104 protein-coding genes, 3 tRNA genes and 2 pseudogenes (2 of these 109 cut by a window edge) are annotated in these 115,343 nt (G+C 54.8%); 60 read left to right on the top strand and 49 right to left on the bottom strand.

Annotated features, from left to right (window positions below):
• The 5 genes from HBO23_RS10325 to HBO23_RS10305 form a co-directional block, all read right to left on the bottom strand.
• On the bottom strand, nucleotides 1–156 hold the beginning of the coding sequence (locus HBO23_RS10325; protein WP_052491505.1) for a hypothetical protein. 453 nt of this gene lie to the left of the window's left edge; 156 of the gene's 609 nt are visible here — the first part of the coding sequence; its start codon is at nucleotides 154–156; its stop codon lies off the left edge, out of view.
• Nucleotides 157–307: 151 nt separating this feature from the next.
• A complete protein-coding gene (locus HBO23_RS10320; protein WP_042558384.1) occupies nucleotides 308–1,105 on the bottom strand; it encodes an amino acid ABC transporter ATP-binding protein in 798 nt (265 codons plus the stop codon).
• A gap of 8 nt (nucleotides 1,106–1,113) precedes the next feature.
• A complete protein-coding gene (locus HBO23_RS10315) occupies nucleotides 1,114–1,779 on the bottom strand; it encodes an amino acid ABC transporter permease (RefSeq protein ID WP_223816863.1) in 666 nt (221 codons plus the stop codon).
• 3 nt (nucleotides 1,780–1,782) lie between these two features.
• The gene (locus HBO23_RS10310) at nucleotides 1,783–2,433 is read right to left on the bottom strand and encodes an amino acid ABC transporter permease (RefSeq protein WP_042558382.1); all 651 of its coding nucleotides are present in this window, start codon (nucleotides 2,431–2,433) and stop codon (nucleotides 1,783–1,785) included.
• A 30-nt stretch (nucleotides 2,434–2,463) separates the two neighbouring features.
• Nucleotides 2,464–3,315, bottom strand: a complete 852-nt coding sequence (locus HBO23_RS10305) for a transporter substrate-binding domain-containing protein (protein WP_042558381.1) — start codon at nucleotides 3,313–3,315, stop codon at nucleotides 2,464–2,466.
• Between the two features lie 178 nt (nucleotides 3,316–3,493).
• Here HBO23_RS10305 and HBO23_RS10300 point away from each other — a divergent pair, with 178 nt between their 5' ends.
• From HBO23_RS10300 to HBO23_RS10190, 24 genes and pseudogenes are all read left to right on the top strand, one after another.
• Nucleotides 3,494–4,420 carry a LysR substrate-binding domain-containing protein gene (locus tag HBO23_RS10300; RefSeq protein WP_042558380.1) on the top strand — a complete coding sequence of 309 codons (927 nt, stop codon included), beginning with the start codon at nucleotides 3,494–3,496 and terminating at the stop codon, nucleotides 4,418–4,420.
• Nucleotides 4,421–4,534: 114 nt separating this feature from the next.
• Nucleotides 4,535–5,749, top strand: coding sequence for an aminopeptidase P family protein (locus HBO23_RS10295; RefSeq protein ID WP_042558379.1), 1,215 nt, complete (start codon nucleotides 4,535–4,537; stop codon nucleotides 5,747–5,749).
• 320 nt (nucleotides 5,750–6,069) lie between these two features.
• On the top strand, nucleotides 6,070–6,819 hold the full coding sequence (locus tag HBO23_RS10290; RefSeq protein WP_042558378.1) for a hypothetical protein: 750 nt from the start codon (nucleotides 6,070–6,072) through the stop codon (nucleotides 6,817–6,819).
• 115 nt (nucleotides 6,820–6,934) lie between these two features.
• On the top strand, nucleotides 6,935–7,159 hold the full coding sequence (locus HBO23_RS10285; protein WP_042558377.1) for an AlpA family transcriptional regulator: 225 nt from the start codon (nucleotides 6,935–6,937) through the stop codon (nucleotides 7,157–7,159).
• 5 nt (nucleotides 7,160–7,164) lie between these two features.
• On the top strand, nucleotides 7,165–8,010 hold the full coding sequence (locus HBO23_RS10280) for a ParA family protein (protein ID WP_042558376.1): 846 nt from the start codon (nucleotides 7,165–7,167) through the stop codon (nucleotides 8,008–8,010).
• A gap of 85 nt (nucleotides 8,011–8,095) precedes the next feature.
• Nucleotides 8,096–8,305, top strand: coding sequence for a hypothetical protein (locus HBO23_RS34105; protein ID WP_042558375.1), 210 nt, complete (start codon nucleotides 8,096–8,098; stop codon nucleotides 8,303–8,305).
• Between the two features lie 14 nt (nucleotides 8,306–8,319).
• A complete protein-coding gene (locus HBO23_RS10275) occupies nucleotides 8,320–9,909 on the top strand; it encodes a ParB family protein (RefSeq protein WP_042558374.1) in 1,590 nt (529 codons plus the stop codon).
• Complete coding sequence (locus tag HBO23_RS10270; RefSeq protein ID WP_010565142.1) at nucleotides 9,906–10,454, top strand: DUF2857 domain-containing protein; 549 nt, start codon at nucleotides 9,906–9,908, stop codon at nucleotides 10,452–10,454. The genes HBO23_RS10275 and HBO23_RS10270 overlap by 4 nt, the downstream gene beginning before the upstream one ends.
• Nucleotides 10,451–11,641 carry an STY4528 family pathogenicity island replication protein gene (locus tag HBO23_RS10265; RefSeq protein ID WP_131672194.1) on the top strand — a complete coding sequence of 397 codons (1,191 nt, stop codon included), beginning with the start codon at nucleotides 10,451–10,453 and terminating at the stop codon, nucleotides 11,639–11,641. Before HBO23_RS10270 ends, HBO23_RS10265 begins: the two co-directional genes overlap by 4 nt.
• Nucleotides 11,642–11,905: 264 nt before the next feature.
• Nucleotides 11,906–12,661, top strand: a complete 756-nt coding sequence (locus HBO23_RS10260; protein WP_042558373.1) for a PFL_4669 family integrating conjugative element protein — start codon at nucleotides 11,906–11,908, stop codon at nucleotides 12,659–12,661.
• Nucleotides 12,658–13,176 (top strand): DUF3158 family protein, encoded by a 519-nt coding sequence (locus tag HBO23_RS10255; protein ID WP_042558372.1) that lies wholly within the window; start codon nucleotides 12,658–12,660, stop codon nucleotides 13,174–13,176. The genes HBO23_RS10260 and HBO23_RS10255 overlap by 4 nt, the downstream gene beginning before the upstream one ends.
• Nucleotides 13,173–13,628, top strand: a complete 456-nt coding sequence (locus HBO23_RS10250) for a single-stranded DNA-binding protein (RefSeq protein ID WP_042558371.1) — start codon at nucleotides 13,173–13,175, stop codon at nucleotides 13,626–13,628. Before HBO23_RS10255 ends, HBO23_RS10250 begins: the two co-directional genes overlap by 4 nt.
• 228 nt (nucleotides 13,629–13,856) lie before the next feature.
• Nucleotides 13,857–15,824 (top strand): DNA topoisomerase III, encoded by a 1,968-nt coding sequence (locus HBO23_RS10245; protein ID WP_042558370.1) that lies wholly within the window; start codon nucleotides 13,857–13,859, stop codon nucleotides 15,822–15,824.
• A gap of 897 nt (nucleotides 15,825–16,721) precedes the next feature.
• Complete coding sequence (locus tag HBO23_RS10240; protein ID WP_042558369.1) at nucleotides 16,722–17,303, top strand: STY4534 family ICE replication protein; 582 nt, start codon at nucleotides 16,722–16,724, stop codon at nucleotides 17,301–17,303.
• A gap of 71 nt (nucleotides 17,304–17,374) precedes the next feature.
• The gene (locus HBO23_RS10235) at nucleotides 17,375–17,632 is read left to right on the top strand and encodes a hypothetical protein (RefSeq protein ID WP_080896004.1); all 258 of its coding nucleotides are present in this window, start codon (nucleotides 17,375–17,377) and stop codon (nucleotides 17,630–17,632) included.
• 100 nt (nucleotides 17,633–17,732) lie between these two features.
• Complete coding sequence (gene radC, locus HBO23_RS10230) at nucleotides 17,733–18,227, top strand: DNA repair protein RadC (RefSeq protein ID WP_042558368.1); 495 nt, start codon at nucleotides 17,733–17,735, stop codon at nucleotides 18,225–18,227.
• A 52-nt stretch (nucleotides 18,228–18,279) separates the two neighbouring features.
• A pseudogene (locus HBO23_RS10225) lies at nucleotides 18,280–19,039 on the top strand (ABC transporter substrate-binding protein).
• Between the two features lie 93 nt (nucleotides 19,040–19,132).
• Nucleotides 19,133–19,675, top strand: a complete 543-nt coding sequence (locus tag HBO23_RS10220) for a PilL N-terminal domain-containing protein (protein ID WP_042558367.1) — start codon at nucleotides 19,133–19,135, stop codon at nucleotides 19,673–19,675.
• Nucleotides 19,672–20,343, top strand: a complete 672-nt coding sequence (locus HBO23_RS10215) for a chemotaxis protein (RefSeq protein WP_042558366.1) — start codon at nucleotides 19,672–19,674, stop codon at nucleotides 20,341–20,343. Before HBO23_RS10220 ends, HBO23_RS10215 begins: the two co-directional genes overlap by 4 nt.
• 9 nt (nucleotides 20,344–20,352) lie before the next feature.
• Nucleotides 20,353–21,072: a TIGR03759 family integrating conjugative element protein gene (locus HBO23_RS10210; RefSeq protein ID WP_042558365.1), complete on the top strand. Its 720-nt coding sequence runs from the start codon at nucleotides 20,353–20,355 to the stop codon at nucleotides 21,070–21,072.
• Nucleotides 21,054–21,602, top strand: coding sequence for a lytic transglycosylase (locus HBO23_RS10205; RefSeq protein ID WP_042558364.1), 549 nt, complete (start codon nucleotides 21,054–21,056; stop codon nucleotides 21,600–21,602). The genes HBO23_RS10210 and HBO23_RS10205 overlap by 19 nt, the downstream gene beginning before the upstream one ends.
• Nucleotides 21,599–22,114: an integrating conjugative element protein gene (locus HBO23_RS10200; protein WP_042558363.1), complete on the top strand. Its 516-nt coding sequence runs from the start codon at nucleotides 21,599–21,601 to the stop codon at nucleotides 22,112–22,114. Before HBO23_RS10205 ends, HBO23_RS10200 begins: the two co-directional genes overlap by 4 nt.
• 8 nt (nucleotides 22,115–22,122) lie before the next feature.
• Nucleotides 22,123–24,228, top strand: coding sequence for a type IV conjugative transfer system coupling protein TraD (traD, locus tag HBO23_RS10195; protein ID WP_042558362.1), 2,106 nt, complete (start codon nucleotides 22,123–22,125; stop codon nucleotides 24,226–24,228).
• A 91-nt stretch (nucleotides 24,229–24,319) separates the two neighbouring features.
• On the top strand, nucleotides 24,320–25,051 hold the full coding sequence (locus tag HBO23_RS10190; protein ID WP_042558361.1) for a TIGR03747 family integrating conjugative element membrane protein: 732 nt from the start codon (nucleotides 24,320–24,322) through the stop codon (nucleotides 25,049–25,051).
• A 27-nt stretch (nucleotides 25,052–25,078) separates the two neighbouring features.
• Here HBO23_RS10190 and HBO23_RS10185 read toward each other — a convergent pair whose 3' ends face one another.
• On the bottom strand, nucleotides 25,079–26,161 hold the full coding sequence (locus HBO23_RS10185; protein WP_042558360.1) for a hypothetical protein: 1,083 nt from the start codon (nucleotides 26,159–26,161) through the stop codon (nucleotides 25,079–25,081).
• A 117-nt stretch (nucleotides 26,162–26,278) separates the two neighbouring features.
• On the opposite strand from HBO23_RS10185, the gene HBO23_RS10180 reads away from it, so the two are divergent.
• Genes HBO23_RS10180 through HBO23_RS10140 form a run of 9 tightly spaced genes read left to right on the top strand, consistent with a single transcriptional unit; the run spans nucleotide 26,279 to nucleotide 33,740 of the window.
• Nucleotides 26,279–26,608: an RAQPRD family integrative conjugative element protein gene (locus HBO23_RS10180; protein WP_042558359.1), complete on the top strand. Its 330-nt coding sequence runs from the start codon at nucleotides 26,279–26,281 to the stop codon at nucleotides 26,606–26,608.
• Nucleotides 26,605–26,844 (top strand): TIGR03758 family integrating conjugative element protein, encoded by a 240-nt coding sequence (locus HBO23_RS10175; protein ID WP_042558358.1) that lies wholly within the window; start codon nucleotides 26,605–26,607, stop codon nucleotides 26,842–26,844. Before HBO23_RS10180 ends, HBO23_RS10175 begins: the two co-directional genes overlap by 4 nt.
• A 17-nt stretch (nucleotides 26,845–26,861) precedes the next feature.
• Nucleotides 26,862–27,233 (top strand): TIGR03745 family integrating conjugative element membrane protein, encoded by a 372-nt coding sequence (locus tag HBO23_RS10170; protein ID WP_042558357.1) that lies wholly within the window; start codon nucleotides 26,862–26,864, stop codon nucleotides 27,231–27,233.
• A 7-nt stretch (nucleotides 27,234–27,240) separates the two neighbouring features.
• Entirely contained in the window at nucleotides 27,241–27,654 is a 414-nt protein-coding gene (locus tag HBO23_RS10165) for a TIGR03750 family conjugal transfer protein (RefSeq protein ID WP_042558356.1), read from the top strand.
• On the top strand, nucleotides 27,651–28,292 hold the full coding sequence (locus HBO23_RS10160) for a PFL_4703 family integrating conjugative element protein (RefSeq protein WP_042558355.1): 642 nt from the start codon (nucleotides 27,651–27,653) through the stop codon (nucleotides 28,290–28,292). The genes HBO23_RS10165 and HBO23_RS10160 overlap by 4 nt, the downstream gene beginning before the upstream one ends.
• On the top strand, nucleotides 28,289–29,101 hold the full coding sequence (locus HBO23_RS10155) for a TIGR03749 family integrating conjugative element protein (RefSeq protein ID WP_042558354.1): 813 nt from the start codon (nucleotides 28,289–28,291) through the stop codon (nucleotides 29,099–29,101). The genes HBO23_RS10160 and HBO23_RS10155 overlap by 4 nt, the downstream gene beginning before the upstream one ends.
• Complete coding sequence (locus HBO23_RS10150) at nucleotides 29,091–30,608, top strand: TIGR03752 family integrating conjugative element protein (protein WP_042558353.1); 1,518 nt, start codon at nucleotides 29,091–29,093, stop codon at nucleotides 30,606–30,608. The genes HBO23_RS10155 and HBO23_RS10150 overlap by 11 nt, the downstream gene beginning before the upstream one ends.
• Entirely contained in the window at nucleotides 30,571–30,987 is a 417-nt protein-coding gene (locus HBO23_RS10145; RefSeq protein ID WP_042558352.1) for a TIGR03751 family conjugal transfer lipoprotein, read from the top strand. Before HBO23_RS10150 ends, HBO23_RS10145 begins: the two co-directional genes overlap by 38 nt.
• A complete protein-coding gene (locus HBO23_RS10140; RefSeq protein ID WP_042558351.1) occupies nucleotides 30,987–33,740 on the top strand; it encodes a conjugative transfer ATPase in 2,754 nt (917 codons plus the stop codon). The genes HBO23_RS10145 and HBO23_RS10140 overlap by 1 nt, the downstream gene beginning before the upstream one ends.
• 35 nt (nucleotides 33,741–33,775) lie before the next feature.
• On the opposite strand, the gene HBO23_RS10135 is transcribed toward HBO23_RS10140, so the two are convergent.
• Complete coding sequence (locus HBO23_RS10135) at nucleotides 33,776–34,033, bottom strand: LasR-specific antiactivator QslA (protein ID WP_042558350.1); 258 nt, start codon at nucleotides 34,031–34,033, stop codon at nucleotides 33,776–33,778.
• Between the two features lie 158 nt (nucleotides 34,034–34,191).
• On the opposite strand from HBO23_RS10135, the gene HBO23_RS10130 reads away from it, so the two are divergent.
• The 5 genes from HBO23_RS10130 (at nucleotide 34,192) to HBO23_RS10110 (ending at nucleotide 38,766) form a co-directional block, all read left to right on the top strand.
• Entirely contained in the window at nucleotides 34,192–34,446 is a 255-nt protein-coding gene (locus tag HBO23_RS10130; RefSeq protein ID WP_042558349.1) for a helix-turn-helix transcriptional regulator, read from the top strand.
• A gap of 105 nt (nucleotides 34,447–34,551) precedes the next feature.
• Nucleotides 34,552–35,508, top strand: coding sequence for a TIGR03756 family integrating conjugative element protein (locus tag HBO23_RS10125; RefSeq protein ID WP_042558348.1), 957 nt, complete (start codon nucleotides 34,552–34,554; stop codon nucleotides 35,506–35,508).
• Nucleotides 35,505–36,887, top strand: coding sequence for an integrating conjugative element protein (locus HBO23_RS10120; protein WP_042558347.1), 1,383 nt, complete (start codon nucleotides 35,505–35,507; stop codon nucleotides 36,885–36,887). Before HBO23_RS10125 ends, HBO23_RS10120 begins: the two co-directional genes overlap by 4 nt.
• Before the next feature lie 3 nt (nucleotides 36,888–36,890).
• Nucleotides 36,891–37,199 carry a hypothetical protein gene (locus tag HBO23_RS10115; protein ID WP_042558346.1) on the top strand — a complete coding sequence of 103 codons (309 nt, stop codon included), beginning with the start codon at nucleotides 36,891–36,893 and terminating at the stop codon, nucleotides 37,197–37,199.
• Nucleotides 37,200–37,209: 10 nt separating this feature from the next.
• Complete coding sequence (locus HBO23_RS10110; RefSeq protein WP_042558345.1) at nucleotides 37,210–38,766, top strand: conjugal transfer protein TraG N-terminal domain-containing protein; 1,557 nt, start codon at nucleotides 37,210–37,212, stop codon at nucleotides 38,764–38,766.
• Nucleotides 38,767–38,774: 8 nt separating this feature from the next.
• Here HBO23_RS10110 and HBO23_RS10105 read toward each other — a convergent pair whose 3' ends face one another.
• On the bottom strand, nucleotides 38,775–39,140 hold the full coding sequence (locus tag HBO23_RS10105) for a DUF3742 family protein (RefSeq protein WP_080896003.1): 366 nt from the start codon (nucleotides 39,138–39,140) through the stop codon (nucleotides 38,775–38,777).
• A 455-nt stretch (nucleotides 39,141–39,595) separates the two neighbouring features.
• On the opposite strand from HBO23_RS10105, the gene HBO23_RS10100 reads away from it, so the two are divergent.
• Together HBO23_RS10100 and HBO23_RS10095 are read left to right on the top strand one after the other, a co-directional pair.
• The gene (locus tag HBO23_RS10100; RefSeq protein WP_042558344.1) at nucleotides 39,596–39,925 is read left to right on the top strand and encodes a hypothetical protein; all 330 of its coding nucleotides are present in this window, start codon (nucleotides 39,596–39,598) and stop codon (nucleotides 39,923–39,925) included.
• A 130-nt stretch (nucleotides 39,926–40,055) separates the two neighbouring features.
• Complete coding sequence (locus HBO23_RS10095) at nucleotides 40,056–41,015, top strand: zincin-like metallopeptidase domain-containing protein (RefSeq protein WP_042558343.1); 960 nt, start codon at nucleotides 40,056–40,058, stop codon at nucleotides 41,013–41,015.
• 129 nt (nucleotides 41,016–41,144) lie between these two features.
• Here the strand turns inward: HBO23_RS10095 and HBO23_RS10090 are convergent, their stop codons facing one another.
• On the bottom strand, nucleotides 41,145–41,342 hold the full coding sequence (locus tag HBO23_RS10090; protein ID WP_007901093.1) for a hypothetical protein: 198 nt from the start codon (nucleotides 41,340–41,342) through the stop codon (nucleotides 41,145–41,147).
• Between the two features lie 221 nt (nucleotides 41,343–41,563).
• Between HBO23_RS10090 and mobH the strand changes: the two genes are divergently transcribed.
• Nucleotides 41,564–43,303 (top strand): MobH family relaxase, encoded by a 1,740-nt coding sequence (mobH, locus tag HBO23_RS10085; RefSeq protein ID WP_042558342.1) that lies wholly within the window; start codon nucleotides 41,564–41,566, stop codon nucleotides 43,301–43,303.
• A gap of 107 nt (nucleotides 43,304–43,410) precedes the next feature.
• On the opposite strand, the gene HBO23_RS10080 is transcribed toward mobH, so the two are convergent.
• Genes HBO23_RS10080 through HBO23_RS10070 form a run of 3 tightly spaced genes read right to left on the bottom strand, consistent with a single transcriptional unit; the run spans nucleotide 43,411 to nucleotide 47,656 of the window.
• On the bottom strand, nucleotides 43,411–44,085 hold the full coding sequence (locus HBO23_RS10080; RefSeq protein WP_131672193.1) for a hypothetical protein: 675 nt from the start codon (nucleotides 44,083–44,085) through the stop codon (nucleotides 43,411–43,413).
• Between the two features lie 2 nt (nucleotides 44,086–44,087).
• Entirely contained in the window at nucleotides 44,088–47,153 is a 3,066-nt protein-coding gene (locus tag HBO23_RS10075; protein ID WP_042558341.1) for an N-6 DNA methylase, read from the bottom strand.
• A gap of 47 nt (nucleotides 47,154–47,200) precedes the next feature.
• On the bottom strand, nucleotides 47,201–47,656 hold the full coding sequence (locus tag HBO23_RS10070) for a hypothetical protein (RefSeq protein ID WP_042561996.1): 456 nt from the start codon (nucleotides 47,654–47,656) through the stop codon (nucleotides 47,201–47,203).
• Between the two features lie 703 nt (nucleotides 47,657–48,359).
• Between HBO23_RS10070 and HBO23_RS10065 the strand changes: the two genes are divergently transcribed.
• Nucleotides 48,360–49,691 carry a site-specific integrase gene (locus tag HBO23_RS10065; protein ID WP_170037988.1) on the top strand — a complete coding sequence of 444 codons (1,332 nt, stop codon included), beginning with the start codon at nucleotides 48,360–48,362 and terminating at the stop codon, nucleotides 49,689–49,691.
• Between the two features lie 60 nt (nucleotides 49,692–49,751).
• Complete coding sequence (locus tag HBO23_RS10060) at nucleotides 49,752–50,768, top strand: hypothetical protein (RefSeq protein ID WP_170037986.1); 1,017 nt, start codon at nucleotides 49,752–49,754, stop codon at nucleotides 50,766–50,768.
• Nucleotides 50,769–50,781: 13 nt separating this feature from the next.
• Here the strand turns inward: HBO23_RS10060 and HBO23_RS34100 are convergent, their stop codons facing one another.
• The 3 genes from HBO23_RS34100 to HBO23_RS10045 all read right to left on the bottom strand — a co-directional run bounded on the left by HBO23_RS34100 (nucleotide 50,782) and on the right by HBO23_RS10045 (nucleotide 53,929).
• Entirely contained in the window at nucleotides 50,782–51,882 is a 1,101-nt protein-coding gene (locus tag HBO23_RS34100; protein WP_170037984.1) for an inovirus-type Gp2 protein, read from the bottom strand.
• Between the two features lie 327 nt (nucleotides 51,883–52,209).
• Complete coding sequence (locus HBO23_RS10050) at nucleotides 52,210–53,664, bottom strand: YfjI family protein (protein ID WP_170037982.1); 1,455 nt, start codon at nucleotides 53,662–53,664, stop codon at nucleotides 52,210–52,212.
• Nucleotides 53,665–53,692: 28 nt separating this feature from the next.
• Nucleotides 53,693–53,929: an AlpA family phage regulatory protein gene (locus HBO23_RS10045; protein WP_081036802.1), complete on the bottom strand. Its 237-nt coding sequence runs from the start codon at nucleotides 53,927–53,929 to the stop codon at nucleotides 53,693–53,695.
• A gap of 405 nt (nucleotides 53,930–54,334) precedes the next feature.
• On the opposite strand from HBO23_RS10045, the gene HBO23_RS10040 reads away from it, so the two are divergent.
• The 5 genes from HBO23_RS10040 (at nucleotide 54,335) to HBO23_RS34055 (ending at nucleotide 60,750) form a co-directional block, all read left to right on the top strand.
• On the top strand, nucleotides 54,335–54,664 hold the full coding sequence (locus tag HBO23_RS10040; RefSeq protein ID WP_170037980.1) for a hypothetical protein: 330 nt from the start codon (nucleotides 54,335–54,337) through the stop codon (nucleotides 54,662–54,664).
• A gap of 71 nt (nucleotides 54,665–54,735) precedes the next feature.
• Nucleotides 54,736–55,704: a DUF932 domain-containing protein gene (locus HBO23_RS10035; protein ID WP_032902033.1), complete on the top strand. Its 969-nt coding sequence runs from the start codon at nucleotides 54,736–54,738 to the stop codon at nucleotides 55,702–55,704.
• Between the two features lie 81 nt (nucleotides 55,705–55,785).
• Complete coding sequence (locus tag HBO23_RS10030; RefSeq protein WP_032902034.1) at nucleotides 55,786–56,790, top strand: lambda-exonuclease family protein; 1,005 nt, start codon at nucleotides 55,786–55,788, stop codon at nucleotides 56,788–56,790.
• A gap of 418 nt (nucleotides 56,791–57,208) precedes the next feature.
• On the top strand, nucleotides 57,209–59,278 hold the full coding sequence (locus HBO23_RS10025; RefSeq protein WP_170037978.1) for a bifunctional diguanylate cyclase/phosphodiesterase: 2,070 nt from the start codon (nucleotides 57,209–57,211) through the stop codon (nucleotides 59,276–59,278).
• A 152-nt stretch (nucleotides 59,279–59,430) separates the two neighbouring features.
• Nucleotides 59,431–60,750 carry a methyl-accepting chemotaxis protein gene (locus HBO23_RS34055; protein ID WP_064361040.1) on the top strand — a complete coding sequence of 440 codons (1,320 nt, stop codon included), beginning with the start codon at nucleotides 59,431–59,433 and terminating at the stop codon, nucleotides 60,748–60,750.
• A gap of 132 nt (nucleotides 60,751–60,882) precedes the next feature.
• Here the strand turns inward: HBO23_RS34055 and HBO23_RS10015 are convergent, their stop codons facing one another.
• The 3 genes from HBO23_RS10015 to HBO23_RS10005 form a co-directional block, all read right to left on the bottom strand.
• On the bottom strand, nucleotides 60,883–62,430 hold the full coding sequence (locus tag HBO23_RS10015) for an IS66 family transposase (RefSeq protein ID WP_034128274.1): 1,548 nt from the start codon (nucleotides 62,428–62,430) through the stop codon (nucleotides 60,883–60,885).
• Nucleotides 62,431–62,491: 61 nt separating this feature from the next.
• Entirely contained in the window at nucleotides 62,492–62,827 is a 336-nt protein-coding gene (gene tnpB / locus HBO23_RS33825; protein WP_009682493.1) for an IS66 family insertion sequence element accessory protein TnpB, read from the bottom strand.
• Nucleotides 62,824–63,156 carry a transposase gene (locus HBO23_RS10005; protein ID WP_009682494.1) on the bottom strand — a complete coding sequence of 111 codons (333 nt, stop codon included), beginning with the start codon at nucleotides 63,154–63,156 and terminating at the stop codon, nucleotides 62,824–62,826. The genes tnpB and HBO23_RS10005 overlap by 4 nt, the downstream gene beginning before the upstream one ends.
• Before the next feature lie 114 nt (nucleotides 63,157–63,270).
• Between HBO23_RS10005 and HBO23_RS10000 the strand changes: the two genes are divergently transcribed.
• The gene (locus HBO23_RS10000) at nucleotides 63,271–64,191 is read left to right on the top strand and encodes a hydrolase or metal-binding protein (RefSeq protein ID WP_038443645.1); all 921 of its coding nucleotides are present in this window, start codon (nucleotides 63,271–63,273) and stop codon (nucleotides 64,189–64,191) included.
• A 51-nt stretch (nucleotides 64,192–64,242) separates the two neighbouring features.
• Nucleotides 64,243–64,739 (top strand): annotated as a pseudogene (gene radC / locus HBO23_RS09995) (DNA repair protein RadC).
• Nucleotides 64,740–64,970: 231 nt separating this feature from the next.
• On the opposite strand, the gene brxL reads toward radC (HBO23_RS09995), so the two are convergent.
• The 10 genes from brxL to HBO23_RS09945 all read right to left on the bottom strand — a co-directional run bounded on the left by brxL (nucleotide 64,971) and on the right by HBO23_RS09945 (nucleotide 79,945).
• Complete coding sequence (gene brxL / locus HBO23_RS09990) at nucleotides 64,971–67,073, bottom strand: BREX system Lon protease-like protein BrxL (protein ID WP_170037976.1); 2,103 nt, start codon at nucleotides 67,071–67,073, stop codon at nucleotides 64,971–64,973.
• A 12-nt stretch (nucleotides 67,074–67,085) separates the two neighbouring features.
• Complete coding sequence (gene pglZ, locus HBO23_RS09985; RefSeq protein ID WP_170037974.1) at nucleotides 67,086–69,593, bottom strand: BREX-1 system phosphatase PglZ type A; 2,508 nt, start codon at nucleotides 69,591–69,593, stop codon at nucleotides 67,086–67,088.
• Nucleotides 69,586–69,768 (bottom strand): AAA family ATPase, encoded by a 183-nt coding sequence (locus HBO23_RS09980; protein ID WP_198832883.1) that lies wholly within the window; start codon nucleotides 69,766–69,768, stop codon nucleotides 69,586–69,588. Before HBO23_RS09980 ends, pglZ begins: the two co-directional genes overlap by 8 nt.
• 22 nt (nucleotides 69,769–69,790) lie before the next feature.
• A complete protein-coding gene (gene pglX, locus HBO23_RS09975) occupies nucleotides 69,791–73,318 on the bottom strand; it encodes a BREX-1 system adenine-specific DNA-methyltransferase PglX (RefSeq protein WP_170037972.1) in 3,528 nt (1,175 codons plus the stop codon).
• A 71-nt stretch (nucleotides 73,319–73,389) separates the two neighbouring features.
• Nucleotides 73,390–76,947 carry a BREX system P-loop protein BrxC gene (gene brxC / locus HBO23_RS09970; protein WP_170037970.1) on the bottom strand — a complete coding sequence of 1,186 codons (3,558 nt, stop codon included), beginning with the start codon at nucleotides 76,945–76,947 and terminating at the stop codon, nucleotides 73,390–73,392.
• 11 nt (nucleotides 76,948–76,958) lie between these two features.
• Nucleotides 76,959–77,615 carry a DUF1788 domain-containing protein gene (locus tag HBO23_RS09965; RefSeq protein ID WP_169885067.1) on the bottom strand — a complete coding sequence of 219 codons (657 nt, stop codon included), beginning with the start codon at nucleotides 77,613–77,615 and terminating at the stop codon, nucleotides 76,959–76,961.
• Nucleotides 77,612–78,223 (bottom strand): DUF1819 family protein, encoded by a 612-nt coding sequence (locus tag HBO23_RS09960; RefSeq protein ID WP_169885065.1) that lies wholly within the window; start codon nucleotides 78,221–78,223, stop codon nucleotides 77,612–77,614. The genes HBO23_RS09965 and HBO23_RS09960 overlap by 4 nt, the downstream gene beginning before the upstream one ends.
• On the bottom strand, nucleotides 78,216–78,419 hold the full coding sequence (locus tag HBO23_RS09955; RefSeq protein ID WP_010463602.1) for a helix-turn-helix domain-containing protein: 204 nt from the start codon (nucleotides 78,417–78,419) through the stop codon (nucleotides 78,216–78,218). Before HBO23_RS09955 ends, HBO23_RS09960 begins: the two co-directional genes overlap by 8 nt.
• A 207-nt stretch (nucleotides 78,420–78,626) precedes the next feature.
• Nucleotides 78,627–79,676 carry an ADP-ribosylglycohydrolase family protein gene (locus HBO23_RS09950; RefSeq protein ID WP_170037968.1) on the bottom strand — a complete coding sequence of 350 codons (1,050 nt, stop codon included), beginning with the start codon at nucleotides 79,674–79,676 and terminating at the stop codon, nucleotides 78,627–78,629.
• An 11-nt stretch (nucleotides 79,677–79,687) separates the two neighbouring features.
• A complete protein-coding gene (locus HBO23_RS09945) occupies nucleotides 79,688–79,945 on the bottom strand; it encodes a hypothetical protein (protein WP_169885060.1) in 258 nt (85 codons plus the stop codon).
• Between the two features lie 119 nt (nucleotides 79,946–80,064).
• Between HBO23_RS09945 and HBO23_RS09940 the strand changes: the two genes are divergently transcribed.
• A complete protein-coding gene (locus tag HBO23_RS09940; protein WP_170037966.1) occupies nucleotides 80,065–80,937 on the top strand; it encodes a WYL domain-containing protein in 873 nt (290 codons plus the stop codon).
• Between the two features lie 155 nt (nucleotides 80,938–81,092).
• Here HBO23_RS09940 and HBO23_RS09935 read toward each other — a convergent pair whose 3' ends face one another.
• The 6 genes from HBO23_RS09935 to HBO23_RS09915 all read right to left on the bottom strand — a co-directional run bounded on the left by HBO23_RS09935 (nucleotide 81,093) and on the right by HBO23_RS09915 (nucleotide 87,760).
• Nucleotides 81,093–82,721: a GTPase gene (locus tag HBO23_RS09935; protein WP_169864281.1), complete on the bottom strand. Its 1,629-nt coding sequence runs from the start codon at nucleotides 82,719–82,721 to the stop codon at nucleotides 81,093–81,095.
• A complete protein-coding gene (locus HBO23_RS09930; protein WP_169864279.1) occupies nucleotides 82,708–84,567 on the bottom strand; it encodes a hypothetical protein in 1,860 nt (619 codons plus the stop codon). The genes HBO23_RS09935 and HBO23_RS09930 overlap by 14 nt, the downstream gene beginning before the upstream one ends.
• Nucleotides 84,568–84,573: 6 nt before the next feature.
• A complete protein-coding gene (locus HBO23_RS09925) occupies nucleotides 84,574–85,026 on the bottom strand; it encodes a hypothetical protein (RefSeq protein WP_170037964.1) in 453 nt (150 codons plus the stop codon).
• Nucleotides 85,027–85,038: 12 nt separating this feature from the next.
• Entirely contained in the window at nucleotides 85,039–85,905 is an 867-nt protein-coding gene (locus HBO23_RS09920) for a GTPase (protein WP_169864276.1), read from the bottom strand.
• 205 nt (nucleotides 85,906–86,110) lie between these two features.
• Nucleotides 86,111–86,239 (bottom strand): hypothetical protein, encoded by a 129-nt coding sequence (locus HBO23_RS33820; RefSeq protein ID WP_255141968.1) that lies wholly within the window; start codon nucleotides 86,237–86,239, stop codon nucleotides 86,111–86,113.
• A gap of 243 nt (nucleotides 86,240–86,482) precedes the next feature.
• Nucleotides 86,483–87,760: a DUF445 domain-containing protein gene (locus tag HBO23_RS09915; protein ID WP_169864275.1), complete on the bottom strand. Its 1,278-nt coding sequence runs from the start codon at nucleotides 87,758–87,760 to the stop codon at nucleotides 86,483–86,485.
• Nucleotides 87,761–88,070: 310 nt separating this feature from the next.
• On the opposite strand from HBO23_RS09915, the gene HBO23_RS09910 reads away from it, so the two are divergent.
• From HBO23_RS09910 to HBO23_RS09890, 5 genes are all read left to right on the top strand, one after another.
• On the top strand, nucleotides 88,071–88,721 hold the full coding sequence (locus HBO23_RS09910) for a HEPN domain-containing protein (RefSeq protein ID WP_169864274.1): 651 nt from the start codon (nucleotides 88,071–88,073) through the stop codon (nucleotides 88,719–88,721).
• A gap of 30 nt (nucleotides 88,722–88,751) precedes the next feature.
• A complete protein-coding gene (locus HBO23_RS09905) occupies nucleotides 88,752–89,840 on the top strand; it encodes a WYL domain-containing protein (RefSeq protein WP_169864273.1) in 1,089 nt (362 codons plus the stop codon).
• A 107-nt stretch (nucleotides 89,841–89,947) separates the two neighbouring features.
• On the top strand, nucleotides 89,948–92,563 hold the full coding sequence (locus HBO23_RS09900) for a PD-(D/E)XK nuclease family protein (RefSeq protein WP_178123929.1): 2,616 nt from the start codon (nucleotides 89,948–89,950) through the stop codon (nucleotides 92,561–92,563).
• Between the two features lie 2 nt (nucleotides 92,564–92,565).
• Complete coding sequence (locus HBO23_RS09895; protein ID WP_170037960.1) at nucleotides 92,566–95,751, top strand: UvrD-helicase domain-containing protein; 3,186 nt, start codon at nucleotides 92,566–92,568, stop codon at nucleotides 95,749–95,751.
• 85 nt (nucleotides 95,752–95,836) lie between these two features.
• A complete protein-coding gene (locus HBO23_RS09890) occupies nucleotides 95,837–96,142 on the top strand; it encodes a hypothetical protein (RefSeq protein WP_047227866.1) in 306 nt (101 codons plus the stop codon).
• 338 nt (nucleotides 96,143–96,480) lie between these two features.
• Here the strand turns inward: HBO23_RS09890 and HBO23_RS09885 are convergent, their stop codons facing one another.
• The 3 genes from HBO23_RS09885 to HBO23_RS09875 form a co-directional block, all read right to left on the bottom strand.
• The gene (locus tag HBO23_RS09885) at nucleotides 96,481–97,458 is read right to left on the bottom strand and encodes a hypothetical protein (RefSeq protein WP_170037958.1); all 978 of its coding nucleotides are present in this window, start codon (nucleotides 97,456–97,458) and stop codon (nucleotides 96,481–96,483) included.
• A gap of 80 nt (nucleotides 97,459–97,538) precedes the next feature.
• Complete coding sequence (locus HBO23_RS09880) at nucleotides 97,539–97,901, bottom strand: hypothetical protein (protein ID WP_233097144.1); 363 nt, start codon at nucleotides 97,899–97,901, stop codon at nucleotides 97,539–97,541.
• 74 nt (nucleotides 97,902–97,975) lie between these two features.
• Complete coding sequence (locus HBO23_RS09875; RefSeq protein WP_169864271.1) at nucleotides 97,976–98,857, bottom strand: hypothetical protein; 882 nt, start codon at nucleotides 98,855–98,857, stop codon at nucleotides 97,976–97,978.
• Nucleotides 98,858–98,957: 100 nt separating this feature from the next.
• Between HBO23_RS09875 and HBO23_RS09870 the strand changes: the two genes are divergently transcribed.
• From HBO23_RS09870 to HBO23_RS09855, 4 genes are all read left to right on the top strand, one after another.
• Entirely contained in the window at nucleotides 98,958–100,031 is a 1,074-nt protein-coding gene (locus HBO23_RS09870; protein ID WP_169864270.1) for a WYL domain-containing protein, read from the top strand.
• 241 nt (nucleotides 100,032–100,272) lie between these two features.
• On the top strand, nucleotides 100,273–102,075 hold the full coding sequence (locus tag HBO23_RS09865) for a DUF262 domain-containing protein (protein WP_170037956.1): 1,803 nt from the start codon (nucleotides 100,273–100,275) through the stop codon (nucleotides 102,073–102,075).
• Nucleotides 102,072–104,345 carry a DUF262 domain-containing protein gene (locus HBO23_RS09860; RefSeq protein WP_170037954.1) on the top strand — a complete coding sequence of 758 codons (2,274 nt, stop codon included), beginning with the start codon at nucleotides 102,072–102,074 and terminating at the stop codon, nucleotides 104,343–104,345. Before HBO23_RS09865 ends, HBO23_RS09860 begins: the two co-directional genes overlap by 4 nt.
• Before the next feature lie 201 nt (nucleotides 104,346–104,546).
• Entirely contained in the window at nucleotides 104,547–104,876 is a 330-nt protein-coding gene (locus tag HBO23_RS09855; protein WP_170037952.1) for a hypothetical protein, read from the top strand.
• A 697-nt stretch (nucleotides 104,877–105,573) separates the two neighbouring features.
• Here the strand turns inward: HBO23_RS09855 and HBO23_RS09850 are convergent.
• The 12 genes from HBO23_RS09850 to HBO23_RS09795 all read right to left on the bottom strand — a co-directional run.
• Nucleotides 105,574–106,902 (bottom strand): integrase arm-type DNA-binding domain-containing protein, encoded by a 1,329-nt coding sequence (locus tag HBO23_RS09850; RefSeq protein ID WP_042558340.1) that lies wholly within the window; start codon nucleotides 106,900–106,902, stop codon nucleotides 105,574–105,576.
• Between the two features lie 233 nt (nucleotides 106,903–107,135).
• Nucleotides 107,136–107,212 (bottom strand) — tRNA-Asp (locus HBO23_RS09845).
• A gap of 105 nt (nucleotides 107,213–107,317) precedes the next feature.
• A tRNA-Asp gene (locus HBO23_RS09840) sits at nucleotides 107,318–107,394 on the bottom strand.
• Between the two features lie 55 nt (nucleotides 107,395–107,449).
• A tRNA-Val gene (locus HBO23_RS09835) sits at nucleotides 107,450–107,525 on the bottom strand.
• A 107-nt stretch (nucleotides 107,526–107,632) separates the two neighbouring features.
• Nucleotides 107,633–108,397 carry an SDR family oxidoreductase gene (locus tag HBO23_RS09830; RefSeq protein ID WP_020372699.1) on the bottom strand — a complete coding sequence of 255 codons (765 nt, stop codon included), beginning with the start codon at nucleotides 108,395–108,397 and terminating at the stop codon, nucleotides 107,633–107,635.
• A gap of 11 nt (nucleotides 108,398–108,408) precedes the next feature.
• On the bottom strand, nucleotides 108,409–109,620 hold the full coding sequence (locus HBO23_RS09825; protein WP_017138747.1) for an O-succinylhomoserine sulfhydrylase: 1,212 nt from the start codon (nucleotides 109,618–109,620) through the stop codon (nucleotides 108,409–108,411).
• A 65-nt stretch (nucleotides 109,621–109,685) separates the two neighbouring features.
• Entirely contained in the window at nucleotides 109,686–111,191 is a 1,506-nt protein-coding gene (gene purF, locus HBO23_RS09820; protein ID WP_017138746.1) for an amidophosphoribosyltransferase, read from the bottom strand.
• A 41-nt stretch (nucleotides 111,192–111,232) separates the two neighbouring features.
• Nucleotides 111,233–111,790, bottom strand: coding sequence for a CvpA family protein (locus tag HBO23_RS09815; RefSeq protein WP_003212681.1), 558 nt, complete (start codon nucleotides 111,788–111,790; stop codon nucleotides 111,233–111,235).
• Between the two features lie 234 nt (nucleotides 111,791–112,024).
• Entirely contained in the window at nucleotides 112,025–112,699 is a 675-nt protein-coding gene (locus tag HBO23_RS09810) for an SPOR domain-containing protein (RefSeq protein ID WP_170037950.1), read from the bottom strand.
• On the bottom strand, nucleotides 112,683–113,990 hold the full coding sequence (folC, locus tag HBO23_RS09805) for a bifunctional tetrahydrofolate synthase/dihydrofolate synthase (protein WP_099548305.1): 1,308 nt from the start codon (nucleotides 113,988–113,990) through the stop codon (nucleotides 112,683–112,685). The genes HBO23_RS09810 and folC overlap by 17 nt, the downstream gene beginning before the upstream one ends.
• Nucleotides 113,987–114,907: an acetyl-CoA carboxylase, carboxyltransferase subunit beta gene (accD, locus tag HBO23_RS09800; protein ID WP_003234319.1), complete on the bottom strand. Its 921-nt coding sequence runs from the start codon at nucleotides 114,905–114,907 to the stop codon at nucleotides 113,987–113,989. Before accD ends, folC begins: the two co-directional genes overlap by 4 nt.
• A gap of 245 nt (nucleotides 114,908–115,152) precedes the next feature.
• Nucleotides 115,153–115,343, bottom strand: partial view of a phosphoribosylanthranilate isomerase gene (locus tag HBO23_RS09795; protein ID WP_017138743.1) — the 3' portion only. 442 nt of this gene lie beyond the right edge of the window; 191 of the gene's 633 nt are visible here — the last part of the coding sequence; its start codon lies beyond the right edge, outside the window; its stop codon occupies nucleotides 115,153–115,155.

Genomic DNA, 115,343 nt, shown 5'->3' with positions numbered 1-115,343 from the left:
TGCGTTAAGCGTGCCCCCTTCTAAACTGAGAATTTGCCATTCACAAAGCTGAAAGCCTGCTACATGATTAGCGGATCGTAGTGGCTGTATAGCATTCGCTAATGAATATAGGTCAAACCCCTCAGTGAGCAAGAACCCAACTTTCACAATATCCAAGTCACCTCCAGGAAATCTAGGCACTTTTCTGCATCCTCGGAACCATGCTCAAACGCGACACCGCACAATATAACATTTAGCAACTAATATTTCTGGAAAGAGATCAGACGATAGCTTGATCACAAAGTAAGACCATTGATGTAAATGCAATTCAATTTACACTGCCACCATTCTGCCGCTCATTCCATGACGTAAGGAACTGAAGTAAGCGAGGGCTGGTAGGAGCCCCAAATATCTGGCTAGGAGGTCCCTGTTCCTCTACGCGACCATCAGCGAGAAAGACGACTTTATCCGATACCTTTGCCGCGAATCCCATCTCATGCGTCACGATGACTAATGTCATACCTTCACTCGCCACGTCCTTAATGACATTGAGCACCTCTCCTACTAATTCGGGGTCTAAAGCTGAGGTAGGCTCGTCAAAGAGCATAATGCTGGGTTCCATCGCCAACGCTCTGGCTATTGCCACCCGTTGCTGTTGACCTCCGGAGAGTTGACTCGGGTAGCTTGAAGCCTTATGAGCGAGACCGACCTTTTCAAGCTGGGCCTCCGCCATCGCATATGCCGCAAGTTTCGGCATTTTTTTTACAAGCCTCAAGGGGGTGGCAATATTATCAAGAACACGCATATGTGGCCATAGATTGAACTGTTGAAAAACCATGCACACCTTGCGAAGCGAACTCTGGATTATGTTTTCGGGCAATTGGTACAAACCTCCAGTAACAGAGCTTCCGTAACCAATAAGGCGGTTATTTACCAGTACCTCACCACCGTCATATTCTTCAAGAAAATTTATACATCTCAGCAACGTTGATTTACCAGATCCAGAACCTCCGATGATGCTAACCACCTCGCCTTTCGCGACGGTGAGTGAAATGCCTTTGAGCACTTCATGTTGACCATAGCTTTTTTGCAAATCACGAATTTCTATAGCGTATGAATTGGACATGCATAACCTCAGCGCTGCAGATAATTTTTAAAATGCCGCTCAGCTCTGGAACCAATGCCAGCTAGTACAATGGCAATAGCCCAATACGTCAACGCCAATATCGTATATGGCTCCAGCATGGAGTAGCTCTGAACAGCAATTGTCATCGCCACGTTAGTTAACTCAGCGACTGTTATAATCGACAAAACAGACGACTCCTTTAGTAGAATTATCGTCTGCCCGACGACTGCTGGTACGCACCGAGCCATCATCTGCGGCCACAGCACAACGCGAAATACCTGGGTACCTGTCAGTCCCAGATCTCTTGCAGCTTCGAGTTGACCTTGTGGAATTGACTCACGTCCGGCACGAAATATCTCTGCAAAATAGGCTGCACCATACAACCCTAGACCTATCAATCCTACGGTTTCTGCAGTCCATTCAATACCTATGTATGGTCCCCCATAGAAAACCAAAAATAATTGTAGAAGAAGCGGCGTACCCCGAAAAACATTTAAATACAGCTGGTATAAAAAGGCAAATGGCTTGTTATCAGGCTTGTATAAACTCTGTAACACCAAGCCCAAAACCATCCCCAGCGCAATTCCCCCGATACTCATTTTCAGCGTAACGCAAATCCCAGCTAGGATTGAGCCACCGTACTCGTCAAACAGACCAATGCCGATCAAAGGCACCTCCTACGCAATTTTTAGCCTAGCTTCCAGCCAGTTACCCACCCGTCCAGTCGCCATTGTTAGAGCCAAGTAAAGCAGCCCGGTCACGATAAAGAATTCGATGGGGCGGTAGGTAGTTGAGGCAAGGGTTTGAGCTGTCCTCATAAGCTCATGTACAGCGACAGCAGAAATCAATGAGGAATTTTTAATGATATCGATAGTTTCGTTTACAAGAGCAGGCAACATGGCCTTCAACACTTGAGGTGTTTTAATATAAATCAATGCTTGCCAGCGCGACAGACCAAGATCTCTGGCCGCCTCAGTTTGACCGTATGGCAGAAGCTGGAAACCGGAGCGCAATATTTCACCTTGGAAGGCTCCACTGTTCAAAGTTAATGCGACAATCGCGGCCGCCAGTGGAGGTAAACTTATTCCGATAGAAGGTAGTGCATAAAACACTAGAACAAGCTGTACCAACAAAGGCGTGCCTCGAAAGAAGCTTACATAAACAGCGCAAAACATCCGGAGCCACCTACGCTCACTCATCAGACCAAGACAAACAGCCCAGCCCATCACCAGCCCTAACGCAATAGCGGTCAAAGATACCCATAGTGTGGTAAATAGGCCTGCCAAAAGCTGTGGCAAATAGTGGGCTGTAGCTGTTAAATCAAACATACCTAATTTTCCCGATTAGCATTACTGCATTCAGTTTATCGGTGCTGGAACAGCATCAGTAGGTAGAGGCATTTCGAAGCCGAACCATTTGCGCTGAAGTTTGGCTAACTCACCGCTTGCGTTCAGCTTTGCAATACCGTCACTAAAGAATTTAACAAGAGAGGCGCTGTCAGCATCTTTACGACCGGCCCACGCATAGTATGTCGGCGGTCCGAAGGGAGGCTGTACAATTTCAAATACATCTCCACGCTCCTTGATTAAAGGCGCGAGATTGGGTAGGGATTGAACGACTGCATCGACACGACGGGAGGCCAAAGCCGCATAAGCCTCATTATAGTCCATAAATGCCTTGATTTCTTTCACGCCCGAGTTCTTCGTCGGCTGTAGTACAGTCCGCTCATACTCCTTGAGCACGTCGATTTGTGGTGCCCCGGCTTGACTTCCTACTACCATGCCAATCAAATCTTCGGCACTATTGATCCGGGCGTCTCCTTTACGCTTCAATACTGCCACACTAGCAGTGGAGAAAGGCAAGGTAAAAGCAAAACTTTCTGCGCGCGCCTTAGTTATAGTAAGTGACGTGGCTACGAAGTCGAATCTTTTGCTGGATAATCCAGGAAGTATGCCCTGAAATGGAACATCTAATTGTTTAAGTTTAACCCCGGGCAAATCAAGCATAATCGCGTCGAGTAAGTCTTTCCCGTACCCGACAATTTTACCGTCCTCGATCATCTCAAAAGGCGCATAACGTGCTTCGGTTGCGACGACAATCTCGCCACGCCCCTTGATGTCAGAAAGTAAATCAGCCTTAGCCTCAACAGCTGCAAAGGACACTAAAGTGCCAACTAACAATGGGGTCAGCAGCGAGTACAGTGGTCTCATGACGCGATCCTTTCGATGAGTTACGAGTAGAAGTGGGCGAACCGGTTGGCGTTCACACAGCATGTCCACAACCGAAATCATGAACAAACGGCTATTTTTAACGTCGACTCATTAGGTTTACTAATGTCGGCATGACTCATGCTTGTACCGGTAAAATCCCAACAGCTGGAGCCTCGTCATGTCTCGTGCCCTACCTTCTCTTGAGGGATTGCGCTACTTCGATGCTGCTGCACGGCACTTGAGCTTCACTCGCGCATCAAAAGACCTGTTCCTTACACAAAGCGCTGTAAGCCAGAAGATTCAAGCGCTTGAGCAGGAACTGGGCTATGAGCTTTTTTATCGCCTGCCTCGGGGTTTGAGGCTTACGCAACGCGGTGAACGCTTGCACGTCGGAGTCGACCAAGCGTTGAGGCTTTTAGGAATGACTTTGCACCAAATTGGAGATGAAGAGCTAAGTGGCACGCTAAAAGTGCGCGTTATGCCCTCCTTCGCTAGCAAGTGGTTGCTGCCGCGGATGCCATCCTTCAATCAAGCCTACCCTGGCATACAGTTGGAGGTAGAAGCGGATCTGAGTACCCCTAATTTCAATAGCGACGGCGTCGACTTGGCAATCAGCTGCGCTTGGACTGACAATGCCAAACTCTCTCAGCTACACCTATTCGATGACCTCGTTTATCCAGTAGCCAGCGCGGATTTGTTGGCACGAGTAGAAATCAAAGATTATGGTGATTTGTGCCAGACAATCTTGTTACATGACTCTATGCCTCACGCTGCCTACAGCACCAACTGGGACGCTTTTTTCTCCCGGCACAGCCGCTACGATATCAATACCCGTGGAGGCTGCTCATTTTCACGGGCAGACCTTGTGTTGCAGGCGGCTTGTGATGGTCAGGGGGTCGCGTTAATGCGGCATTCGCTGTGTGCAAAAGAGATAGCAAACGGTACCTTGGTCAGGCCGTTCCCTGAGGTAATGCAAGATGGCCAAGTATGGCTAGTGCACCCCAGCATTCATGAAGACCGCCCTCGGGTTCAGGCGCTAAAGAAGTGGATCAAGAGCGAGGTGGAGCAGCATCTGTCGCAGCGGCGCTTGAACCTGGGCAGCTAGATATCTGTCTCAGCCATAAGCTCTGCTAATAGTACGGAATTAAAAATCGTCATTTGTTCCTATTGGGCGTGAAGGAGATGCTACGCGCTGCCTTCACTAGACAGGAACCTCGGCATGAGCATGCCTAATTACATTACACTTCAAAATGGACCTAAAACACGGTCTACTTTCAGTGTGAAGGAAATGTCCCGACGCCTTCAGCTGTTACGTCAGCATATGACCAGCACCAGTTTGGACGCCATTGTATTGAGTTCAATACACAACATAAACTATTTTGGCGACTTCCTCTTCTGCGAGTTTGGGCGTAGCTACGCATTAGTAGTAACGCACGATAGCTCCATTCTTATCACAACCAATATTGATGGAGGCCAAGGTTATCGCCGCAGCTGGGGAGATAATCTTGTCTATACAGACTGGGAGCGTGATAACTATTTCGTTGCTCTACGTAAAGCAATCCCATTAAAATCTCGCCGTATAGGCGTAGAGTTCGATCATCTATCCCTCGATAAATTTCGCAAGATCGAAGCCGCTCTTGATAATGCGGAACTGGTTGACATCGCGCCTGGCACCAACCGTATTCGTATGTTCAAGTCAATCGAAGAAATCCAGCTGATTCGTATTGGTGCAGCGGTAGCGGACGTAGGAGGTGCGGCTTGTTTAGACGCGATATCTGAAGGTGTGCCTGAGTACGAGGTAGCCATTGCGGGGACGTCTGCAATGACTAGGGAAATTGCTAGGCGTATGCCTTACTGCGAGTTACGCGACACGTGGACGTGGTTTCAATCCGGTCTGAACACCGATGGTGCACATAATCCCGTTACCAGTCGTCGAGTTAAATCCGGGGATATACTTTCAGTTAACTGTTTTCCGATGATCGCAGGCTATTTTTCTTCATTAGAACGAACGGCTTTTTTGGGTGAGCCAAATGCCCAGCAGCGTCGCATATGGGAAATCAACTGCAAAGTACACCAACGCGGGCAGGAGATAATCAGACCAGGGGTTCGTTGCTGCGATATTGCGGCAGAGCTAAATGAAATCTATCTACAAGCGGATCTGCTCAAATATCGCACATTTGGTTACGGTCACTCAAATGGAGTCCTTTGCCACTATTACGGACGGGAGGCTGGGCTCGAATTGCGCGAAGATATCGAGACGGTGCTAGAACCGGGCATGGTGGTATCGATGACACCAATGGTAATGCTACCGGAAGGTACGCCAGGTGCTGGGGGATATCGAGAGGGCAGCGTGCTCATTGTAAATGACAGGGGTGCGGAAAATATTACGAAATTAGGCTCTGGGCCTGAGCACAATATAATCAATCTTCCCTAGCAATTAACGTCCAGAGCGGTTCAATTGATCAAGAAGTTCCAAACATCAAGAATCTGCATCATTGATTAATGATATCTGCACCTCTGGGTCATGTGGAGGATACCTAATCAGAACCCGAATTTTTGGTTAAGAGACCGAGATTGTGGCTCTGGATTGCGTAAAAACATCGATTGCTACTCGGGTATTGCTTTCTGGTAGCACTCGAAATTAAATGACCTCACCGATTTGGTCGATGGAGGAAACAGCTAGCATGAATCGCTAGTTTGAATATTGATAGTCGGTGAGAGGCCTATCCATTAGGAATGGAGGTCCGTCACGCTATGGCTATTAATGTTTTTAATTCGCATAGCAAAAGCTTCTATCGCCCTATAGATGCCGCATTGCGCTGGTGCAATCTCACTCGCTACGAAGCCCAAATTATGCAGGCGGATTGGTCTCGTCCTGAGAACCTTGCAACCCTCTTTCCCCAATGGCCCAATCTTCACATCGCTGTCGAAAGGATTTTAGACGCCATACGCAATGGAGAACTGCCGTACGGCTGCCTCGGCGTTTCTGTTCCTTTGGGAAGCTACGTAGAGCCCTATCAGCTGACCATACGCCATTCAGACTTACGCCGCTGGATGGAAATTCATTATCCCGACCATAAGCCCAGCTTTTTATTCGAGTCCGGTGAGGATACATCTGCAAAGGTCAGTCTCGGAACGTTTCTTTCAGTGAAAGCAGATCGAGACGAGTTATCGAGAGCGTTGAAAGCGCAACAGCAACACATTCAAGAAATCTTGGGAGAACTCCAGTCGATTGGACTTGAAAGAGATGATCTCAAAGCCTTGGCCAAAACGAATGGTCAACTCAGCGAGCGTAGTGAACTGACCTATCACAATATGATCGGGGCATTGGTCAGCCTTCTTTTGGACCATTCGCCCGCCGGAAAACCTCTTTCGGTATTCACGAATCAAGCAGCCATCGTCGACGCCATTGTCGCCCGTCACAAAGATGTGCCCGGCCTCAGCAAGCGGACGCTGGATGAAAAGTTTGCCGTGGCCAATCGTAGCCTCAAGAAAAACAACTGATCCAGTCAATTGCGTTGCAATGGGCTTGATTGCAGTGCAATGACTCAGCCGCGCTAGTGCGATTCAATCCAAGTCACTTCCCACCACGCGCCAACAGGCGCCAGGAGTGACTAGCATGTCCAACCCATCGGTACCCGCACTCGAAGCACCTCAACCCCAACGCCACATCATGCGACGTGACGAGGTTGAACTAAAAACCGGCTTCAAACGTGCGCATATTTACAACCTGATGAAGGAAGGCAAGTTCCCGCGGGCGAAGCGTATCGGGCTGCGCGCAGTCGGCTGGGACTCTCTGGAAATCGAACACTGGATTGCAGAACGCCTTTCACAACAGGAGTGAGGGTGATGCACGTGGTCTCGGTGGTTTCCACCAAGGGTGGTGTAGGCAAAACTACAGTAGCGGCGAACCTCGGCGGCCTGTTGGCCGATGCTGGTCTCCGTGTTCTGCTCTTGGATCTGGATAGCCAACCCACCCTCTCCAGTTATTATTCATTGAGCCAGAAAGCGCAGGCAGGTGCGTACGAGCTCATTGCACTCAATCTAACAATACCTGAACGAATAATTTCTAGGACTGCAGTCGTCGGTCTCGACCTGATTTTCTCTAATGACGATCAAGGTCGACTGAGCACTTTGTTGCTACATGCCCCTGACGGACGACTACGCCTACACAATTTGCTCAACGATTTGCATCTCAATTATGACCTGCTTTTGATTGATACTCAGGGAGCCCGCGGTGTGCTGTTGGAAATGGCCATCTTGGCCTCCGATCTCGCCCTCTCTCCCATCACGCCGGAAATGCTCGCTGCCCGCGAAATGCGTCGGGGCACCTTAAAACTACTGAGTGAGCTCGAACCGTTTCGTCATCTAGGCATCGACCCGCCGCCGTTGCGGCTCTTACTGAACCAAGTGAACGTCAATCGAGTGGACACCCGGATGATCATCCGAAGCCTGCGCGAGAATTTCGCAGAGGCTACCAATATCTCGGTTCTAGACACCGTAATCCCGGACCGGGTGGCGTACCTCAATGCCGCCTCCCTCGGCTTACCGGCCCACCGAATAGATGCTCGCCCGTCGAGTAAACGCCGACGCTCGCAGTCTGCGCTAGAAGTAATGCAAGCGCTGGCAATCGAATTATTCCCGGAATGGCGCGAAGCGGTCTCATCGGTAATGAGGTGTGCGGAGTCTCGATAAACCAAATCGCCCAATTAGCTTTTTCACCGAATTATTTTTGTTTGATCGACCTTGAAGCCATCAGGGCTTGGTAAGGAGTTTTCTAATGTTGGATCAGTTTCCTATCGTTGTTCAGCCTTCCATTCGACCACACGACGCGGCTTGCGGGGAGTGCTGCACTTTAGTTTTTCGTTTGCAAGGGGGGCGCTCGGCCATGTTGTGGTTCCTCGCAGAACTCTCCCAACATTTCGAAGGTTCAGGGACTGCCGAAATCGTGAAATTCGAGGTCGGTGACCATTTGCGTAGCCGGCGTTAACCGAGGCGGTTCAGATGAAGAAGCTCAGTCAGGAGGAAATTACCGACAAGCTGCACCAGGACCACTTCACTCAAGGTCCTGGACTGGAGCGACTGTCCGATCCCGTCATCGACACTCCCATGCTGGTCACTCTGGAACAGTTACGTCCCTACGAACACAACCCACGCTTCATTCGTAACCCGCTTTATGACGATATCAAGGCGTCGATCCGTGAACGCGGGCTGGATCAACCGCCACCGATAACCCGCCGCCCGGGTGAAACCTCTTTCATCATCCGCAACGGCGGTAATACGCGCTTAGCCATTCTCGGCGAACTGTGGCAGGAAACTCGCGACGAGCGTTTCTTTCGGATCCACTGCCTGTTCCGACCTTGGGGCAATGAAATCACCGCCCTACTCGGCCATTTGGCGGAAAGCGACCTGCACGGTCAACTCACGTTCATCGAACGGGCGCTGGCAGTAGCCAAACTCAAAACCATGCTTGAGTCCGATGGCGCAGATCTATCACAACGGGAGCTGGCTCGACGTCTTGCCGCTGGAGGCTATCCGATTTCGCAGTCGCATATCAGCCGTATGCTGGACACCCTCGAACACTTATTGCCCGCCATTCCACAAACTCTGTATGCCGGATTGGGTAAGCCTCAGATAGAGCGCCTGATCGGTCTACGTAGTCAGGCTGAGCGAACCTGGAATCGTTATCCAACCGCTGCCGTTTCATTTGCAGAGTTCTGGCTAGAAACCATGGGCTACTTCGATGGCGATCCTGAATCTTTTGATCTTGAGCAGATCCAGGACGAATTGCTCGAACGCATGAGCCACCTGCTTGGACAGTCCTACCGTATGCTGGCCCTGGAGCTGAGCGATACCCAACGGGTCGTCGCCACGCCTGGGGCTGTCACCACCACGCCTCCAGAAAACAGCCATCGGCCAAGCGTGCATGAAACTGCGGCAGAGTCGCCCTCCTCCGACGCTAATCCCGAATCAACTGATGCCCAGAGCAAGATAGAACCAATTTCAGAAGAACGGCTCACAGCCCCCGAAAAAAATACTTCACCTGCGGTCAGTCATCTATCACGCGTTCAACAGATTCGTGAGCAAATCGATCGCGAGATCTCCACCGAGCCGACGTCTCCAGTCGAAACCTGCCCAATCGACGACCTTTGGATCATCACACCACAGCTGGATACACCTGAACAACTGCGTTTAGCCATTGCTGGACTGGCTCGAGAAATGGCGGCCTATGCCGGAGATGCCGAGAGCATCATTGATCAAAAGCGTGGCTTGGGCTTCGCCCTGAACATTGAGCGACTCGATCTTTCAGCGCCTCGCTCGACGGGCGTTCACCTAATGCTCCTGGCCCTGTTACGGGCTCAAGACGAGGTGAACTGGGAGGATCGCAAGCAAATCCCCTCCGCACTGTTCGGGCAGTTGTTGCTGGGGGTCTATCAACTCCCTCTACCAGATAGACCAGTCACGGACGTGGGCCTGGAGCGACTGCCTGACAGTATGCTAATCAAACTGTTTCGCCTGATCCGCTTGGCCCGGCGCCTAATCGACTTAACACTCATCTTTGAAGACAAAAACTCACCGGAGGAGCTGAGATGAATTTGTCCTTCAATATGCTCAATCAAGCCATGCTAACCCAGGTACTGCACGAACTACGCCTGGGCAACCTGCAACGCTGCAAGGCACTTGGACTGAGTGAGGATGACATCTTCATGCTGCAATCCTTACCACCGACCACGTTATCGCGCCTGGCCCATGCCACTGTCCCTTGGCTTGAGGTCAAGATTGACTCGCCGGTGCTGCATCGTTTGATCGAACAAGCTGAACGTGATGAACAGAACGAACGGTTGATCAACCGAGCGCTCAAACTCGGCGCCAGCAGCACCATTATGTACCAGTGTTTTGGCTTGGCGCATTCGGAAACAGCCATGCGTCGGCGTCTACTCAAGATAGAAACTCGTAAAGGCCGCCCCCAACATTTAAGCGAAGCGCAGGAGCATGCGTTGTGGCAACGTTGGTGCCAAATACGAACAGAGGACGGCACCGAGGATAAACTCGACGCTATGATGATGCTTGCCGAAGAACAGCAGATCAGCTTGACCATCGTTTGGCAGCAAATCGACCAGTACAGCAACAAAACATGAATGCTGTTCCTGCCAGTCGCTGGCAACGTGTCCTGCAGCAATGCACACAGCAGCTGCATGAGCGCTGGCCAGCCCGCCCTGCCACTGAACAGCCCTCCAATCAGGCTCTACAGGCTGGCTTTCTGTTCAGTGGCCAATCACACGAAGTCGTGCCGCGTCGCCTGCTGTTGGATAGTCGGCTGACGCCACTGGAACGTAATGCCTGGCAAGTGTTTCGACTCATGCTGCAAGGCCAGGGCGTGGTCACGCCGCGCTATGAGGATCTGCAGCCTTACTTATCGAGTGTGCCCTACGGCGCCTTAGCCTCCCGTGAAACCATTGCTCGGGTGTTGACGATGCTCAGGTTGACGCGCTGGCTCAGTTTGGTGAGTCGCGGACGCGATCAGCTCAGCGGACGTCTCCAAGGTTCTCTGTATGTCCTGCACGATGAGCCGTTAACCCCCGCCGAAGCCTTGGAACTGGATCAGGATTACCTGGCGCTGGTCGGACATGCCCTCGGTCATGCCACCAAGGCGGTGCGTATTGTCGCCCAGCACGTTGTGGAGGAAGTCCGCCAAGACACGAATATCGATCAGGATCGGTTACCGACGCGGCTCGACAGTTGGGGCGAACTTTGGGCGCAGCAAGGATTGGATCCGGCAACCGATGCCACTCTGCACGATTCCGAACGGAGGGAAGATGCCCTCGTTCGGAATCGTGCAGGCCCTCGTTCGGATTCCGAACCGAGTCTGAACGCCAGTGTTTCCCGCACCGTTCGGAATCCGAACGCCGCCTGTACTGTATTAAAAGAAAGTATTTGTACAGTACCGCGCGCGACCCCAGCGGTGGTTAACCTGCACTGGCCTGCTGCGCTGCACCTGAGCCCAAACGAGCGTCAGGCCATCGCCGTGGCGCTGAACAAGCTCAAGCCCGCGGATCGGCAGGCGGTGCTCAACGAAGCGGGAGCACGCTGTACGGCCGGCGGTATCCGCAAGCCAGCGGCGTATCTGATGGGTCTGATCCAGCGTGCGCTGAAAGGTGACTTTCGTCCTTGGGCAGGTCAGGCCGAACCGTCACCCATTGCAGAACCGCCCCCACCCGCCCCCTCGCGGCCATCTCGACAACAGGGCGAACCCGCGTCTGCCCTTGCCCAAGCGTGCCTGAATGAGCTGCGCCAACTGCGTGGCAAACGCGGTGGACGTCAGTAGATTTGATGCCAGTGGCATCAAATCCAGGGAGTTCCACTCTACGAACACATCGGACCATACCATGAAATTTTTAGGAAAAAGCCGGGGCATCTCCTCCCATGAACGTAGACGTCAATGGATTTGATGCCACTGGCATCAAATCCACTGACGTCTCCATAGTTAACCCTCTTAAACCAAACCGAACAGACCGCATTCAGCTTTTTGGCTGTCCTTCACCTTCATCTGTCGCAACGTTCCTGTCCAAGCGAATGCGAGGACACCACCGTGGCCGATCACTATCAACTCAATCTGGGTTCATTGCGCAGCAGCATCACCCTGACCCTGCACACCCACCATGCCGCCCGTATCTGGCAAGGTCGAGCCGCACGCGAAGGCGTCCACTCGATCATGGGTATGGCCGGCTACATCAGTGTCACCAACCTGATCAAACAAACCGCGGCCCAGGACGATCCCTATGCCGATTGGGCCATCGTGCAACTCGAAGAAAAACTGATGCAGGCCAAGGCTGGGATGCGGGAACTGACCCAACAGCTGGATCGGATCAGACAGGACCTGCCGACACAGATCGACATGGGGGACAACCTCAACATCCACCCCGTCACCTTGCCGTTGTACATCGGCAGCCAGCTGGGTTTTCTCGCGGTCTACCTGCTGACCGACTACGACACCCTGGTGCGTCGTACCCTGTTGGCCCATCACACCGCCCTGATCGGCCGTATCGACATGGAAGCCTGGATCGACGACGGCGCCCATCTGCTGCGTAGCCTGTTCAGTCAGGCACAGCGCTATCGGCATGCCGGCGTCACGCGTGATGACATGGCGGCGAACAACGCCCGGGCCATTGCGGCCATTGAGAAACTGGGTTTGCCCCCGATGGACATTCTTGAGGGTCATCGCCGCTCCCAGTTTGCACCGCCAATCACTCGCCGTGGTGCGGTGGCAGTGGATGATGCCGACGCGTTGGCAGAGGACGCGGGAGAGCCCTCTGCGACAGTGGATGAGCCGGAGGACGAAGCATGAATCCGATGATCCCGGCTCAACCAATGCCCTTCGAAGCGTTAACACCGGATGCCTATCGACAGCTCGAACACGCAGCCTCCCTAAAAGGCCTTTTAAAACCTTTTAAGGGTAAGGGGGAGTTGGAGCACCTGGCGCAGGTGGCGAGGGAAATCGAGGCGCAGTTATGTCACCTGATGGAGGCTGTGGTGCAGCAAGCCGGACAGCCCCCTTACTCGCTGCTGGACATTCGTTTAGTGCTGCAGAACACCAGCGCAGGCAGCACCTTTTTGCGTTGGCGCACCCGTGACTTCGCCCGTATGGGGGTTGCGGTCTGGGAACGCCAGATCTGCAACAACGCCCTGCCGCAGGCCGTACGCGAGAGATTGCACCGCTTCGAATGCGATCGCATTGCACTGAACCTGCAGATGAGCGTGGTGCATTCGCTCTACCGCCAGGCCACGACCTGCGCGATCAACATGGCCAGTGCCGAACGGCTGCTGCGCCAGTTCACACCCGCAGTGGAGGTATCACGATGAGTACTTTTTTCGTTGGCGAAGGCAATATCGGCAGTGCGCCAGAATTCCAGGAGTTCGCCTCTGGCAATGACGAGCCGCGGCGTTTGCTACGGCTGAATGTGTACTTTGACAACCCCATCCCACGCGAGGGCAGCTATGAAGATCGGGGCGGCTATTGGGCGCCGGTTGAGCTCTGGCACCGTGAGGCTGAACACTGGAGCACCCTGTACCAGAAAGGCATGCGCGTACTGGTCGAAGGTCGTACGGTGCGCGATGAGTGGGAGGACAGCGAAGACAATGCGCGGGTGACCTTCAAGATCGAGGCCCGTCGAGTCGGCATCCTGCCTCACCGGGTGCACAGCGTGGTCATGCGGGAACGCTCCAGTGAACCGACGACCGCTCAAAATACTGAGCAGGCCAGCTCGCCGACCTCGAAACCCAGGAAACACAGAGGGCAATCACCTAAGGCCTGAACGACTTCAGGCATAAAAATTGCGCCTTTGCGCGAAGTTCCTGGCCTGTCATTGCTCGCGGCTCATGAAGCCCCCCACCCAGTTACAAACGCTCCAATAAGGTAGCAGCTTCAGCCCATTCAAAGCCGCCCTCACCGACTAATATGAGGAACCTGCCATTCGGGTTTCTCATATCTCGCACCTGCTACTTCGAACAACGCTGCTCCGAACTCAATCCGGAGTAGTTATATGCGCCTCTTCCTCTGCGAAAAACCTTCCCAGGGTCGTGACATCGCCAAGGTTCTCGGAGCCACTCGGCGTGGTGATGGTTGCCTAATCGGCCCCGAGACAACTGTCACCTGGTGTATCGGCCACCTACTGGAGACGGCCCCGCCTGAAACCTACGGCATTCAGTACAAAAACTGGTCGTTGGATCATCTACCTATCATTCCCGTGCAGTGGCAGGTCGAGGTCAAACCCAAGACTGCCGCGCAGTTCAAAATCATCAAACGCCTGCTCAGCGAAACCACCACCGTTGTCATCGCAACCGACGCCGACCGAGAAGGTGAGATGATTGCCCGCGAGTTGCTGGAGCTCTGCAAGTATCCAGGCTCCGTTCAGCGCCTCTGGTTGTCCGCCCTCAACGAGGCGTCGATTCGCAAAGCCCTCTCCTCGCTGAAGTCTGGTCAGGAGACCTTCCCGCTCTATCACTCGGCCCTCGCCCGCAGCCGTGCCGACTGGCTGATCGGCATGAACCTCAGTCGTTTGTTTACCCTTCTTGGTCGGCGGGCAGGCTACGACGGCGTTTTGTCAGTGGGGCGCGTCCAGACACCCACCTTACGTCTGGTGGTCGATCGGGATCGTGCGATTGCCGGCTTCGTCCCGGTACCTTACTGGAACATTGAGGTACACCTATCGTCGATGGGCCAGCGATTCATCGCGGCGTGGTTACCGCCATGCTCAGGACGGGACGAGTCGGGGCGTTGCCTACAACAAGTGCTTGCCCATCACGCGGTCCAAACAATCACCGACGAGAAGTCCGCCACGGTAATCTCGTTACATACTGAGCACTTCCGAGAACCGCCGCCCCTGCCCTTCGACCTAAGCACGTTGCAGGAAGTCTGCTCGCGTAAGCTGGGGCTCGGCGTCCAGGAAACCCTGAACATCGCCCAAGCCCTGTATGAAACCCACAAAGCCACCACCTACCCGCGCAGCGATTGCCGCTATTTGCCAGAGAATATGTTCAACGAGGCTCCCGCGGTACTAGACGCCCTGCTCAAAACGGATCCTGCACTCAGACCTGCATTCGAGGACCTCGATCAATCATTGCGCTCCCGCGCATGGAACAATGCCAAGGTCACTGCGCACCACGGCATCATCCCCACCATCGAACCGGCAAACCTGGTGCGGATGTCCGAACAAGAACGCCATGTCTACGAACTGATCCGTAGCCACTACCTAGTGCAGTTTCTTCCGCATCATGAGTTTGATCGGACCCAGGTCGAACTGGCGTGTGGCGAAGAACGATTGACCGCTGTGGGCAAACTGATCTTGGTCCAGGGCTGGAAAAGCTTACTCTCCGAAAACACCGAGGAGGATGAGCCCAGTCACAAATCCCAAGTCTTACCCATCTTGCAAAAGGGAGCGCAGTGCGCAGTGGACAATGCCGAACTCAAATCCATGCAAACGGCCGCTCCTAAACCTCTCACCGAGGGTGATCTGATCAAGGCGATGAAAAACGTCGCCAAGCTTGTCAACGACCCACGCCTGAAACAGAAACTTCGGGACACCACCGGTATCGGAACCGAAGCCACACGAGCCGGCATTATCAAAGGGTTAATTGATCGCGGTTATTTGCTGAAGAAAAAACGCGCCTTGATGGCCACCGCCGCGGCCCATACCCTGATCGAGGCGGTACCAGCAGCAGTCGCAGATCCGGGTATGACCGCAATCTGGGAACAGGCGTTGGACGAAATCGAAGCGGGACGCCTGACCCTAGATGCGTTCGTTGCCAAGCAGGCGAACTGGATTGCGCAGTTGATCGCACACTGCCGCTCGCTCACGTTGGCAATAGCGCTCGAAACGAACCCAGGCTGTCCCATGTGCAACGCCTCAATGCTCAAACGAAAGGGCAAATCAGGACCGTTCTGGTCATGCTCCCGATATCCGGATTGCAAAGGCACTGTGTCAATCAGTAAAGATACGCGTCGCTCATAATGTTCCATGGGGCGATAACCATGAAAATGGTGCGTTCTCCGCCTTGACCTAGTCCCATCCTCTCTGCTGTAGTGGCTCAGGGTAATCGCCAACGGCAACCCAAGGCCGATTAGCTCCGGGCAGTTCGGTCAAACTCTTCGAGTTCGGAGTCTCCTCTTCTGCGGGATCTCGTTCCCGTTTTGTGCTCGACCTGATTGTGGTGGCGGATGACCACTGTTGCCTCTACCCGGCAATAGCGGTCATCCGCTTCGGCGATCGTATTCAGTCCCGGAGCCCACCGGGGAAACAAGGGGCACCCTTTGTGCGCGGATGCGTGCCAGCATGTTCCGACCCAGGCCACGACAAGGATCGGTTGACGAATCATTGCGCAGTTCAACCAAGTTTTGCGAGGAGCTTGTCGACTGCGTAAGACCGTCAAAGGTGGCTTTTCTGTTCCTTGCCTGACACTCCGTCAGGCCCACTCTTCATTTTGTTCATGCCAGTGAATACCACTCTAATCCAGGCGTAAAAAATCGGGTTGCAGCGTCTTGACGCTCCCCTTTGACAGGCTTATACAAAGGGCGTGGTTCGCTGTCGTTGACAGCCCAGCCCAGGTGGCCAGAACCTTCAAGGCTACGCCACGTTCGTGGTGGTTTACCCAAGTGCGATTAGCGTTCGGAAGCTCGCGCGGTTGCCGCTTCAGCGGTGATGAATGCCGACTAGTCCATGCCTGTGGATTACCACCGCAAACGCTCCTCTACTGCACAGCTATTCCTTCAGAAGCATCATTCTGATGGTCATCGGTTTGCCGGTGACGAGTCGTTCATCGCTCGACTTCATCTTACCCACCCTGACGGGGGCTCACTTTCCCGTCAGGGGCTGTGCGTCGCCGTTTTCCCTTGAAACAGGAGAACCACCATGGCCTACGCCAACCAATCCCAAGAAGCGACCTCTTACTTCAACCTGCACACCGTCGGTATCGGCTACCTCAACCGTGTTCGTGAAGTACAGGTCCGCCGCGGTCAGCCATTCATGGCCTGCGATATCGCAGCCTTGCATGGTGCCACTGATGCAGTGGAGTACACCCGCTTTGATTGCAAAGTCGCTGGTGGCGAAGCTGACCGTTTGATTCGTCTCTATATGGACGCCGTCAAGGCCGAGAAAAAGGTCTTGCTGTCGTTCCGTATTGGTGACCTGTGGATCGACCCATTTCTCTATGAGAAAGGCGATAAACAAGGCCAACCTGGCGCCAGCCTGAAAGGTCGTTTGCTGTTCATCGACTGGATCAAGGTCAATGGCAAGTTCGAATACAAAGCGCCCGCCAGGCAGGAAGCAACAGCACCTGCTGAGCAAGCGCCAAACCGTGAGCCGTCCCCAACTTCGGCTGATGCCGAAGTTGAGGATACCGACAACCCTACAGACTCCAGGATTGAACCGGAATCTCCAACCACTCCCCGCACGGCCCGCCGTGTCGCCACACGTGCTGTTCAGTCCGTCTGAACAATCCATGATGTTTTACATCAAGGCGCTCAATCGAGCGCCTTTTCTTCAACCAGCACAGGAGAACCAATATGGAATCCTTCTGGCTTTGCGACGACTGCCTGTTCGGTGCGGCTTACGAGGACTACAGCACGTTATCGCTGTATTACTCGCCAGATGAGACCGAACAACGTATCGCCGCGATACACCGGGGGCTGGTTCGCTTATTGCCCATCAGTGCCGACTTCGATCCCGAAACCGGCTGGGGAATAAGATCCTTTTCTCCATTGCCTTGCGACGGTTGTGGTTCACCTCTGCACGGTCAACGCCACCGATACACTCGGCTGTAAACCCTACATCACCTGCAAACGCCTGCAACTCCACACCCACCCTGGGGAAACCACTCCCCTCGGGCGTGTACCCCTGATTATTCCCTTCGGAGGTAGCGCCATGAACACCCCACTCACACTGATTGAGACCTCGGATTTCGAGGCTGATCGCATTATCCAAGAAAACCAGCTGATCGACGAAGCGCTGCATATTCTGGATCGTCGACTGTTCAACCGCGGTCCTAAACTGACGTCACCTGAAACCGTGACCTCTTACCTAAAACTGCAGCTTACACAACAAGAACATGAAGTCTTTGGTGTGATTTTTTTTGACGCCCAGCACCGGGTGCTGGCGTTTGAAATCCTCTTTCACGGCAGCATTGATAGCGCCAGCGTTTACCCCCGCCAAGTCGTTAAGCGTTCCCTCGCGCATAACGCTGCAGCCGTCATTTTTGTTCACAACCACCCCTCAGGGTGTACAGAGCCCAGCCAGGCGGACCGTGTTTTGACCGTACGGCTGAAAGAGGCCTTGGCCTTGATCGACGTGTGCGTACTGGATCACTTTATCGTGGGTGAAGGTCGCCCGCTCTCCCTTGCCGAATACGGATGGCTTTAAACCTCACAGGCGCCTACGGGCGCCTCGTTTATTTTCATTCTGGAGCACGCTCATGAACCCCACACACCAAGCCCCCACCCTGCTGATCGCCTCAAATCCATTTACTCGGGGCTACGACAAACTTTATATCGAACGGTTGTTACTGATCTTCTACGAGGATGGCTGTCCTCCCTGCTTTCGGCCTATGCACGACTCCCAGGAGCATCTGTCCGACGATACGTTGCAACTGGTCCCCTGCATCTTCAATGATGATTTCGCCTTGATCAGCGAAGGCCAATCCATTCTGAATGAATTGGATGGTTGCTGCCCGTCCAACGGACTGGTGCACCAGGTGGTCTATGCCGTAATAGGCTAAGTGTTCAACGAGCAGTGCCACGTCGCGGACTTTGACTCCTTGGAAGAAGCCAAGTCCGTGGTCCATCGTTTGAGTTTCGAGACTGGACGCTACAGCCGAGCTTGGGAGATCAGTACCGCACACCTCACTGAAGAAGCATTGCGCTACTTGGAACGCGGGGCGGACTATTTCGACTCTAGCCCAACCGGGCTGCTGTTCGAACCCTTTGTCCTGAAGGACTGCAATGGCAGTCGGGTGTAAGCTGATCGGCACGCCCTGGACAGACGATAACCTGATAAAAATCGAGGGCTGTTCTTACTCATCGCTGAGGCAAGAGCAACTCGATGCTAGTACGCCGGCAGCCTTGGTCAACGTACTGTATATGGCGGCATTGGCGGATGTGCGATTGTTGATCTTCGACCCCGACGCTGATGTCTTGGATGGACTAGCTATCTATGATGCAGAGCAAAGTATTTAGCGTTAACACGACCTGCCATAAATCGGATTTCTCACTGAATCGATCCTTCACCTCATGTCAGGTTCTGTACTGAATCTGACATGAGGTTTTTTCATGGAGCGTTTTTTTACGCCTGTCTGCCTGCTGTTTTTTTTGAGTGCCTGCAGCGCGCAAATTTCCACCCCATTGCCGACTAATCCAAAGATCGACAGTGGCTCCAATCGGACCCAATTATCAAGGAGCCCGGCCGAAGCAAACCATCCGGCGGAGATCCGTTATGGTCGCTATACCCTGGTGAGCACAGAGCCCACTACGGAGCAACGTGATCTTCTCGCTCAAATAATTGATGTGAGCATACCGTCCAACCTTAATCCCTCGGTAGAGGAGGCGATGCATTACGTGCTGCAGCGCTCGGGTTATTCGCTCTGCCCTACCACCGAACCAGTAAAGACACTTTTCACTCGGCCTCTGCCTGCAGCCCATTACCGACTCGGCCCGATTGCGTTACGCAGCGCACTACAGGTACTGGCTGGCTCCGCCTGGCAACTCACGACCGATGAGGTCAGCCGTTCGGTCTGCTTCGAACAGCAGAAAGCTGATGTCGGCATCGTGCGGGCTACACCAGACTCGTCCCATCAGGCGGAGGCACGTCCATGAAAGCCTCGACGTTTCAAACCATAATTGTTGGCTTACTTTGCCTGGCAGTCGCCGGGCTGAGCGGCGGTTTGTTTAACCAGTATCAGCGCATGGCCGAGCTACAGAGTACGAACACCCAGCGCTTCCAAACTTTGGACACCTTGCAACGTGATTTAAGCGCGCTCAGGGACGCACAGGAGAAACTGCAGTACTCGCTGAAAGACCTGAAGCAGATGGTCGATACAGGTGAGCAACAGGCCAATACCCTCGATCCGATGCTGGATCAGTGGGCGCAAGAGATACAGGAGATGCGCGACGGTCTGGCAGAGCGCGCCACCGTGAAAGATCTGACAGCTCTAAGCGGACGCTTTGAGCACGTCGAACAGCAGCTACTGGAGCTCAAGACTCAGCCTTCCCTACCACCGCCAACCTCTTCCGCGAACAAGCCGAAAAAGACGGCTCCCCCAAAACCCGTCCCGCTATCGCCACCGTTCTCGGTGTTGGGTGTCGAGTCCCGCGGAGGTGAGCGCTTTTTGGCAGTCGCACCTCATGACAGTAGCTCTCTCATAGATGTTCGGCTGCTGCATGCCGGCGAGCAGTTCGGAGCCTGGCACCTGAAAGTGCTGGAGCCGCACTCAGCCATCTTCTCGGTGGTCGCTCAGCCAGACCAGACCGTGCAACTCCCTTGAGAAGCGATCATGAACAGAGCGCCACTACTCCCCGTCGTCTGTCTCGCGTCGCTGCTGGCCATAGGCGCTGCGATGGGCACGCCTGTCACGACACCGTCGCGGATCCAGGACACACAATCCATTCCGCTGGGACGCTTGCACGCTGAACAGGCTGCAAGCTGGGGTCTGACGGAGCAGGAGTGGACGCGCTTCGAGCAGATCCAAACCGGCCCACGTGGTTTCTGGAGCCCGAAGCTCGATCCCTTGACCGCCCTAGGGGTTGAGGCCCAGACCGACCAAGAGCGCCAGCGCTATGCTGAATTACAGGTAGCACTGGAAGCCAAACGCGCCGAGCGTGAATTGGCCTACCAAAACGCTTACACCGCGGCCTGGACCAAGCTGTTTCCTGGTCAGCTACCGATCCAGGGCATGGCATCTTCTTCCCCTACCAGCTCATCAGTCGCCCCGCGCCCAGCCCTTTTTGTAGAGGACCACTGCCCTGCATGCACCGCTGAAGCACAACGTTTGCAGAACAGTGACACGGCGTTCGATATCTACCTAGTGGGCAGCCAAGGCCAAGATGAACGCGTCCGCAGTTGGGCTCGGCAAGCGGACATCGATCCGGCTAAGGTTCAACGCGGGCAGATCACCCTGAACCATGACCGTGGTCGATGGTTCAGCCTGGGGGCTCCGGGGCCATTGCCCGCCACATTTCAACAGGTGAATGGACAATGGCAACGTCTCGATTGATTGCTATTGCGCTCCTGCTGACGGTGCACACGGTTCGGGCTAACGAACTTCCGCCTCCGGCTTATCAACTGGCGGCGCATGACGCCAACATCCCTTCTACGGTGTTGTTCGCGATTGCCTTACAGGAGAGCGGTATTCGCGTCCGTGGTCGACTGCTGCCGTGGCCTTGGACCCTAAATATCGCCGGAACACCCTACCGTTTCCCCACTCGCCAGGCCGCATGTCACGCCTTGCTCCAGGCGCTCACACAATATGACGCTAAACGGGTCGACGCCGGACTTGGGCAAACCAACCTGGGTTATCACGGACAACGTTTTTCCAGTCCCTGCGAAGCTCTCGAACCCTACCGCAATCTAGCTGTGACTGCCGCCCTGCTGCAAGAGCATCACGCCGTCACCGGTGACTGGGTTTCAGCCGCTGGGCGTTATCACCGACCTGCGGGAGGTTTACCCGCCGCGCGCTACCGCGATGGATTCTCCCGGCAACTCGCACGGCTACAGGCTTCCGCTGAACAAGGCACACCACCATGAAACGAATTCCTACTGCCTATTACTTCTCCCTGCTCTTGGCTGCTTTCGCCCAGTCGAAACAATCCGTTGCAGAGGACCAGTTTGGCGGCTTCACCCGTCCCCATCTTCAAGTTGCTAGGCCGCCCATAAACAACAATCTCCAGCCTGGTCGCGCCATGCATACGGACTTGTCCACATTTGCCGATGAAACCTGGATATTACCCGTTCGCAGCTCCCTCTTGAGCCCCGGCCAAATCACGTCTCGCGCCCTAAACATGCCGGGCTTACGGCCATTTTTCCTGGTGGGTGAGGATACCCAATCACTGGCTTGGTTGCGTCAACGCGCGACTGAGCTGCAGGAAATCGGCGCGGCTGGCCTTGCCGTCGAAGTGGCCGATACCGGAGCCTTGGCTCGGATCCGAGCAGCCGCTCCTAGTGTCACCATCCTACCGGTCAACGGTAACGACATCGCCACCCGCCTGCAGATTGAGCATTACCCTGTCTTGATCACTGCCACATCATTGGAGCAGTGAGTAAGGTCATGGCCGAGCATGCGATGGAGTCCAAGCTCCGTCCCGCGGTGGAGCTTTACACGGTAGCAATTTGCATCGCTGCCGCAGTACTGTGCGTGTACTCGCCCTGGGCTGTGGCCCTGTCACCCGAGATCGGGCTGGTTGCGGCGCTGGCCTATACCCTATTCGGCCTGATCCGCCTGCGACAAGCATGGGAGGTGTTGCGCTATCGGCGCAATATCCGTCGGCTATCCCGCTACGAGCTGACCAGTCGGCAGATTCCGGTCAGTTGTAAGCGTCTGTTCATGGGCCGCGGGTTTCGCTGGACCCGCCTGCATACCCAGCGCTTGGTCGAGGCTCAGGATCCAGCGGTCGCACATTATGTCGACCAACCGACCTGCTATCGCCTGGCCCGTGGACTCGAACGGTCCCTTGAGCATGCACCGTTTCCGCTATCGACATTGGCTCGTGTCACCGCCTGGGACAGTGCCGTCAATCCGTTGCGCCCTTTACCACCGGTAGGAGGCTCGCCATTGCTGCATGGGGTCGAGCCCGATGAGACGCAAGTCAGTCTGCCACTGGGCGAACGGGTCGGTCACACGCTGGTGCTGGGCACAACCCGCGTCGGCAAGACGCGACTCGCTGAGGTGTACATCACCCAGGACATTCATCGCATTGAACATGAGGTAGTGATTGTCTTCGACCCGAAGGGCGATGCCGACTTGCTCAAGCGCATGTACGTCGAAGCCAAACGCGCCGGCCGGGAGAAAGAGTTTTATGTCTTCCATCTGGGCTGGCCAGAAATCTCCGCCCGCTACAACGCGGTGGGACGTTTCGGACGTATTTCTGAAGTGGCATCTCGCATCGCTGGGCAGCTCAGTGGTGAAGGTAACTCTGCGGCCTTCCGTGAGTTCGCATGGCGTTTCGTCAACATCATTGCCCGGGCTTTGATCGAATTGGGCCGGCGTCCGGACTACCTGCAGATCCAGCGGCATGTGGTCAACATCGATGCGCTGTTCATCGAATACGCCCAGCAGTTTTTCGCCAAGACCGACCCGAAGGCGTGGGAAGTGATCGTCCAGCTCGAAGGTAAGCTCACAGAGAAGAACATTCCCCGGCATATGATAGGACGCGAAAAGCGGGTGGTGGCCATCGAGCAATACCTGGCGGTGAAGCGTGTATTTGATCCCGTAATGGACGGACTGCGTTCAGCGGTGCGCTACGACCGCACTTACTTCGACAAAATCGTGGCCTCGCTACTGCCGCTGCTGGAGAAACTCACTACCGGCAAGACCGCTCAGTTACTGGCTCCCAACTACACCGACCTGGATGACCCGCGGCCGATATTCGACTGGATGCAGATCATCCGAAAACGCGGCATCGTCTACGTTGGCCTGGATGCGCTGACTGATGCCGAAGTGGCCGCCGCCGTGGGCAATTCAATGTTCGCCGACTTGGTCTCGGTAGCGGGACATATCTACAAACATGGCATTGACCATGGGCTGCCTCAATCTGGCAACGCTGGTGACAAACTGCCAATCAACCTACATGCCGATGAGTTCAACGAGTTGATGGGCGATGAGTTCATTCCGCTGATCAACAAGGGGGGCGGTGCCGGTATCCAGGTAACCGCCTATACCCAAACCCTCAGCGATATCGAAGCACGTATAGGCAACCGCGCCAAGGCCGGCCAGGTGGTGGGCAATTTCAACACCCTACAGATGCTGCGGGTGCGCGAAACCGCAACCGCGGAACTACTCACCCAGCAGTTGCCCAAGGTTAATGTGCTGACCAAAACATTGGTCTCGGGTGCGACCGACACCTCCGATCCGGAGGCCAATACGGACTTCACCTCGTCCTCACAGGACCGTGTCAGCAGCACCAGCGTTCCGCTGATCGAGCCTGCTCACATCGTCAGTTTGCCCAAGGGGCAAATGTTCTCCTTCCAGGCCGGTGGTCAGCTCTGGAAAGTCCGCATGCCGTTGCCAAAACCCTCCAACGACGATGCCATGCCCAAAGACCTGCAGGAACTAACTCAACGGATGCGAGCGGCCTACAACGCGCAGGCGGGACAATGGTGGAGCGCCAGTGGTGGCGGCCCAACTACCAACTTCGATTTAGATCAGGTGGGATAGCCCGGCCCCACCACAGGTTTCGATCAACCGAATACGCACTCGGCAGGAGTCATGCCTAAATCAAAATCTGCAGAGCGTAATGGAGTGAACGATGGCGACTTTCGCCCACAAACAGCCACCACAACCGATCCACCGCCCGGGGTTGATTATCTCGGCAATCAGCCTAGTCCTGCGCATCATCGGTGCGCTAATGGCGTCGTTGGTGTTTTCGATCCTCATCGAGTTCGCCGGCCTGCTGCTGGTCTGGGGCGATCAGGGTTGGCATCACAGCCAGGCAATGTTGAATAGTGAATTGGGATGGCTCAGCGAGCACTTCAAAGATTCACTCATCCTCCAACAACCTGGACAGACGATTGGCCGGTGGCTGGATTTCCTCAATCAGTGGCTTCTGGTCAAAGCTGGCTTTGCGGATTTTACCCAGCAGGCGCGAGTGTCAAGCCAAGGCAACGGCCCTTGGGGCTGGATCAACCAGCTTTACGTGAGCATTGAGGATTTCGTGCTGGCCGCAGTTTACGTGACCTTTACCTTCGTGGTACGCCTGACCATTCTGGTCCTGGCCGCCCCACTGTTTCTAATGACCACGTTTACTGGTTTTGTCGATGGGTTGATGCGACGCGACCTGCGCAAGTTTGGGGCAGGTCGCGAAAGCAGTTTTGTCTACCATCGTGCTAAACGAGCCGTGACAACAGTGCTGCTCGTGCCCTGGATCATTTATCTGTCTCTCCCCTTTTCGCTCAATCCACTCGCTATTTTTTTACCGTGCGCCGCAATGTTGGGGATAACAACGGCGATCACCGCCGCAACATTCAAGAAATATCTTTAAAATTTGACGCCCCTTTTTTTCAAAGCATTAGATATGACTGGAGTTCGTACTCGCTTTTTTGCAGGCCGTGACGATTGCACTCATAAAATCCTGGTACTTAGGCTGAATCCAGTCACCTCGCTTCTGATGTTCAGAGAAGGGTTTCGAAAACATGAAATTAACCATGCCTTTGATTTGATGCTCCGTATCAGCTGTCCCAAACTCCACCCCCGCACTCTCGACATATGAATGTCGATGCCGCAGGACATCAGAGAGCGTATCGTCCAGCGTTTGCCCTACTAAAACATAACCGGCTTTCTGCTTATATTGCCGGGAACCGTCACATACCTGCAACATATCGACATCCCCTAGGCCTAACAAAGTCCCCTTCTTATTGAAGTTATTAAGATCCGCTAGAGCATCCGCCATTGGACCACTCCCAATCGGAAGGGCATCAGGGTTATGCTGTGACTGCTTAATTATCGCGCGCTCAACTCGACTAGTGAGCACAAACTTAACATACCAGGGATCAAAATATTTCAATGGCAAGTCATCAGGTATTTCCCGATATGCAATACCTAGAGGAATTAGCACACCAAAAGGAGCCTCGAGATCTTTTTTCCAACTCAGCTCTTCTATTCTTTTAAAATATTGAGTGAGGTATACATCGTCATCATGCACCGCCTCCAGAACGCTCACCAAATGCTCAATCGACTTAAAGCCGATCCAAGTCATACGCAGACCTGTATCAGCGAAAAACAACCGAAGCTCTTCGAGGGCACTTAATGCGTCAGCAGATTTAATATTTCCACGACGCCCCATATGCTCATATAAGGCTACAGGAGTCACAGCCAAGTAGGTTTCTCGGTCGCTCCAGCCTGTTACAAATCTGGTGAACGCAGTATATGATAACGCCTGCAAATCACGATTCGGCTTAGTTGCTCTATGTTTAAAAGACTGAATTATGCTGTTATCAAGAACCAAATGCATTGGTCCTTCTAGCTCGTAACTGACAGCGTATTTTCTTGCGAATTTCTCAGTCGATATATAAAACTCAAGAATTTCGTGGTCAGTGCGGCCACGCAGACACTCTGCGACCTCAACTATCAATTTTTCTTTAACTCCTTCCACCACTATCATCCTTAACGACAACTGAATAAAAACCGATCGTAGCCAGCTCGATTAATTTGCTGACGTTCACTCTTCCCTCGGAGATCTTAATTCCAGACCAACGTCGGGACCACCACAATGTCCGTTTTTCCTATTCGTGTTCTCATGCTCACTGTGATCGCATTTCACAGCGACTGCTTTGCTGCGGGCGAGCATGAGCAGCAACTCAGTCTACTCATCCGACAGCTAGATACTCTCGACACGTTGGTACTACGGGTCTCGCGTGACGAAGCACCAGAGTCAAATACACGTTACCGCTTTGACTATCCCCGCCTAACTCAAGACATCCAGCGCATCCGCCAGGGTGTGCAGGACTATCTCTCCCCCTCTCGCGCTCAACCCCGCGACTCCACTGAGTTGGTCGGAGAATACCGTCTCGACACCCCATCCGCAGAGTCCTCGCCGTGAGCATGACTGACGCCCAGACCGCCGCCTTTCAAAACGCTTCCGGCTTCTCGGCACAGAGCAGCTCGAAACTGTGGCTGTCCTTGGTTCTCGTCCTGGCTTTGCTGTGGTGTGCCTGGGTGATGTGGACGGCTTACCGGGGCTGGGCGACAGGAAGCATGCGCTTTGGTGCCTTTGGCGGCAGTGCTGCGCGCGTACTGCTCGCCTTGCTGATTTTGATGTTCTTCACCCTGTCCTAATATCGGAGATCGCGATCATGCTCAAGTGCCTTGTCCCTATCAAAAACAACCTGCGTGATCGTACAAGCCAACGCTTGATCGGTCTGCTGCTGGTCCTTGGTCCAGGCCTAGCTTTTGCCGAACTACCGACCATGGAGGCGCCTTCCCGAGGCGAAGGTTCCGGGCTGATCGAGACGATCAAAAACTACGCCTACGACGGCGGCATTTTGCTCGGTCTACTGATTGCCCTGCTCGCGTTTCTCGGCGTGGCCTGGCACTCCCTGACCGTATTCGCCGATGTCCAAAACCAGCGCAAGACCTGGAAAGACCTTGGCGCGGTAGTTGGTATCGGCGCCCTGTTGGTAGTGATCATCATCTGGTTCCTCACCAAAGCTGCCGCGATTCTGTGAGGTTGGCATGAACGACACTATCGAACGCCTTGCCGACGGCACTTTGGTCTTTCTGCCAGAGCGACTCAATCGTGATCCAGCCGTATTGCGCGGTTTAACCAATGATGAAATGTGGGTAGCCCTAGGCTCCGGCGCCGTCATTGGCCTGCTGGTGGGCATTCCTCTGGCGATCGTCACCGCCTCGATTGCCGTGGCGCCGACCAGCATGATCGCAGGCATGACAGTGGTCTTATTGATCGGGGGCACGCTACTGCGTCGGGCCAAACGGGCTCGTCCGGAGACCTGGTTGTACCGCAAGCTCGAATGGATACTCGCCAGCCGTTGGCGCCTGGGGCGTGGAAGTTTGATTCTCCACTCCGGTGCCTGGACGGTTCGCCGTTCACGTCGACTGCGCCCTGCCCTGTCCCGGTGGCAGCCATGAGTCGATTTCGAAACAAGGTCGATGCCCAACAGGCCCATATCTTCAGCCTGCGTCTGGCGATAGTGATGCTCGCCCTGCTCAGCGCCGGACTATGGTATGGCTGGCGCTCAGCACCAACCGATCTGACCGTGCACGTCCCCCCTGATCTGCGCTCGGGCAGCACGCGCAAGTGGTGGGATGTTCCCCCAGAGAATGTGTATGCCTTTGCCCTTTACATCTTTGGCCAACTCAACCGCTGGCCCTCGGATGGCGAGCAGGATTATCGCCGCGCCATCTATGGCTTGCAGTCCTACCTGACACCCGCCTGCAAGGCCTTCCTCGACGGCGACTACGAGTATCGCAAGGCCGCCGGCGAACTGCGTCAACGGGTGCGTGGCGTCTACGAAATTCTAGGCCGAGGCTACAGTGAAGATCCGGAACTGCGGGTCAAGCAACTCGATCGCGACAGTTGGTTGGTCACACTCGACCTTAACGCTGATGAGTATTACGCCGCCGAACCGGTGAAACGGGTGGTCGTGCGTTATCCGTTACGGGTGGTGCGTTTCGATCTGGACCCCGAACGCAATAAGTGGGGCCTTGCACTGGATTGCTATCAGGGTACGCCGCAAAAAATCTCACTGCCTGAAGGTGATCCATGAAGCGGATTTCTACCCTGGGACTCACCCTCACACTGATGCTATCGGGCGCTGCAGCGCAGGCCGTCGAACTGATGCACTGGGAACGCCTACCGCTCGCGGTCCCACTGGTGATCAATCAGGAACGAGTGGTCTTTGTCGATGAAGCTGTTCGTGTCGGCGTGCCTCCCACTCTGAAGGATAAACTGCGCGTGCAATCAACCGGAGGCACGCTGTACCTGCGCGCGTCGGAAGCCATTGCACCGACACGACTGCAACTGCAATCGGTCAAGACGGGCGAGATCATCCTCTTGGATATCGCGGCCACGCCTGGCGATCAACCCCTGGAGCCCGTGCGTATTCTCAAGAATGCTCCGATGCAAGCTATCGAGTCTGAATCGAGCACCGTCCCTGTTCCAGAACGTACGCCGATCCCGGCCGCTTTGACGCGCTACGCCGCGCAAAGCCTGTACGGCCCGCTGCGCACCGTGGAGTCCCTGCCCGGCGTACGCCGCGTCCCGCTCAAGCTGCGCACCGAACTGCCGACCCTGCTGCCGAGCGAAAACGTTTCCAGCACACCCATCGCCGCCTGGCGGCTCGGTGACTATTGGGTGACGGCCGTGAAGTTGCGCAATCGAGGTACAGCGACGGTGCAACTAGATCCGCGTCAGCTTCAGGCAAAGCTGTTCGCCGCGACCTTCCAGCATGCTTTCCTCGGGCCGGTCGGCAGTGCGGAAGACACCACGATTGCGTACCTCATCACTCGCGGTGCCGGCCTCGAACACGCCGTGATGCTTCCGCCCGTTGCGCGAGGTGCTTACGATGAAGGCTAACGCCTTGCTCAAATGGCTGGTACCGGCTGCGCTGCTGGGCGTGGTGCTGATCATCATGAAAAGCTGGGTCGCGGGAGGCAGCACACCTTCTCCAGAGCACCCAGTTGATCAGGGCGATATTCAATTATCTGCCGAGCAAGCCAAGTCGCTCGGCATTGCGGGCGATACCCCACGCGATACCGTCGCCACCCTGGTCGGCCAGGTGAAGGCCATGCGCAGCGACATGCTCGGTTTGAAGAAGCATAACGATTCACTACAAACAGAGAACAACCGCCTGCGCGAACGGGAAAACAGTGTCGATTCGCGTATCCAGACGGCGCTTGGCAGCGTGACACAGCAGGTCGACGAAGGCCGTCGACAAGCCAACGAGGCCCGACTTAAAGCAGAACTAGACAGTCGTCAGGCTCGCGGTCTACTAACGCAATTGCAGGAGCAGTTGTCGGGGCTGGCCGGCAAAGGCAAGGACATGCCGATCGGATTGGGGCTTGAGCCGGGCGATGGGGACCAGTTCGAAGGGCTGCATTCTGCCAACGATGCGCTGCAGTGGATTGAACCTTCGGATGCTCCCTCCACCGAAGCCCGAGGCAAAACCAAGACCTCCTCCGCACCGAGTCTGCCTACTGCCTTCAACTCACTGGAGGGTTTGAAGGACAATGCCATCGACCGCAGCCAGAAGCAGTTACGCGAGGTCACCAAGGGTGAGCGTGACCTGACGCGATCCGGTGATCGTACCGAAGGTGCGAAGCCGGTCTACACCATTCCCGAAAATGCGACATTAATGGGCTCGGTCGCCATGACCGCGCTGATTGGCCGAGTCCCGGTGGATGGCACCGTGAATGATCCCTATCCCTTCAAGGTGCTGGTCGGTCCGGAGAACCTGACGGCCAACGGCATCGACCTGCCAGACGTCGCGGGTGCTGTGATGAGCGGCACGGCGTCCGGTGACTGGACCCTGTCTTGCGTACGCGGACAGGTCGAGTCGATCACTTTTGTATTTACCGATGGCACCATCCGCACGGTGCCTCAGCCGAAAGCGGTAGCCAGCCGCAATGCCTCCACCACCCAGAGCTCAAACACCGACAAGATCCGCGGCGGACTCGGTTACCTGTCCGATCCGTATGGCATTCCCTGCATCGTCGGCGAGCGCCGCTCGAACGCCCAGCAGTACCTCGGTAGCCAGAGCCTGATCACTGCTGCCGGCGCGGGCGTCGCTGCATTGCTCGGGAATGAGCAAAACAACAGCAGCGTGATCAGCTCGGGCGGCAGTGCCTTCGGGGTCACCAGCAGCAGTGGCAATAGCGCACTGAATTCAATTCTCAGTGGTGGGGTCAGCGACATCCGAGAGTGGGTCAACAAACTGTATGGCGAAGCCTTTGCGGCCGTGTACGTGCCACCGGCAGCAGAAGTAGCACTGCACCTCGACCATGAGATCACCATCGACTACGAGCCTAAGGGCCGGAGCGTTCGCCATGAAAAAGATCCTACCTCTCTATCTGACCTGGATTAGCTTGCTCTGCTGGGTCCTGACGGGGTGTTCCACAGACAAGGACACACTTTTGCCGCATGGCGAGCAAACCATGCTGGACATCTGGAACGGTGCCGGCTCACAGGGTACTCAACAGCTACTGTTGGATGCTCGGCAACAGTTGCGCCGCCCGTTGGCTCAAACAGATCTCTCCGCTGCGCTCCAGGAACCGTATACGCGTACAGCAGTGAATGAAATTCGCAACCTGTTCCCTCGTCTACCCAATCCTGATTTGGTGATGTACGTGTATCCGCATCTGAGTGGTACCGAGCAAGCACCAGTGCCGGGGTACTCGACCGTCTTTCCATTCTATCAACGGGTGCAGTACGCAATGCCGGGTGAACGCCAGGAAGATCTGTAATGTGTAGCGACGATGCGGGAAACCGCTCTTCTGCATGGAAAGCCTGGCGCAACCCATTGCGCCCACGCGCCACATTTGCCGATGAAGCTGCGTTATATGCGCACAACCCCAGCTTCACCGATCATCTGCCGTGGGTCGAATACCTCGACACCGAGCAGTGTTTTCTACTAGATGACAATCAATCTGTGGGGGCGGTGTTCGAGTTACTGCCCATCGGCACAGAAGGGCGCGAACCCGATTGGCTAATGGCAACCCGCGATGCCATAGAAGATGCCCTGCAGGATAGCTTTGACGAGCTGGATCAAGCGCCATGGGTGGCGCAGTTTTTCTGCCAGGACGACAACGACTTCACCCCCTACCTGACCAGGCTCACCGACTATATTCAGGACAACGCCCGGGGCACGGTTTTCACCGAAGCGTACCTAGAACTAATTCACAGACATCTGAAAGCCATCTCCAAGCCCGGCGGCCTGTTCGAGGATAAGGCAGTCACGCGCCTGCCCTGGCGAGGAAACAGCCGTCGGGTGCGATTAGTGATCTATCGCTGGCTTGAGTCTGAGGGTGAGGAGGCGGGACTCAACCCAGTGCAATCGCTACAACAAACTTGCGAACGTGTCGCTGTTTCGTTGCAGGCGTGCGGGGTGCAATCGACGCGAGTCGATGGCCGAGGTTTGTATGCATGGTTGCTGCCCTGGTTCAATCCAGCCCCCAAGCTCACAGATGAATCGCCCGAACATTTCTACCGCCGCGTGGCCTATCCGGAGTCTGGCGAGAGCGAGTCGCTGGAACTGCCCTTCGATCACGACTTTGCCGAACGGTTGTTCTTCAACGAACCGCGTTCGGACGTGCAGCATGGACTCTGGTTTTTTGATGATCAGCCCCACCGGGTCATGGTGGTAGATAAACTGCGCCGGGCGCCATTGATTGGTCAACTCACTGGCGAAATCCGCAAGGGAGACGCGGTGAATGCCCTGTTCGACCAGTTACCCGAGGGCACGGTGATGAGTCTGACCTTGGTGGTCAAACCGCAGGATGTACTCGAGGATCAGTTGAACCGTCTAGCCCGCAAAGCGATCGGTGAGAACCTTGCCTCGACCCAGGCCCGTCAGGATGTTGAAGAGGCTCGTGCGATCATCGGCCGTCAGCACAAGCTTTACCGTGGCACGATGGCGTTTTACGTGCGCGGTCACGATGAACAGCAGTTGCACCAACGCTCAGTCGGCCTAACGAACGCGCTGCTGGGTGCGGGGCTACAACCGGTGCGTGAGGGCGATGAAGTCGCCGCCTGCAACAGCTACCTGCGTTGGTTACCGATGGCTTACAGCCCAGCCCGCGACACACGTAACTGGTACACACGCCTGATGTTCGCCCAACACCTGGCAAACCTCGTTCCAGTCTGGGGCCGCAGCATTGGCACCGGCCACCCGGGTATCACGCTGTTTAATCGTGGTGGGTCGCCTCTGAGCTTTGATCCGTTGTCACGTTTAGACCGGGCAATGAACGGCCATCTGCTGTTATTCGGCCCCACCGGCGCCGGCAAGTCAGCGACCCTAGTCACCTTGTTGATGCAGATCATGGCTATATACCGCCCTCGCCTATTTATCGTAGAGGCTGGCAACTCGTTCGGCCTGCAGGGTGACTACTTCGCCACACAGGGCTTGTCGATCAACAAGGTCCAATTAAAACCTGGCGCCCCGGTCAGTCTTGCCCCATTCGGCGATGCCTGGCGCTTGGTCGAACAACCAGATCAGGTGGCGAGCCTTTCCATTGATGAGTGGGACGATGAAGCAGTAGCCAGTCGCGAGGACCAGCGCGATGTGCTCGGCGAGTTGGAAATCACCGCTCGCCTGATGATCACCGGTGGCGAGGCTAAGGAAGAGGCGCGACTGAGTCGAGCTGATCGCAGCTTGATCCGCGAGTGTATTCTCGATGCGGCGCAAATCTGTGTCGCAACGAACCGTCAGGTACTGACCCGCGATGTGCGCAACGCTTTACTGCGCGTCGCCACAGACTCGCGCTTACCGGAAAAACGTCGCGAACGTGCACAGGAAATGGGCGAGTCCATCGATCTCTTTTGCCAGGGCTTCGAGGGTGAGCTCTTCGACCGTGAAGGCACCCCGTGGCCGGAAAGCGATGTGACCATCGTCGACCTCGCCACTTACGCTCGCGAAGGCTATGAGGCTCAGATGTCCATTAGCTACATCAGCCTGATGAACACCGTAAACAACCTCGCCGAGCGCGACCAGTACTTGGGCCGACCAATCATCATGGTCACCGACGAGGGGCACATCATTACCAAGAACCCGCTGCTGGCGCCCTTCGTGGTCAAGGGCACGAAGATGTGGCGCAAGCTCGGCGCCTGGTTCTGGCTGGCGACGCAAAACCTTGCCGACTTTCCAACGGCTGCGCAGACCATGCTCAACATGATCGAATGGTGGATTTGCTTGAATATGCCGCCCGCGGAGATTGAGGAAATCGCACGGTTCAAAAAGCTCACGTCTGCGCAAAAAGCCTTGCTGCTGTCCGCTGGCAAGGAGCCGGGGAAGTACACCGAAGGGGTCGTGCTATCGAAAAAAATTGAGACGCTGTTTCGGGCCGTACCACCCAGTCTTTATCTCGCCCTGGCCATGACTGAGCCCGAGGAAAAAGCCGAGCGCTGGACATTGATGCAGGAGAACGTCTGCTCCGAGCTGGAAGCGGCATTTCGGGTAGCGGAACGAATCGATAGAGCGCGAGGAATAGACCCTGTATAGGTAAATCTATTCAGCGCTCTAAAACGAGATAACGGTTATTGCCGTACTCCCCGGAGACGCTGCTGAACCCTCAACAAAAATCCGGCTTCAAAGGCATCCTGACAGTCACCGACAGGGAAGGACTTGCGGGTTTGCGCCAGCTCCCACCACAGCGGAATTTCGCCAGGCGCATCAAGCCAAGCCTGGGCGCATTGCACGCCACGCTCAATCATTGAGGAAAATTCGCTACCCCACGGCGTCAAAAGACTTGGACAACCATCCGCCGGCGGAATTGAAATGTAGTTTTCGTCCATATACACCCTAAATTTCTGATTTATTTTCAGACGCAAAGGCCAGCTTCGAAAACATATAGGCTCTAGGTACCAGCCATAAGCATTCAAATCGCATAGAGCAATGCTAATGCAGACTATATCCCGTGGATTGAGAGTCCCTCAAGGCGCAATTTGCGCGCATGACTCAAGACTACGAACAGCTTCGTCTGCGGCTGGCGGAAAATATCCGCTTGATGCGACGCGTGAAAAACCTTAGCCAGGAGCAGCTCGCGCTCATGGCCGAGGTGGATCGCACCTACGTCAGTCAAATCGAACGATGCACGGGCAATCCGTCGCTGTTGGTTCTGTGCAAGCTCGCCAATATTTTGGAAATTACGGCAGATCAGTTACTTGTGGAACCCGACATCCTGCGCAGCTTCCTTCACGTCAAATAATAGTCTCACGTCTCGCAAACCCGATACACCCGCTTCCATAATTTCCGCTGACAATCTCCAGCCCCTCACCGAATCTGCCCAGGCCATACATATTGAGCCTGGATTATGACTGCCGTCTGCTCGTCAATATCTCCCGCAAAGCTAAGACCCTTGGCACTGAGCATCCTGCTGGCATGCGGTCCAAGCATGGCGCTGGACACCGGAAGCATCACGTCCTCCGTGCTTTCGCCAGACTGCCTCGAATACAGGGTCGTCGGCATTTGCTTCTGGCTGCTCTGCACACCGTTCGGCTGCACAGTCAAAACCTCGACCAAGGTTCGTCATTTCATTCCTGAACTGGTGGTCTCAAGCTACACCGCCACGGGCAATAACCCCTGGATCGAGATGGCCACCCTTTCCTCTCCCGTCAGCGGTGCGGAAGGTGGCGGCAACCTTATCACCCCGAACCCCCACCGCAACAACCTGCCCCGGTTCAAAAACGTCGATGGTATAGGCCACCCTGGCGGATGGGCAGCCACGCAACTGGCTTCACAATCCGGCTACGCCTGCGCCAGCGGCGCAACTGCATTCATGCCCTACTATTTGAGTACCTTGGACTCACTGGCCTGGCGCCATGGCATCCCGGAAAATTTCTACCCCGAGTCACTTGTGCCAGGGGTCCGCGAAGTCGGTAGTCAAGTTTTAGGAAACATGTGGGGCAACGTTTATCCCCGGCAGGGTTTTCTGGTACAGCCCGACGATTTCAAGGCAGCCGCAGTCATGGCACAACGGGCCGGTGATGTAGTTACCCGAAACTGGCAGCCGCATGTGTACTTACCACTCACACCAGCCAGACACGACGGCTACTGGCCACCTGGCCCGATCGTCGAAAACGACGCTTCGACCCACAAATGGCAATTGCTCTCCCCCCAAATTCAGCCCACGTGCGCCATCTTCCCCAGCAATCCAGTCCAGAGCGCGGATGGCGGATACGCCTGGTCGCTTTGGCGTCCCTATAGCTGCTGCAAACGTGAGGGGCAGACCTTTCTGTTCAGTATCGACTTCGAAGGAGGTGCTTCATGAGCCGGCTTCTCGCACGACCATGGTTGGGCGCGATGAGTCTGTTGTTCTGTGGACTGCTTGCCATGGCCACGCATGCCCACTCCGCCGAAGACGATTACCGCCTGGGCACTCAAGGCGAAGTGCTCGATGACCGCGTGATGTACACCATTGGTGGCGGCTCGGCAGTCGGTTCACCGAGTTCGCTCTATCGACCCAGTGGTCTCGGTGTCGGTGGTTCTTGGCGAGCGAACATGATGTGCGGAAACATGAGCCTCACCAACACCCTGCAAAACCAGCTGAACGGCGTCACCGAAGGTTTTCAGCAGATCATGGGTAGCGTCGTGCAGAACGCGACCCAAGCGGTGATGTCGCTGCCGGCGTTGATCATCCAGCGCGCCAATCCAGGACTCTATGAGTTGCTCAGCAACGGAGTGATGCAAGGTCGTATCGACTTCGACCGTTCCAAGCTGACCTGTCAGGCCATGGCCGAAAAGATGGCGGACAAAGTAGGTCAAGCCGGCTGGGGTGCACTGGCCAAGAACCAAGAAATGCAAGGCAACCTGGAGCAAACCGGCGGCGATGCAGTGGCCGCGGTGAAAAATACCGAGGCCCATAACGGCAACAATGGAGTGACCTGGGTCGGCGGTTCGAAGGCTGGTGGTGATGGGCAGACGCCCATTCGGGTGACCTCCGACGTGGTGCGTGCGGGCTACAACTTGCTGCATAACCGGACGGTGGACGACAGTGCCTCGATCAGTAGCAGCGATTGCCTGGGTGGCGCTATTTGCCAGACATGGACCTCGCCCCAAGAGGAATCCGAATGGGCCGTTCGAGTGTTGGGTGAGAGCGAAGTCGCGACCTGCGATAGCTGCGAAACCCTGCGTGCGACCGCAGGCAGTGGACTGACGCCGCTGATCCAGGAGGCCTATAACGAGCGCCTTAAGGCCTTGCAAGGGCTGTTGTCTGGCTCTCTGCCCCCTATCCCTGACAACCTGGCGAAAGCCTCCAGCCCGATGCTGCCGGTGAGCCGTGGTGTGATCGAAGCCCTGCGCGACGATCCCGATCAGGATCTGCTGGCACGACGCCTGGCTAGTGAGACGGCCCTGTCCAGCGTCCTGGACAAGGCACTGCTGCTACTGCGCACACTACTGGCAGGCAGTCACGAACCCAACATCGCCTCCGCCGAGCCGGCCCAGACCGCCTTGACGAAAAACATCGACGCTTTGGAGCGTGAAATACGCCTGCTGCAGACCGAACTGCAGGTTCGACAAATGCTGGCTACCAACACCGCCAGCCTCGTGCTCGATCGACATGCGGGTGGTGCCGAGGCTTCGCGCACCGTCGAGCAAGGTGACCCTGAGCCGGGTCGACTCAATGATGCTGACGCCAGGCGCAAGTGAGCCATGAAACGCTCACCGCTATTCACTTTGCTTTCAAGTCTGGGGATTGTTGCGGTGATGATCTTGACCGCCTCACTGGCCGCCTGGATCGGTCGTACCGCGCTGGGTAGTTTCGACGCCTGGCAGCAGGCATTCGAATCCGCACAGCCTTATCTGCGGTGGTGGCGTGCGCTGCTTTACGGCGCTCTCTTTGCACTCTGGTGGGACCTGCTTCGGCGCTACCAACATCGACCACAGGATCGACGGCGCATAAAACGCATCGGGACATTAGGACTCCTGCTCTTTATCTGCGTCGAGCTCACCCGACTGTGAGGTCATTACCATGCTCATGAGCACCAACAGTTACTTGGAGTTTTACCTCTCTCTCCTGGCCTGGATCATCAACAACGGCCTCTGGAGTGTCCTGTCCGACACAGGACTGTTCGCCGCGCCCTTTGGTGCAATCATCTTGCAGGAATGGTTATCTGCCCGTCAGCAAGGCGCGGACGAAGGCAACAAGGGGCTGCTCTCGGTGCCACGGATCGAGAACCGGTTGTGGCTGGCCTACATCGTCGTCTTGTTCGGTTGCGCGCCTGTCTTTCCGTTGAGTCTCGCCTCTATGGCGTTCGATGATGCGGCGAGTCAGCGCTGCGGCGTAAGTGTGGCCAAACCAGCAGAAACCGCCTGGGGGACGACCTTCAATACCATCGGCGGGCGCTCCGCCAATGTGCCGATCTGGTGGTTTCTGGTGCATGCTTTGAGCAAAGGCGTGACTGCGGCAGCCACCGCCTCCATCCCTTGCGCACCGGATATCCGACAAATGCGCATGGAGATCGACAGCTCGCGCATCGATAATCAGGTCCTACTGCAGGAAGTCGCCGACTTCACCCGCGACTGCTACGGCTATTCCCGTTCTCGGCTGTTCACCAACCGTCCGCAGTTGGACAAAGCACAAAGTCACGACGCAGCGTGGATCGGGTCAAGCTTTTTTCTCGACACACCCGGCTACTACGATACGGATCGCTCACGTACACCGAGAGTCAGCTGGCCGTATGACGACAACCGCGATGTTTCCTTACCGCGGCTGGAGAATGGCGCGGGCTACCCCACCTGTAAACAGTGGTGGAGCGACAGCGGTGTCGGTCTACGCGAACGCTTGATCGAGCAGGTTAATCCCTCGTTGCTGACTCAGTTGAAAGGTTGGTTGACTGGGCGTTCGAGCAACGAGATCGAAGATGCCACCCTTCGCGAGCTGGTTAGTCCGCGCCAGCAATCGATGTCCATGTCGCCCGGACAGGTGTATCAGGACTACGGCTCCAGCGCTCGTGGCGGTTCGATCAATCAGGGGCTCAATAACCTGGCCACCAATACCGGGTTGGCCCTCGGTTCCTTCAGCAACTTCCCGGCAATGAATGCACTACGCGCAGCCTTGCCGATGGTGCAGGCATTCCTGATCATGGGCGTCATCATCAGCTTGCCGCTGATCCTGCTGGTCAGTACCTACCAGCTGAAGACCGTCATGACGGTGACGTTTGCCATGTTCACCTTACACATGCTGAGCTTCTGGTGGGAACTGGCGCGCTGGGTCGACTCCAGCATGCTCGATACGTTGTACAACCAAGTGTCAGCGTCAAATCAGGTGCTGTTGTCGCTGCCCACATCAGGCCTCATGGATGGAACCGTCACGGCGCAGGTGATCGAGTATGTAATGGGGGCGATGTTCATCGTGCTACCGATGCTTTTTCTCGGGGCAATGAGTTGGGCCGGATATAGCGTAGGTTCAGGCGTAGAAGGAATGCTCAGCAGGGGAACCCACGCAGCACAGACAGCGAGCTCTAACGGGACCTCTCAGTTGATGAGCGGTGCAAGAATTGTTTCGGGTAAATCGAGCTCAAAGTAACCAAGAGCCTACTTCAGAGAACCCCATTTATCGTAACGCTCAGGCCAAGAAGTTCTATGCATTGGATCATCGAGATCGTCACTATCTGGAGTGTCTGACCCCTGAAATGGGACAGCTGCAAATACGACAATTGTGCACATCAGCACAAACAACCAGAAGCTGACAAAAAGAAATGCTCCGAACAGAGCGAACTTAGCAGTCAGAAAACTCCCGCGAACAAGAAATTTACCTGCGGGCACACCTGCGGTCTCGGCACGCTCAACCACGCGGGATTCAAAAGTTTTCAACCTACGGTAGCTACGCTTCACCGACAGACCACAGGCATACGCCCAGCGGTGGGCACGTGAATTCTGAACAGGTTGCTGAGTCGGCATGGTCTCGTCCTCTTCTGAGCGTTTTCATGGTTGAGCCTGGAGGAATAGGCTACTACTGAAAACGGCCCATACCTGACCGTTTATCAGTTTCCCCGGCCGAAAAATCCTCATTGGAAGCCAGAAGACAAGCTCTGCGAAACATCGTCTCTACAGCGATTGACCCAGATAAATCGTCCGGCTAAATACAAGGTGCGGATCGCTGTTATCGACAGCACTTTCCCAGGTAGCCAGAACCTTCAAGGCTACGTCACTTCGATGGTGGTTCCCCCCAAGTGCGATTAGCGTTCGGTGGCTCGCACGATGACCGTTTCTACGGTAATGAACGCCTACTGCTCTTATGAGCGCCTTTCGAGCTCTGCCCGTGAGGTAAGCCCTCTTGATTTTCTTCAACCCACTGCGGGGAAATCTTTCTCCGCACGGGAAAGGTTTCTTCGCGTTCTCAACGGAGACATACCATGCCCGACTCACTTACACCGGAAACACTGAACACCCTCCGGTTGCCCATCGTGTTCACCCCTGGCGCGTGGCAGCACGCAGTAATGCTCGAGCAATCCGATCACGCTGAGAAGCTGCAGGTCGATCGGTTGAGCCACGTATTGCGCGCAGCCTTCGAAGCCCACCTGGCCTATCCACAAAAGCCCTATGTGCTGTTCGAGGTAGTCCACATTGAACCAACCGATCAATTCGACCACGACCCGTTGCTGCAGTTGAGTCTCAGCCTACTCCAAGAACCGGGTCAGCCTGGCGCCTTACTGATAGCGCTTGCAGGAGAACACCAGCGCTAAGCGCAATGGGCGGCGCCCACCTCCACATTCGGATGGTATGCAGGCCTGCATCAATCCAGCCCATCACCCACCGGGGAACCCTCCCCCGGCGGGCAAGGCGTTCCTCCATTTTTCTCTCGAGGAAATTGCCATGCGCGATATCTACCAAGACGTGACAGACAAGATCGTTACCGCGTTAGACCAAGGCGTTGCTCCCTGGATCAAACCCTGGTCCTCAAGTGGCTCCGCTTACATCGGCCATCAACCCTACCCCATCAATGCCATCACGCGACGTCCGTATTCGGGCATCAATTTACCGCTGCTCTGGGCCGAGGCCAGATTGCAGGGGTTCACTCAAGATCGTTGGCTGACCTTCAACCAAGCTAAAAAGGCCGGTGGGCACATCCGTAAGGGTGAACACAGCACTCTGGCTGTGCTCTACAAGCCTAGGGAGCGCGAGGAACAGACTGAGTCAGGCCAACCCGTACTCGATGAAAACGGTCAGCCTAAGGTCGCTCACTTCGGCATTCTCAGGACACATTTTCTGTTCAACATCGAGCAAACGGAAGGGCTCGAAATGCTCAATGGCACCCTGCTCGAGACGGAACAGAGTGATCCCTTCCAGCCCAACAGCGCCGCGGAAAATCTGCTTTTAAGTTCAGGTGCACGCATCGTTCATCGGCCTGCCGACGAAGCCTTTTACCATCCGATCAGGGATCTCATCCAACTGCCGACAAAGGCACAATTTCACGATGAAAGCGGGTACTACGCCACGGCACTTCATGAGCTGACGCACTGGACCGGGCATCACTCTCGGTTGCAGCGCGAAGGCGTGACGTCAGCCTGTCCGTTCGGCTCGCCAGGCTACGCGTTTGAGGAGTTGATCGCCGAGATGGGCGCAGCTTTTTTATGTGCCTACGCCGGTATACAGGGAGAGCTACGGCACGAGGGCTACATCGACTCCTGGCTCGGCCTGCTCAAGGCTGACAAACGCGCGATCTTTCGCGCCAGTGGTCAGGCCCGAAGCGCCTCGGAGTATGTACTCAACCTGGAGCAGCAACTGAAGCAGATGGTAATGGATGACTCACGATGCATGAACGATGGAGTTTGAGCGTTAACTCACCGTTGCAATCGCATCACAGGGCCCAACGCGAGTTGGGCCCTGTGATGCGCCCAGAAAAATCCCATGCCGCGGTGCTCTAATGCAAAGAGTCAGGGATGGGCACACACTCGCAGCCTGTCATTCCGCATCCAGGTTCTGCGCCAGAAAATCCACCAGCTCGAGCGGACTTCGGCTATCGATTACCTTGTAGATCAGATCACGTTTACTGCGCGGCAACTTCTTGACCACGCTCTTCGCCGAGGCCCGGACGGCTTCGTCGGTCCCATGGATACGTGCCGCGAGCAGCAGCACAAGCGTGGCGTCAGTGAGGTTCATGGCAAGACCTAAAAAATATGCACCGCAGTGTATCGATTCTTTTCTTTTCCGTACTAGCCCCAAAAAATGATGCCTAGGAGAATCCATATTCCGATTGCCGCACAAAGGGACACGAGCCAAAAAGGACGGGTAAGGGTTGGAAGGGAATGGGCACTCAAGGGTAAGAGCGCTATCCGAAAAGGCTAAAAGGCCACTGACCCAGCCACTTCCCGGAGGTCACGATGCTCAGTCTGTTTCGCCACAAAAGTCAGAAGCCCCCTCCGCCACCGACACAGAGCGCCACCGAAGGTTACCTGCCCATCGAGTCGGCCCACAGCTTGTTAGCCGCGGAGCACCGCCGCCAGTTGCTCGATCGCATCTGGCAGTACACCGCCCTCTCCCACGCGCAGTTCATCCAGCTTTATTTAAATCCGATTCATCGCTACGCCGAGCAGGTCCAGCAACTCCCGGCCAGCGAGACGCACCACCATGCGTATCTCGGTGGCATGCTTGACCATGGCCTGGAGCTGGTAGCTTGCAGTTTGAAACTGCGTCAGTCGTATCTACTTCCCACCGGCGCCGCGCCCGAAGACCAAGCCGCCCAGACCGATGCCTGGTCGGCTGGCATCGCCTATGGCGCCCTGCTGCATGACATCGGCAAGATCGCCGTGGACCTGCTGGTCGAACGCCAGGATGGCCGTGTTTGGCATCCTTGGCAGGGCTCCCTGGATCAGCCCTACCGTTTTCGTTACATCAAGGGTCGTGACTACCACCTGCACGGCGCCGCCGCAGGCTTGCTCTACACCCAAATTCTCGACCGCCCAATCCTCGATTGGCTCAGTGGATTTCCGCCACTGTGGGCCAGTCTGCTGTATGTCCTGGCGGGCCAGTACGAACGTGCCGGCGTGCTCGGTGAGTTGGTGATGCAGGCCGACCGTGTTTCCACCGCACAGAACATCGGTGGTAACCCGAGCAAGGCGCTGCAAGCACCGATTCATTCGCTGCAACATCACTTGATCAGCGGACTACGTCATCTGGTTCAGCACGAGCTGAAACTTAATCAGCCGGGGGCCGCGGGTTGGTTGACTCAGGACGCGCTGTGGCTGGTCAGCAAGACGGTCACCGACAAGCTGCGAGCTTATCTGCTGTCGCAAGCGATAGAAGGCATTCCCTCCTCCAACCTCGCGGTGTTCGACGAACTCCAGTCACATGGGTTGGTTGAGTCCACCCCAGAAGGCAAAGCCATCTGGACCGCGCTTGTCGCACAGGGAAGCTGGGAGCAGACCTTTACATTTCTTCGCCTTCAACCGGCGTTGATTTGGGGGAGCGAAGACCGCCCCGAAACTTTTAGCGGAACGGTGAGCGTGGCAGTCGATGACCACCCGACTGACGCTCCGGCATCACCAGCAGCGCCGGAGACCGTCAGTGCAGGATCGCGTCAAAGCCCATCGCAGCCCGATCCAATGACGATGGAAAATGCCGACTATCTCGGCACGTTGTTGGATATGTTCGAGCTGGAAGAGTCTGAGGTCAGCAATGTATCGTCAGCAGGCACCCTCGAAATCTCAAATCCTTCATCGGACAACCCTGGTCAGACATTCCTGAATTGGGTCAAGGAAGGGATCCTCAGCCATAAGCTGATCATCAATGACAGCAAGGCCAAAATCCACACGGTGAGTGGTACTGTATTTCTGGTAACTCCTGGTCTCTTCCAACGTTATGTCCAGGAGTTTCCTGGCATAGCCAAGAGGGTCGATCAAGAGATTGAAGAATGGCGTTGGGTACAGAAGCAGTTCGAGAATCTGAAGGTCCACAGGAAGCGAGACAACGGCCTGAACATCTGGGCATGCCAAGTGCAGGGCCCTAGGAAGAGAACCACTCTGAAGGGGTATGTGATTGAGGAACCAAAGCTATTTTTTGAACTGACTCCCCCAGATAACCCCTTTCTAAAAATCGACGATATTGCCTCCACGGGTCACTAACAACAATCCTCCTTCTGCCCAACAAATATATACAACTTTAAACATATATTTATGCATTAGTGAAACGCCACCAACCAGCAACAACACTTTCGCTCAGCACATAAAATCTAAACAACTGGGCAAGGGAGCAACGTATGTAGAATAACTATAGGAAGAGACGGATTCTGCGTTATTCTAAAATGACTGGTATCAAAATGTACCTGCCCTCCCATCATAGAAGGGGAAACAGCTACATCCCCGTTGGGAGCTGGAATGCAATTCAGCCTTTTTGGATAATCGGCGCTAGCAATATATCGGGCCAAATCACCTGCCTCCTTTATCAAATCCAATGGACTAAAAGCGCACATAATTCCATATTCATGACCGACAGCATATTTTCCGTCAATAAAACGATTCAAACCGTCAAAGCAATATTTCCATTTACTACTTGCTGAACCATCTAGTTTTTTGAATTCAAGAACTAAGTGCGGAGTACCTGGAGCGCCTAAAATTACGCGAATATCTGCCCTGGCGATTCGAGAGACATCACCATTGGCGGCGCGGCGCAACTCCCAAGTTTCAGCCTGGAAGTCACAATCCATTCCCCAATCGAAACGACGGTCTTCGTCGCTTAGGGCCTCGCATAGATTATCAGTTAACGTCGGCTCATCTTTCTCAAATGAAATTGCTGATGGCGAGGTTTGCAATAGAGAAGACCAAGTATCACTCATATAAACGAGGACATCAGGTATCTTCGGCCCAGGAAATAGGCGAAACCAAGCTGCTGAGATTGAGGAACTCATAACTAATTGCGCCCCCAAGCTGCGGCCTGAACTGTCTGAACAATCAAGTCAGCATCAGCAAGAGCGGTTCTAGCAAGCCAAAACCGACGCCTTAACGGCTTTACAAAGTAAAATGCTTCTCCTGCAGCAACCAAAATATTGGGGACATTGAATAATTTGCCCTCGGACTCTACCGAATGGTTAGCTTCTAGCCCTGCATAGAGATCACCGATCAGTCGTTGATAAGCAGAATCGGCAACATTAAGCCCACCGGTGCTGGACTCCCCAACAGAAACTCTAACTGCCCCAAAAAAGCCCTTAGCTCCATCTATAACAGCTTCCACTGTCAGCTCTCCCGCGCCTCTGCTACGACTGCGCCAAAGCGCAAGCTCTGTTTTAAAAACAGTTAAATAACGATCAATCTCATCGTTCGACGGTCTATCAAGCAAAGGGGTCGTAAGACCTTGATAGTTTGAAGGTTGAATTGAAGAAGCAATAACGTCGACAGTGTCGGTTATTAGTACACGCTCAGCCTCAGCAAGCATGAAATAATCAAAAACCAAATTATCAAGCTGAACTTTTACTGCATCATATGCTGATTCACGATGCAACTCAGACTCCGCCGAAATCTTATCCAGCAGCTGACAGGACTTAAATATTATTTCCTTTGCAAGCTCTGGTTTTTTGTGCGCCTCCGGCGAGCAAAATGGAAAACGCTCAACATCATCAATCGCAACACGAGGACGCTCACCGATCACCGAGTAACCTGTCATTATCAACATATACGTCGCTATCGGAGATCTAAGATAAATCATAAGAAACTTAAGAAGATTAGCATCAACTGATGCCCCGCCTATTGCCCCAATAGATGAGGTAAAAGCAAAGGGGACTTCTGAATAGATCGCCCTAATAACATAAGATTCAGACAAGCCATCTGGAAATATTACTCTAGGCCCCGAGTAAAGCTTCGCATTTTTTCCACCAGGACTTGCAACTATAGGATAAAAATCTGCAAGCCGAGCAAGTTGCGCATCAGCAGAAACTATTGGATAGACTCTAGGCAATCTATCTGCCGGCATCAACGAGAGATCAGCTAGCACACCTAGTTCGCGATCTCGATTACTGTGATTGGCAGCATGAAATCCTTTTCCAGAAAGCCAAGGACTTTCACGTGACTCCATAGTTTCTTTGACACTCCCAAAACGCTGAAGCCGTCGAAGTAATTTTTGATCGCGCTTTTCCCCCCAATAACTTGAAATAAGCAAGTAGTTATCTTGATATATTTCTTTGGCTGAAATTATCTTTTTATCGGCCTCGTGTAATGCCAGCCGCCCCAACGCCAGTGTTACATCGGTCTTAGGGGCCCAATACTCGACGTACTCACTTCCAAGTGAGATGATTTCGTCTTCAAAGCTTCTCGGCCGAGCCCGGACGACAGCGCATGGATGTTTAGCTGCCGGAAAAAGTAGCCGCCTCACATCAGCAAAGTTTATTATCCTTTCGATTCTTACATCTTCTAGCCAACGCCGTCTAAAATCACCTGATTGATCACTAGCACCAATTACAAGATTTAAAGGCATGATCAAAACAATAACACTATTTACTTTAACGCAACTCGTGGCTTTAAAAGCGTATCCAGCTGCAATTTGACGACGCCCAACTGGGTAAGGAGGTACATGTTTACGACACCACTCCTCCCAGACTGGCTTTTCACTATTATCAGACTCACGCCAAGGCGGATTAGATAAAAGAATATCAAACTTACGCTTACCTGAAAATGGATTATCTTCCGAGAAAAAATCTCCGTACAGCTCTCCTTTTTGAATATTTAGACCAGAGCCAACTAGACGAGGAAGTTTTAAGCTATTATCTGTCTGAAGGCGCATTACCTCTTCAGAATCTAAGCCTTCAAGTAGAGAAAGGTATAAACTGAACGCAGTTATCCAGCAAGCCGTTTCATCTATGTCGTTTCCGAAAAGATTTGATTCCATCAGAGCTACGCGTTCTGAAAATGTAAGTCGTCTCCCTCCACTTACTTCCGCATGCCTGAGCATCTTCCTAAATGCACTTGTTAGAAGAATACCAGAACCACATGCTCCGTCATATACGGTGCAACCAGCCGGATTATCAAAGCTCTCAAATGCTTGCTCAGTAACTAGGCTAGCCAAGTGCCGAGGAGTATAATAAGCTCCTAGCGCTCCCTGTCGATCTTTCAACAGCGTCTCATATATACCTGAAATAAGCTCAACTGGAATATGACTAAAATCATACTGCCAGAACGCCCCCTGCCCAGTTTCAAAATCTACAGCCTCTAAGAAGCGCTTTATACATCTGAAACATTGCTCATTGAGCACAACCCAATCTGGGGCGCCACCATCTCTAGAGCTGAGAAAGTCACCATTGAAATCAAATTTTAGTTGGCGTAACAGACTGTCAACACCCTCACCATCTGACTTAGCCACATAATCTTCTAACCTTTCAAGATTATGAGTTGCACGATATCCCTCACCAACAATACCTCTTTGTTCGAGGTAACATAAGAAAATGACTTGAGCCATTAATGCTTCTGCTTGACTACTACCAAGTCCTTCTTTTGCCAACTGCTTGACAACTTGTCTTAAATTAGCAAGCAAACGTTGATCTACCCTTTCCTCCGGCAAAAACCAATGCGAGAGGCGATCCTTAATAAATCCAGACTGCACTTCGTAGGCCGACCAATACCCTTGGGCAACAACAGCCTCACGTGATAGAACCTCGGGCTCAGCTTCTCTATCGTTTACCGAATACGCCACCAACCCATCAGGATCAAGAACAAGAACCACCGATGCTAAGTTCTGATTCCAGACCCGCTGACATATTTGCTCGACTCTTTTCTGACGCGGCAGCTGTAATGTTTGGGAGTCTATAAAGCAAACTGTAGGTACTTCCCCTACACAGAAGACTGCAGACGCGGAAATTCCTCCGCCAATCTCCAGCATTTCCTCAATTTCAGATGCGTAGGGCCTAGTTCCAATACTGTCGCCGGCCCGGTACAGCTCGTGCGGGAACTTTATATAGGCTAGATCGCTAAGCCATTGCTCAAGCAGCATGATTGTTGTCCATAGACCAAAATAGCAATATCCCACTCATGTCGTATCTACTTAACTGCAATGGCTGGAAAAAGATGAAATTGGTGCGACTCATCTGAAGGCTCAAACTCAGATGAAAGGATTTCTAAATGTGGATTCATATTAATTACTAATGCATCACCGTTAAAACTTGAATATTCTCGATACTGATACAGTGTAAATTCACCGCCAGGCTTAATCACAAGCACCGAGTCATATAAAGCGGGGAAGGAATGATTTTTGAGCTTTTGCGCCAGTCCCAGAAACAAATTTTTCTGAGATGTCAGCTCAACATGGAACTTTTCTCTCAACACAACTGCCAGTCGAAGCAAAAGCACTGTCTGCCATGAATACAATGCGCGAGAACCTGGTCCAGACGGCTTCTCATCGGGCACGATAAGGTGTCGACGAGATGTCCACTCCCTCAGCTGGTCTGATGTCAGCCCTGTGAGCGCTTGAACTGCAGCCGCCTTGATGAGTCGCATCAGTTGCCCCTTCGCTCCGCCATACATCCAAGCGGGCATCATACCCACTTAAATTACTGTTATCTATGCTTACCTCGTAGACAAGGCAAGAAACAGTCTGCTGACCTAGATACGCTAAGCACTATTCAACAGCCACTCCAGCCCCCCACCTGCAATCCTGCGCTGTGTACTCGGCAACCCGATGGGCTATCCCAGACGCAACCTCCAATTGAAGGCCAGTCATCATCCGGAGTGCACCCGCATACCAAAAACCAGGTTTCAACTCCCAGGGGCGGGATAAAGGATCGATGTTGGTGTCTCCCAGCACGCGCGCAACTTCCCTCCACACACACCTCGTTGACGCTGCCTACCTGAGTCCACGTACAATATGCATCACAAAAAATGACCAAAAAAATTTGTGGGAGTAAATGCGGGAGTAATTTTTCAGACATGAAAAAGCCCAACCTTCGCAGATTGGGCTAAGTCATTGAAAAATATGGTCGGGACGGAGTGATTCGAACACTCTACCCCTAGCACCTCATAAAGGTGAATCACAATCCAATCCAGTCTAAACAATTCCAGGAACAAGGCCTAAAGCACTGTATTTACTAGGCCAATACAGTTTACACAGTCCAACCGCTTCCGATAGCATTCTACCAAAGCCAGCGAGAAACGGTGACCCAACGGTGACCATCTGGAGCCTGGCCTTTATGAGGAAGCGAAAGTGGCGACGATCACCGACAAACAGATGAACGCAAAACCAGCCAAACCTACCTGGCTGATCGAGGATGCTCCTCGCGGCTGCGGCCGATTCATGGCACGTCTTCGCCCAGATGGCGAACGCCTGTTTTACTTCAGGTATACCAACACCAGCGGTGGAAGAGTGTTTCTGCCCATAGGTGCATATGACGCCACTGGCACTGATGGACTTACCCTCAAGGAAGCAAGAACTAAAGCTGGAGAGTGGTCACGCCTCTACCAAAGTGGAACTCGCAACTTACGTGAACATCTGGATGCCGAGGAAGCTGGCCGTATCGCAGCCCGAGATGGTGAATTGACACGACTCACCGCCGAGAAAGCAGAAGCCGAAGCCGAGCAAGCTCGCCAGGCGGCACGCAAGACTGTTACCGACCTATTCGAGCACTGGGCTAAGGTTGATCTCATCAACCGCAAGGACAAGGGTGCAGAGGCTCGTCGGATGTTTGAAAAGGACGTTCTGCCCTTCTTGGGCGACGTGGCTGTCGCTGATGTGAAAAAGGGTCATATCACCGAGGTGACAGATGCCCTCCTCGCTCGCGGTGTAAACCGTATGGCCAAGATGGTTTTTTCGCTTATGCGTCAAATGTTCCGCTTTGCCGTAGACCGCGACCTTATTGAGCACGATCCCAGTGCCAGTATCCGCAAAGCTAAGATAGGCGGCAAAGATACTGAACGCGACCGAGTACTGAGTGATGACGAAATCAAGCTGCTTGCTAAGAAAGCCCCTGATGCAGGACTGCTAGTCACCACCGAAGCTGCAATCTGGATTGCCCTATCGACCTGCTGTCGAATTGGTGAGCTCCTGAGCGCCCGATGGGAGCATATCGATCTAGAGCAAAGCACTTGGCTGATTCCGTCCGAGAATAGTAAAAACGGCAAACCGCACAGCATCATCCTTTCAGACTTTGCCATTAGCCACTTCAAGCGCGTAAAGAAGATCAATAGCCTGTCACCTTGGTGCTACCCGAACACCTACATAACTGACCATGTATGCCCTAAAACGGTAACCAAGCAGCTGGGAGATCGCCAGCGCCTTCCGGAACAAGGCTCCATGAGCCGACGTAGCGCCAAAGCCCAAGCACTGTTGCTACCAGGCGGAAAGTGGACGCCTCACGACCTGCGGCGTACAGGCGCGACGATTATGACTGCTATTGGCGTGCTTCCTGAAGTGGCTGAACGTTGCCTCAACCACACAGAGGAAAATAAGGTAAAACGCATTTATCAGCGTCATAGCTATGCTAAAGAAATGGCGGAGGCTTGGGAACTTCTCGGCAAGCATTTATCCGGCCTGATATAGACAACCACTCCAACCGCCCAGAGAAAAGACTAGCAGCGCTACACAAGGACACGATTACAAATGAAAAACAAAGAGTTTGTTATATCAGTAACTGAATTTCTTGAGGAGCACAGCATCTCCGAAAGTGAATTCAAAGACAGAATCGAAAAGCTGCAGATTTCCCTTTTATGCCGCCGCCCTAGAAATGTTGCAGTTCACGTATCAGGCTCGGCTATCGTCGCAGGTTCAGATGAGCTACAAACAGCACAAAGCCTATTTAAGCGGCATAGGGGCACACCTTTCAGCGAAGAGCACGATTACCACGCAATTGTAGAATCCAACATTAAATTCTTCTCCATACCCCCCTCTGAGTGGGCTGAAATTATAGATTACGGAGAAATCCTAAAGGATAATTTTAGCTGTGCCTTTATCAGCAGCATCAAAGAAGGACTTTCAGTAATTTCGGCGATTGAACAACTAAAAGCACAATTAAAACCCTATCCATCCCTTGTGGTTGACGCAGGATTTTTTGTGACTAACCGAAAAAGCAACCAGCCACAAGAAGAAAAAATTACCGCCGCGGAAATACTAATTAAAAAAGAAGACACTCAAAAAATCCTTAATGAAGGAATGGAGGAGAGCCGCTACAGTCAAAAAATGGAATGGATGTCAGAGGATCTTGCAATCCTGAACGAAGCATCAGATAGATTCATCAAAAAAGAACAAATCACCTCAATCGATCAAAAAAAAGAACTTATCGAAAAAATAAAAGACTGGCTAAAATCTAGATTCAGCCTCAGAGGCGGTGATCTTCTAGATCAGGCGGCTTATGCAATACTTCCAGACAGGCTCTATGAGTACACACCAATTGAAAAGCCAGGCAATGAAACCATCAAAGAATATCCTTCCCATGCCTCAATCTCGTTGATTATGATAAACGAGGCGGCAAAGCTTTTCTGGAAACAAAGCCAAGAAAGCACCAAAAAATATCACCCCAAAAAGGAAACAATTAAAAACCATTTGTGCGATGAGTGCGGGCTAACAGTAAAGCTTGCCGTAGCAGCTGCCAGTATTATCAGCTTAAAGCCTAGAAAGTAATCAAAAAGGCTTTCTACACAGAACCATTAGGCGCCGCCTGAGCAGGACATGAACGTCTAGGGCGCCCTCTCTTCATAGTTTTCAGCTTTGGCATATTTCCCCTGAAAAATGACCTGCCACTATCAGCAGAGAGCCGTACCCAATAGTCCACTTTCGTAAGATATGACGCCACCCTATTCTTCAAAGCGCTTACCCTGTCCAGCTGATTAAAACTAATCATACCTATTCCAAGATATTTATATTTATCCTTTACTGCATTACAATTGAAATAGCGCCCTGTTCCTGCCGTAATTGAGTCCCGCCAATACTCACCAACCATTCTAGCCAAAACCCCATCCTGGCGATGATTTGATCCATTATAAAAAAGCAACAAATGAAAATGAAACCCCTTTAGCTGTCCATATTCCAGCTTACAAGCAAACCCTAACAACCCATAAACTGGAATGCCCTTGTGTAGATCTTTCTGCATTTTTGCCCAATGTACCTTTACCTTATTAACATCGCCATAAAAATCCTCACGACCACTTACAAAGCCTGACTGATAAGACAAATCAACACGCACAACAAGCATCCTAGAGTGCTTGGCGAAAAGAGCGTCTATATAACCTTCCAAGCTGTTAACTCGCTTAACGGACGCTTTACGGAATCGTTTCAAAACGGCTTTAAAAGCATCACTGGCCAGCTCCAGCCGCACAAACTCTACGAGATCATTCATTCTAACTAAAAAAGCCTCAGCGGCTCCATTGCGTAAATCCCGCCAGACTCTGAGCGAATGAAGTTCATCGACTCGATCAACACATCTGAAAAAAAACTCCACATAAGGATTAACTACATGACAGGGGAAGTACTGTTCAAGCATTCCCTTCCCCCTCTTCAGTTTGTCAACAAAATAGCGACCAAGCCTCTCAGCCTTAACCTTTACCCCGTAAAGTTGATGAGTATAAGAAGAGAACAAAAAGCCCTTACTATCAGCAAGCTCACACATTAATTTCTCAATAGAACGCAACTCCAACACCAAGCTTTCCTCTACCCTTAAAACAGGAAGCCCTCCGACCTCCTCAACCATTAGATCTAACGACCCTCCATTATCGATCCAATCAACTTCATCTATCACTCACTGATTCCTCAAGAAGCCAGCAACATGGCTTTGGGGGGCCATGCTGCTGACAAATGATCAGTTGACATCACAACCGTCAACTATTGCACCATCAACTTACCTAACCAATTAACTAAACATCAAACAACTGATTTAATTAAACTTAACAACCAAACTACAAACCTAACAATCTAATTAAATAGTAATACATAATCAAGCAATAACCACCTTGAACATATTTCCTATAAAACCTAGACAAACAAACCAACACAACTCGTAAACAACTAACGCTAAATATCAAAAACAACCAAAAAAGTTAGTACCCCGAAAAGAGACTAGCATCATCTACAAACCACCCTGCCAAGGACAGAGATCAACATAAATAGTTTTGCCCCCAGGATAATTCAAAATCCGGATAGCACTGTTATTTACCAGTCGCAAAAGAACATGCTCAAGAGCAGCTTTCTTTCTAAACTTCCCAGGCCCGCATTGCAAAATATAATTTTTTTTAACAAAACGCTTACCCACCTTACGAAAACTATCAAGCCAGCAATTTAATTCCTGCTCTTCATCGTTCTCTTTAGAGTTCTCCCCAAACAACTTTATAAAATCATTGGAGTACCATTTAGCAAGATCCGTTGCCGCCTGCAAGGTTGACATCGAAATATCACCCTCAAACCCTTCAAAACAATGAAGCAATGCAGCCAACCTAGAAATAACCTCAACTAACTTTGAACCATGATCACCTAGCCCATACAGTATTCCACCTGCACACATCCTTGACTCAATATCATTCGCAATCTCTACCCAAAGCCGAGCCGCTTCGGAGTCGAATCCGATCACTTCTTTTTCTTTTTTATTTCCTCTGAAACAAATAAGATCCATCTCAAGAAAGTGCTCCAACCGCGAGGCAAATTGTGTTTGATGATACCAGGACGGTACGTGAGTGCTTACATATCTAGTCCCCTGTGTTGAAGCCGGGCGACAGATTAGAAAGCGCGCCCACAAACCAGATCCCCTAGACACCCCGCCTTTATGAGCCATGTACTTCGAAAATACGCTCTCCTGGACCATAAGAGAGACTGTCAGCCGTGCGTCAACAAGTTTAAAGCTTTCCGCCGTCTTACGATCAATTGTGATTGAGTCACCACTCCAAATCGCATTTTGCTTTGAAAGGTCATTAAAGGCGCGCCCTTCTAAAACACCTCCACCTTCACTTGAAATCAAACCAGCCGCAGGTAAATTTTCGTACATCCCATGAAACAAAGCCTCAGAGGTTGAGTCCTCATACAAGATCTTAAATTCTTTTGGCTTAGCTGGGGCTTCTTTCTCTAAAGCCAATAGAACCTTCTCCTCTTCGTCAGCAGAAAGCCCTTTTGATGCTTTTTTCATAATCGCTTTTAATACTCCGTTACGTCGAACCATCCAGGTATCGTACTTAACTTTCCACACCGACTGACTCTCCTTCACCTCCTCGCCCTGTTTAGCCTGAAAGGCCCTAATCGGCTTCAAAAAAACATTCTCAACCGTTGACTTTCTTTCACCCGAGTCAGCAATAGCCAGAAGCATCAGCGAGGTCGGAGCGACCTGGCCATTGGGTTTACGAATATCTACAAGGCCCTGCAAGACAACAGAGATTGCAGTTAGGGCCGCATTTTGAATCAATCCACGCGGAGCCTGAATATTAGCTTGAGCCTCATTTATTGCTGCATCCAGCAAGGGAAATTGCGACAAACTCGGATATGAATCATCTCCGAAATTAGACTTATTTGCGCTATTTCTGAAATAGTTAAAATACATAGCTCACCCAAAAATACAACAAACAACATTAAGAAACTGCAGCAGACATAACGCCCGCCATTGACCATTGATTCTGCCTAGACAGCCTCACACACTCTTCCACCCACGAATTTATTTCACTCTCAATCCAACGCACAGATGTTTTCCCGACACGTATCTGCTTTGGGAATTTCGCATCATAATGACGCGAGGCCACATTTAGCTTGTTATAAATAGTTGACCTTGAAAGACCCGTTCGCGTTAAAACATCTCTCAAGCGAAGCATAACCAACGCTTCTGATTTTTCATTAAACATCATTACACCCGTTAGGACTGGACGAGGCAATCCTATAAGCAGCAACTCAAATCTCAAAGAACGTGAGCGTAACGCTTGCTAACGTTACGCCTTAGAACATGCCACTTTGAAAGCAATTCTGTCTCGCGCCTCAAAATAGAATGTATCTCCCCTTAGCCAGTACTATTCCAGCTATTAATAGCAAAAATAGCTGCCCTTAACGCCAAACCTCACATTCAGATTCCGCCCACAACGTCCCTCCCTGGGATGTTGTTTTGGCAAGCCTCATTCAAAAAAAACTCAGACCTATATCACCTAGATGAACGCTCAACGATGAGCGCGTCATTCAGCATTTCTGCGTGATACGTGTACTCAGCAAACAGAGAGGAATCATTTATGTACACCCCGTGCCCGAGCTGCAATTCAGGACGAGTGGTTACTAAAAATATCGGTAAACAAACGGGTGGATTAATTGGTGCGGCAGGCGGTGTGGCCAGCGGTGCCGCCGGCGCCCTTTCAGGCGCAGAAGCCGGCGCGGTGCTGGGAGTAGTCGGCGGGCCGGTGGGAATCGCTATCGGCAGCATCGCCGGGGCGATTTTGGGTGGTCTGTTCGGTGGGGTCGCAGGTGGCATTGCCGGGGCCACGCTGGGCGAGCAGATCGATGAAAAAATCCTTCACAACTATCAGTGCCTGGCGTGCGGTTACAGCTTCAGCGTCAACCGTTAAGTCGTTGTGAACAGGCGTCGTTGGTTAATGAAACGACGCGCTTTTCCCTTCATTCGCAAGGAATCATTCCCATGGCTCATCTCGTTGAACAAATGGCTTACGTTGGTGCCACGCCCTGGCATGGTCTGGGCAGTCGCCTCTCCCCCAAACAACCGCTCGAAGTCTGGCAGCGTGAAGCGGGTATGGACTGGCAGATTCAGGAAAGCCCGGTCCATTTTAAGTCTGACGCCATCGGGCACCTGGGCTCAATTCATACCTTCCCTGAGCAGAAGGTGCTATATCGCTCCGACACCAAGGCCCCTCTGTCGGTGGTTTCTCAGCGCTACCAGGTCGTGCAGCCGCGTGAGGTCTTGGAGTTTTATCGCGATCTCACCGAAGTCTCGGGCTACGAACTGGAAACCGCTGGAGTGCTCAAAGGCGGTCGCAAGTTCTGGGCGCTGGCCCGTACTGGGCAAGGCACGACGCTCCGTGGTAACGACCAGGTGAATGGCTACCTACTGCTGGCCACCTCCTGTGATGGCACTCTGGCCACCACAGCGACCCCGACCACCGTGCGCGTGGTCTGCAACAACACCCTGACCATCGCTCTGGATGGCACCACCCGCGCGATCAAGGTACCGCACAACACCCGCTTCGATCCGCAGGCGGTGAAAAAGCAGTTAGGCATCGCCGTTTCACAGTGGGACACCTTCATGCATCGAATGCGCACTCTGTCTGAACGCAAGGTGCAGTGGCATGAAGCGATGGGCTTTTTCATGAGCGTTGTGTGTGACGTCCCCCCCAATAGCAAACTGCCCGAAGTCCTGCCGAACGAGCGCGCATTGCGCAAGGTTCAAAGCCTATACGAAGGCGGAGGTCGCGGCGCCACGCTGGAATCGGCCCAAGGAACTGCGTGGGGCTTGCTCAATGCGGTGACCGAGTACGTTGATCACGAGCGACGTGCCCGAAGTACTGAATACCGCATGGACTCGGCTTGGTTTGGCCAAGGGGCTCTCATCAAACAACGCGCCCTGCAAGCCGCATTGCAACTCGCCGCCTAGCTCCACTCACTTAATCAACTATTAAAGCGCCTGGTCAGCTTCTGCTGGCTGGGCGTTTTTTATGCCGCACAGGAAAACATCATGCACACACAAACTCTGCAACACCCCAGTAACAAACCCCGTCCCGCCTTACGCCTGGTGGGGACCAAACAACTGCCGCGTGAGGACTGGTTGGCAGTTCGCAAACAAGGTATCGGCAGTTCGGATGCCGCAGCAGCCGTCGGACTTAACCCATATAAATCCCAGTTGGAGCTGTGGCTGGAGAAAACTGGGCGTGACACCTCACTGCCCAAACTCGATCCACAGGATGAAGACAGCCCAGCTTACTGGGGCAACATTTTGGAGCCTATCGTGGCGACGCATTACAGCCGGCGCAGCGGTCATCGGGTCCGCCGCATCAATGCGGTGCTGCAGCATCCTGATCCAAAACTGGCCTGGATGCTGGCCAACATCGACCGAGAGGTGATCGGCGCGCCAGAGGTGCAGATCCTCGAATGTAAAACGGCCGGTATCAACGGGGCTCGCCTCTGGAAAGAAGGTGTACCGGAGTATGTGCAGTTGCAGGTCATGCATCAGCTCGCCGTCACCGGCAAGCAGGCGGCGGATGTGGCGGTACTGCTCGGTGGCCAGCACCTGGAGGTCCATCGCATCGAACGGGACGAATCGATGATTGCTCGGCTGATCGACCTGGAGCGGTTGTTCTGGGATTACGTGGTCAGTGACACCCCACCACAGGCCGATGGCACGGCCTCAGCAGACGCGGCATTGCGCTGCCTCTACCCCGAGGATAACGGGCAGACCCTGGACTTCAGCCAACAAACGGAGTTGGCCAGCACCTACCTAGAGCTCAAGGCTGTTCGCCAGCGCATTGCTCAGCAAGAGACGCGTGAGGCGCAGCTCAAGCAGGTCCTGCAGCAGGCCATGGGTGAAGCCACCCGTGCAGAGTTTGCGGAAGGCTACATCAGCTGGAAGAAGTCCAAAGACAGCCTTGGTCTGGATGTCGAACAGATGCTCAAGGACAAACCCTACCTGCAGGCCCGCTACCCCAAGATCAAAACAGGCAGTCGCCGCTTCCTGATCGGCTGAATCATCCCACTCACCCACGCCACCCGGACCGTTTAGGTCCCGGTGGCTTTTTTATTTCCGGATTAAGGAGAACCGTAACCGTCCGGCCATGTCATCTACCCAGCCCCGCAAAGCCAAGACATCGTGTGCACTCAAATTTAAGTGAGCACCAGATCTAGCCTTTTAAACGGGTATTTCATGCAGCCAACACTCGGTTCCTATTCCAAGGCCTTCAAAGCCCAGGTCATTCAATATGGGTGCCCAGCACGGCACTACAATTGCCAGCATCGCATTCAGCCGTAAGCGTGCCCGTGGAAGTCGCAAGGCTGGCATGACGCTTTTTTTTGTAAAATTTTTGACGATAGGATGAAGCGTACTCTTCAGAAACTGCTCGTGCCGCCGATGCCCAGAGGAGCCAAATTCAACCTTCGGGGTTTCAATGCTAGTAAGCAGCTATAACAGCGTGTATGTGCTGTTTTCCTTCGCCGTAGCGATCCTGGCGTCTTATACCGCGCTGGACATGACTGGTCGAGTCACCCGTACCGAAGGCAAAGCATCGGCACTTTGGCTTGCCGGTGGATCTTCCGCCATGGGCACGGGCCTCTGGTCGATGCATTTTATTGGCATGTTGGCCTTCCAACTGCCCATCGAGCTGGGTTACGACCTGACGCTGACTGGCTTATCGTTGTTGATCGCCATCGCCTCCTCCGCCTTTGCTTTGTGGCTAGCATGCCAGACGGAAATGCCACTGCCGCGTTTGCTGCTTGGTGCGGTGCTCATGGGTATCGGAATTGCATCCATGCACTACGTTGGAATGGCGGCGCTGCTGATGAATCCTGTAGTGGAATACGTTCCGTCGTTGTTCGCGCTATCGGTGCTGATTGCTATCCTTGCTTCGGGCGTGGCTTTGTGGATCGCTTTCCGCCTGCGTGGCGAAGGTCAGTACATCAATCGTACACGCATCGGCGCCTCGTTAATTATGGGGTGTGCCATTGTTGGAATGCACTATACCGGAATGGCGGCTGCCCAATTTCCTATCGGGAGCGTGTGCGGAGCGGTCAATGCAGGCATTGATAGCAACTTGCTAATGGTTTTGGTGATTCTGATCACGCTGGCTGTCTGCGCTATTGCCTTGATCGTATCAATGCTTGACGTCCGCACCAGCATACTTGCCAGCTCCCTTGACCTCGCAAACAGTGAACTGGTGCAGCTAGCTCTTCACGACAATCTTACTCGCCTCCCTAACCGTATCCTCCTAAACGACCGTCTTCAGCAAGCGATTCATAAAGCCATCAGGCAGAAGAGCCACTTTGCCGTACTCTTCATGGATCTGGATGGTTTCAAAGCTGTTAACGATACTTACGGTCATCACACTGGCGACCAGTTGCTTCTGCAAGTAGCAAAGCGAATCAACGACGCCAAACGCGGCGAAGATACGGTGGCTCGCCTCGGAGGCGACGAGTTCGTTCTGCTTATCGATCCCGGCGAACCTGAAGACGCTGCGATGTTGGCGCAACGCTTGGTGGAAAATATTCGATTACCTTACGTACTTGGGCGGCAGACAGTGCATGTGTCCGCTAGCATCGGTATCGCTATATTCCCAGAAAATGGCCTAACCGAGCATGAGCTGATGGTCAATGCCGATGCGGCTATGTACCACGCCAAGGAGCAGGGCCGCGATGGCTACTGCTTCTTTGAAAAAGCTATGAACGTTAACGCTCACCTGCAGTTGGAAATGCAACAGGATCTGCGGTGCGCACTGGATCGGAATGAATTTATCCTGCACTTCCAGCCGAAGATGCTCGCCCCAAATGGCCCTATGATCGGCGTTGAAGCTTTACTGCGTTGGAACAAGCCAGGTTTGGGCTTGGTGCCGCCCGTCCGTTTCCTGCCCTTGGCAGAGCGTACTGGATTGATCGTGCCAATCGGTAGCTGGGTAATCCATGAGGCGTGCCGGCAGATGGCCGAATGGCAAGCGTTAGGCGAAGGTAAAGACGAATGGAGTATTGCGGTCAACATTTCGACGGTACAACTGGCCCATGCAAAGCTCGTTGATGTCGTGCGCAATGCCCTGCAAAGCAGTGGCCTGCCCCCCCGTTTCCTGACACTGGAAGTTACCGAATCTACGGCGATGCGGGACGCTGAAGCTGCTTTGATTGTTCTTGATCAATTGGCAGCATTGGGCGTGAATATCTCCATCGACGACTTTGGTACCGGTTATTCCAGCCTGCTTTATCTTAAGCGCCTACCAGCCAACGAACTGAAGATCGACCGAGGTTTTATCACCGAGCTGGCTAAGTGTAACGATGACGCGGCTATCGTTTCGGCCATAGTAGCGCTCGGTAAAACGCTGGGGCTGAGGATCGTTGCAGAGGGTGTGGAAACCGCTGAACAACAACAGATGCTTACCGAGTTGGGTTGCGACATTTTGCAAGGTTACCTGCTGGGCAAGCCGATGAGCGCAGAGAGGATGCTGGAAAGCTTAAGCGCGACCAAGACTCTAACGTGATACTGCACAAGCCATAGATTCAAGTTGGTGCTTGCTGGTGCAATTTGCAGACCCGCTACATCACCTGATTTAAGCATCAGTTAAACATTCGAATTGGGATTTACGGCTTCTCCTCATTCGTCCGATAGTAAAATTCACTCTAAGGCTAATCAATGTTCAACAAGGCAATCAAGCAGACCTTGGCTGAGGCTCTGCAAAAGCTTCAGGCCGCAGAAGCAAGGGCCGTGGCCGTTGACCGTTCGACGGCAACAATTGAATTTAAACCCGATGGCACCATCATAGGTGCCAATGAGAACCTTCTTACCACCATGGGCTACCGACTGGAGGAGATCGTCGGACAGCACCATCGTATTTTCTGTTTTCCTGATTACCAGGCGAGTGCCGACTATCGTAAGTTCTGGCAGCGCCTGGCTGGTGGCGAGTACATACGTGAACGTTTCCTAAGGCGTAATAAGCAAGGCCTGGAGGTCTGGCTCGAAGCCAGCTACAACCCTATCCGAGGCGCCGATGGTCGCGTCGAAGGCGTGCTGAAGCTGGCCACCGACATTACTACTCAGGTGATCCGTGAGCAGGAGCAGAGCAGCATGGTTCAGGCCATCAGTCGCTCGATGGCTGCGATTTCCTTTAACTTGAAAGGTGAGGTTCTCGACGCCAACGAAAACTTCGAGCAGGCCATGGGCTATCGCCTGGATGAGATTCGGGGAAAGCACCACCGCATGTTCTGCACACGAGGTGAAGCGGACTCTCCTGAATACCGCGATTTCTGGGAGCGACTGAACCGTGGTGAGTTCTTCTCTGGACGCTTCCAGCGACTCAACCGGCATGGCGATACCGTCTGGCTGAGCGCAACCTACAACCCGGTATTCGATGCCAGTGGCCGGCTTTACAAAGTAGTTAAGTTTGCCCGTGATATTACGTCCCAAGTGCGCCAGCAGCAGGCAGAATCCGATGCAGCCACGCTCGCCTACAATATATCCCAGCAGACGGACAGAAGCGCTCGCCATGGTGCCGAGGTCATTAGTGAAACGGTCGAGGTGGTACAAGGCATAGCAGCCGAGCTCTCACGAGCGGCTGAAGGCATCACTGCAGTCAATCAGCAGTCAGAGATGATCCGCAGCATCGTGCAGACCATCCGAGGTATCGCCGAGCAGACCAACCTACTTGCTCTAAATGCTGCTATCGAAGCTGCAAGGGCGGGTGAACAAGGCCGAGGTTTTGCGGTGGTCGCCGATGAAGTACGAAACCTTGCAGCCCGCACGGCGCAGGCCACCGTGGAAATCGTCGATGTTGTGAAGCGCAACCATGAACTAGCGCAGGATGCTGTGGAGAGCATGCAGGCTAGTCGCCAAAAGGTCGATCAAGGCGTCGATTTGGTCAGCCAAGCCGGCTTTGTGATAGAGGAAATTCAGAGCGGAGCACGGCAAGTAGTCGACGCCGTGCGCCAGTTCGCCGAGGCAAAGGAAGAGCTCTGATGTAACTGTATCGGGCACAACCTCGTAAGGCTGTTCCAATTTCTCACGATAAGCGTGCTTGTCCAATATGACATCATCGCTGCTTACTGGGCGCAACTGAACGTTTGCATCCGAGCATCACGTCTTACGCAATTAGACCGGTTGCCAAATATGCGGCAGCAAATGATCGATTTCACTCGCCCGCTGCGTCGGCAGGCGTGTGAGCACGTCCTTCAAATAGGCATACGGATCATGACCGTTGAGCCGCGCAGACTGGATCAAACTCATGATCGCCGCCGCCCGTTTTCCGCTGCGTAGCGACCCTGCGAAGAGCCAGTTCTTGCGTCCAAGAGCCCATGGTCGGATCTGGTTCTCTGCCCAATTGTTGTCTATGGGTACAGCCCCGTCATCGAGGTAGCGCGACAGCGCTGCCCAGCGTTTCAGGCTGTAATCGAGTGCTTTGCTGATGGCTGAGCCTTCGGGCACAAGGTCGCGCTGGGCGCTCATCCAGACATGTAGCATGTCCATTACCGGGACGGCTTTTTCTTTCCGTATTCGCCGCCGTAAATCCGGCTCCAGATCGCGGACTTCGCTCTCGATTTCGTACAACAACTGGATATAGCGCAGGGCTTGCTCAGCAAGCGTGCTTTTATTCGTAGCGTGCAGCTCGAAGAATTTGCGCCGTGCATGGGCCATGCAGCCGATTTCGGTCACGCCGAGTTCGAAGCTGGCTTTGTAACCGCCAAAATCGTCACAGACCAGCTTGCCCCTCCAGCCTTGCAGGAAGTTGCGAGCATGCTCTCCGGCACGGCTGGGGCTGAAGTCATAAACCACCGCTGCCACATCCGAGAACTGGCTGGTGGCGTAGGCCCAAACATAGGAACGGTGGGTTTTCTTTGTTCCCGGCATGAGCATTTGCACGGGTGTTTCATCGGCATGAATAATCTGCTGCCCGAGTACCACTTCGCGCAGCGCATCGACCAGCGGCTGCAACTGAACCCCAGTCACGCCAACCCATTCGGCCAAGGTTGAGCGTGGAATCGCCAGGCCCGCTCGACCGAAGATCGATTCCTGACGGTAAAGCGGTAAATGGTCAGCAAACTTGGCAATCATGACGTGGGCCAGCAGCCCAGCGGTTGGGATGCCCTTGTCGATGATCTGAGCCGGAACCGGTGCCTGGATAAGCGTTTCGCAGTCATCGCAGACCCATTTGCCACGTACATGACGCTCGACGGTGAACACGCCCGGTGTGTAATCCAACTTCTCACTGACATCTTCACCGATGCGTTTCAGCGCGCAGCCGCATGGGCAGTGAGTGTTGTCAGGTTCGTGATGGATCAGTGTGCGTGGAAACTCAGCCGGCAATGCAGTGCGCTTGGGCTTCTGCTTTTTCTCGGTCGCCGCTGGCACTGTTTGCAAGGCCTGAAGCTCTGCTTCAATCGCTGCGATATCTGTATCGATCAGGTCATCGAGCAAACTGGCCTGCTCAGGATTCATCTGCTCGCTGCGCTTGGCAAATTTCAAGCGCTTGAGCTGCGCAATTTCGAAGGTCAGCTTCTCGATCACCGTCTGATCGCGGTTGATCTTCTTGCCCATGGTTTCGACCGTCTTACCCATTGTTTCGACTTGCGAGAGCAATTGCGCAGCTAAGGCACGCAGTTGGTCGGGAGTCATTTGGTCGAGATTGGGAGAAGAAGTCATGCGCCGAATTTTGCCAGAGCAGGCGCTTCGCGGCGATAGACCGATAGGCTAATGGCAGCCGTTAAAGCAGTGTGATCGAGCCGCCGGAACCTGCTCGTTGCCATGGCAGGCCCAATACCAAGGCTTGGAGTTGCTCGGTGTCCAACTGCATTTCAGAGCCATGACGAATGCTTGGCCAGTGGAACTTGCCCTGGCTCAACCGGCGCGCCGCCAGCCATATGCCGAAGCCGTCATGCACCAGCACTTTCATGCGATTGGCGCGGCGGTTGGCGAAAAGATAAGCACAGTGCGGCTGCGCCGCACCGAACACCGCAATCACCTTGGCTAATGCCGTTTCGGTACCAGCGCGCATGTCCATCGGCTCGGTGGCGAGCCAGATGGAGTCGATGCGAATCATCGCAGAAGGTCTCGAAGAAAGGTCGCGCAGGCAGCAGCATTTTCAGTGGGCCAGTTCACTGTGACGGTGCCACGCGGGTGCTGTATTTCAACGCAAATATTCGATGATGATGTGTGGGATTTCGCCCCTGCCAGCGGCACGGGTAACGGAATAAATGCAGGTTGCAGCGCCGTGCTTTTCTGCGCTTGCAGGCGAATCCATTTGTGGACGAGGTTTGCGTTGAGGTTATGGCTGAGTGCGATGCTGGCAATCGAAGCACCGGGCTGGGCACACTCTTGAATGACCTGAGCTTTGAAGGATTTGGAATAGGAACGGCGTGTTGGCTGCATGAAATACCCGCTTAAAAGGCTAGAACTGGTGCCCACTTAAATGTAAGTGCACACCATGTCTTGGCTTTGCAGGGCTGGGTAGATGACTTGGCCGTACGCATACGGAGAACCGCCATGCTCAAAGGTTTAGCCATTACCCCTCCGGTACTCGGGCGCATTTCCATCGGCAAGGTCGTCGAGAAAAACGGCAAGCGTCTACCGGAAAAGGACGATCAATTCACCCTTACCTCCCAAGTACAGAGCCGCGACGGCTGGCTGCTGCATCCACTCAATGAGGAGCTGCGCAATGGCCAGGACGGCAAGCTACGCAGTATTCCGATCCGGCTGCTGTTCAACGAGCCTGACCTGAACTTTCGGGCGGACTACAGCCTATTTGACCGTAACAGCGGCCGGCCGCTGTGTGTAGGCAACGGCGAGACTTGCAAGCGTTTGACCAAGGACGGCATCCAGTCGTTGCCCTGTCCTTCACCGGATGGCTGTTCACTGGCTCAAGGCAATGCCTGCAAGCCTTACGGCCGGCTGAACGTGGTAATTGGCGATGACGATCCGCTGGGCAGTTTCGTCTTCCGTACCACTGGGTTCAACAGCATACGTACCCTGGCGGCACGCCTGCAGTACTTCAGCGCAATCTCCGGCAATCGCCTGGCCTGTCTGCCGCTGGAGCTGCGTCTGCGGGGTAAGTCCACTCGGCAGAGCCACGGCACACCGATCTTCTACGTCGATATCACGGTGCGCAGCGGCCTGAGCTTAGAAGACGCCTTACTGGAAGCCCAGCAGCTGGAGGAAACCCGACAAGCCGCGGGTTTTGACCAGAGCGCCTTGGATCACGCGGCCCGGCAGGGCTTTAACAATGGGGCCTTTGAAGACAGTGAGGAGGACACCGGGGCCATCGTCGAGGAGTTCTTCCCCAGCATTGAAGATCAGCCCAGCCCTTTAGAGCCAAAAGCCCAACCGGCAGCGCCTGCCAAACCCTCACTCGCCCAAAAATTGGAGTCGCAAGCCACGCGACACAACGGCAAGCCCACCGTCCAGTAACAGGGTTTCTCAGAACCCTTCGTTCTCACGCACTCGTATAGGAAGACCCAAATGAAATATCACAAACTCCAAGCCGGTGAAACGACCGGCACCTATGTCATGGACTCCCCTGTCACCGAAGCTGACATCCTACGTATGGCGCAACAACTGGCAATGAGTCGCCTGTCTAAAGGCCGGGCACTGACAGAGCCGAAGCAGGTCTTCAGCCACCTGCAAACACTGCTGCAGTACCATGAGCACGAAGTCTTTGCTCTTCTGCTGCTCGACACCAAGCACCGGATTATCGGATTTCAGGAGCTGTTTCGCGGCACGCTGGACGGGGCCAGCGTTTACCCAAGGGAAGTGGTCAAGATCGCCCTAGAGCACAACGCAGCAGCCGTGGTACTGGTGCATAACCATCTTCTGGAGATCCCGAACCCAGCCAGGCCGATCGCACGCTGACCACCACCCTCAAGAACGCCCTCAACATGATTGGCACAAAGACGCTGGATCATATCGTTGTAGGCCACGAAGGCTGCGTATCGTTGGCTGAACGAGGTTACCTATAACGCCTAGGCTCACACTGCCCGATAGACTGCCCTTGGCTGATGCTAGGGCAGTCATCGGCAGGGAAACTCCCCTCACTTATTTTTTGTCGTAATCCAGCGGTTGTACTCAGCTCCTGCTGCAGCCGACACTATGACTTCCCCACGCCTAAGGGCGTCCACAGTTGACCTAACTTTTTTCTTTATTCGTACCGCGAACACCAATCAGAGTGCCTCTGCCTAATCGCCGTAAACCTACGAGCAAGCTGCCGGGTCAACCCGCACAAAGGTCACACTGAATTCTTTGCACTGCCGATGCTGCTGGAGCCGATTCGCAAAGCTGAAGGCATCATTCAGCTCAAAGCGTTGAAAAACATCCAAGCCACGTCCAAGCACTATCTTCCAACCCGTGTCGGTTGTGATATCTCGATCATGCTTGGTGCCGCTGGTGTCGTAGGCCCAACTGAACTGGATGCCAACACCGGTACAAGCATCAGAGATCTTCTGCAGGCTTTCGGTCTGGCGATCACCATTTGTATCATCTTCAACGGTCACCACATGAACAACCACCTCATCTTCCGGACCTTGCAGCTTGCTAATGGTCTCCATCAGTTCCATCAAATTGCGCAACTGATGGAACATACGAAGATAGGGGTCTGTGATGATGATGCGCTTGGCACCTACCAGATAGGGACTGAACAACTTGTCAAAACTCAGGCCTCGCTGATTTTCGTGGAAGACCAAATGCTGCTCTTTCAGCACAGGCTCCACAGACACTGGATTGATAGGGCGTGAAATTGGCCTTTGCTTGGCTGGCGCTGCCTCGATAAGCGCCAAATGGTCAGTGCCGACGTGGGGTAAATCGATAGCAGAAACTTCAGTCGCTCCCCGACGATGGTACTGGTTAGGGTACTCATCCTCTTCCAGTGTGCGCACCAATCGCTCCTGAGCATCAGCACCCTGGTAGGCAAAGCGAACTGCTGGATAGGTCGCGTCAATGCGTAGCAACTGATCCTTCACCCGCTTGCGCCCTTCAATTGCTGTGCGCAATACGTCTTCCACTTCGGCGTCTGTCGCCTCGTCATGCGGGTACAGGATCTTCATCAAACCAGAAAAAGTTTTGTTGATGCCATCGCGGTCGCGCGTCGAAATATCGTCGGATAGCGTGAACTGTCCCTTGTAGCGATCTGAGTAGTCATGACTACGAAGCGAGCGCAGGATCTCGGCCAGGTAGTCCACCACGAAGCCATAACCACTGGAGAACATCTCGCCACGGATGACATCCACTTCCCATCCGGGGATGTAGCTGTGAATGCGGTCGAGAAAGGCTGAATCGTGGAACTTTTCCGGCAGCGGGTCGAACAGGTCCGTGTGCTTAAGCATGTACGGCACGGTGTGATCGGTATTACCCACAAACACCATGCTGGCCTCTGCTCCCAAGGTTTCCACTCCCCGTGAGAACGACTTGTTGGCCATATAGTTCTTCATGATGTCCACCAGAGCCTTGTCCACTCGCTTTTGCTTGCCGGCGAATTCATCGAAAGCCACTACATCCCAGTAACCCACCAGGCCGAGCTTACCTGTGCCGTTATGGACGAACAGCTTGGGAACCGTAACTTCGCCACCGGAGATAAGAATGCCGTGGGGCGAGAACTCGGAATAAACGTGCGACTTGCCAGTGCCCTTCGGCCCCAGCTCTATCAGGTTGTAATTGCGCTCGCAGAACGGGATAAGGCGGATAAGCTGGGCGAGCTTATTGCGCTTGCCGAACATCTGCGGATTGAAGCCTACACTCTGTATCAGCAGGTCAATCCACTCATCAGTGGTGAACTGCTTACGCGCCTCCAGATAGCCGTCGAAATCAAAGCGGGAAATCTGAATTGGCTTTAGCGAGGCCAGAATCCAAGGTGAGGCAGACTTATCCTCGGTGTATTCATACTCCACATCCGCAATGCACCAAACACCACCTACCAGCAGCTTCTGGTGGGCCTTGACGGTGTTGGAGTCGATCAGCACCTTCTTGATGCCCAGGTTGGCGAACTCAGCCTCGTACACGTCATCCTTGTCGTTTAATGAGACGCTAATACGGTCAATAACCTTGTGCCGCCCCTTCTCCTTGATGGTCGAGCGTACCAGCCCTGCTTCGTTTCGGTGGACATAGTGCTTGCGCAGAATCTCCTTGACCGTCTCGATACCGGTCTGGATCGTCGCCTCGTCATTGGTCGCGCAGTATTGGCCCAGCAAGTACTCCAGCACATACGACGGCACAATGGCGTTGCCCTTCACCGCTTTGACCAGGTCTTTGCGCACCACCAGGCCGGCAAAGTACTGGTTGATCTTGTCGTCGAGCTGACTCATTGGAGCTCCTGCTTAAAAATCGAATTCGCTGCTGAACGAGCGGCGAATGGAGTAACGCGCGGCTTTGTACCGTGTGAAGTGTGAAGTGCCTTCCACGGTCTCTTCAAGGAGCAGCTCCACCTGCTGATTGTTCGCCTCATCGGCCTTGCGGCTGAGAATGAAGCGTACCGGCAACTCCCGCTCACGCGGGTTAGCAGAGCTGAAGTCGAACAACAGCTCATGCTGATCGGATACCAGCTCACCGTCCAGCGTGAACAAACCTGCACGCAACCGGCGCGACTGCAGTTTCTCGGTCACTGCCTCGGTTTGATAGAGCACCACCGCCAACTGCCCGGTGGTGATGGTCTTACCACCGACACCGATGAACTCCACACCCACCCGACCCACATCGCTCTGGCGCTTCTTGTTAATACGGATGACCGGGATCACCACCTCTTGCAGGGTGGCACCACCGTGCACAAAGCGACTACCAGAGCCTTTCAGCCGCAGACGGTTGATGGATTTGGGAATCTGCACCATAAGCGTCCCCGTCAGGCCTAGCTGCACCGGGTTGAAGGTTTTAAAACTGGCTCCTTCGCGCAAGCTACGACCCAGTACAAAACGCCGGTCGCGGTAGAGGACCTCATCGCCCTCTGGCTCACCGCTGAGGAAATCGCTCTCCTGCAGCGGATGATTCTGATAGATGAAGCCATGATCGGCAGTGATCAGCAGGTTACTGGCATTGGCGTTGGTCAGCTTCTTCACCAGACGGATTAGCTCACTGAGCGTTTCCTCGGCCGCCGCAAACACTCGTTCTTCGGTATCACGGGTGTCGCCGGTCTTGTCGATCAGGTTGTGATAAACGTAAACCACCTCATTGTCGCGCAGCAAGGCACGAGAGTCGGCCTGGTTCATCGCCAGTAGATCCTTGGCTCGTACCACCTGAGATGCTGGCACCCTGGTCGCCAGAATCTTGCCCCGGTTGACCGAGCCTTGAGCGCTCTGACCATCCACTATGGCATCGCCACTGTCGTTGTCGGCCAGTTGCAGGCTGCTGTTGGGTAGCAGTGCCGCCATGCCCAGCTGGGTATAACTCGGCAGCATCGACAGCATCGGTTCCAGATCAGCCTCGAAGCGATCTTCCTGACGAATCAGGCTTTGCAGCTCCTCGCCTACCTCATAGCGGAACGCATCGGAAATCAGCACACACACCTTAGTTCTGCGCTCCACAAAGGGCTGCACATAGCGGCTGAAGAAATTGCGCTGCAGCACTACGGGCGCGGCCTCCCACTGCTGCGCCGCATCCACGTGCTGCTGCCAGCGGTCGTTAAGACGGCTCAGGTAGTTGTTGCCGTACAGATTCTCGACCTGCATAGCCAACTCACCCAGCAGCGAAGCCTGACCGGATTCACGCAGGTGATAGACGAACTTGCGGTAACGCTGATCCAGCCTGAACCACTGGCTGGCGTACTTTTTCACGCCATCAGTCAGCGATTCCATTTGCAGCTGCGTTATGTCCAGCACCTGGATGAACTGCGCCGCATGCTCCAGCGCCAGGTACACATCCTTGAAGCGCTCAAACCAGTGGCTCTGGCGGCGCTGGCGTACCCACTGCTCAACCTCCACAGCGGTGACTGTACTGGCCACCACGGCACGTACCAGCTCACTGAGGATCTTGCGGTCGATCAGCTCGAAATAATCCAGCTCCAGCAGGCTGCGCCAGTCCAGAGTTTGCAGCTTGTCGTCAATCTGCAGCACCGCCGCGCACTGCTCAGACAGTGTCTCGAAACTCTGCTCATGCGAACGACTGTCCTTCCAGCGTTTGAGGAACACCAGCGCCTCAGCGGACAGTCGCGCCTTGTAAGCCGGGTCGATCCCAAGCATGAAACAAGCCTTAAACAGCTCGATAACGAAATCGTGCAACCCTGGTTGCTCGGAGCTATAGCCATAGGCGCGCTTCACCTGCTCCCACAGATAGGTATTCAAGCCGCTGCTTTCGATTAACTTGATCCGCACATCTTTGCCAGCGGCCAGATCACCCAGCAGGCTTTCCAGAATCACATCCAAGCGCGGCTCGTTGCCGGCACACACGGCGAGCATCTTGCGTTGCAGCAGGTTCTGCGAATCACCCGGCTCAAGTAACTTGCTCAGGGCCTCACGGCGCTTGGCGGATTCGAAAAACGCCACATGGGCTTCCAAAAGTGGGTAGCAGTCCGGTCCCAACTCCAGCTCAGCCAGCCACAAGGCAACCTGATCGGTACGGAAGCAATTGCCACTGGCAAGCTGCACATCCAACAGCCAATTGTGCAAATGCGAAGGCTCAGTACCTTCACGGTAGATCAGAAACTTCTGTTCCGGTTGCTCTCGCAGGAGGCGGTATTTCACGCCAAACTCATTGTTAGCCAGCTCGACTTTCTCGACATCCGGCAACTCCAGCGTCTCGAAATCAGCGCGAAACTCCAGGCGCGTGTCATACCAGAACACTATGCGCTGCTTGTCGAACAGGTTACTCAGGGCCTGGGTGATTTTGGGGTTACTCATGTTTATGCATTCCCAATCCGAGCCTGCAGCGTTTCGACAATTCGATTGACTCGAGCTGGTTGGACTTACCCGAACCATTAGGCCCAATGATGACATTCAACGGCCCCAGCGGGATGACGGTAGAGAACGCGCCGAAGCTCAAAAAATTGTTCAGTTGGATGGACTGAATCAGCATTGTATCTGCTCCTTGTTATGCTTCATTCATCCCCCTTGGCATCTAGCCCGACGATCTTTTTCAGCGCCGAGCCGAGCTTGAGGTAGTTTACTTTGACGCCGTCATCCAGATTCAGCGGCACTTGTTTAGTAGCCAGCGGGTAGAGGGTGTCACGCTCGTAGTCGTCCAGCTCCAGTAGTTGCTTTTTGAGCGGTTCAATTTCCTTGAGGGCGCGGGTCTTTTCACCTTGGCTGGCGCTGGTGCTGATGCCGATTTGTTGGAGGTGGTCCAGCCGTGCAGCCAGTTTTTTGCGGAAGTCGCGCAGGTATTGCAGCACCACACTCGCTGTGTCGGTGCGGTAGCGATGCAGGTAGATCAGCGCACTGAAGGTGCCTTTAGGGCTGGCGAACAACCAGTAGATCGGGCGCTTCTTGTAGCGTTTCACATGGTCGGCGTAGAAGTCCTTGATAAAGTACTTGCGCACGTCCTTGCCCAGCGATGCCTCAATAAAGGCTAGGTTGTCCTCGTAGTGCTCCACGCCGAAGGTAACGCGTAAAAAGGTGCGGAAACGCTCGGTCACATCGTCAGCAAACCACTCGCCATCCAGCAGCGGGATCACGTTGTCTTCGTCCGGCATAAAACTCGGCTCGGGGATCTGGCGCAAATACTCAGCCAGTGTGTCGCCCTGGTTGGCCAGCACCAGCCCTGGATTGTCCAGGCTGTAGCGGCCAAACATACAGCCCACGGCGTAGGACAAAAACTCGCGCATCGTATCGGCCAACAGCTGCGCACCCAACTCCTCCCCTGACTTGTCACCACCGTAGCGGTAGTGTGGGTTGCATGTGAGGGTGACTTCCTTGAGCGACACCTCGGGTGTCAGTTCATCCTGCAGACTATAAGCCTCGATAAAGATACGGTTGTTTTCTTCTTCGAGGCGCTGCATTTCTAGCATCATCTCGCGCCAGTGAGAGTGGAGTTGTTGATAAGCGGCTTGTAGGGTGGACTGCCGGTGGCCGGGGTGTAGCAATGGCAGAACTGTGAAGTCCCAGGAGGTTTCGTAGGAGTCCCAGTCGGACTTTGCGGCTAGCACACTGCGCCGAACCCGATCATTCAACTGCTCATCGTCTGGCTTTTTGAACGGTAAACTAAGCACGTGGGTGAGTTTAAAATCAAGCGTAGGAGCAAGCATTCTTAGTAGGAAGCTGCATACACGACTATTCAGAAATGCCTCTACGGCCTCCGTTTTACTTGACTGACTGACGAAACCCATTGGCCCTTTGGCATCAAACATAAAACCACACGGAACCACACGAACAGCAAAGTCGCTGCTCGAAATGCCAGACCAAGTGAACCCCTCACGAAAGCCATACTCACCGTTGTAGTTATGAGAGCGGATACGCCCTGTCTTTTCATCCTTGAAATTTTTAAGCTCACGGCCATCATCAAACCAATTTACAAAATGCTCTGAATTACCATACCAACGCCTAGAGCCACCACCCTTCACATAAGGAAACCATCTTTTTTCAGATGTTTTAGCCTCGGCGTCACTTTTAATGTTAAAACCGACATTCATCACGCTCGCCTCATGCCACTCCCGTAAGAACGTGGCATTACTACCAGTCGCGAGCCCTTCCCTCGTGATGATCTCCTTGGAAATCGAAGGATAGCTTGTGAATAAATTCCTCATCCTTTCAGATGCCCAAAAAACTATCGGACATCCTGGGATTTTTTCAAATTGCTCCGACGAAACCCGATAGCGTATTTTGCTTTGAGGGACTTGAATCGCCTTCAAAAGATCAGCATCCTTTTCGGCCTCAGACTGGCCTTCAGTCAGCTTTATAAACTCTCCTTTGAAGTCTTCATTGGCCGCGCTACTCAAGACGAATGCAGTAGTCGAAACGACCTCCCCACCAATAGAGTCAAATGCGCGCTCTCCAAGCTGGGCCATCGTGCAGATTGTTGACCTAGATAAAATCACAGATCTAACCGCCTCATATCTAGGCGCGAACATCCAACCCTGCATCGTGATCATGCCAACATATGACTTTGCTAAAACCAGCTTCAGACTTCTTAGGATAAACGCCTGATAAAGGTCGTATTTACCCTCGACGTATTCAACATCGAGCCAGCTTTGCAATGACTCATTTAGATCTGCCTTTTTCTTGTACGGAGGGTTGGCAACTACCACCGCATAACGCGGGCTCAGGTAGTCGGTCATTCGTAGCACCTGCAGCACTTTAGCGTGGGTGCCAGCAAGGAACAGACTGCCTGCCATGTCCTTAGCCTCCAGCACGGGCAACACGTTTTGCACGCTGCTGAGTTTGGGACGGATCAGCGAGCCAAAGTTATCGGCCTCCTCAAACTGCTTGAGGGTTTCACGCAGGTCAAGAGTGAACAGGTCACGCCCTACGGCCGTGATGTATTCATCCAGCTCGTCATGGCTGAACACCACTTTTTCCATCACGCAGATATTTGGCTCGATGGCCTTGTTGAAAAAGCGGCGCTGCTTGGCGCGGGCTTTCATGGTCAGTGCAAAAGCGGCTAGCTCCCCTGCGCGCTCATCCAACTCGATGCCGTAGAGGTTGTGGGTAAGAATTTTTTCCGGGATTTCGCTAGGGTCAGTGCCCATCTCTTCGTAAATGGCATAGAGCAGATCGAAGGCATAGGTGAGCATGTGACCGGAGCCGCAGGCCGGATCGCAGACCTTGATGTCTTCGGGGCAATCGATCTTGAGGAAGTCGGTTTCTGCAGCCTCGGGCTTGATGTAGTAATCCATCTGCCTGGCAAGTGCCGAGTTAGGATGGTTGAGCATCCACAGACGGCCGAGAGAGTTTTCCACCAGGTAGCGCACGATCCAGTGCGGGGTGAACAGCTGGGTAGCTGCGGGAATATCTTCTGCCGTGATCTTCTGATTTTTCTTCAGACCCTCAAATACCGAGTCCTTTTTCTCGGAGATGTAGAATTGGTACAGCCAGCCGATGACTTCCACGTCCTGGCAGGTATCAGGGGTCATGGCTTCGCGGGTGTAGGCCAGGATGGAGTTGCCCGAGAGCAGGTCATCCGGCATCAGCAATTCGGTGTAGTCGGCAATGCGCTCGAACAGGTAAGGCATGGCGCTGTGGAAGGCGTTGCACTCGGCCACTACCAGCAGACGATAGGCTTCCTGCTGCGGATCGTGGCTAGGGGCGTTACCGCTAAGCAGAGCCTGGATCTGCTGGCGGACTTTCTCGGGCACGCGCTCATCGTCGATATGTCCTGCTTTGGCTTCAGCCAGTATTTCAGGCTGGAACTGGCCTTCATCAGCGGGCGATACCACGCGGATACGGGTGTAACCGTTTACATCCATAAAGCGAAGGGCGCAGAAGCGGTTGAACCAGGTGTAGGCGACCTTGTCGATGAGCTGCTCACGGCCGTTCGCGGCGATTTGTTTTTCCAGCTGGGCAACGGCTTGCGGACTCTCACGGCGGGCAGCACTGCTTGCATATAGCACTAGGGAGAGCTTGGCGCCCACTTGCTCCAAGAGCAGGCGACGTGTGTGCTGGGCGAACTTCTTGAGTTTGGTGGTTTCCATCATTCTTCTCTTTATGGGCCTGCTCGATCATTTGTGTGGTTTCACGAAAATGATCGGGGCACTTGTCCGTTTCAAATCTGTACGCGGTTGCCTGCTTGGATTTCCTTCAGCCAAGCTTCGCGCAGCTGTCGTAAGTAATCATCCAACTCGGATTCACTGGCCAGCCAAGGCTTGCTGTAACCCACCGTAATAGATCGTGCGGGCACCAAGCGCGGTTCGGCCACTTTGGGTGGTTCTGTGCTTGGTGGCGGCGGATAATCGATGTCCTGATTTCCCGCTGGTGGCGGAGAAAAGGGTGGGATTGGATCTGGTACCGGTTGCGGACGAGCCAGTCGCTCTAATTTGAGCAGTAACTGTGCGTATTGGTTGTCCTCGAAGGCACGCAACTGATCGCGGATCATGGCGATACGCTTCTGCCCTTGCATTGACTGCTGAGCTTCAACAAACGGCACAGCGAGCTGAGCCTGCTGCTCAGGCTTAAGACTGCCGTACTCGTTGCTCCCCTGCAGACGCTGCTCCAACTCGGCAAGCCGGCTGACTGCGGTAGCCTTCTCGCTGGTTAGCTGGTTAGCAATGGCTTGTTGCAGGGCCTCCAGTTGCGGTTTGGCCTGCTGCAGGCGGTTGCCTTGCCAAGGTTTATTCTCGGTGAGTAATGCCTTGATGGCTTCAACCTCCCCCGTGGCAACATAGGCGAAATTGTCTTCCTGCTCCTGCACCAGTTGGCGAGCCTGATCGTAAATAGCTTTTTGCGGACTACCCATGAAGCGACGTAGCGGCTCAATGATCTGCTCTTTGGTGTCGAGCATGGCATCGGAGGCGCGGGACAGTTCGGTAAGGAACCAGCTGGCGTTTTTGCCGGCGATTTCCTTGAGAGTAGCCATCACGCCATCCAGCACGCTGAGGAAGCCATACAAGGCTTTTTGCCCATGCAGGTCGGCTAAATCAATCTCCAGTTCTTTGATGGCGTCGATGGTTTCACGTGCCAGAGCGCGGGCTTCGTTGCAGCTGGCGGGACGGTCGAAAAAGTCGGCAAAGAACTCTTTGAGATGGCGAACCTGGGAGGCACTGAACTCGATTTGCGGCTCCAGCACCAAGGTGGTGTGAGCGTTGGTGTTGCGCAAGCTGCGCTCTAGGTTGTCGCCTTCCAGCAGGTTGCTGTCTTGCCGCACCTCCGCTTTGCCGCGTGCGCAAAGCAGCGCGAGGTTGCAGAGGATGGCCGCGTAGTACCAACCGTAGTTCTTGCGCTCGAAGCGCTCCAATAGGGTTTTGACCGTGGTGCGCACACCGCTGCGAGCATTGCTCTGGATATAGGCCAGTAGTTCCTGCTCGGGCTCGGTCAGGCTAGTAGCGTCGTTGCCGAGTAGACCGTCCTGGGCCTGGCGCAAGTATTTGCCGATGTCATTCTCGTTGAACGGCACATCGCGCAGCATGCGCAGGTTCGGATAAGTAGTTTCAATCAGCTGGTAGAAGCCTTTGAGAATACGGGCCTGACCGTCGCTGCTGGTGGCCTCCACGTCGGCGGCGTTAATTATCAAGTGCGCTTTGCCGAGCAGCTCCTTGGCACGATCCTGCAGCTCGGCCAGACGTTCGTTGTTCTGGAAACCCTTGGCGTCGATGATGCGTTTGACCGCTTCCTGCTGGGTGCTGCTGTTCTGTCGGATGTATTTCTCAGTGCGCTTGTGCAGGGTGAGATCCTGCATGAACCGGGCATCAGCCGGCAGCACCACGCGCAGCTCATCACGTCCCATACTCTGCATACGCTGCACCGTGAGGTTATCGAAGTTGTCACTAAGCGGAGTGACAATGTGGATGGCCAACTCAAACTCACGACTGAGCGAACGGTCGTCCATTTTGCGCGTATAGGCGTAGTCCTGGCCGTTTTCATAGCGGACCTTGCGCTGCTTGACCACACCATCAAACAGCAGGGTTTCCAGCTCCTTGATGACATCGGCAGTTTCGATCTCTGTGTTTTTGATCTCTTCTTCGATGTCCTTCTCTTCGTCGGTCAGGTACTCGTAGAGCTCGCCATTGCGTTGGATGTAGGTTTGCTGCTCCAGCAAGTTGAGTGCCGCTTCCAGCTTCTTGCGTTGGGCTGGAATGTCTTCGCCAAAACGCTCTAGCATCAGTACATTGAGATTGCGCAGAGTGGCCTTGAACTCCTTGACGTACTTGACCAAGAACAATGCTTTGAGCACGCGCACCGCGTATGGGTCGCCAAGGTGCCGCTCGGCATTGTTGATAGCGCTTTGAATAGCGCTTTTCAGCGCGCCGCGAATGCCTTCGAACATCCGATCGAAGGTGGCCAGCTGGCCCACTGGCTCGCTGTCGATAGCCATGGCCACTTCGCGGAATACACCGAGCATGGAGCGTTCGCCCACCGAGTTGGCCTTGCCCTCAAAGCCGTTGTGCATGGATATGCCACGAATGGCCGACTGGAAAAGCGGGAACTGGTAGGGCACGAAGGGGTAGCAGTAGGTGAAGTGCTCCAGATCGCGGAAGTTCTGGTAGTGCTGTCCACCGTCGGCAAAGTCGAACAGAGTTTTGAAGTTGTTGAGCTGCTGGTTGTAGACGGTTTTCAGCAGCTCGGCACCGGAATCGTTCTTGGTCAGCAAGCGTTTCTGGATCACCTCGGCCACGTCGGCGCTGGTGAGCTTGAGACGGTTGGCAAAGCGCGCCTGGATCTTGGTGAAGTCGTTGCTTTGTTGCTTGCTCATGTCGCCCATCACAGAGTCCATATCCTCCTGTGCGGTGACAAATACCCATGCCCGGCCCTGGCACTTGGTGGCCAAACTTTCAGCCACGGTTTGCAGGTTGGTCATGAGCTTGGTGTTGTCGGCAATGTACTGACCGACCTCATCGACAAAGAAATTCAGGCGGAAGTTGGGCGGCTGTTTGTCCAGCCACTCCTTGACCTGATTGCCGAAGTCTTCAATGGAAACGCTGTGTTGAGCGCGGTATTTATCGAGGATGCCCTTGGCCAGCGCCAGGTCTTCGTCGGTGATCTGGGCGTAGGCCTTGGCGATGTTGCCTGTCTCCAGCAGCGCCTGCTCGCGACCACGCTCCCAGGGCTTATTGGCGATGCTCTGGTAGGCTTCCTTGAACGGTTGGAACAGTTCGCGACTGTCCAGGTCGCGTTCAAACTGGGCAATGTAGCCCTGCTTGCCGTAATAACCACACATCTCGTTGAAGACTTTGACGAACACAGAAAGCAAGGCGTCGACCTGGGTCTTGCTGATGATGTCGGCCTTCTGGTCGATGTTGAACAGGATGCTTTTCGAGGGGATGGCGACAGCTTTCTTGAGCTGGGCGCGCAACAGCTCGTCGTCATCCTTGATCTTGGGTAGGAAGATGTCCAATGCAGTACTGCCGTCGACCTGGCGATTTTCCAGCAGCAGGGCGAGCATTTTCAGCAGGTGCGACTTACCCGAGCCGAAGAAGCCGGAGACCCAGACGCCATTGGCATGGTGGTAGTCGGTATAGGCATCGAGGAAGTGCTCCAGACGCTTGGCGACTTCGTCAGTCAGGACGTATTCACTGAGCTCGTTGAACAAGCTAGCTTCGTCGTCGGCCTTGATGACGCCCTCAATCGGGCGACTGACTGGGCTCTTGAAAATTCCGTTGAGTTTCATCGACTGCTTCCTTACACCTGAGACTCGAAAATATTGAATGCACGGTAGTACTTGTCATCGTGCAGCAGACCGAACAGCTCCAGTGACGCGCCTTGTTCCAGCGAATGCCGATACTCACCGGGGAAGAACATCACCGTGGGTTTGTCCTTGGCCGTGCTTTGCAGATTGTTGAGTACGTTGTGCGAGCGAATATAGGGGAACACTTCACCGATGCCGGAGAGGAAAAGCACGTCGTAATCCGCCTGAGCAATACGTTCGCCAATAGCCGGGACCAGGTGTTCCTTGATATCCAATACACCCTGCAAAAGTTCCAGCAGACCTTCTTTTTCCACATCGGGCTCAACCGCCCGGATCTGTTCCCACAAGCTGACACCTTCGTCACTGCCCTCACGAGCCTTTAGCAAGTCGATGGTCAGGTCGTACAGGCTGACTTCCAATACCTTTACACCACGCCCCTGCAAACAATCGATACGCAGACCGGCCAACGTGTTGACCAGTTGCCGCTGCATGCGTTGTATCTCAAAGGCTTCAGCCGCCTTGAATTCGCAGATGTAGAACGGCAGATCATTATTCAGCCCTTTCATTTCCAGAAAGCGTTGACCGCTCATGACGTTCAATAGGTGTTCAAAGCGGGCTGCCAGCGGCTGCTGACTGATTTTTTGGCTCATTGCAGCCACCTTTTAAGTTCATGGTCAGTTGCCGGGAATATCAGCAATTGCTCGTTATCGTGGCGAACCAGTAAATGGGCCAGCGCTGGAGTTATCAACACAGGCTGAATCTGGTGCTGTGCGCTGATCAAGTCGGCATCCCGCAACATGCGGAACAGGTTTTGTCGCAATTTGCTATGCGTGGACGCAGCCAGTTCATCCAGCTCGGCATGCCACAAAGCTTTGGCATTGCAGAAGGCATCGTAATCGCTTGTCGTGAGTTGGCGGCGCATAAGCAGGTAATGCTCGCGCAGAACTTCGCGAGCGAAGTCGCGGATGAACGCATAGCGCCGGCAAGTTGCAGCCCACAGAAGGTAGCCTTGCTCCCGCAGGCTGCCATCCACCAAAAACTCCAGCTCCTCTGGATCCAAAAGCTCCAGACGCGCGATCAACTCCTTACTGATACGTGTCGCAGCAGCCGCTGTACGAACTTGCAACAGGTTCTCACCACGCACCTGCTCCCGTGTTTGCTTCCAATCACGCAGCGTTAGATAGCGCTCCACAACCAGCGGTGCTTCCTGCAAAAACAGGCCACCCGTGGTGAAAGAAAGACGATAACGCTCAGCCATCACTTCGCGCCTGCTGCGATTCGTCACTGGCTCCGCCAGCTTTGACCCAGGTATCCACCTCAACCTTCTGGAACTTCCACAACCGACCGACCTTGTGGGCTGGCATGCTGCGTTTGGCAATCCATGCATAAACGGTGTCCTTGCTGACGCCGAGGTGTTCGGCAATTTCATCAACACTGTGCCAACGATCAGTCATAGCTAAATCTGCCGATAAAAAAACGTGCTGATATTAGCCGTTTTTGTCGGTTTTAATAAGGTTAAAGCTGTTTCTCAGGATTAATGCCTGACAAATGCCTGCGCCACTTCAAAATGGCTTCAAAGGGCAGCCTAGCGAGTTTGCTTTGGTAAGCCTACGCTGCGAATAGCTCAGTGGCGAAATGAAAATGCGTCGCCATCAGTTCCCTCACCCGCCGGGATACATCTGCTCGATCAGCTGATCGAACTCTCCGCCATACCCACAGTAATCACGCGGAACGCGCTCAATATCCTCGGCAATCTGCGCAATCACTTCGCGCAGTTCCAATTGTCCATACCACCGAGCAGGAATCGCCGCAGCGCCATACTGAACACCAAGTATGTGTCCAGTGATCAGTCCGGAACCGTCGCTGTTGCCACCGTGATTCACCGCTGTTATGACGCCATCCTCGAACGAGCTCGCCGTCAGGGCACACCAGAGGCCAATTGCCAGCGCTTCTTCAGCGACCCAACCGCCACCGAGTTCGCCGATGCGTTGCGGGGTGGGCTTGTAGCCTTCATAGAAGAAAAACAGCACACGCTCGATAAGGCTGCGAGCTTCTTCCATGCCGGGCTTTTGCCCATATTTGGCCAGGCTTTCGCTAACTGCATGTTCGAGACTGTCCTCCCTGACCATCCGCTGGAGGATGTCAGCGAACAGCCCTGCCGTCAGGTAGCCTGTAGGGTGCCCGTGAGTAAGGCGCCCTGACTGGGCAGCGTAGTCAAAGGCGTTAGCAAAGAATGCACAGGGAGCAACGCGCATCAAGGCGCCGCAGCCCTTGCTGTTGTTCTCGGCGACAGCACCAAGCCGCTGGGTGGCCTTGAGGGCCGTGAGACATGTGGTGCCAGGGGCGCGACAAGACCAGAGTTCTCGCTGTTCGATCAACCACCCGTCCCTGCTGACTAGTATCGCAGGAGGGTAATTCTGGGTCATCAGCCAGCGCAGCAACGCATGGTGGATAATGCTGGGAACATGGCAAATCCCTCGTGAACTACTTCTCACATAAGCCCGCAGCAAGCCTTCGGCCGTGAATAGCATCATCTGCGTGTTGTCGGTGATGACACCGGAGATACCGAAAGTAGGGGCAAAATCAACGATACCCTGCGAACCGAATTTAGCTTCGATTGCAGGCCATTCGAGGAACTCCACCGTGGCGCCCAACGCATCGCCGACTGCACCGCCCAGTAGGCAACCTTTGATCCGTTCAAGTCTGTTCATATCCTTCGCCCTTATCCCTCTGCTGGGATCAATTCCTGCAAAATCACCAGCTTTCTTTGCAGCTGCTCGATGTGCGCTTTCTCAGCGCGCAGCGCCGAGCGCAGCTCCCAGTTTTCCATATCCAAAATCCTTGCCCAGCGCGTGCCCTTTTGACAGCCAAGAGCCATTTTCCAGAGCTCCCGCAACCTCAGGCACTGCAGCACAAGCGTCAGCAGGATTGCTCCCATCATCACCAATGCACCTGTCGAAACAGCATCCGACATTGTCATGTCCACATCCTTTAGTGAGTTCGATTGAGCTCGAAGACAGATCAAGGATATGTAGTGTTTTACGACAGGTATAGAATGTAGACTTATACAGGTAAAGTATTCACGCATATGGAGCTGTCATGAAACGCAATCAAGACATCAAGCAGGTTCGTTGGGATTTGGCACTTCGTTATCGCTTGATCGAGACCGTCGCCTGGTGGGAAGGCCGGCTGACCACGGTGCATCTGATCCAGAGCTTCGGGATCAGTCGTCAGCAGGCGTCTAAAGACATCAACACTTACATCACCGAACATGCGCCTAAAAACCTTACATATGACAAGCAGCTGAAGGGCTATGTCCCCAGCAAACAGTTCAAACCACTGTTCATCGACGACAGCGCCAGCGCTTATCTGCACCTGCTGAACCAGACCCATTCCCGTGCGCCGCATGTGGAAGGGTTGGCCTTGGCGTATGCCCACACCATGGTGCTGGAGGTGCCTGACCGGACAATTCGACCTGAAGTGTTGCGCCCATTGCTTAAGGCATGCCGCGACAGCGAGGTTATTGAAGTCGAGTACGTTTCACTCGCTAACCCGGTTCCAGAAACTCGCTTGATTGCACCACACACACTGATTTACACCGGTATGCGTTGGCATGTGCGGGCGTATTGCGAGAAGAATCGTGAATACCGAGATTTTGTGCTGAGTCGCCTGCGCGGCAAACCTGAGTACGAACGCAAGACCGAGAACCTCATCGACGAGGATGAAGACTGGAACACCAAGGTAGCCGTGATCATAGAACCCGACTCAAGGCTCAAACCAGAACAGAAGGCAATCATCGAAGCCGATTTCGGCATGGAGGATGGCGTGCTGATCATTCCGACACGCCGCGCCTTGGTCAAGTATGTGTTGCAGCGTTTTCAAATCGATCCGAAAAAGCTCGACCCCAAAGCGGCGGCGCAGCAGATCGTGGTGAGGAATCTGGATGAGTTGAAGCCTTGGCTTTATGAGTGACTCAACCCGGCATTTTAATTCGTGACGCACTGCATCACGAATTAATTGAACCTCCGAGAGGGAAGAATAATAGGCGTGACTCTGGGCACTCTGGAAGCATTCGCCCCGTCCTATGTCCGGAGCGAATGTTGAGATGAGATGCGTTAAGGACCAGATCAGTCTTGCGGGCGCAGTTCAATCAGTGCCTGTTCGAACAGAATTCTATCGTTCTCTGCGGCCTTGTCTTGTTGCACCAGAGCCTGGCTTTGCGCGTCGATCCACTCATCCATAGGTTTGAACACCTGCTCAACCACCAGAGTGATTTGGAACTGGTAGGCCTGACGCAAATCGTGGACAAACGAACTGGCAGAGTCGTCGATGGCTTTGGTACGACGAGCTTGCGCTGCCTTCTCCGCATTCTCTGTACGAATAGCCTGGTAGATGTCGTACAACGCCACGCCGACCTGTACCAAAGGCCCCGCCCAGCGACCCGCTGTACTGGCCCAGCGTCCCATGGTCTTGGGGCCAATACCTTTGAACAGTTTGGGCAGAAACTCTTTTCCTAGCTCCAGTGCCGCTTTCACTCCCTGTTCAGTCATGTCCTTGACATTACCCATGGGGACTTTCTTCAAGGCATCCTTGATGGCTGGCGACAGGATGCTTTCACCAGCATCCTGCGGCGCATCCAGATCCGCATTCAGCATGGCGTCAGCGTGTCGGAGAGTGGACTCGGCCAGTTTCTCACCGATTTCACCGAGGCTCTGCTGAGTCTTGGGCAGCTCGTACTCCAGCGTGCGCATCAGTTTGTCGCCCAGAGACTGGACAACTTCTGCCGCCCCCTCTTCCATCGCCTGGTTGGTGTCACCCCTGACTTGTCCTTCTGCTACTGAAGTAATCAGACTGACAATTGCCTGCTTTGCGCTACGACAATCGCGATCCAGGTGATCGTTTAGGCATGCAGTCAGACGGCTGCGCTCGTTTTCAATCTGCAGTTTGGCTTTCGTCAGCGCTTCAGCCTGACGGTCATTGCCGGCCTGCACCAACCGCAAATTGGCTTGTTCGATCGCAACCACCAGGTCTTTGCGACAAGCCTTGAAGATTGTCCCGGTGTCGCTTTGCTCAAGGAAGTCACCCAGCGCCTCCTCCAAGTCAAGAATGCCGCTGGCGCTTACCAGCGGCGCCTTGTCTTCGAGTCGTCCTTTGAGGGCGCTTCTGGCATTGACCCATTGCACCGGGACCTTGTCCAGAATGTTTTCAATACCGCGCTCGCTCGCCGCACGCTGCAGATGAATGCGCAGGCGATCGGTGATGCCGACATAATCGCGATCGCCGACCGTAATACCTGCCTTGTTGTTGACGATGAGCATTAACCGGCGCTCTGAAGCGACGATATCGACCAGCCGCTCCCAGGTTTTCGCTTCGTCGGTGGCACCGCCTGCAGCGACCACGAACAACACAACTTCGCTATTTTGCAGCTGGTTCTCAGCCACCTCTTCATGCTCGATCGGCGCGTCGATACCAGGTGTGTCGAGCAGCGTGTAATTGCCCCAGCGGTACTCAGTTACCGCGGCCGTTTCCGGTCGATCCGCCATCTTGGCATCTGCCCGCCCCATCAAGGCATTGAGCAGGGTACTTTTGCCAGCGTTGTAGTTGCCGTAGACCATGATTCGAGGGTGTAACTGCTCAGCCTTGGTCTGCAACCGGGCTCCCAGCTCATCACGTTGTTGTTCGGACAGCCAACGGCCCAGCGGGGTGCTGACCCGTTCATAGGTGTGGATAACCCGTGCGAAGTCAGGCAATGCCATGGGACAGCTCCTTTTCGATTTCCTGAATTTGAGTAAGCGTGTGCTGGCGCATCTCTTTTAATGCGCTGTGGAAGTTTTTCAACCAGTCGGCAATGTCGATAAAGCACAATTGGTCCAGTTGCTCATACAGGACATTCAGCCGGTTCTCGGCAAGCTCAAGCAACTGTTCGCGGGTCCCCAGTGAAACTTCGTCGCGGTTGTCGCCCACAGCCACTTCGATTTCTTCACTGGTATTGAAGTATTCTCCCGCCGCGCCCCCAGCCTTGTTTCCCGCCCAGGCTCCAAGTGCGCCACCGATCAGGCCACCGATGACCGTCCCCACACCTGGCATGATCAAAGTGCCTAGAGCTGCCCCACCTTCAGCGCCCCCCCAGGCACCGAAACCTGCCCCGCCCGCCCTGCCGAATGACTCATTGCGGCGGGAGTCGAATTTGATTTTTTCAACGCGCTCTGAAAACTGGGGGGCCTCTCGGGCGACAGGTCCAACCGCTTGGTCGTGAATTTCAATGTTTTCGAATTTCTGGCCAATCGAATCACACAGTTCGCTGGCGTAATACTGGAAAGCATGATCGAGCAACTTACGGCAGGCTTCAGAGAAAGCCTGGTCGTTCATCGCATATTGATCGGCATACTTTTCGATCTGACCCGGTAATTCTTTTCTGAGCTGGCTCAGAATATGATCGACGCTCAGTTTCAGGTCCTTACGCGCGGCGTTCAGCCCTGTTCTGATATCAACCAGCTCTTTTTCCAGCTGATCCGTCGATTCGGCCAGCTTGAGGCAGAACGCCTGCAGATTCTTCAAGGGTGTCTGGCGCTTGAGGGCGAGCCCACTGGAACGGGCTATGTTGCCAATATCTGCGGCGAAGTCGGCCAGCCCACTGTCCTGCCAGCGTTGCGCCTGCTCCTGGGGGCCACCTTCCTCAGCATAACGCACCGAAATCGAGTGAATATTGATTTGATTCAGGAGCGATTGTGCTGATGGGTCGATTTTGGCCAGCTCCGACCCGACGTAACCAATCTGGTCATCACGATCGGATCGCGCCTTCATTACCCGTTGGTTAACCAAGTTACCCAAGTCATCAACATCCTCCTCAATCACATCACTGCCAGTGATAAGCACCATGAGATTTTTCTTTTTCTGGAGCAACCCGACGACCTCATTCATATCGGAGTGCCGGCCAGGACTGCTGGAGTTGCTCAGGAATACGATCAGGTCGGCACACGCGACATAGTCGTCGGCCAACTGGCCGTTGACGCTGTTGACCGAGTGAACCCCAGGGGAATCGACCCAGGTCATACCCGGCAACCTGAAACCCTGGATTGAGCTGGTCGCTTCCACCACGTCGACGCCAAAGCATCGCTGCTTGCTCATCAACTCTGCCGACATGGTTTCCGCAGTCCCGGTACTTTCGCGCCAGAAAAACTCGGGGCGAGGGGAAGCGCTGTCGATCAAGGCCGCGTCCGGAGCAGAGTTCCCGTAGGCGAGATAATTCCCCAGGGAGGATTTTCCAGCTTTGACCTTGCCGTAGACAAAGATCAGTAGCGAGTCATCGAAATCCTTGCGAAACGAAGTATTGCGCTCATAGTTTTCGACGTTCCTGATCCAGGCATCAAGCTGACTGTCGAGCCCCTGCTGACAGCGCTCAGCCATGTCCTGCAACGGGTGACGCTGCTCAAGCGGGCTTTCACGCCAAGGCGAAGTCTTGCGTGCGTCATTAAGCTTCCTCAGCTGAGCCTTGAGGACACTTTCCCGGCGATCGATCTGGCGTTTGACCTGATCGAACTCACCGGCAATCCCGGCGAAGACATTTAACAAATCATTTCGGTTGGCGTGGCGGTCGGTCATCGTGACTTATCCCAGCAATTCTTCTTTCAGGCGCTGAAGGCCCGTGATTTCTTTCTGAAGTGCGTGCGCCTGGACAGCTTGCTTCACCCAGATCGGGCTGAAGGCTGCACCGGGGGCAATTGTATCCAAGTGCTTCAACATAGCTTTTGGTTTGTTCGGCACCTTTTTGATTACAAAGGCACTAAGGCTGTCAAAACTGACGTGCAGCGCGCCCTGGTTAGTTCGATCGAGTACCGCAGGGTGCGTCGCAAATAAATCTTTCAGTTGGCCATCAACGTCGGCAACCAGTTGAGCCTTACGTTTCTCGAGGTTTGCCTGTTTGCGACGAGCAATGGCCTGTGCCTCGGCCTCACGAGTCTGAATGCGTGCCCTGCGTTCGGCCGCTTCTTTTTCTTCATCGTCGGAGCTGGCGACGGCAGCAACCACAGCGCCGATTAAGGGTACCAATAACCACCACATAGCAATGTTCTCTCAATCGGATTCAAGGGTTTCGCAGCGGCTGATGCGTTCTCGGGTCGTGCTGACCAACTGGTTCACACTCTGACTAAGCACCAGAAACGCCTGTGATTGTTTGGCTTCGACGGCAGCCAGTGTGCGTTCCCGCTTGGCGATGGCCTTATCGACAATGGCCTCCAACTTACTCAGACGCTGCTTATCTCGCGCACGGCGCACGGCATGCAACTCGCTTTCGGCGCGCTCGACAAGTGTCTTCAAATGGTGGTGCAGCACGTTGATGCCGCTATGTTCGATAAGGGCGGGCTTTTGCTCCAACACGCCTTTGCGGTATGTCGTGAACGAGGCCGGGATCAACGTGCGAGGTGCCTTGAACAACGCCGAGAGGATGGCACTGATTGCGTCCAGGCGATCCTGCCTTTGCTCCGACGCACTTTCGGCATGGGTCAGAACGACCAGTAAGCTGTCTTCGATATCAGGACGCCGATGTTTCAACTCATTAAGGAAGTTGATTTCTACGGTTTCCAGAGTGCCCGTGCCCAGGTTGTGGGCGAACAGGATAATGTCGGCCGTCGCCAAGCCACGCCAGGCGTGCTGGTCATCCTCGTTATTGGCGTCAATACCCGGAGTGTCTACGTAAGTAATCCCTCCATGGGTTAAGGTTTGCACCGTTTTAGTCGAGCGCACTGCTTTGGTTTCGAAGAATTCGTTTTCAAGATGGCCGGTCAATGCATTGAGCAGTGCGCTCTTGCCAGCGTTCATCAGGCCACAGACCGCTATACGCAAAGTCCGGTCGACGGTCTTTCCCTCTTGACGCTCCTGATACAAACGCGCGAATTCAGCTGACTCGCGATTGAGCTGAATCAGCCAATTTTCAGCTGGCATGAAATGTCCTTATTGCAGTGTCGGAAGCGCTGGCGCATCCGGGATCAAACACAAGTTGCCCCCAAGTCATAACGTTCAGCGCGCACCCTAGCGTCTGAACACCTGCAACCCGGATCATCCTCCACGCGATATCACTTTGCCACGCCTTAGTAACCTGTCAATCAAACGCAGATCTACAAGCAGCAATAAGGCGATGGGATGGACACTAAACCGGCCCCTGCCCCTTTCGCAAAAACTCGTTTTCCGCCTCCATTGACTTGTAAGACCGATACACCTCGTACCCTTTCTTGGCGATAACGACGAGGCCAACTGCGGCGAGAAAGTTTTTCAGCATGATCCATACTCCTGTTTATTGGCTGGTTTGAGCATAACCATGCCTCGCGACAAATTGCGTCGCCCCGAGAAAATCCATTTTAAATCGCCGACCCCGCTGTGACGGACAGGCTGATAACTCCATTGAAGGTTCAGTCGTTGGTCGCCTCAGCCTTTTGTTTTGTCGGCCTTCGCCTGGAAATCTTTAAGCGGCAAGCTCACTGGGGATTTACACTCTCCTGAGGACCACGATTCAAAGTGCTTCTCACATCTGTAATGCAAACTCAGTCCCAAGATGAATGATCACCCCCACCAGCCCTCCCACCAATGTTCCGTTGATACGAATAAACTGAAGGTCTTTGCCCACGTGTGACTCCAGTTGCTCCACCAGTTCCTTCTCGTTCCAGGCTTCGATGCGTTCAGCGATGTAGCGGCCGATCTCTGAGCGATAGCGCTCAACCAATGGGCCCGCCATTGCCAGAATCTGGTCGTTTATCCAGGCCTGCATCAAAGCGTCTTCGCTCAATGCGTCACCAAGCTTGCGAGTACCCTCCTCCAAGCGCTGGCGCGTTGTGGAATCGCTTCGAGTAATGTCTTCCTCAAACCAGGTCACTACATCGTCGACCATGTCAGTCAGGTAGCTGTGCAGGGCCGGGTGTTGAACGAGTTGAGCGCGCAGTTGTGCCGCACGCAAACGAAAAGCTGGCTCCTCCTTGAGCTTATGCACCAAGGCTCCCAACTGCTGGTTGAAATGTTTGCGCAACGGGTGTTCAGTGTCGTGGTTGACCTCGCTGATCACGTCAGAGATTCGCTCGACCAACTTTGCCGATGACCAGTTGCCGGCAACGTTGTGCAGAGGCAGTTCCTTGCCGAAAACGTTGAACCGCAAGAACTCGAACTCCGTGGCCAGAACGTCGGCGATGCGTTTTTTTGTCGCTTCGCCTTGCAGTGAAACATCGACTTGATTCAATACGGCGTCGAGTACCTCCTGTGCCCTCCCATCATCGGTGAGCACTTCCAGCAACTGACCACTCATTTTTGCCAAATCAACTTCTTCCAGGCGCGCCAGAGCAGTGCTGCGTACAAACTGGCGCACACGCTCGTCACGCAGGGCGCCAATACCATGCCCAGCCAGCTTGACGGCTAAACCCGACAAGACTGCGGCGTTGTCTTCCTTCGACAGCCATTGCGCCAACCGCCTGGCAGTATCAAATTCGCTGACCTTCTGAAGTACCTGCTCACGTGAAAGAAAGTGAGTACAAATAAAGTCCCCCAGGTTGGCGCCAATACGCGCCTTGTTGCGCGGGATGATAGCCGTGTGAGGAATAGGCAACCCCAAGGGGCGTCGGAACAGGGCAGTAACGGCAAACCAGTCGGCGATAGCGCCAACCATCGCAGCCTCGGAGAAGGCTTTCATGTACCCCCCCAACACGGGATGGGAGTGGATCAACATCAAGGCTGCGACATAGAGCGCTGCCGCCAACAAGAACAACCCGGACGCTATTGCCTTCATCCGCGCCAACGGTGAATCGAGTTTCAACATCAAAAAACCTTAAATGTAAGTACGCAATGGAGGTCGTCGTCACCCGCTTCCGCGACCATTGGCCTCAATTTTTTGTCTGGGGCCTAGATATGAGCCTGCGCTGGATGGACACTCAATGCGTCATCCAAAACACCTGCCCTATAACGTATCAGTGAATAGATACAAAACTTTATTACGTGATAGCTTAACGCCATATCGCGTCATAATGTGTCGCAGGGCTCATTGAATGCTCAATCCCGCCCCTCATCCGCCGATAAAACCATGATCCTCAAGGTCCCGCGGATCCCCTCAGCCAAAGGAAGCACCTGGAATGGATTACCAGTCACTCAAGACACGCCACCGTAACGAACGCGACGCGCACCACCCAAACCTTGCGCTACGGGTTCACCGAGCCCTGAGCTGGCTCAATCGTGCGGAACAGGCAGAGGACGTTGACGGGCGCTTCATCTTCCTCTGGATCGCTTTCAACGCTGCCTATGCCACCGATATTGATGAGCAGCATCGATTGTCCGAACAGGAGGCATTCAAGGCTTTCCTGCAAAAACTTTGTACGCTGGACACCGAGCACCTGATCGAAAAACTGGTTTGGTCAGAGTTTTCCGGGAGCATACGTGCACTGCTGGACAACCCTTATGTTTTCCAAAGCTTCTGGGATTTCCAGAACGGCAAGATCAATGAAGCCATGTGGGAGGAACGCTTGCGTAACGGCAAACGTAGCGCTCATGCAGCACTGGCCGATCGCGATACAGCCAAGGTGCTGGGGGTGATGTTTAACCGCATCTATACCCTTCGCAACCAAATGATTCATGGCGGAGCCACCTGGGACGGCAGCGTCAATCGCACACAATTGCGTGACTGCTCAAACCTGCTGGCAAAGCTTGTCCCCCTGGTGATCCTTCTGATGCTCGACAACCCGAAAACATTGTGGGGCGACGCCTGTTACCCGGTGGTCAAGTCGTAACCCACCTCTCGCTTGCGCAAGGAAAAGCCCATGCCGTCCGCCAAATCGCATTCCACTGTCAGCCGCCAATGGGAGTTGCTCAAGCACCTGCCAAAGCGTGAGTCCGGTATCACCGTGACGGAGTTACTGGCGCGTCTTGAGTCCTCCGGTTTCAACATCAGCCGGCGCACCGTCGAACGTGACTTGATTGATCTGTCGCTGGTGTTCCCGTTGCAGTGTAGCGAAGGCACGCCACAAGCCTGGTACTGGACGCCTGGCGTGAATGTGGAGCTGCAAGGCATTACGCTGAGCGAAGCCTTGAGCCTGACCCTGGTTGCCGACACCATCCGCCCATTGTTACCCGCCAGCATGCTCAGCGTGCTTGAACCGCGCTTTGTGCATGCGCGGCAGAAACTCAAGGGACTGGAGGACGATAACGCGGCTGCCCGCTGGCTGGACAAGGTCGCCAGCGTGCGACCGGACCTAAACCTGCAGGCGCCGGATATCGACCCACTGTTGCTGGAAACATTGCAGAGGGCGCTGATTAATGAGCGTCAAGTGCAATGTCAGTATTACTCGGCACACAACGACAAACTCAGTGAACTGACACTCAATCCATTAGCCATGGTACAGCGTGGGTTGGTGACCTATTTGATCGCCACAGCGCATCCGTATACCGATGTGCGCCAGTTTGCGGTGCATCGTTTTCGCAATGTCGATCAGCTCGATAAACCCGTAGAGGGATTACAGGCATTTGACTTGTGTGAGTACCTGGCCAGTGACGCCTTGCAGTTCGGCACCCCCGAAAAGATTCAGTTTCAAGCTTGGGTTAGTGACCATCAGACGCGGCTGATTCGTGAGACACCATTGAGTGCGGATATGACACTGGAGCCGTTGGAGAATGGCTTTCGAGTACGCTCGACACTGAGCAACACCTGGCAGTTGCACTGGTGGATTTTGTCCCTGGGCGACTCAATGGTGGTGGAGCAGCCGCCCGAGCTGCGGGCTCAGATTGGCAAAACACTGCATCGTGCGGCGGCAGCCTACCGGCCACTGGATTCAGTGGCGGATGCAATAGGTACCGTGGTTTCGCTACAAAACCTGGCAGGCGCGACACAAACCGTCGCACCAGGTTCGTAGGGTAGCGCCACGTCGCTGATCAGCAGTCTATTTTTCCTTATGCAACAACGTGCCAATCACGGTGCGTTGAACCACCAGCGTTCACAAGGAGCGTCAACGTGTCAGAAATGCTTATCACGTTCGGCATGCAACTCGATGGTCAGCGGGCAACACGAGCCAGTAATCGATTAGGGGCGTTGACCGTCGGGCCACAGGGACTGCTGGATATTCTGGAGACCCAGCTGGGCCTAGTGGCACGTCAGCCTTGTGCGGCACAACGTACAGCCACGTACCGCGATTGCCTGGCGCACTGCAATAACCCACTGCGCTTCTATCATGCCAGTTTTTCCTCCGATGAATTGGGGGTGGCTGCTGCATTGCTGGCCTGGCGGGGTGATTTGTATTTGCACGGTTGGGATGGGCGCGTCGGTGCCGACGCCAGCCAACGTCTGAAAGACCTTGCCGAGATCGAGACTCAAGCTCGCGTGCAGGTCGCCCCTTCCATGGGACAGCGCTTGCAAAATGTTGCCAAAGCGCTGGGCTCTCGTCGCCCCCCGATCAAGACCGTGCTGTTGGCTGACGCTTTCGAGCTTTATCCACTGGCCTGGCAAATGGTGCTGAATCTCCTGCCTAACGAGCGCCTGGAGATACCGGAGGGTAAGGCGCAAGGTTTTCTGGGGCAGTTGCAAATGCAATTGCGCCAGAGCATTGCCGGTGTAGAGGTCACGCCCATTCAATGGCAAGAAGATGGCACAGTGCAAGTTGTTCAAGCGCAAACTCGAGCATTGGCCGCCAGCTGGCTGAGCCGCTCACTGGGCCAGGGCACCCCCACCTTGCTGGTGACGGGTGACGAGGGTGGTTGTCTTGATGGTCATTTTATTGGTGCCGGCCAGGCTCGCCATGGCCTCAATGGTAGCAGCAATCTACGCCCTGCCCTGCAGGTATTGTCACTGGCCATGGAGCTGCTTTGGGCACCAGCCAACTACCCGGCACTCCTGCAGTTTTTGACCCACTCGATATGCCCGATTCGTTTGTTTGCACGTCGGCGCTTGGCAACCAAAATAGCAAGCTCACCCGGCCTCGTCGGGAGCAAGTGGGAGGATGCACTGGAGGAAATCGCAGCGCATTACGCTGCAGATGCGCCCGACGTACTTGCCTCGATTGACGAGTGGCTGAATATGCCCACTTTTACGACTGACGACGGCGTGGCGCCCAGTGAGGTGCTGGTACGTGTCGAACGGTTGCTGAAGTTTTTTAAAGCACGCCTGGGGCACCAAGAGCCCGCGCATAGATTCGCGGCTCAGGCAGGTTACGCTCAGTGTGAAGCAGCACTAGACTCCCTCAAGACCTTGCATCTTCAAGGTGTGGAGCGGTTAAAACCGCGGCAGTTGCAGCAGGTCATCGAGCAAGCCACAGCCAGCGGCGTGGATAATCCATTGCTGGCCGCACAAGTCGGCGCCCACTTGAGCGTCTCGCGTCCAGGTGCGGCCATTGAGCAAGCCGACACAGTGATCTGGTGGCACCTGAGCATGCCGGTGTTACCGCCCCTGTCGCCCTGGTCCAAGGCCGAACGCATTCAATTGGCCGATGCCGGGGTGGCGCTACCGGACGGTGCCACACTACTGACTCAAGCAGCCCGTGACTGGCTGCGACCAGTCCTGGCAGCAAACTGCCGGCTGATACTGGTACTCGCGCCACCACGGGAGGAAAGCCACCCGCTCTGGCAAATGATCGAAGCCGTTGTGCAGCAGCCAAAGGTGCATATTCTCGAGGAGCTTCTGCATAACCCCGGCCCGCTTTGCCAAGTCCAAGCATCGGCGCCACTGCCACTGCGCAAACGCTGGTGGCGCCTGCCACCCGACATCCCGATCGAGACGCCTGAGAAAGCGTCTTTCTCGAGCCTCAACCTGTTGCTGTTCAACCCTTATCAATGGTTGCTGCAATACGGAGCCAAGATTCAGGCGTCCAAAAGCCAGAGCCTGAGCGACGGTTTTTTGCTCTATGGTTCGTTGACCCATCGCTTGGCTGAGCACTTTTTCACTCGGCCGGACGCGCTGAGCATGAGCACCACAGATTTTAACAGCTGGTTCTCGACCCACTTCCCCCGTGTGGTACGTGAAGAAGGCGCGGTGTTGCTGATGGAGGGACGCGGTGCCGACCTGGCAACACTGCGCCATCGTGCGCTGCGTGCTTTGACTCGACTGCGATCGCACTTTCTCAATGCTGGCATCACGGTCGTAACGTCTGAGCAGGCGCTGGCTGGTCGTTTCGAGGGTGGCGCATTGGGCGGCTCTGCTGACCTGGTATTGACCACTGCGCTAGGACATCGAGCCATCGTCGACATGAAGTGGTCGGGGGGCAAGAAATACCCGGAGCAGCTCAAGGCAAACCGCCATCTGCAGTTGGCGATTTATGCCGAGTTGCTTCGTCAGGACAGCGGTTCATGGCCTTCCGTAGCCTATTTCATCCTTGAGTCCGCGCGCCTGCTAACCCCGGATGACCAAACCTTCAGAGATTCAGAGCAAGTGCCGGCCAATCCGCCAAGCACAATGCCTCAGCTGTGGCTCAGTTTTACCGAGGCCTGGAAGTGGCGGAAGGCGCAACAGGCAGAGGGGCGGTTTGAAGTTGCGCTGCAAGGTATTGAAGAGGATGAGGACTCGATCCCTCCCGATCAGGCGATGCTGATGGAATACCTTAACGAAGCCTACAACGACTACCTGGCCTTGGCCGGATGGGAGCAATGACAATGTCGACCACCGCACACATCACATTTATCAGTGCTGGCGCCGGCAGCGGCAAAACTCACCGGCTTACTGAAATACTGCACCAGGAGTTGCTTGATCAGCAGGTCCAGCCTTCGGGTGTGATTGCCACGACCTTTACCCGAAAAGCCGCTGCCGAGCTGCGCGAGCGGGTCCGTAGCCACCTTCTCAAGCAGGGCCAAATCAATCTAGCCACAGCCATGGGCCAAGCCCGTATCGGGACCATCAACAGTATTTGCGGGCAATTGCTTGAGCGTTTTGCATTCGAAGCAGGCATGCCACCCGAGCAACGTGTGTTGGAAGAAAACCAGGCAGCCCTGCTACTGAACAAAGCGGTTGACCGGGTCCTTGATTGTGAACGCCTGGATAATCTACTCGCCGTCGCCCGACGTCTGGGCCTTGAAGACACCAATCAACAAGGCGACTTTGCTAATACCAACTGGCGCGATGAGTTGCGCAAGCTTTTGAGTCAGTTGCGCACCAACGACATTGATCTTGAACTGTCCCGTAGTTTTGCTGACCGAAATGCCAACGACATGCTGAAGCATTTCCCCAAACCGACCACAGCCGACTTGAACGGCGAGTTGTTGCACAGCATTCCTAAGGCACTGGATCTGTTACAGGCAGCTGGCAGCGATAAAAAGAACACTGAAGCCTACATAACGTTGCTTACCCGCTTCCACTATGAACTGCAGCAAGGCAACGCGCGCTGGAGTGATTGGGCAAAACTGGCGAAGGAAGCTCCTGAGGCAAAGCTCAAGCCATTGGTAACAACCCTCTCTGAAACCATTGGCCGCTACGCCGAACACCCGGATCTACATGGCGACATCCGCGCCTACCTCGAACAGGTTTTCGGCCTGGCCATTGATGTATTGAACGTGTACGAACACAACAAACGTGAGTTTGGCGTACTGGACTTTGCCGACCAGGAACATGCCTTGCTCAAGTTGCTGGACAACCCAGCCGTGGCGCAGGTGCTCGAGGATGAGCTCGATCTGATCATGGTCGACGAGTTCCAGGACACCAGCCCGATGCAGCTGGCGATATTCCTCAAGCTTTCACGCTTTGCCAAAAAGGTTTACTGGGTCGGGGATATCAAGCAGGCGATCTATGGTTTTCGGGGCAGCGACTGTGCGCTGATGCAAGCCATCCTCAAGGCATTGCCCGATATGGGTGGCAAGAAACAGGTATTGCCTAACTCTTGGCGCTCACGTACCGAGCTGGTCGAACTGGCGAACGATGTATTCAACAAAGCCTTCGCCAACAGCCTGGAAACAAAGGACGTTGAGCTGATACCGACCCGCACGGATCAACTACCCGGCCCAGCCTTCGCCAATTGGGTACTGGACGGCAAAAATGCCGAATTGCAAGTCAACGCGTTGGCCGAGGGGATTGGCCAACTACTGGCTAGCCGTTATCAGGTATTCGATAAACCCCGCCAGGAAGCCCGAGCGGTACGCTTGGGCGATATCACTGTGCTTTGCTACTCCCACAGTAACGTTGCGAAAGTAGCAGCAGCCCTCGCTACTCTGGGCATCCCCTGCTCCACAGCACAACCAGGGCTGCTAGCAACCGCAGAGGCAACTCTGGCACTGGCGTGTTTGCGCCGATTGAACGACCCGGCCGATACCCTGGCAACGGCACAGATTATCTCGTTAACCGAAACCGAAGGGCCGGAAAGCTGGGTTGCCGAGCGCCTGCGCTACCTCAATGCAGGACACCCCAAAGCGCAGTGGCGTGAACTGAGCCTCGGCGAGTTTTTGCAACACCCGCTTGTGGCGGCCGTTGCACAACTGCGCACAGATCTGCCAGTGCTGACACCAGTAGAGGCGTTGCAACGCCTGATCGCCGAGTGCGATTTACCCTCGCGTGTTACCGGCTGGTCAACCTCGACAGCGCTGGCGCAAAAGCGCTTGGCCAACCTTGATGCATTGATCGATCTGGCGCAGCAGTATGAGGATCTCTGTCGAAATGGATTAGGGGCGGCATCCATCTCCGGGCTGTTGTTGTGGCTGGACGAAATCGCCAACGCCAAAAATGATGCACTGGCCACTCCTGCGCTGGATGCCGTTCAAGTGATGACTCATCACGCCAGCAAAGGTCTGGAATGGCCGGTCGTGATTTTGATGGATCTGGCACGCGATATCAGCGACCGGTTATGGTCAGTCTCGGCTCAGTCCAATAGCGCATTCGATCCACATAAACCATTGCATGACCGCTTTATCCGCTACTGGCCATGGCCGCTGGGCAAACAGAAAGCGGTTCCGTTGAGCGAAACGTTCGAACAGACCGCCATGGGCCTGGCGTGCCGGGCTGAAGCCGTTGAAGAAGCAAAGCGCCTGCTCTACGTGAGCATGACCCGCGCCCGAGACCTGCTGGTCATTGCCCGTTCGAGTAGAAAGATCACAGGAGAGTGGCTCGACACTGTCCAGGCACCCTGGTTGATGACGCCTCCCGGGCTGTCGACTTTGAAGCTGCCGAATGGAAAAGAACTGCGCGCCGATTGCCAAACGCTCACTGCCAGTGATTCACCTGTGCCCGTGGCGGTGATTGAACAGAATCTGCACTGGTTTGCCCCGGTACAAGCGATCCAGCCTCGTTTGCCACTGGGCTTCCAACCGTCCAGCGGTGGCGCTCGCACCAGCACCGCAGCCCGCAATACATGCCGGATCGGCACTCGCATCGCCTTCCAAGGCAGCCCGGAAATGAGTGTATTGGGAACGGCCATTCATGCCAGTTTGTGCCTTTCATTCACTGACCCCAACTTCCCCCTCACCTTAGACGAAGTGCAGGACCTGTTGCAGAGCCACGCAGTGCACGAGCACGTGAATGCCAGTCAGGTCATCGCACAGCAATTGGCCTTGCACGCCTGGATCGAATCCCGCTGGCCAGAGGCCAAAGCCATGGCTGAGTACCCGGTGCAACAGTTGCTGCGCTCGGGTCAGGTGCTCAATGGTCGGATCGATCTTCTGCTGGACACAAAAGATGGCTGGGTGCTCATTGACCACAAATCCAACCCGGCGCCCGAAGCCCAGTGGGAGCGATTGGCCGAGGAACATGCTGGTCAGCTTGATGCTTACGCCCAAGCGATTGAGGCGGCATCGGGTCGGCCTGTCATCGCCGCATGGCTCTTTCTGCCGGTGGCCGCGGGAGCGATTCAGGTTTTTTAGCCGCCGACGTGATTCCACATTCGCGTAAACGACCAATCACGGCGGTCGGGTTGATCTCGGCCGCTGACATCACAAGGAAAAAAGCATGACGCTGTATGAATCAATCCTGCTGGAAGTGCGCAACGGTGCGCTGAGCGAACCCTTTGAAGTGCAAGAACTGACTAGCGAACGTCGTCGGGTCATGTGCTCTATAGAGCAGAAGCTGGTTGAAAAATATCGTATCGGATTCGAGTTCTTTATGGAATCGACGATCGGGACGACCATCGCCAACTACGCGCAGGACGAGCAGACGGGAGCCGGCGGCTACAATGTCGAACAGGGTGCCGAAGCAAAGTACCTGCGAGTCAAGCCTGGCGTATACAAAGTAAAAGAACTGAATGGTCCGCTATAGCCGCCAGGCAAAGTTTCAGGCTCAGGGCTAACCAAATAATCGCTTTACTTTCGCCACGGCCACTTCCAGGGCCGTGGCTTGTTCCATATTTACATCCCGACTTTTACAACGCGGGCAAACCTCAGGACAGTCTTCGAATCGCAAGACATCACTGAGCGGGATAACCGTTTGGCTCCAGCCACAATCTTTGCAACGCATGGTGAAAGGACGCACTGGCCTGACCATAGAAACCCCTCAATCTGTTGGCACTTATTCCAGACTACAGCGTGTTGCGACAAGATGAGTCGTTAGCCGAAATCAGATCCGAGCCTAGCGATGCCGTTCATTGACAGGATGTCTTAGAAACCTCGAGCAATATAGCCTCGCGTCCATAGATGCCGGCAGTCCTTGCACTCGAAATCCTGACTCACCTCATGGTCTGTCACGGTCACCTGCCGCGACTTGCGCTGCCCTGTCAATCTTTCGATGACAAGATGCTCCACGGATCGGACTTGATAAACCGCCTCATGAGAGCGGACCATCTTTATCGCTCTATGGTGACAACTGGGGCACTCTTTGTTTTTCTGGTGTTCGATCCAAAGGATCTGAAGATGGGGAATTAGCCAGCTTGAGGCGCTGAGCACTCCAGCGATGATCAACTGGTCCGCCGACTTGGCCGAGAACGTGATGATCTCGAACGCGCCAAGCACGCACAGCTCACCAAAAAAACTGCCCCAGAGTACAGCCCAGAGCAGTCGATACCTGCACAATTGCCGATAGCTCGACTCTCGTCTGGCAATCTGTTCAGCGAACGTTGTGTCTTCTGTCCGTACAGCTACGCCACTGACGGCTGACAAATACTCGTCACCATCGAAAGCGTTGTTATAGAACTGCTGAGCCTGCAACTGTAGCTGGGCACAAAATTCGTCCGGAAGAACCGTATGCTCATTTTTCTCGTCAGATTGAAGCTTGAGCTTCAGTACTTTGGCATCACACAGGCAGCGAAGAATCTTTTGAGATGGCTCGATGAAAAACATGCCGATTTCGTAGAAGCTACCCCCGCGATATTCGCTGCTTCTGTTTGTCTGGTACTTCAAGTCAAACCGTTGACGGTCGACCAATAGGGTCAATTGAGATGGTAACCAGCTGCCTGAGCGAGTGGTCTTGATCTCCACATCAAGAATCATGCGGTCTGAAGCAGGACGGATATTGCGGCGCCATGAGAAGGTAATCTCATACATGCCGGAGCGATGCCGGCAGTGGCGCAGGTGCTCAATCGTGGTGAGGCCATCGAACTCATCCCGTTCGACGGACACAAAATCGGACTTGATGTCCATCAAGCCCCCCCTTTCTGACTGATACACAGTTGATGTTCGTTAAACACCGCATCCTTAATGATCACTGGACTGCCGGGTGTTTACGTTCCTGTGTTCGGGTTCTTAGCGCGAGCCTTTGCCAGCATCTCGTCCAGCTGAGCCAGCAAATCGTCTGCGCTGATCTCGACAAACTCCCCGCATGATGCGGCCAAGATCTTCTCGGCAAATTCAGCGCTGTACTCCGGGTGAGGGTAGCCCGGGGCAGCTTTATCGATTGCTGTGAAGCACCACTCGCCGCCCACTTCCTGGCCCATAAGGCTATCGGCCTCCTGCAGGCCAAATAGCGTGGATTGATACTTCGCATCACAAAGATTTGGGCATGCCTGCATCACGGCCTTTCTCAAGTCACCAGCGCTGATGCCGTCAGCGGCGAGCTGCATAATCAAAGCCTGCAACGGATTCATGTCGCGCATCCTGCACCTCACTCATTTAGAATGACCTCCCCGTCAAGCAACGAAAGGAAGTTGTCGATCAGGTCTTAAGCCGCTAAAGCTAGACGCTGATCACCCAGGTCGTAGCCAATCATGAAGAGTGCAGCCTCCAGGGCACGCAGCGGGTCATTCGGAGTGGGCACCAAATGGAAGCGGCTGCCGGCGGCGCTTGGATGCGCCAGGACCGCACTCAGCACCCAACTGGCGCGCATATTCCACATTGCGTGATGATGGCCTGAGCGCAAGACCTTGAACTTGAGCCCGCCGGCACCAGGGTCGCGGCGCTTGGGAGCGAGCGTATTCTCTCCTTCCTTGGCAGCGGCCCAAGGGAAGCACAGCCCTTCAGGAACCTTAGACAATCCGTATGCAAGGCAAAACTTTACGACCATCCAGCCCAGACTTGCGGCAACGCGGCTGTCGTAGATGATGAAGTCTTTGCAGAGCAAGGAGTACACCTTGGTCATCCCAGAGTTGAAACGAAGGTTTTTCGAACGCAAGACAGGTGCATGGCTGTCGCCGGCGACTATCGCAGCTTGTACGTCTTGCAACATGCGGCCAAGCCCGAGCTCATTCTTCTTCAGCCAATCCACATTGTGGGCAGTTACACCCCCCCAGCGCATCACGTCGACGGCTGCATCTAGAGTGCGCGAGTCGCTCCCACAAGCATTCACCAAGTCCTGACGCAGGGCAGACAAAGCGATACCGTTGCTGCTGGAGCAAAACCCTCGATTGAAGCCTAAGCGGGCATTACCCGGATGGTTCCAACGGTAGTTTTCGAAGGCGTTGTACAGGCTGCTACATGACCATTTCTCATCAGTCTTGCGATTGACATATTGATGATTAAAGTGCACTTGTGAATCGAGCTCAGTGGCCAGCCAGCTGATGAACCCAGAAACGTCAGGAAGGGCTAGATAGGTTTGGTCGTTCATGAAATGCTCCTGTGGGCTGACACATGTAGTCGCAGGATTGCTTGTCAGCCAGTACATAGTCCCAGCAGATAAACCCACTTTTTGTCCCTGAGCTTCAGCAATGATAAATCATCACCGACGCCGTACCGCTTTGCGCAAAATTCTTCAACGCGAAGGCAAGTCCCTGTCGACGGCGGATATCCACACTGAACTATGTCGGTGGTTCAATGATTTCAGCCTCCATGTAAAAACCACACTGCGAGACCTCGAAGCTCTGACCGAAGCCGAGTTGGTAACTCAGGGTGAAACCGGCTCAGATAAGAAATCAAAATATTGGAAAACCGGTCGGGGCAGCTTCGACTTGACGCTCTCTCCCACAGAGGCAATGACGTTGGCCGCTATTTTCGACCACGCAGAGCGCTTCGGCTTCCCACCACATACGGTACAACTGACCAAGCTACGCGAATGCGCAACCACGGAAATAACCAAGCACTCCAAGCGGACTGTCGCCTGGACGCAGCAAATCACTTCGGGGACCCGTTTTACGCTGCTCAAACCCGGTAAATATGACCCTGCGCATCTCGACCTTATCCAAGGGGCGATTCTGGACGATGCTTCGCTTGAGGTGACCTACCTTCCAAGAGACGCCGGAGGCGTTGAGTGCATTTACCTACTTAAACCCTTGGCACTTTCCTATCAGGATTCAAACGTCTATCTGTCTGCCTACGTGCTCGAGGAGCAGTGGCCGCAGTCGGATCCACCCGCGTCAGACACCTACCGCGGCAAGTACAGCAGTAACGGCCCCAAGTCGATGTGCGCCCTCATGCTGCATCGAATGGTAGAGGTCAAGACGAGTTGGCAGAAAATACCTGGCCCGGCCAGCTACGACTTCAACTCCTTTGAGGTCCAAAAGCACCTCATGACGATACACGGCGAAAGTCCCATCCAACTCAAACTACGTCTTAGCCCCAACCTGCACAATCGGCTTACCGAGAACCCGCTGGCTGAAGACCAGGTTGTAGTGCAATACGCCGACGACCGATGGGACTTGAGCTGCACCCTCCACGACACCCAAGGCTTGCGCCTGTTCCTGCTCAGCAATGCTGGGGACATTGAAGTGCTCGCCCCTCCAGTAATACGAGCACACGTGCGCGAAACGCTTCGTCGAGCAGCGAGTGTATACGCGGGCGATTAATTGCCCGGACCGCAGATCCGATGCAATTGCGTAAGTGCTTTGGACATGGCTACCCAAACGTGCTGCCACTGACCAGACATAGGCATTCGGGATGTCGGGTGGACGCCTGGAAGGCTGAGTTTCATGGATTTTGCCCATCCGCCAGTCAAAATGATGGCAATGAGCCGCACTGGGTGATTGAATCCACGCGAAGCGCCAAACATCCCATGCCTACCCAGCACCCGATTCGAGATCGTAAATCATGGAAGAACTTTGCTTGGACTCACACAGTGTCGATTTGACTGCAGCAACGCTGGCTAGCAAATTCGTAGGCGATATTTCTGGTGTTTTCAGGGTGCCTGGATACCAACGTGGCTACCGTTGGGACACTACGGATGTGGACCGCCTGCTGAACGACATCTGGCAGGCGTTGAAAACCGCAGAACTGGACCAGCCCTATAATCTACAGCCCATTGTGGTCAAACAGCATTCACGAGGCTCTACGGCGCAAACATGTCAATGGGAATTGGTCGATGGGCAGCAGCGCTTGACCACGATCTACCTGATACTGCTCTACATGCATAAAACGGGTTTGAACAAGGCCCCGCTGCCCTATTCACTGCACTACGAAACCCGCCCAGGGAGCGCAACATTTCTCGAAAGGCTCGGCGATGAGGAGCTGGAAGACTACGACAGCAACATCGATTACTTCCATTTGCACAGGGCTTATCGCTGTATTGGTCAGTGGTTCGATAAACACGGTGCTCGCACTCAATTCGCGGCCAACAAATTCTACGAAGCGCTGTTCGAGAAAGTCGCGGTGATCTGGTATCAGGCCCCCGAAGACATGGATGCCACGGCCCTGTTCACTCGATTGAACGTCGGCCGGATACCGCTGACGGATGCGGAGTTGGTCAAAGCGTTGCTGCTGTCCAGGATCAAGGTCGAGCATGCCGATCGAGCCGCCGAGGTCGCCAGCCAATGGGACATCATCGAGCGCGATCTCCATGCCCCCGAGCTGTGGGGTTTCATCTGTGGCAATTCGCCGAAGGTTACCGACCGCTACCCGACCAGGATCAGCCTTTTGCTCGATTCGCTGGTATCCGGCAGCCAGTCACGCAAGTCGACCCGCTACCATACCTTCGAGTCTCTGCGGCCGGATATCGAAACAGACCCACTGGCATTCTGGCTGCAGGTTCTCAACCTGCATGACCTGATGCTTGGCTGGTTCAACAACCGCAACCTGTTTCATAAGGTGGGTTATCTGGTACTCACAGGGACGGACTTCGGAGAACTGGCTCGTTTGTCCGCAAACCAGAGCAAACGTCAATTCGAACAGGACCTGGATCACCGCATCCAAGATTCACTGAGCCTCAAAGCTTCGGACGTGGAAGCGCTCAGCTATGACGACCGAAAGCACTACGACAAGTTGCTGAACCTGCTGTTGCTGGTGAATGTCGAAACCATGCGCCGGGTGCCACACGCCAACCAACGCTTCCCCTTCCACATGCACACCGATACGGCATGGTCGCTGGAGCACATCCATGCGCAGGATGCCGAGAACCTGACCAAGGCCGAACAATGGCAAACCTGGTTAAGGCTGCATTTGACCGCGCTCAGTGAGCTGGCGCCCGATACCGTCCCGCAACAGTCGCAGCTGTTTGAGGAACTGAAGACAGCGCTTGAGCAAGTCGGCACGGCGCAGAACTTTGGCAACACCTTTCAAGACCTGGCCAGTCGTGTCGTCGCCGCTTTCAATGCGCCCGACGAGCAGACTGCCTCTGCTCATGGCCTGCACTCCATCGCCAACCTAGTCCTGCTGTCGAGGTCGGACAACAGCCTGCTGAGCAACGCGGTGTTCGAGGCCAAGCGGCAAATGCTTCTGGATGTAGACCGAAAGGGAGGCTACATACCGGTGTGCACGCGCAATGTATTCCTCAAGTACTACACCCCGGCGAACGCGCACCAGAACCATTTCTGGGGCCCTCAGGATCGCAATCATTACCTCGATACAATCCTCGAGATCGCCAAGCCCTATTTCCTGAACGAAGAGAAAATGGCATGAACCACACACTCACGTCGTACATTTCACTCTTCGACAAAAACTTGCAGGCGACTCATCGAATCCAAAGAATCGAAATCCCGCTGATCCAGCGCGACTATGCACAAGGCCGTCATGGCGCATCGGTGGAGCGAATCCGCAAGGACTTCGTCGACGCCTTGCATGATGCCGTCATGCATGACGACCGTCCCATCAGCCTGGATTTCATCTATGGCGATGTCGTGGACGGCACCCTCTATCCCCTGGATGGCCAACAACGCCTGACCACGCTGTTCCTGCTGCACTGGTACCTGAGCTGGCAGGCCGGCGAGCCCATCGAAGGGCAAGCATGGCGCAACTTCACCTACGCCACCCGCGCCAGTGCCCGACAGTTCTGCGAGGCATTGGCCAACTATCGACCACCCGCCGGCGAGACCGATTTGAAGGGTTGGATTGTCGATCAGCCCTGGTATTTTCACGGGTGGCAACATGACTCCAGTATCCGAGCCATGCTGGTCATGCTGCAGGCGCTGGAACAGCGTTTTGCCAGCGCCAGCAGCGAAGCATTCGCTGCTGCCTGGGAACGTCTTGCCGCGACCGACCATCCGGCAATCAGCTTCCACCTGCTGCCGGTGGTGAAGAACAAGCTCAATGACGATCTCTATATCAAGATGAACTCTCGCGGCAAGCCGCTGACGCCGTTCGAAAACTTCAAAGCGCATTTCGAGACGTTGCTCAAAAGCGCCTGTCCTGCACAAGCCGACGATTTCGCACACAGGGTTGATACCGTGTGGACGGACGTCATCTGGGCTTACAAGGACGCTGATCAGCTTATTGATGATCAATTCATGCGCTACTTCCGTTTTGTGTTTGACCTTTGCGCCTGGCGCGAGGGTAATCGCGCCGACAGCAAGGCCAGCCTCGATCAGTTGGCACAAAGCCTGTTTGCCAGCGACCAAGCGAAGGCGGTCGAGCACCTGAACTACCTGTTTGCAGCCTTCGATATCTGGGTCGACCTGGACACGAGTGATGCCTTCAACACCTGGCTGCGTGCAGCCGACGCTCGATCCCCATCGGCCCTGCTGCTGTTCAATCCTCTGCGCACCCAGCCCGGCCAGAGCCGCATCGACCTCTTCGGTGGTTGCTGCCGGCATTACGGGGATTCCGAGTGGAGTCAGGCTCATAGCCTTCTGCTCTACGCAGTGCTGCTGCATCGCATGCACAACACCGCTGATTTCCCTGAACAGTTACGTATCGTGCGCAACCTGATCGAAGCGTCCGGTGGCGGTGAGATGCGCGCCCAGAACATGCCCGCCTTATTGGAAGATGTACGCCGTGTCATAGTCGACGGAACCCTGGACGGCGTATCGACCTTCAATCAGAAGCAGATCGCGAACGAAAAGGACAAGATCAACCTACTTGCCGCCCACCCGTCGCTGCGAAAAGCGGTCTACCAACTGGAAGACAACAGCGTGCTGCACGGCGCACTGGCCGTGTTCGACCTCGACCCAGCTCTGGACCCTGCAATTTTTGCCCAACGTGCCTTAGCGTTTCTTACCTTGTTCGAAGATGCTCACTGTTGGCCACAGTTGACCGGCGCACTGCTCTCGCTGGGCGATTATTCGCGCAAGCAGGATCGTTATGGCGGCTACCGATTTTTCGATTTCGGCTCGCCGCGCAGTGAAGCAGTCTGGCGGGATCTGCTTGCGAGCAGAAAGAGTCCCGAGTTGGTACAACCCCTTACCGAACTACTCGATCAGGTCGCGCAAAGCGGTAACGATCTCGCCGTACTCAAAGAGATTCAGCAGGCGTTCCTCACCGCGTGCGAACGCGACCACGTGCTGGACTGGCGTTATTACCTGGTCAAGTACCCGCGCATGCGTGAAGGTAACTCGGGCCGCTATGCCATCAGCCAACGTGGCTACAGCATTTGCATGCTGGACAAGACAGTCATGCGCAGTTACTACCGCGACCCCTATCTCTCGGCGGTGGCGACCACGAGCGGCTTGAAGGTTCCAGACAACAACCTCTGGTTTTATGGATACGAAACCCTGCGTCGCGGGCTGGAACGAACGGGTGGTACTGTCACCATCGAAAGTGTCGACGACGGATGGAAACTCGAAAACTTACCTGACGACCCTGAACTCGCACGGAATATGGAGGACTTACGTGCAAGCTTCAACATCGGCAGTGACCAGATATATCGAGTGCCACAGGAAAACGGCATAGATGCTACTGACCGGATCATACAGGGTGCCAAGTTGCTCCTTGCAATGGATGAGCTCGGTCTCTAGCGGCAGGATCGGCTCAAGGGTTAGCCGGTTTCTGATTAGTAAGACTGTTGACGATGGTTGTCCAAATGTCGGCTTTGCCAAAAGCCGACATCTGCCCCCGACTGATCAGGGACAGACCGGCTTGAGTACCAGTTTTCGAAATACTGGCTTGATCCATTGATTCACCATTACAATTCCACTCTAACCAAGGAGTGAAATCGGATGGCGTTTTACATCGAAAGTGTGGGTGAGGCCGTGATTAGCCTTCAAAATGAGGAGTTTCGAGTTGACTCCGACACCTTGAAGCAAGGTGATACTGTTCAGACAAGTCAACAAGCCTATGATGAGGACGACGTCGAATTCGAAACTTCGTTCTTCGCTATATCGCGGGGTGAAAACACCGAAGAAAAGCAGCTCTTCACATGGAGGGTGGAGTACACCCAACACTTCAGCACTGGCAAGCTATTTATTAACGCCACTGAATGTGTAACTCCAGGCGCGCTAATGATAAAAGACCTCAGCTTCAGTGTAGCCGTAGATGAAAATGAGTAGTTAAAAGGAAATTTTCACCGGGCGCTTTACTTTAAGCGCCCATAGCCTCAGCCATTACATGCACTAACGATGGATGGGCGCACATCTACATCGAATCTATTCAATGTGACGAGCCTCGAGAAAGCTTACTTTGCCAGTCGCTTCGAGCTTTGCCTGACTACCCGGTTCGGGCCTGCCTCCGAACACCAGAAAAATCGACCTCCCACAACGCTTATCATGCGACGATCTCAGCTCAAGCAATGCGACGTGATGGGTTCACGCTTGCCCTGCCTCCTGAGACCATCTGACTGGCTCCACCCGCCCTCACTGCTGCGACAGGCACGGGAACTCTGCCAGCTGCAGGACGAAAACATCCACCGTAAGCAGTTGGTGATCGGCCTCGCCCTAATTTGTCATATCCTTCTGGTGGTGATCAGAAAAAATCTGAAGACAGCTAGTCGTGTCGATGTCAGCTAGCCCCCCCAATAGAAAATTCGCGAAAAGGAAAAGATCGCAGCCAATACAATCAGAACTGATCAGACTTGACAGGTTTCAACGCGACGAAGCCCCGAATGGCCCTTTAAGAGCTTTTTGCTAACGGTGACCCAACGGTGACCAAAATGATCAAATCCCAGAAACAACAAAGCCCGGTGGTTTCCGAACCGGGCTAAGTCATTGAATAATATGGTCGGGACGGAGTGATTCGAACACTCTACCCCTAGCACCCCATACCATCACCGGCAGACTCCTGCTGCGCGTTCAGAAAATCCATTGAACGTCGACCGCTCTGCGCCATGTATGCTTCTGGCCTAGGTGGAGCAAAGCCGACCTCTAGGGCATCTAATAAATCCGCCCAATATTGCATCATCCTACGTCTCGGCTCGACGTATTCTGCATGATTGTATGCAGCCCGAATTTGGTTGGTATCAGCGTGTGAAAGCTGCGCCTCAATCCACTCTTCTACAAAGCCAACCTCGTTAAGCGCCGTGGAGATGGTAGCCCTGATGCCATGACCGGTGAGCCTTCCTTTGTAACCCATACGGCTAATCGCGGTGTTAAGGGTATTTTCACTGATCATTTCCTGCGGTTCGTATCGGTGAACCAGCAGATACCGCGCACCGCGCGCCCTTAACTGCATCAGCCGCTGCACAATTGCAATTGCTTGGGTAGACAGCGGAACCACATAAGGTGGGATCTCATTCCCCTGGGTTCGAACACGACTCCGGAGTTGCTTGACACCCTCCGGCGGCACCAGCCAGATCCCCTTGTCGAGGTCGAATTGGTCTGGCGTCGCCGCCCGTAGCTCTCCTGTACGTACCCCTGTCAACAGCAATAGACGAATACCAAGCCGTGTCGCTTCTGCACACCCATAGTGGGTTACGGTCCTGAGCAGTCCTGGAAGTTCATTTACCTGGAGGAAGGGATTATGGCGAACTGGCCGCGGCGTCTCGGCAACGATATCAAGATCTGCTGCTGGGTTCACATCAACGAGCCCTTCCGCCATGGCAAAACGGAAGATCTGGTTGAGCCAGGTGCGCACCTTCCGAGCAGAGACCAGCGCCCCTCTGCGCTCAATTCGCCTAATGAGCTCCAGCACGTCACCACGAGAAATATCTGAGATCGGAAGATCGCCCAAACACGGCAGCATGTCCTTCTTCAGGTATTTGCTCGCTTGCCCTGCACTGCCCTTCTTACTTTTCGTCAGCTTTTTACTTCGGAACTCATGCCAGCGACCAGCAACCGCTTCAAACGTGTTGTTGGCGGCGTGAGAGGCTTTTTGGCGCTCGGCGCGACGATGTGAGCGGGGATCGATATTGTTGGCCACCAGCGCACGTGCAGCCTCTCTCCGCTGGCGAGCCTCCTTGAGACTGACGTCGGGATAGATGCCAAGGGAAATACGCAATTGCTTGTCATGCCAATAGAAACGGAAATGCCAGCGCTTCGAACCCGTCGTGGGCACTTGCAGAGATAAGCCATCCCCATCAGTTAACGTATAAGGCTTGCTGGCGGGCTTGGCTTGCTTGATCGCTGTATCTGTCAGAGCCATCAGACACCTCCTTTTGCATCAAGGAGGGGAATACAACCCAGCGGTAGACGGACCAATACGAAAATTGATGCGTAAGGAATCGTAAAAGGCTGTGCCAGCGGTGTACTTAAATGTGTACTTAAAAACCGTGGCTGGAGATGGATTCCAGTGGAATTCAGAAAACGAAAAAAGCGGCTCAAGGCCGCTATTTCCGTAGCTTCCAGGCGTTCAGTGGGCCTTAGTGGAAGCAAATATGGCGCAGCGGACGGGACTCGAACCCGCGACCCCCGGCGTGACAGGCCGGTATTCTAACCGACTGAACTACCGCTGCGTATCGCTTGACCAGTTGAACCTAAACCCTCAACTGTCTTTAAACGTCTGACTGATCAGCCAAAGCCTTTCAATCTCAAACCCGATAAATCGGACCTGGAAAATATGGCGCAGCGGACGGGACTCGAACCCGCGACCCCCGGCGTGACAGGCCGGTATTCTAACCGACTGAACTACCGCTGCGCGTCGGTGCAACCTTTAACGTTGCGTCTTGCCCGAAGGCAAAACTCTCAAGAAGTGGTGGGTGATGACGGGATCGAACCGCCGACCCTCTGCTTGTAAGGCAGATGCTCTCCCAGCTGAGCTAATCACCCTTTGCTTCGTTGAGGCCGCGAAATTTACGCAGGTAGCAGACCTAAGTCAATAGCCTGCTTGAAGTTTTTCTGAAAAAGACAAAATTGCTTCAAGGCGGCTACCCGCCCTACTCGCTGTAAATCATCTTCTTGCTCATGCCGCCGTCGACCACAAACTCTTGGCCAGTGACAAACCCTGCCTGACGCGACAGAAGCCACGCCACCATCGCCGCCACGTCCTCAACCGTGCCCACCCTGCCCGCCGGATGCTGGGCATGATCGGCATCGGTCAAAGGCTCGGCACGCCGCGCCGCTGGATCACGCGCATCGATCCAGCCAGGGCTGACGGCATTGACCCGCACCTCTGGCCCAAGACTTATGGCCAGCGCGTGAGTCAGGGCCAACAGCCCGCCCTTGCTCGCCGCGTAGGCCTCGGTGTCGGGCTCCGATTGACGCGCGCGGGTCGAGGCCAGGTTGACGATCGCGCCGCCATGGGCACGCAGGTACGGTGCACAGTGCTTGGCCAGCAGCATCGGCCCGCTGAGGTTCACCGCCAGCACGCGGTTCCAGTACGCCAGGTCGAGGCTTTCGAGGGTGATATTGCGCGGGTCGGCCACGGCGGCGTTGCACACCAACGCGTCCAGGCGACCGAACTGACCGAGCACTTCGGCAACGCCCTGGGCGACCTGCTTCTCGTCGGCCACGTCCATGCTGATAAACCAGGCGTTGTCACCCAGCACCTTGGACACCTTGGAGCCGCGCTCGCGGTCCAGGTCGGTCAACACCACCTGCCAGCCTTCGCTGATCAGCCATGCCGCGATGCCGAGGCCAATGCCTCGGGCGGCGCCCGTCACCAGCGCAACACGGCCGTTACCGGCCGCTGCTGTTTCCATGGACCACTCGATCACAAGGCAGCCAGCCCGCGAGCCAGGTCAGCTTGCAGGTCGGCTACGTCTTCCAGGCCCACTGCAATGCGGATCAGGCTGTCACGGATGCCGGCCGCTTCACGCTCCTGTGGCGCCAGGCGCCCGTGGGAGGTGGTGCTGGGGTGGGTGATGGTGGTCTTGCTGTCACCCAGGTTGGCCGTGATGGAGATCAGGCGCGTTGCGTCGATAAAGCGCCAGGCGCCGTCTTTGCCGCCTTTTACTTCAAAGCTCACCACCGCGCCGAAACCACGCTGCTGACGCTGGGCCAGCGCGTGTTGCGGGTGGCTCTTGAGACCGGCGTAATGGACTTTCTCAATCCCGTCCTGTTGCTCCAGCCACTCGGCCAGGGCCTGGGCATTGGCGCAATGGGCCTTCATCCGCAGGCTGAGGGTCTCCAGGCCTTTGAGGAAGATCCACGCATTGAACGGGCTCAGAGTCGGCCCGGCGGTGCGCAAGAAACCCACCACTTCCTTCATCTGCTCGCTGCGGCCGGCGACTACGCCGCCCATGCAACGGCCCTGGCCGTCGATGAACTTGGTGGCAGAGTGCACAACAATGTCCGCGCCCAGCTTCAACGGCTGTTGCAGCGCCGGCGTACAGAAGCAGTTGTCGACCACCAGCATCGCGCCCTTGGCGTGGGCCACTTCGGACAACGCGGCGATATCTACCAACTCGGCCAGCGGATTGGACGGCGACTCGACGAACAGCAGCTTGGTGTTGGCCTTGATCGCCGCATCCCAGCCGGACAGATCCGCCAGGGGCACGTAATCCACTTCGATGCCGAAGCGCTTGAAGTACTTCTCGAACAGGCTGATGGTGGAGCCGAACACACTGCGCGACACCAGCACATGGTCGCCAGCACTGCACAGGCTCATCACCACTGCCAGGATCGCAGCCATACCGGTCGCCGTGGCCACCGCCTGCTCAGCGCCTTCCAGGGCCGCGATACGCTCTTCGAACGCACGCACGGTCGGGTTGGTGTAACGCGAGTAAACGTTGCCCGGCACTTCACCGGCAAAGCGCGCAGCCGCGTCGGCTGCGGTGCGGAACACATAGCTGGAGGTGAAGAACATCGGGTCACCGTGCTCACCTTCCGGGGTGCGGTGCTGACCGGCGCGCACAGCCAGGGTATCGAAAGCTACGCCATCGAGGTCGCTGTCCAACCGACCGGCATCCCATTCCTGACTCATGCTGCGACTCCTTACTCAATACTCTATTTAAGATACAAAACCGGCCCCTCAGGGCCGGTGTTTACTCAGTTGTTGTACAGATCGATGATCGCACTGACCGCCTGGGTCTTGATCTTCGACGAGTCGTTACGCGCCTGCTCGATCTTGTTCAGGTAGGCCTCGTCGACATCACCGGTCACGTACTTGCCGTCGAACACAGCGCAGTCAAACTCGGCGATCTTGATCTTGCCACCACCGACCGCCTCGATCAGGTCTGGCAGGTCCTGATAGATCAACCAGTCGGCACCGATCAGGTCGGCTACATCCTGGGTCGAACGGTTGTGGGCGATCAGCTCGTGGGCGCTCGGCATGTCGATACCGTACACGTTCGGGTAACGCACGGCAGGCGCGGCGGAGCAGAAGTACACGTTCTTCGCACCGGCTTCGCGGGCCATCTGGATGATCTGCTTGCAGGTGGTGCCGCGCACGATGGAGTCGTCGACCAGCATCACGTTCTTGCCGCGGAATTCCAGCTCAATGGCGTTGAGCTTCTGGCGCACCGACTTCTTGCGCGCCGCCTGGCCAGGCATGATGAAGGTACGGCCGATATAACGGTTCTTGACGAAACCTTCGCGGAACTTGACGCCCAAGTGGTTGGCCAGCTCCAGCGCAGCGGTACGGCTGGTGTCCGGGATCGGGATCACCACGTCGATATCGTGCTCAGGACGCTCGCGCAGGATTTTCTCGGCCAGCTTCTCGCCCATGCGCAGGCGCGCCTTGTACACCGAAACACCGTCGATGATCGAGTCCGGACGCGCCAGGTAGACGTGTTCGAAGATGCACGGAGTGAGTTTCGGCGCAATCGCGCACTGACGGGTGTGCAGCTTGCCGTCTTCGGTGATGTATACGGCTTCGCCCGGCGCGAGGTCGCGGATCAGGGTGAAGCCGAGCACGTCCAGGGACACGCTTTCGGACGCGATCATGTACTCGACGCCTTCGTCGGTGTGACGCTGGCCGAACACGATCGGGCGAATGCCGTGCGGGTCACGGAAACCGACGATGCCATAACCGGTGATCATTGCGACGACGGCATAACCACCAACACAACGGTTGTGCACGTCGGTCACGGCAGCGAATACATCTTCTTCGGTCGGCTGCAACTTGCCGCGCTGGGCCAGCTCATGTGCGAACACGTTGAGCAGCACTTCCGAGTCGGAGTTGGTGTTGACGTGGCGCAGGTCAGATTCGTAAATCTCCTTGGCCAGCTGTTCAACGTTGGTCAGGTTACCGTTGTGCGCCAGGGTGATGCCGTAAGGCGAGTTGACGTAAAACGGTTGAGCTTCGGCCGAGGTCGAGCTACCGGCAGTCGGGTAACGCACATGGCCAATGCCCATGTGCCCGACGAGGCGCTGCATGTGACGCTGATGGAACACGTCACGCACCAGGCCATTGTCCTTGCGCAGGAATAACCGGCCGTCGTGGCTGGTCACAATACCGGCAGCGTCCTGGCCGCGGTGCTGGAGGACGGTTAGCGCGTCATACAGCGCCTGATTGACGTTCGACTTACCGACGATACCGACGATGCCACACATGCGACGCAACCCCTACTTAATGAATCTTGACTGAACACTACTTACTGAGGCGTTTTGGCCGGCAAGAGGTGTTCCTTGAACGGAAGATCAGCGGGTACGCTGATTCCGCTGGCCAGCCACTGACTGCTCCACCCCAATATGAGGTTCTTGGACCAATCTGCAACCAATAGAAATTTTGGCACGAGTACCGACTCCTGCCACCACGAATCCTGCTGTACCGGCCCCAGGCTCAACAGCCCGACCGCCACAACCACCAGCAAGCCGCCACGTGCGGCGCCGAAGGCCATGCCGAGAAATCGATCGGTCCCGGAGAGGCCGGTGACACGTATCAACTCGCCAATAAGATAATTGACCATTGCCCCCACCAACAGCGTGGCGATGAACATGATGGCGCAGCCCGCAATCACGCGAGCCGAAGGTGTTTCGATATACCCGGCCAGGTAAACCGACAGTGAACCACCGAACATCCAGGCTACAACTCCTGCGATGATCCAGGTCAGCAACGACAGTGCTTCTTTTACGAAGCCGCGGCTTAGACTGATCAAAGCGGAGATGGCGACGATTGCTACGATCGCCCAATCAACCCAGGTAAATGGCACAGTGCAGCCTACGTACGGATAAGGCGGCGCATTTTAGCAGAGCGCTGGGCTATCGGTAAGCTGTGATTGTGGGTGCTTTGCAAATCAATGGGTTGAGCAATCTCAAGACCACCCAAAAACAATGTGGGAGCTGGCTTGCCTGCGATGCAGGCGCCTCGGTCTTTAAGCTGGACCGCGGTGATGCTATCGCAGGCAAGCCAGCTCCCACATTTGGCCTGCATTCCAACCCTTTACTCAGCCGCGCTCAGGCTGGAACCGCACCACAAACCCATTCAGGTTCTGCTGTCGCCCCAGCAGGTCACGCAGGCGGTCCGCTTCGGCGCGCTCGATCAGCGGCCCGATAAATACGCGATTTTTGCCGTCGGCACTGCGGATATAGGCGTTATACCCCTGGGCACGCAACTTTTTCTGCAAGGCATCGGCGCTTTCACGGTTAGCCAGGCTGGCGAGCTGGATCGACCAACTGATCGGCAGACCATTCGGGTCGATACGGCTTTGACCGACATCCGGCTTGCCCGGCGCGGCAGGTTGTGGCGCTACCGGCTTGGGCGCAGGGGCTGGCGCAGCAGGTTTGGCAGCCACCACCGGGGCCGCTGGAGCGGGCGCCGGCTTGACCACCGGCACACTCTGTTGCACCGGCACTGCTGGCGCCGCTGGAGCCGTTTGCGCAGCCACCTCATCATCGCTCGGCACCGGTTCTTCAGGCAGCGTCTGCGGCTCAGGCACCACCACCGGCTCCACCTGAACTTGCGGCATCGATGGGGCCTGTGGCGCTGCCGGTGCCTCGACCACGACCTGGCGCTGTTCGTCCTGGCGCGAAAACAGCATCGGCAGGAAAATCACCGCCAACGCCACCAATACCAGGGCTCCGACCATTCGCTGCTTGTATGCGCTATCCAGTAATGCCATGTGCAGCTTCCTCCGTGGAGCGCCGGGCCAACCACTCAAGCGCCTCGGCAACACAATAAAATGATCCGAACAACAGAATCTCGTCCTCGGCCGTCGCCACCGCACATTGCGCCTCAAGCGCTGCAGTGACGCTTGCATACGACGCCGCCGACGCACCAAGGTTCTGCAATGCCACTTGCAGTTCGGCAGCCGGGCGACTGCGCGGCGTGTCCAGCGGCGCTACCGCCCAAGCCTGGACATTGCCGAGTAACGGCGCAACCACACCGTCCAGATCCTTGTCAGCCAACAGCCCGAACACCGCCAGGCGACGACCGGCAGGTGGCGTGCGTGACAGACGTTGCGCCAGGTACTCGGCGGCGTGCGGGTTGTGCCCCACATCCAGCAGCAGGTTCAAACGCTTGCCTTCCCACTCGAATGTGCGGCGATCCAGGCGCCCCACCACACGAGTAGCCAGCAACGTGGCAGCAATCTGCTCGGGATTCCACGGCAGATCCATCAACAGGTACGCTTGCAGCGCCAGCGCGGCGTTTTCCATCGGCAGGTTCAGCAGCGGCAAATCCCGCAGCTCTACCACCTGGGCACGCGCATCACACCCGCGCCACTGCCAATGCTGGTCGCCAACTTCGAGATTGAATTCGCGGCCCCGCAGGTAAAATGGGCAATCCAGCTCGCGCACCTTGTCCAGCAAAGGCTGGGGCGGGTTCAGGTCACCACACAGCGCCGGCTTGCCTTGGCGGAAGATCCCGGCCTTTTCATAAGACACCGACTCGCGAGTGTTGCCCAGATAGTCCGCATGGTCGACACCAATGCTGGTTACCAGCGCGATATCGGCGTCCACCACGTTAACGGTATCCAGACGCCCGCCAAGCCCGACTTCCAGCACGACCACATCCAACTGCGCACGCTCGAACAGCCAGAAAGCCGCCAAGGTGCCCATTTCAAAGTAAGTCAGGGAAATTTCGCCACGGCCGGCATCCAGTGCAGCGAAGGCTTCGCAAAGCTGCGCGTCAGTCGCTTCGATGCCATTGAGCTGCACCCGCTCGTTATAACGCAGCAGGTGCGGAGAATTGTAGACGCCTACTTTAAGCCCTTGGGCTTGCAGCAGCGCCGCGACAAAGGCACAGGTAGAGCCTTTGCCGTTGGTGCCGGTCACCGTGATTACACGCGGCGCCGGGCGGCCCAACCCGAGGCGGGCCGCTACCTGTTGCGAGCGCTCCAGGCCCATGTCGATGGCTGACGGATGCAACTGCTCAAGGTAAGCGAGCCATTCGCCCAGGGTACGTTGGGTCATAGGTTTGCTGGCACCGGCGGAACAACGATAGGTTCGATTTTAGGTGCGACGTACACAGGCGTCGGCAAGCCCATCATTTGCGCCAGCAGGTTACCCAGGCGTGGGCGCAGTTCACCGCGCGGGATGATCAGGTCGATCGCACCGTGCTCCAGCAGGAACTCGCTGCGCTGGAAGCCTTCCGGCAGCTTTTCACGTACGGTCTGCTCGATCACGCGCGGGCCGGCAAAGCCGATCAGTGCTTTGGGCTCACCGACGATCACGTCACCCAGCATCGCCAGGCTGGCGGAAACACCACCGTAAACCGGGTCAGTCAGTACCGAGATGAACGGGATGCCTTCTTCACGCAGACGTGCCAGTACTGCAGAGGTCTTGGCCATTTGCATCAAGGAGATCAGCGCTTCCTGCATGCGCGCACCACCAGAGGCAGCGAAGCAGATCATCGGGCAACGATTTTCCAGCGCGTAGTTGGCGGCACGTACAAAACGCTCGCCGACGATGGCACCCATGGAACCGCCCATGAAGGAAAATTCGAACGCGGACACTACCACCGGCATACCCAGCAGCTTGCCGCTGACCGAAATCAGCGCGTCTTTTTCGCCGGTCTGCTTCTGCGCTGCGGTCAAGCGGTCCTTGTACTTCTTGCCGTCGCGGAACTTGAGACGGTCAACCGGCTCCAGGTCTGCGCCCAGCTCGTTACGGCCGTCGGCATCAAGGAAGATGTCGATGCGCGCACGGGCGCCGATACGCATGTGATGGTTGCACTTGGGGCAAACGTCCAGGGTCTTTTCCAGCTCCGGGCGGTACAGCACCGCGTCGCAGGATGGGCACTTGTGCCACAGACCTTCAGGAACCGAGCTTTTCTTCACCTCGGACCGCATGATCGAAGGGATCAGTTTGTCTACTAACCAGTTGCTCATGCTTTCTTTCTCCAGTACCGGTGGCTTGAACACAGCCCCGCGTATGCCCTTGAGCTAAATTCATATGTGGCGATGACACAGGCTGGACGGGGTCAGACGTTCGACCGGCCATTTCCCGCCTGTATCCTCAGCCTTCCAGACAACCTGCCAACGCAGGGTTGCCACTTCATTTCCGGGCCTCCCGCAGGCGGCACCGGTGCTGTTCTACACAGTGGTAGTTATGGACGGCGGCAGACTGCCAGCCGTCACATCGCGCCACTGCTGTTGCGCACGGCCTGCATGAATGCGCGAATCTTGTGGTGATCCTTGATGCCCTTGCCCTGCTCCACTCCGCCGCTGACGTCCACCGCATAAGGCCGGACCTGCTCGATGGCCGCCGCGACATTCGCGGGATTGAGCCCACCTGCGAGGATGATCGGCTTGCTCAAGCCTTCGG

Origin of the sequence: Pseudomonas sp. WS 5532 (assembly GCF_012985445.1) — a bacterium.
GTDB classification, from domain to species: Bacteria; Pseudomonadota; Gammaproteobacteria; order Pseudomonadales; family Pseudomonadaceae; genus Aquipseudomonas; species Aquipseudomonas edaphica.
This window is presented reverse-complemented; position numbering and strand designations above follow the sequence as displayed.

Coding starts and splice junctions, on each gene's coding strand:
- HBO23_RS10320 (WP_042558384.1), bottom strand. CDS start 1,105: ATGTCCAATTCATACGCTATAGAAATTCGTGATTTGCAAAAAAGCTAT.
- HBO23_RS10310 (WP_042558382.1), bottom strand. CDS start 2,433: ATGTTTGATTTAACAGCTACAGCCCACTATTTGCCACAGCTTTTGGCA.
- HBO23_RS10305 (WP_042558381.1), bottom strand. CDS start 3,315: ATGAGACCACTGTACTCGCTGCTGACCCCATTGTTAGTTGGCACTTTA.
- HBO23_RS10300 (WP_042558380.1), top strand. CDS start 3,494: ATGTCTCGTGCCCTACCTTCTCTTGAGGGATTGCGCTACTTCGATGCT.
- HBO23_RS10295 (WP_042558379.1), top strand. CDS start 4,535: ATGAGCATGCCTAATTACATTACACTTCAAAATGGACCTAAAACACGG.
- HBO23_RS10290 (WP_042558378.1), top strand. CDS start 6,070: ATGGCTATTAATGTTTTTAATTCGCATAGCAAAAGCTTCTATCGCCCT.
- HBO23_RS10285 (WP_042558377.1), top strand. CDS start 6,935: ATGTCCAACCCATCGGTACCCGCACTCGAAGCACCTCAACCCCAACGC.
- HBO23_RS10280 (WP_042558376.1), top strand. CDS start 7,165: ATGCACGTGGTCTCGGTGGTTTCCACCAAGGGTGGTGTAGGCAAAACT.
- HBO23_RS34105 (WP_042558375.1), top strand. CDS start 8,096: ATGTTGGATCAGTTTCCTATCGTTGTTCAGCCTTCCATTCGACCACAC.
- HBO23_RS10275 (WP_042558374.1), top strand. CDS start 8,320: ATGAAGAAGCTCAGTCAGGAGGAAATTACCGACAAGCTGCACCAGGAC.
- HBO23_RS10270 (WP_010565142.1), top strand. CDS start 9,906: ATGAATTTGTCCTTCAATATGCTCAATCAAGCCATGCTAACCCAGGTA.
- HBO23_RS10265 (WP_131672194.1), top strand. CDS start 10,451: ATGAATGCTGTTCCTGCCAGTCGCTGGCAACGTGTCCTGCAGCAATGC.
- HBO23_RS10255 (WP_042558372.1), top strand. CDS start 12,658: ATGAATCCGATGATCCCGGCTCAACCAATGCCCTTCGAAGCGTTAACA.
- HBO23_RS10250 (WP_042558371.1), top strand. CDS start 13,173: ATGAGTACTTTTTTCGTTGGCGAAGGCAATATCGGCAGTGCGCCAGAA.
- HBO23_RS10245 (WP_042558370.1), top strand. CDS start 13,857: ATGCGCCTCTTCCTCTGCGAAAAACCTTCCCAGGGTCGTGACATCGCC.
- HBO23_RS10240 (WP_042558369.1), top strand. CDS start 16,722: ATGGCCTACGCCAACCAATCCCAAGAAGCGACCTCTTACTTCAACCTG.
- HBO23_RS10235 (WP_080896004.1), top strand. CDS start 17,375: ATGGAATCCTTCTGGCTTTGCGACGACTGCCTGTTCGGTGCGGCTTAC.
- radC (WP_042558368.1), top strand. CDS start 17,733: ATGAACACCCCACTCACACTGATTGAGACCTCGGATTTCGAGGCTGAT.
- HBO23_RS10220 (WP_042558367.1), top strand. CDS start 19,133: ATGGAGCGTTTTTTTACGCCTGTCTGCCTGCTGTTTTTTTTGAGTGCC.
- HBO23_RS10215 (WP_042558366.1), top strand. CDS start 19,672: ATGAAAGCCTCGACGTTTCAAACCATAATTGTTGGCTTACTTTGCCTG.
- HBO23_RS10210 (WP_042558365.1), top strand. CDS start 20,353: ATGAACAGAGCGCCACTACTCCCCGTCGTCTGTCTCGCGTCGCTGCTG.
- HBO23_RS10205 (WP_042558364.1), top strand. CDS start 21,054: ATGGCAACGTCTCGATTGATTGCTATTGCGCTCCTGCTGACGGTGCAC.
- HBO23_RS10200 (WP_042558363.1), top strand. CDS start 21,599: ATGAAACGAATTCCTACTGCCTATTACTTCTCCCTGCTCTTGGCTGCT.
- traD (WP_042558362.1), top strand. CDS start 22,123: ATGGCCGAGCATGCGATGGAGTCCAAGCTCCGTCCCGCGGTGGAGCTT.
- HBO23_RS10190 (WP_042558361.1), top strand. CDS start 24,320: ATGGCGACTTTCGCCCACAAACAGCCACCACAACCGATCCACCGCCCG.
- HBO23_RS10180 (WP_042558359.1), top strand. CDS start 26,279: ATGTCCGTTTTTCCTATTCGTGTTCTCATGCTCACTGTGATCGCATTT.
- HBO23_RS10170 (WP_042558357.1), top strand. CDS start 26,862: ATGCTCAAGTGCCTTGTCCCTATCAAAAACAACCTGCGTGATCGTACA.
- HBO23_RS10165 (WP_042558356.1), top strand. CDS start 27,241: ATGAACGACACTATCGAACGCCTTGCCGACGGCACTTTGGTCTTTCTG.
- HBO23_RS10160 (WP_042558355.1), top strand. CDS start 27,651: ATGAGTCGATTTCGAAACAAGGTCGATGCCCAACAGGCCCATATCTTC.
- HBO23_RS10155 (WP_042558354.1), top strand. CDS start 28,289: ATGAAGCGGATTTCTACCCTGGGACTCACCCTCACACTGATGCTATCG.
- HBO23_RS10150 (WP_042558353.1), top strand. CDS start 29,091: ATGAAGGCTAACGCCTTGCTCAAATGGCTGGTACCGGCTGCGCTGCTG.
- HBO23_RS10145 (WP_042558352.1), top strand. CDS start 30,571: ATGAAAAAGATCCTACCTCTCTATCTGACCTGGATTAGCTTGCTCTGC.
- HBO23_RS10140 (WP_042558351.1), top strand. CDS start 30,987: ATGTGTAGCGACGATGCGGGAAACCGCTCTTCTGCATGGAAAGCCTGG.
- HBO23_RS10135 (WP_042558350.1), bottom strand. CDS start 34,033: ATGGACGAAAACTACATTTCAATTCCGCCGGCGGATGGTTGTCCAAGT.
- HBO23_RS10130 (WP_042558349.1), top strand. CDS start 34,192: ATGACTCAAGACTACGAACAGCTTCGTCTGCGGCTGGCGGAAAATATC.
- HBO23_RS10125 (WP_042558348.1), top strand. CDS start 34,552: ATGACTGCCGTCTGCTCGTCAATATCTCCCGCAAAGCTAAGACCCTTG.
- HBO23_RS10120 (WP_042558347.1), top strand. CDS start 35,505: ATGAGCCGGCTTCTCGCACGACCATGGTTGGGCGCGATGAGTCTGTTG.
- HBO23_RS10115 (WP_042558346.1), top strand. CDS start 36,891: ATGAAACGCTCACCGCTATTCACTTTGCTTTCAAGTCTGGGGATTGTT.
- HBO23_RS10110 (WP_042558345.1), top strand. CDS start 37,210: ATGCTCATGAGCACCAACAGTTACTTGGAGTTTTACCTCTCTCTCCTG.
- HBO23_RS10105 (WP_080896003.1), bottom strand. CDS start 39,140: ATGCCGACTCAGCAACCTGTTCAGAATTCACGTGCCCACCGCTGGGCG.
- HBO23_RS10100 (WP_042558344.1), top strand. CDS start 39,596: ATGCCCGACTCACTTACACCGGAAACACTGAACACCCTCCGGTTGCCC.
- HBO23_RS10095 (WP_042558343.1), top strand. CDS start 40,056: ATGCGCGATATCTACCAAGACGTGACAGACAAGATCGTTACCGCGTTA.
- HBO23_RS10090 (WP_007901093.1), bottom strand. CDS start 41,342: ATGAACCTCACTGACGCCACGCTTGTGCTGCTGCTCGCGGCACGTATC.
- mobH (WP_042558342.1), top strand. CDS start 41,564: ATGCTCAGTCTGTTTCGCCACAAAAGTCAGAAGCCCCCTCCGCCACCG.
- HBO23_RS10080 (WP_131672193.1), bottom strand. CDS start 44,085: ATGAGTTCCTCAATCTCAGCAGCTTGGTTTCGCCTATTTCCTGGGCCG.
- HBO23_RS10075 (WP_042558341.1), bottom strand. CDS start 47,153: ATGCTGCTTGAGCAATGGCTTAGCGATCTAGCCTATATAAAGTTCCCG.
- HBO23_RS10070 (WP_042561996.1), bottom strand. CDS start 47,656: ATGCGACTCATCAAGGCGGCTGCAGTTCAAGCGCTCACAGGGCTGACA.
- HBO23_RS10060 (WP_170037986.1), top strand. CDS start 49,752: ATGAAAAACAAAGAGTTTGTTATATCAGTAACTGAATTTCTTGAGGAG.
- HBO23_RS10050 (WP_170037982.1), bottom strand. CDS start 53,664: ATGTATTTTAACTATTTCAGAAATAGCGCAAATAAGTCTAATTTCGGA.
- HBO23_RS10045 (WP_081036802.1), bottom strand. CDS start 53,929: ATGCTTCGCTTGAGAGATGTTTTAACGCGAACGGGTCTTTCAAGGTCA.
- HBO23_RS10040 (WP_170037980.1), top strand. CDS start 54,335: ATGTACACCCCGTGCCCGAGCTGCAATTCAGGACGAGTGGTTACTAAA.
- HBO23_RS10035 (WP_032902033.1), top strand. CDS start 54,736: ATGGCTCATCTCGTTGAACAAATGGCTTACGTTGGTGCCACGCCCTGG.
- HBO23_RS10030 (WP_032902034.1), top strand. CDS start 55,786: ATGCACACACAAACTCTGCAACACCCCAGTAACAAACCCCGTCCCGCC.
- HBO23_RS10025 (WP_170037978.1), top strand. CDS start 57,209: ATGCTAGTAAGCAGCTATAACAGCGTGTATGTGCTGTTTTCCTTCGCC.
- HBO23_RS34055 (WP_064361040.1), top strand. CDS start 59,431: ATGTTCAACAAGGCAATCAAGCAGACCTTGGCTGAGGCTCTGCAAAAG.
- HBO23_RS10015 (WP_034128274.1), bottom strand. CDS start 62,430: ATGACTTCTTCTCCCAATCTCGACCAAATGACTCCCGACCAACTGCGT.
- tnpB (WP_009682493.1), bottom strand. CDS start 62,827: ATGATTCGCATCGACTCCATCTGGCTCGCCACCGAGCCGATGGACATG.
- HBO23_RS10005 (WP_009682494.1), bottom strand. CDS start 63,156: ATGCAGCCAACACGCCGTTCCTATTCCAAATCCTTCAAAGCTCAGGTC.
- HBO23_RS10000 (WP_038443645.1), top strand. CDS start 63,271: ATGCTCAAAGGTTTAGCCATTACCCCTCCGGTACTCGGGCGCATTTCC.
- brxL (WP_170037976.1), bottom strand. CDS start 67,073: ATGAGTCAGCTCGACGACAAGATCAACCAGTACTTTGCCGGCCTGGTG.
- pglZ (WP_170037974.1), bottom strand. CDS start 69,593: ATGAGTAACCCCAAAATCACCCAGGCCCTGAGTAACCTGTTCGACAAG.
- HBO23_RS09980 (WP_198832883.1), bottom strand. CDS start 69,768: ATGCTGATTCAGTCCATCCAACTGAACAATTTTTTGAGCTTCGGCGCG.
- pglX (WP_170037972.1), bottom strand. CDS start 73,318: ATGGAAACCACCAAACTCAAGAAGTTCGCCCAGCACACACGTCGCCTG.
- brxC (WP_170037970.1), bottom strand. CDS start 76,947: ATGAAACTCAACGGAATTTTCAAGAGCCCAGTCAGTCGCCCGATTGAG.
- HBO23_RS09965 (WP_169885067.1), bottom strand. CDS start 77,615: ATGAGCCAAAAAATCAGTCAGCAGCCGCTGGCAGCCCGCTTTGAACAC.
- HBO23_RS09960 (WP_169885065.1), bottom strand. CDS start 78,223: ATGGCTGAGCGTTATCGTCTTTCTTTCACCACGGGTGGCCTGTTTTTG.
- HBO23_RS09955 (WP_010463602.1), bottom strand. CDS start 78,419: ATGACTGATCGTTGGCACAGTGTTGATGAAATTGCCGAACACCTCGGC.
- HBO23_RS09950 (WP_170037968.1), bottom strand. CDS start 79,676: ATGAACAGACTTGAACGGATCAAAGGTTGCCTACTGGGCGGTGCAGTC.
- HBO23_RS09945 (WP_169885060.1), bottom strand. CDS start 79,945: ATGACAATGTCGGATGCTGTTTCGACAGGTGCATTGGTGATGATGGGA.
- HBO23_RS09940 (WP_170037966.1), top strand. CDS start 80,065: ATGAAACGCAATCAAGACATCAAGCAGGTTCGTTGGGATTTGGCACTT.
- HBO23_RS09935 (WP_169864281.1), bottom strand. CDS start 82,721: ATGGCATTGCCTGACTTCGCACGGGTTATCCACACCTATGAACGGGTC.
- HBO23_RS09930 (WP_169864279.1), bottom strand. CDS start 84,567: ATGACCGACCGCCACGCCAACCGAAATGATTTGTTAAATGTCTTCGCC.
- HBO23_RS09925 (WP_170037964.1), bottom strand. CDS start 85,026: ATGTGGTGGTTATTGGTACCCTTAATCGGCGCTGTGGTTGCTGCCGTC.
- HBO23_RS09920 (WP_169864276.1), bottom strand. CDS start 85,905: ATGCCAGCTGAAAATTGGCTGATTCAGCTCAATCGCGAGTCAGCTGAA.
- HBO23_RS33820 (WP_255141968.1), bottom strand. CDS start 86,239: ATGCTGAAAAACTTTCTCGCCGCAGTTGGCCTCGTCGTTATCGCCAAG.
- HBO23_RS09915 (WP_169864275.1), bottom strand. CDS start 87,760: ATGTTGAAACTCGATTCACCGTTGGCGCGGATGAAGGCAATAGCGTCC.
- HBO23_RS09910 (WP_169864274.1), top strand. CDS start 88,071: ATGGATTACCAGTCACTCAAGACACGCCACCGTAACGAACGCGACGCG.
- HBO23_RS09905 (WP_169864273.1), top strand. CDS start 88,752: ATGCCGTCCGCCAAATCGCATTCCACTGTCAGCCGCCAATGGGAGTTG.
- HBO23_RS09900 (WP_178123929.1), top strand. CDS start 89,948: ATGCTTATCACGTTCGGCATGCAACTCGATGGTCAGCGGGCAACACGA.
- HBO23_RS09895 (WP_170037960.1), top strand. CDS start 92,566: ATGTCGACCACCGCACACATCACATTTATCAGTGCTGGCGCCGGCAGC.
- HBO23_RS09890 (WP_047227866.1), top strand. CDS start 95,837: ATGACGCTGTATGAATCAATCCTGCTGGAAGTGCGCAACGGTGCGCTG.
- HBO23_RS09885 (WP_170037958.1), bottom strand. CDS start 97,458: ATGGACATCAAGTCCGATTTTGTGTCCGTCGAACGGGATGAGTTCGAT.
- HBO23_RS09880 (WP_233097144.1), bottom strand. CDS start 97,901: ATGAATCCGTTGCAGGCTTTGATTATGCAGCTCGCCGCTGACGGCATC.
- HBO23_RS09875 (WP_169864271.1), bottom strand. CDS start 98,857: ATGAACGACCAAACCTATCTAGCCCTTCCTGACGTTTCTGGGTTCATC.
- HBO23_RS09870 (WP_169864270.1), top strand. CDS start 98,958: ATGATAAATCATCACCGACGCCGTACCGCTTTGCGCAAAATTCTTCAA.
- HBO23_RS09865 (WP_170037956.1), top strand. CDS start 100,273: ATGGAAGAACTTTGCTTGGACTCACACAGTGTCGATTTGACTGCAGCA.
- HBO23_RS09860 (WP_170037954.1), top strand. CDS start 102,072: ATGAACCACACACTCACGTCGTACATTTCACTCTTCGACAAAAACTTG.
- HBO23_RS09855 (WP_170037952.1), top strand. CDS start 104,547: ATGGCGTTTTACATCGAAAGTGTGGGTGAGGCCGTGATTAGCCTTCAA.
- HBO23_RS09850 (WP_042558340.1), bottom strand. CDS start 106,902: ATGGCTCTGACAGATACAGCGATCAAGCAAGCCAAGCCCGCCAGCAAG.
- HBO23_RS09830 (WP_020372699.1), bottom strand. CDS start 108,397: ATGGAAACAGCAGCGGCCGGTAACGGCCGTGTTGCGCTGGTGACGGGC.
- HBO23_RS09825 (WP_017138747.1), bottom strand. CDS start 109,620: ATGAGTCAGGAATGGGATGCCGGTCGGTTGGACAGCGACCTCGATGGC.
- purF (WP_017138746.1), bottom strand. CDS start 111,191: ATGTGTGGCATCGTCGGTATCGTCGGTAAGTCGAACGTCAATCAGGCG.
- HBO23_RS09810 (WP_170037950.1), bottom strand. CDS start 112,699: ATGGCATTACTGGATAGCGCATACAAGCAGCGAATGGTCGGAGCCCTG.
- folC (WP_099548305.1), bottom strand. CDS start 113,990: ATGACCCAACGTACCCTGGGCGAATGGCTCGCTTACCTTGAGCAGTTG.
- accD (WP_003234319.1), bottom strand. CDS start 114,907: ATGAGCAACTGGTTAGTAGACAAACTGATCCCTTCGATCATGCGGTCC.